The 113,869-nt window shown below is 67.9% G+C and carries 101 protein-coding genes and 1 pseudogene (2 of these 102 cut by a window edge); 57 read left to right on the forward strand and 45 right to left on the reverse strand.

Features of this window, described 5'->3' with window-relative positions:
• Nucleotides 1-306 carry the end of an Ldh family oxidoreductase gene (locus ACAD63_RS18945; RefSeq protein ID WP_195431716.1) on the forward strand. 744 nt of this gene lie to the left of the window's left edge, so the window shows 306 of its 1,050 coding nt (coding positions 745-1,050); its start codon lies beyond the left edge, outside the window; the stop codon is at nt 304-306.
• A gap of 91 nt (nt 307-397) precedes the next feature.
• Nucleotides 398-1,093 (forward strand): transglycosylase domain-containing protein, encoded by a 696-nt coding sequence (locus ACAD63_RS18950; RefSeq protein ID WP_133093880.1) that lies wholly within the window; start codon nt 398-400, stop codon nt 1,091-1,093.
• 90 nt (nt 1,094-1,183) lie between these two features.
• Here ACAD63_RS18950 and ACAD63_RS18955 read toward each other — a convergent pair whose 3' ends face one another.
• Genes ACAD63_RS18955 through ACAD63_RS18975 form a run of 5 tightly spaced genes read right to left on the reverse strand, consistent with a single transcriptional unit; the run spans nt 1,184 to nt 7,352 of the window.
• On the reverse strand, nt 1,184-1,408 hold the full coding sequence (locus ACAD63_RS18955; protein WP_133093879.1) for a formate dehydrogenase subunit delta: 225 nt from the start codon (nt 1,406-1,408) through the stop codon (nt 1,184-1,186).
• Complete coding sequence (gene fdhD, locus ACAD63_RS18960) at nt 1,405-2,289, reverse strand: formate dehydrogenase accessory sulfurtransferase FdhD (RefSeq protein ID WP_434033149.1); 885 nt, start codon at nt 2,287-2,289, stop codon at nt 1,405-1,407. Before fdhD ends, ACAD63_RS18955 begins: the two co-directional genes overlap by 4 nt.
• Before the next feature lie 15 nt (nt 2,290-2,304).
• A complete protein-coding gene (fdhF, locus tag ACAD63_RS18965; protein ID WP_434033150.1) occupies nt 2,305-5,196 on the reverse strand; it encodes a formate dehydrogenase subunit alpha in 2,892 nt (963 codons plus the stop codon).
• A 42-nt stretch (nt 5,197-5,238) separates the two neighbouring features.
• Nucleotides 5,239-6,840 carry a formate dehydrogenase beta subunit gene (locus tag ACAD63_RS18970; RefSeq protein WP_135704626.1) on the reverse strand — a complete coding sequence of 534 codons (1,602 nt, stop codon included), beginning with the start codon at nt 6,838-6,840 and terminating at the stop codon, nt 5,239-5,241.
• The gene (locus ACAD63_RS18975; protein WP_135704625.1) at nt 6,837-7,352 is read right to left on the reverse strand and encodes a formate dehydrogenase subunit gamma; all 516 of its coding nucleotides are present in this window, start codon (nt 7,350-7,352) and stop codon (nt 6,837-6,839) included. Before ACAD63_RS18975 ends, ACAD63_RS18970 begins: the two co-directional genes overlap by 4 nt.
• A gap of 159 nt (nt 7,353-7,511) precedes the next feature.
• Between ACAD63_RS18975 and ACAD63_RS18980 the strand changes: the two genes are divergently transcribed.
• The gene (locus tag ACAD63_RS18980) at nt 7,512-8,606 is read left to right on the forward strand and encodes a substrate-binding domain-containing protein (RefSeq protein WP_133093874.1); all 1,095 of its coding nucleotides are present in this window, start codon (nt 7,512-7,514) and stop codon (nt 8,604-8,606) included.
• Here ACAD63_RS18980 and fdxA read toward each other — a convergent pair.
• The 3 genes from fdxA to ACAD63_RS18995 form a co-directional block, all read right to left on the reverse strand.
• The gene (gene fdxA / locus ACAD63_RS18985; protein WP_135704621.1) at nt 8,603-8,932 is read right to left on the reverse strand and encodes a ferredoxin FdxA; all 330 of its coding nucleotides are present in this window, start codon (nt 8,930-8,932) and stop codon (nt 8,603-8,605) included. The two genes, ACAD63_RS18980 and fdxA, sit on opposite strands and share 4 nt — an antisense overlap.
• A gap of 230 nt (nt 8,933-9,162) precedes the next feature.
• On the reverse strand, nt 9,163-9,630 hold the full coding sequence (locus tag ACAD63_RS18990; RefSeq protein WP_133093872.1) for a hemerythrin domain-containing protein: 468 nt from the start codon (nt 9,628-9,630) through the stop codon (nt 9,163-9,165).
• A 435-nt stretch (nt 9,631-10,065) separates the two neighbouring features.
• Complete coding sequence (locus tag ACAD63_RS18995; protein WP_135704619.1) at nt 10,066-10,323, reverse strand: hypothetical protein; 258 nt, start codon at nt 10,321-10,323, stop codon at nt 10,066-10,068.
• A gap of 336 nt (nt 10,324-10,659) precedes the next feature.
• Here ACAD63_RS18995 and ACAD63_RS19000 point away from each other — a divergent pair, with 336 nt between their 5' ends.
• The 4 genes from ACAD63_RS19000 to ACAD63_RS19015 all read left to right on the forward strand — a co-directional run bounded on the left by ACAD63_RS19000 (nt 10,660) and on the right by ACAD63_RS19015 (nt 17,230).
• Nucleotides 10,660-11,310 carry a recombinase family protein gene (locus ACAD63_RS19000; RefSeq protein ID WP_434033151.1) on the forward strand — a complete coding sequence of 217 codons (651 nt, stop codon included), beginning with the start codon at nt 10,660-10,662 and terminating at the stop codon, nt 11,308-11,310.
• Between the two features lie 70 nt (nt 11,311-11,380).
• Nucleotides 11,381-12,349, forward strand: a complete 969-nt coding sequence (locus ACAD63_RS19005) for a chemotaxis protein CheB (protein ID WP_434033152.1) — start codon at nt 11,381-11,383, stop codon at nt 12,347-12,349.
• A gap of 39 nt (nt 12,350-12,388) precedes the next feature.
• The gene (locus ACAD63_RS19010; protein WP_434033153.1) at nt 12,389-16,474 is read left to right on the forward strand and encodes a CheR family methyltransferase; all 4,086 of its coding nucleotides are present in this window, start codon (nt 12,389-12,391) and stop codon (nt 16,472-16,474) included.
• A 264-nt stretch (nt 16,475-16,738) separates the two neighbouring features.
• Complete coding sequence (locus tag ACAD63_RS19015) at nt 16,739-17,230, forward strand: hypothetical protein (protein WP_434033154.1); 492 nt, start codon at nt 16,739-16,741, stop codon at nt 17,228-17,230.
• Between the two features lie 20 nt (nt 17,231-17,250).
• Here ACAD63_RS19015 and ACAD63_RS19020 read toward each other — a convergent pair whose 3' ends face one another.
• Genes ACAD63_RS19020 through ACAD63_RS19055 form a run of 8 tightly spaced genes read right to left on the reverse strand, consistent with a single transcriptional unit; the run spans nt 17,251 to nt 25,392 of the window.
• On the reverse strand, nt 17,251-18,198 hold the full coding sequence (locus ACAD63_RS19020) for a glycosyltransferase (protein ID WP_135704610.1): 948 nt from the start codon (nt 18,196-18,198) through the stop codon (nt 17,251-17,253).
• Nucleotides 18,191-19,288, reverse strand: a complete 1,098-nt coding sequence (locus ACAD63_RS19025) for a glycosyltransferase family 9 protein (protein WP_135706214.1) — start codon at nt 19,286-19,288, stop codon at nt 18,191-18,193. Before ACAD63_RS19025 ends, ACAD63_RS19020 begins: the two co-directional genes overlap by 8 nt.
• Before the next feature lie 35 nt (nt 19,289-19,323).
• Complete coding sequence (locus ACAD63_RS19030; RefSeq protein ID WP_135704609.1) at nt 19,324-20,310, reverse strand: glycosyltransferase family 2 protein; 987 nt, start codon at nt 20,308-20,310, stop codon at nt 19,324-19,326.
• On the reverse strand, nt 20,297-22,066 hold the full coding sequence (locus ACAD63_RS19035) for a carbamoyltransferase family protein (protein WP_135704608.1): 1,770 nt from the start codon (nt 22,064-22,066) through the stop codon (nt 20,297-20,299). Before ACAD63_RS19035 ends, ACAD63_RS19030 begins: the two co-directional genes overlap by 14 nt.
• A complete protein-coding gene (locus tag ACAD63_RS19040) occupies nt 22,047-23,333 on the reverse strand; it encodes a glycosyltransferase family 9 protein (protein ID WP_434033155.1) in 1,287 nt (428 codons plus the stop codon). Before ACAD63_RS19040 ends, ACAD63_RS19035 begins: the two co-directional genes overlap by 20 nt.
• Nucleotides 23,330-23,959 carry a D-glycero-alpha-D-manno-heptose-1,7-bisphosphate 7-phosphatase gene (locus tag ACAD63_RS19045; protein WP_195431723.1) on the reverse strand — a complete coding sequence of 210 codons (630 nt, stop codon included), beginning with the start codon at nt 23,957-23,959 and terminating at the stop codon, nt 23,330-23,332. Before ACAD63_RS19045 ends, ACAD63_RS19040 begins: the two co-directional genes overlap by 4 nt.
• Nucleotides 23,956-24,729, reverse strand: coding sequence for an SDR family oxidoreductase (locus ACAD63_RS19050; RefSeq protein ID WP_135704602.1), 774 nt, complete (start codon nt 24,727-24,729; stop codon nt 23,956-23,958). The genes ACAD63_RS19045 and ACAD63_RS19050 overlap by 4 nt, the downstream gene beginning before the upstream one ends.
• 39 nt (nt 24,730-24,768) lie before the next feature.
• Nucleotides 24,769-25,392: a hypothetical protein gene (locus ACAD63_RS19055; protein WP_434033156.1), complete on the reverse strand. Its 624-nt coding sequence runs from the start codon at nt 25,390-25,392 to the stop codon at nt 24,769-24,771.
• A gap of 391 nt (nt 25,393-25,783) precedes the next feature.
• On the opposite strand from ACAD63_RS19055, the gene ACAD63_RS19060 reads away from it, so the two are divergent.
• From ACAD63_RS19060 to ACAD63_RS19075, 4 genes are read left to right on the forward strand one after another with little or no spacing between them, the layout of a single operon-like run.
• Complete coding sequence (locus ACAD63_RS19060; protein WP_133093860.1) at nt 25,784-27,055, forward strand: glycosyltransferase; 1,272 nt, start codon at nt 25,784-25,786, stop codon at nt 27,053-27,055.
• Between the two features lie 20 nt (nt 27,056-27,075).
• Complete coding sequence (locus ACAD63_RS19065; RefSeq protein ID WP_434033157.1) at nt 27,076-28,110, forward strand: UDP-glucuronic acid decarboxylase family protein; 1,035 nt, start codon at nt 27,076-27,078, stop codon at nt 28,108-28,110.
• A gap of 43 nt (nt 28,111-28,153) precedes the next feature.
• Nucleotides 28,154-28,909, forward strand: coding sequence for a PIG-L deacetylase family protein (locus tag ACAD63_RS19070; RefSeq protein ID WP_434033158.1), 756 nt, complete (start codon nt 28,154-28,156; stop codon nt 28,907-28,909).
• Nucleotides 28,910-28,939: 30 nt separating this feature from the next.
• Nucleotides 28,940-29,833, forward strand: a complete 894-nt coding sequence (locus ACAD63_RS19075; RefSeq protein ID WP_135704593.1) for a glycosyltransferase family 2 protein — start codon at nt 28,940-28,942, stop codon at nt 29,831-29,833.
• A gap of 6 nt (nt 29,834-29,839) precedes the next feature.
• Here the strand turns inward: ACAD63_RS19075 and ACAD63_RS19080 are convergent, their stop codons facing one another.
• Nucleotides 29,840-32,533: an ABC transporter transmembrane domain-containing protein gene (locus ACAD63_RS19080; RefSeq protein WP_195431728.1), complete on the reverse strand. Its 2,694-nt coding sequence runs from the start codon at nt 32,531-32,533 to the stop codon at nt 29,840-29,842.
• Between the two features lie 171 nt (nt 32,534-32,704).
• Between ACAD63_RS19080 and ACAD63_RS19085 the strand changes: the two genes are divergently transcribed.
• Complete coding sequence (locus ACAD63_RS19085; RefSeq protein ID WP_135706213.1) at nt 32,705-33,310, forward strand: UdgX family uracil-DNA binding protein; 606 nt, start codon at nt 32,705-32,707, stop codon at nt 33,308-33,310.
• A gap of 6 nt (nt 33,311-33,316) precedes the next feature.
• Here ACAD63_RS19085 and ACAD63_RS19090 read toward each other — a convergent pair whose 3' ends face one another.
• Nucleotides 33,317-33,622, reverse strand: coding sequence for a hypothetical protein (locus ACAD63_RS19090; protein WP_135704590.1), 306 nt, complete (start codon nt 33,620-33,622; stop codon nt 33,317-33,319).
• Between the two features lie 263 nt (nt 33,623-33,885).
• Here ACAD63_RS19090 and ACAD63_RS19095 point away from each other — a divergent pair, with 263 nt between their 5' ends.
• Both ACAD63_RS19095 and ACAD63_RS19100 read left to right on the forward strand, forming a co-directional pair.
• Nucleotides 33,886-34,296 carry a hypothetical protein gene (locus ACAD63_RS19095; protein ID WP_434033159.1) on the forward strand — a complete coding sequence of 137 codons (411 nt, stop codon included), beginning with the start codon at nt 33,886-33,888 and terminating at the stop codon, nt 34,294-34,296.
• A 96-nt stretch (nt 34,297-34,392) separates the two neighbouring features.
• Nucleotides 34,393-34,935 carry a DUF4142 domain-containing protein gene (locus ACAD63_RS19100; RefSeq protein WP_135704588.1) on the forward strand — a complete coding sequence of 181 codons (543 nt, stop codon included), beginning with the start codon at nt 34,393-34,395 and terminating at the stop codon, nt 34,933-34,935.
• 86 nt (nt 34,936-35,021) lie between these two features.
• Here ACAD63_RS19100 and sodB read toward each other — a convergent pair whose 3' ends face one another.
• Together sodB and xseA are read right to left on the reverse strand one after the other, a co-directional pair.
• On the reverse strand, nt 35,022-35,600 hold the full coding sequence (sodB, locus tag ACAD63_RS19105; RefSeq protein WP_133093854.1) for a superoxide dismutase [Fe]: 579 nt from the start codon (nt 35,598-35,600) through the stop codon (nt 35,022-35,024).
• A 246-nt stretch (nt 35,601-35,846) separates the two neighbouring features.
• On the reverse strand, nt 35,847-37,232 hold the full coding sequence (gene xseA / locus ACAD63_RS19110) for an exodeoxyribonuclease VII large subunit (protein ID WP_135704586.1): 1,386 nt from the start codon (nt 37,230-37,232) through the stop codon (nt 35,847-35,849).
• A gap of 1,077 nt (nt 37,233-38,309) precedes the next feature.
• Between xseA and ACAD63_RS19115 the strand changes: the two genes are divergently transcribed.
• The 7 genes from ACAD63_RS19115 to ACAD63_RS19145 all read left to right on the forward strand — a co-directional run bounded on the left by ACAD63_RS19115 (nt 38,310) and on the right by ACAD63_RS19145 (nt 43,814).
• Complete coding sequence (locus ACAD63_RS19115) at nt 38,310-38,930, forward strand: MotA/TolQ/ExbB proton channel family protein (protein ID WP_133093852.1); 621 nt, start codon at nt 38,310-38,312, stop codon at nt 38,928-38,930.
• An 18-nt stretch (nt 38,931-38,948) separates the two neighbouring features.
• A complete protein-coding gene (locus ACAD63_RS19120) occupies nt 38,949-39,395 on the forward strand; it encodes an ExbD/TolR family protein (protein ID WP_133093851.1) in 447 nt (148 codons plus the stop codon).
• 241 nt (nt 39,396-39,636) lie between these two features.
• Nucleotides 39,637-40,746, forward strand: a complete 1,110-nt coding sequence (lpxK, locus tag ACAD63_RS19125; RefSeq protein WP_434033160.1) for a tetraacyldisaccharide 4'-kinase — start codon at nt 39,637-39,639, stop codon at nt 40,744-40,746.
• Complete coding sequence (locus ACAD63_RS19130) at nt 40,727-40,933, forward strand: Trm112 family protein (RefSeq protein ID WP_133093849.1); 207 nt, start codon at nt 40,727-40,729, stop codon at nt 40,931-40,933. The genes lpxK and ACAD63_RS19130 overlap by 20 nt, the downstream gene beginning before the upstream one ends.
• Nucleotides 40,934-40,972: 39 nt before the next feature.
• On the forward strand, nt 40,973-41,782 hold the full coding sequence (gene kdsB / locus ACAD63_RS19135) for a 3-deoxy-manno-octulosonate cytidylyltransferase (protein WP_434033161.1): 810 nt from the start codon (nt 40,973-40,975) through the stop codon (nt 41,780-41,782).
• 394 nt (nt 41,783-42,176) lie between these two features.
• Entirely contained in the window at nt 42,177-42,842 is a 666-nt protein-coding gene (gene adk / locus ACAD63_RS19140; RefSeq protein WP_133093847.1) for an adenylate kinase, read from the forward strand.
• Nucleotides 42,843-43,055: 213 nt separating this feature from the next.
• Nucleotides 43,056-43,814, forward strand: coding sequence for a 3-hydroxyacyl-CoA dehydrogenase (locus ACAD63_RS19145; protein WP_133093846.1), 759 nt, complete (start codon nt 43,056-43,058; stop codon nt 43,812-43,814).
• Nucleotides 43,815-43,828: 14 nt separating this feature from the next.
• On the opposite strand, the gene ACAD63_RS19150 is transcribed toward ACAD63_RS19145, so the two are convergent.
• Nucleotides 43,829-44,746: a LysR family transcriptional regulator gene (locus ACAD63_RS19150; RefSeq protein WP_133093845.1), complete on the reverse strand. Its 918-nt coding sequence runs from the start codon at nt 44,744-44,746 to the stop codon at nt 43,829-43,831.
• Between the two features lie 92 nt (nt 44,747-44,838).
• Here ACAD63_RS19150 and ACAD63_RS19155 point away from each other — a divergent pair, with 92 nt between their 5' ends.
• Nucleotides 44,839-45,864 (forward strand): bile acid:sodium symporter family protein, encoded by a 1,026-nt coding sequence (locus tag ACAD63_RS19155; protein WP_133093844.1) that lies wholly within the window; start codon nt 44,839-44,841, stop codon nt 45,862-45,864.
• Nucleotides 45,865-45,920: 56 nt separating this feature from the next.
• On the opposite strand, the gene ACAD63_RS19160 is transcribed toward ACAD63_RS19155, so the two are convergent.
• Both ACAD63_RS19160 and tsaE read right to left on the reverse strand, forming a co-directional pair.
• Entirely contained in the window at nt 45,921-47,420 is a 1,500-nt protein-coding gene (locus ACAD63_RS19160; RefSeq protein ID WP_133093843.1) for an N-acetylmuramoyl-L-alanine amidase, read from the reverse strand.
• Complete coding sequence (tsaE, locus tag ACAD63_RS19165; RefSeq protein WP_133093842.1) at nt 47,414-47,947, reverse strand: tRNA (adenosine(37)-N6)-threonylcarbamoyltransferase complex ATPase subunit type 1 TsaE; 534 nt, start codon at nt 47,945-47,947, stop codon at nt 47,414-47,416. Before tsaE ends, ACAD63_RS19160 begins: the two co-directional genes overlap by 7 nt.
• A gap of 16 nt (nt 47,948-47,963) precedes the next feature.
• Between tsaE and queG the strand changes: the two genes are divergently transcribed.
• Nucleotides 47,964-49,190: a tRNA epoxyqueuosine(34) reductase QueG gene (gene queG / locus ACAD63_RS19170; RefSeq protein ID WP_434033162.1), complete on the forward strand. Its 1,227-nt coding sequence runs from the start codon at nt 47,964-47,966 to the stop codon at nt 49,188-49,190.
• Here queG and ACAD63_RS19175 read toward each other — a convergent pair.
• Nucleotides 49,183-50,076 (reverse strand): AEC family transporter, encoded by an 894-nt coding sequence (locus ACAD63_RS19175; protein WP_135704576.1) that lies wholly within the window; start codon nt 50,074-50,076, stop codon nt 49,183-49,185. The two genes, queG and ACAD63_RS19175, sit on opposite strands and share 8 nt — an antisense overlap.
• Before the next feature lie 185 nt (nt 50,077-50,261).
• Here ACAD63_RS19175 and ACAD63_RS19180 point away from each other — a divergent pair, with 185 nt between their 5' ends.
• The 7 genes and pseudogenes from ACAD63_RS19180 to ACAD63_RS19210 all read left to right on the forward strand — a co-directional run.
• Entirely contained in the window at nt 50,262-50,939 is a 678-nt protein-coding gene (locus tag ACAD63_RS19180; RefSeq protein ID WP_135704574.1) for a chalcone isomerase family protein, read from the forward strand.
• A 134-nt stretch (nt 50,940-51,073) separates the two neighbouring features.
• On the forward strand, nt 51,074-52,042 hold the full coding sequence (locus ACAD63_RS19185; RefSeq protein WP_135704572.1) for a tripartite tricarboxylate transporter substrate binding protein BugE: 969 nt from the start codon (nt 51,074-51,076) through the stop codon (nt 52,040-52,042).
• A 108-nt stretch (nt 52,043-52,150) separates the two neighbouring features.
• Complete coding sequence (locus ACAD63_RS19190; protein ID WP_195431745.1) at nt 52,151-52,642, forward strand: methylated-DNA--[protein]-cysteine S-methyltransferase; 492 nt, start codon at nt 52,151-52,153, stop codon at nt 52,640-52,642.
• Nucleotides 52,639-53,595: a site-specific tyrosine recombinase XerD gene (xerD, locus tag ACAD63_RS19195; protein ID WP_195431748.1), complete on the forward strand. Its 957-nt coding sequence runs from the start codon at nt 52,639-52,641 to the stop codon at nt 53,593-53,595. The genes ACAD63_RS19190 and xerD overlap by 4 nt, the downstream gene beginning before the upstream one ends.
• Nucleotides 53,596-53,629: 34 nt before the next feature.
• The gene (gene ybaK, locus ACAD63_RS19200) at nt 53,630-54,121 is read left to right on the forward strand and encodes a Cys-tRNA(Pro) deacylase (protein WP_135704566.1); all 492 of its coding nucleotides are present in this window, start codon (nt 53,630-53,632) and stop codon (nt 54,119-54,121) included.
• Between the two features lie 155 nt (nt 54,122-54,276).
• Nucleotides 54,277-54,885, forward strand: coding sequence for a glycerol-3-phosphate 1-O-acyltransferase PlsY (gene plsY, locus ACAD63_RS19205; RefSeq protein ID WP_133094214.1), 609 nt, complete (start codon nt 54,277-54,279; stop codon nt 54,883-54,885).
• Between the two features lie 154 nt (nt 54,886-55,039).
• Nucleotides 55,040-56,328: pseudogene (locus ACAD63_RS19210) on the forward strand (amidase); the annotation flags it as partial.
• A gap of 675 nt (nt 56,329-57,003) precedes the next feature.
• Here ACAD63_RS19210 and ACAD63_RS19215 read toward each other — a convergent pair.
• Nucleotides 57,004-58,275, reverse strand: a complete 1,272-nt coding sequence (locus ACAD63_RS19215; protein ID WP_133093834.1) for an ATP-binding protein — start codon at nt 58,273-58,275, stop codon at nt 57,004-57,006.
• 66 nt (nt 58,276-58,341) lie between these two features.
• Entirely contained in the window at nt 58,342-59,085 is a 744-nt protein-coding gene (locus tag ACAD63_RS19220; protein ID WP_135704564.1) for a response regulator, read from the reverse strand.
• Between the two features lie 340 nt (nt 59,086-59,425).
• Here ACAD63_RS19220 and ACAD63_RS19225 point away from each other — a divergent pair, with 340 nt between their 5' ends.
• The 4 genes from ACAD63_RS19225 to ACAD63_RS19240 are packed head-to-tail and all read left to right on the forward strand — an operon-like array spanning nt 59,426 to nt 68,927.
• Nucleotides 59,426-60,937 carry an MdtA/MuxA family multidrug efflux RND transporter periplasmic adaptor subunit gene (locus ACAD63_RS19225; protein WP_434033163.1) on the forward strand — a complete coding sequence of 504 codons (1,512 nt, stop codon included), beginning with the start codon at nt 59,426-59,428 and terminating at the stop codon, nt 60,935-60,937.
• A 9-nt stretch (nt 60,938-60,946) separates the two neighbouring features.
• Entirely contained in the window at nt 60,947-64,069 is a 3,123-nt protein-coding gene (locus tag ACAD63_RS19230) for an MdtB/MuxB family multidrug efflux RND transporter permease subunit (protein ID WP_434033164.1), read from the forward strand.
• Nucleotides 64,070-64,071: 2 nt separating this feature from the next.
• Complete coding sequence (locus tag ACAD63_RS19235; RefSeq protein WP_434033165.1) at nt 64,072-67,368, forward strand: efflux RND transporter permease subunit; 3,297 nt, start codon at nt 64,072-64,074, stop codon at nt 67,366-67,368.
• Nucleotides 67,369-67,385: 17 nt separating this feature from the next.
• Complete coding sequence (locus ACAD63_RS19240; RefSeq protein ID WP_240745924.1) at nt 67,386-68,927, forward strand: efflux transporter outer membrane subunit; 1,542 nt, start codon at nt 67,386-67,388, stop codon at nt 68,925-68,927.
• On the opposite strand, the gene ACAD63_RS19245 is transcribed toward ACAD63_RS19240, so the two are convergent.
• Nucleotides 68,924-69,826 (reverse strand): LysR family transcriptional regulator, encoded by a 903-nt coding sequence (locus tag ACAD63_RS19245; RefSeq protein ID WP_133093829.1) that lies wholly within the window; start codon nt 69,824-69,826, stop codon nt 68,924-68,926. The genes ACAD63_RS19240 and ACAD63_RS19245 overlap by 4 nt on opposite strands.
• A gap of 113 nt (nt 69,827-69,939) precedes the next feature.
• Between ACAD63_RS19245 and ACAD63_RS19250 the strand changes: the two genes are divergently transcribed.
• The 7 genes from ACAD63_RS19250 (at nt 69,940) to ACAD63_RS19280 (ending at nt 76,622) form a co-directional block, all read left to right on the forward strand.
• Nucleotides 69,940-70,395 carry a PACE efflux transporter gene (locus ACAD63_RS19250; protein ID WP_434033166.1) on the forward strand — a complete coding sequence of 152 codons (456 nt, stop codon included), beginning with the start codon at nt 69,940-69,942 and terminating at the stop codon, nt 70,393-70,395.
• A gap of 137 nt (nt 70,396-70,532) precedes the next feature.
• Nucleotides 70,533-71,786, forward strand: coding sequence for a flavin-dependent oxidoreductase (locus tag ACAD63_RS19255; RefSeq protein ID WP_195431758.1), 1,254 nt, complete (start codon nt 70,533-70,535; stop codon nt 71,784-71,786).
• A gap of 52 nt (nt 71,787-71,838) precedes the next feature.
• A complete protein-coding gene (locus tag ACAD63_RS19260; RefSeq protein WP_133093826.1) occupies nt 71,839-73,008 on the forward strand; it encodes an ABC transporter substrate-binding protein in 1,170 nt (389 codons plus the stop codon).
• Nucleotides 73,005-73,625, forward strand: coding sequence for a MarR family winged helix-turn-helix transcriptional regulator (locus ACAD63_RS19265; protein ID WP_434033167.1), 621 nt, complete (start codon nt 73,005-73,007; stop codon nt 73,623-73,625). Before ACAD63_RS19260 ends, ACAD63_RS19265 begins: the two co-directional genes overlap by 4 nt.
• Nucleotides 73,626-73,669: 44 nt before the next feature.
• Nucleotides 73,670-75,295, forward strand: a complete 1,626-nt coding sequence (gene dacB / locus ACAD63_RS19270) for a D-alanyl-D-alanine carboxypeptidase/D-alanyl-D-alanine endopeptidase (RefSeq protein ID WP_135704552.1) — start codon at nt 73,670-73,672, stop codon at nt 75,293-75,295.
• 191 nt (nt 75,296-75,486) lie between these two features.
• Nucleotides 75,487-76,302 carry an AzlC family ABC transporter permease gene (locus tag ACAD63_RS19275; protein WP_135704549.1) on the forward strand — a complete coding sequence of 272 codons (816 nt, stop codon included), beginning with the start codon at nt 75,487-75,489 and terminating at the stop codon, nt 76,300-76,302.
• Nucleotides 76,299-76,622 carry an AzlD domain-containing protein gene (locus ACAD63_RS19280; RefSeq protein WP_135704548.1) on the forward strand — a complete coding sequence of 108 codons (324 nt, stop codon included), beginning with the start codon at nt 76,299-76,301 and terminating at the stop codon, nt 76,620-76,622. The genes ACAD63_RS19275 and ACAD63_RS19280 overlap by 4 nt, the downstream gene beginning before the upstream one ends.
• Before the next feature lie 36 nt (nt 76,623-76,658).
• Here ACAD63_RS19280 and ACAD63_RS19285 read toward each other — a convergent pair whose 3' ends face one another.
• The 7 genes from ACAD63_RS19285 to ACAD63_RS19315 form a co-directional block, all read right to left on the reverse strand.
• Complete coding sequence (locus ACAD63_RS19285) at nt 76,659-77,648, reverse strand: L-threonylcarbamoyladenylate synthase (RefSeq protein ID WP_133093821.1); 990 nt, start codon at nt 77,646-77,648, stop codon at nt 76,659-76,661.
• A 13-nt stretch (nt 77,649-77,661) separates the two neighbouring features.
• The gene (locus ACAD63_RS19290) at nt 77,662-78,906 is read right to left on the reverse strand and encodes a 5-(carboxyamino)imidazole ribonucleotide synthase (protein ID WP_133093820.1); all 1,245 of its coding nucleotides are present in this window, start codon (nt 78,904-78,906) and stop codon (nt 77,662-77,664) included.
• Between the two features lie 41 nt (nt 78,907-78,947).
• Nucleotides 78,948-79,445, reverse strand: coding sequence for a 5-(carboxyamino)imidazole ribonucleotide mutase (gene purE, locus ACAD63_RS19295; protein ID WP_135704546.1), 498 nt, complete (start codon nt 79,443-79,445; stop codon nt 78,948-78,950).
• A gap of 85 nt (nt 79,446-79,530) precedes the next feature.
• On the reverse strand, nt 79,531-80,439 hold the full coding sequence (locus ACAD63_RS19300; protein ID WP_133093818.1) for a phosphoribosylaminoimidazolesuccinocarboxamide synthase: 909 nt from the start codon (nt 80,437-80,439) through the stop codon (nt 79,531-79,533).
• 104 nt (nt 80,440-80,543) lie between these two features.
• Nucleotides 80,544-81,608 carry a class II fructose-bisphosphate aldolase gene (fba, locus tag ACAD63_RS19305; RefSeq protein ID WP_133093817.1) on the reverse strand — a complete coding sequence of 355 codons (1,065 nt, stop codon included), beginning with the start codon at nt 81,606-81,608 and terminating at the stop codon, nt 80,544-80,546.
• A 50-nt stretch (nt 81,609-81,658) separates the two neighbouring features.
• Nucleotides 81,659-83,095 carry a pyruvate kinase gene (pyk, locus tag ACAD63_RS19310; RefSeq protein WP_133093816.1) on the reverse strand — a complete coding sequence of 479 codons (1,437 nt, stop codon included), beginning with the start codon at nt 83,093-83,095 and terminating at the stop codon, nt 81,659-81,661.
• Between the two features lie 59 nt (nt 83,096-83,154).
• A complete protein-coding gene (locus tag ACAD63_RS19315; RefSeq protein WP_135704544.1) occupies nt 83,155-84,351 on the reverse strand; it encodes a phosphoglycerate kinase in 1,197 nt (398 codons plus the stop codon).
• Nucleotides 84,352-84,721: 370 nt separating this feature from the next.
• Between ACAD63_RS19315 and ACAD63_RS19320 the strand changes: the two genes are divergently transcribed.
• Nucleotides 84,722-85,828, forward strand: a complete 1,107-nt coding sequence (locus tag ACAD63_RS19320) for a helix-turn-helix transcriptional regulator (RefSeq protein ID WP_135704542.1) — start codon at nt 84,722-84,724, stop codon at nt 85,826-85,828.
• Nucleotides 85,829-85,932: 104 nt separating this feature from the next.
• Entirely contained in the window at nt 85,933-87,069 is a 1,137-nt protein-coding gene (locus tag ACAD63_RS19325; RefSeq protein WP_133093813.1) for a helix-turn-helix transcriptional regulator, read from the forward strand.
• Nucleotides 87,070-87,254: 185 nt separating this feature from the next.
• On the opposite strand, the gene ACAD63_RS19330 is transcribed toward ACAD63_RS19325, so the two are convergent.
• On the reverse strand, nt 87,255-88,274 hold the full coding sequence (locus ACAD63_RS19330) for a Bug family tripartite tricarboxylate transporter substrate binding protein (protein ID WP_434034023.1): 1,020 nt from the start codon (nt 88,272-88,274) through the stop codon (nt 87,255-87,257).
• Between the two features lie 162 nt (nt 88,275-88,436).
• Nucleotides 88,437-91,436, reverse strand: coding sequence for a DEAD/DEAH box helicase (locus ACAD63_RS19335; protein WP_434033168.1), 3,000 nt, complete (start codon nt 91,434-91,436; stop codon nt 88,437-88,439).
• Nucleotides 91,437-91,628: 192 nt separating this feature from the next.
• On the opposite strand from ACAD63_RS19335, the gene ACAD63_RS19340 reads away from it, so the two are divergent.
• From ACAD63_RS19340 to ACAD63_RS19365, 6 genes are all read left to right on the forward strand, one after another.
• Nucleotides 91,629-92,549, forward strand: coding sequence for a branched-chain amino acid transaminase (locus tag ACAD63_RS19340; protein WP_135704539.1), 921 nt, complete (start codon nt 91,629-91,631; stop codon nt 92,547-92,549).
• Between the two features lie 95 nt (nt 92,550-92,644).
• Nucleotides 92,645-92,839, forward strand: coding sequence for a zinc-finger domain-containing protein (locus ACAD63_RS19345; protein ID WP_133093810.1), 195 nt, complete (start codon nt 92,645-92,647; stop codon nt 92,837-92,839).
• Between the two features lie 112 nt (nt 92,840-92,951).
• The gene (gene waaF, locus ACAD63_RS19350; RefSeq protein ID WP_135704537.1) at nt 92,952-93,974 is read left to right on the forward strand and encodes a lipopolysaccharide heptosyltransferase II; all 1,023 of its coding nucleotides are present in this window, start codon (nt 92,952-92,954) and stop codon (nt 93,972-93,974) included.
• An 18-nt stretch (nt 93,975-93,992) separates the two neighbouring features.
• Nucleotides 93,993-94,433 (forward strand): YybH family protein, encoded by a 441-nt coding sequence (locus ACAD63_RS19355; RefSeq protein ID WP_434033169.1) that lies wholly within the window; start codon nt 93,993-93,995, stop codon nt 94,431-94,433.
• A 79-nt stretch (nt 94,434-94,512) separates the two neighbouring features.
• Nucleotides 94,513-95,607: a YheT family hydrolase gene (locus ACAD63_RS19360; RefSeq protein WP_434033170.1), complete on the forward strand. Its 1,095-nt coding sequence runs from the start codon at nt 94,513-94,515 to the stop codon at nt 95,605-95,607.
• A gap of 46 nt (nt 95,608-95,653) precedes the next feature.
• Complete coding sequence (locus tag ACAD63_RS19365; RefSeq protein ID WP_133093806.1) at nt 95,654-96,220, forward strand: DUF2946 family protein; 567 nt, start codon at nt 95,654-95,656, stop codon at nt 96,218-96,220.
• Between the two features lie 27 nt (nt 96,221-96,247).
• Here the strand turns inward: ACAD63_RS19365 and ACAD63_RS19370 are convergent, their stop codons facing one another.
• Entirely contained in the window at nt 96,248-98,077 is a 1,830-nt protein-coding gene (locus tag ACAD63_RS19370) for a M48 family metalloprotease (protein WP_195430653.1), read from the reverse strand.
• Nucleotides 98,078-98,160: 83 nt separating this feature from the next.
• Between ACAD63_RS19370 and moaC the strand changes: the two genes are divergently transcribed.
• The 4 genes from moaC to ACAD63_RS19390 all read left to right on the forward strand — a co-directional run bounded on the left by moaC (nt 98,161) and on the right by ACAD63_RS19390 (nt 101,216).
• Nucleotides 98,161-98,646, forward strand: a complete 486-nt coding sequence (gene moaC / locus ACAD63_RS19375) for a cyclic pyranopterin monophosphate synthase MoaC (RefSeq protein ID WP_135704531.1) — start codon at nt 98,161-98,163, stop codon at nt 98,644-98,646.
• 157 nt (nt 98,647-98,803) lie between these two features.
• Nucleotides 98,804-100,015, forward strand: coding sequence for an NO-inducible flavohemoprotein (gene hmpA, locus ACAD63_RS19380; RefSeq protein ID WP_135706211.1), 1,212 nt, complete (start codon nt 98,804-98,806; stop codon nt 100,013-100,015).
• 237 nt (nt 100,016-100,252) lie between these two features.
• The gene (locus ACAD63_RS19385) at nt 100,253-100,693 is read left to right on the forward strand and encodes a hypothetical protein (protein WP_133093789.1); all 441 of its coding nucleotides are present in this window, start codon (nt 100,253-100,255) and stop codon (nt 100,691-100,693) included.
• Between the two features lie 16 nt (nt 100,694-100,709).
• Nucleotides 100,710-101,216, forward strand: coding sequence for a hypothetical protein (locus ACAD63_RS19390; protein ID WP_135704529.1), 507 nt, complete (start codon nt 100,710-100,712; stop codon nt 101,214-101,216).
• A gap of 1 nt (nt 101,217) precedes the next feature.
• On the opposite strand, the gene ACAD63_RS19395 is transcribed toward ACAD63_RS19390, so the two are convergent.
• The 8 genes from ACAD63_RS19395 to recA form a co-directional block, all read right to left on the reverse strand.
• On the reverse strand, nt 101,218-103,026 hold the full coding sequence (locus ACAD63_RS19395; protein ID WP_434033171.1) for a PglL family O-oligosaccharyltransferase: 1,809 nt from the start codon (nt 103,024-103,026) through the stop codon (nt 101,218-101,220).
• A 121-nt stretch (nt 103,027-103,147) separates the two neighbouring features.
• Nucleotides 103,148-103,624: a pilin gene (locus ACAD63_RS19400; protein ID WP_434033172.1), complete on the reverse strand. Its 477-nt coding sequence runs from the start codon at nt 103,622-103,624 to the stop codon at nt 103,148-103,150.
• Nucleotides 103,625-103,943: 319 nt separating this feature from the next.
• A complete protein-coding gene (locus ACAD63_RS19405; RefSeq protein ID WP_133093785.1) occupies nt 103,944-104,639 on the reverse strand; it encodes a TerC family protein in 696 nt (231 codons plus the stop codon).
• Nucleotides 104,640-104,892: 253 nt separating this feature from the next.
• Nucleotides 104,893-105,774 (reverse strand): succinate--CoA ligase subunit alpha, encoded by an 882-nt coding sequence (gene sucD, locus ACAD63_RS19410; protein ID WP_062796940.1) that lies wholly within the window; start codon nt 105,772-105,774, stop codon nt 104,893-104,895.
• Nucleotides 105,775-105,873: 99 nt separating this feature from the next.
• On the reverse strand, nt 105,874-107,040 hold the full coding sequence (sucC, locus tag ACAD63_RS19415; protein ID WP_135704521.1) for an ADP-forming succinate--CoA ligase subunit beta: 1,167 nt from the start codon (nt 107,038-107,040) through the stop codon (nt 105,874-105,876).
• Nucleotides 107,041-107,131: 91 nt separating this feature from the next.
• On the reverse strand, nt 107,132-107,839 hold the full coding sequence (locus ACAD63_RS19420) for a DUF2889 domain-containing protein (protein WP_434033173.1): 708 nt from the start codon (nt 107,837-107,839) through the stop codon (nt 107,132-107,134).
• 207 nt (nt 107,840-108,046) lie between these two features.
• Nucleotides 108,047-108,514, reverse strand: coding sequence for a recombination regulator RecX (recX, locus tag ACAD63_RS19425; RefSeq protein ID WP_434033174.1), 468 nt, complete (start codon nt 108,512-108,514; stop codon nt 108,047-108,049).
• Nucleotides 108,515-108,609: 95 nt separating this feature from the next.
• Nucleotides 108,610-109,665, reverse strand: a complete 1,056-nt coding sequence (gene recA, locus ACAD63_RS19430) for a recombinase RecA (RefSeq protein WP_133093781.1) — start codon at nt 109,663-109,665, stop codon at nt 108,610-108,612.
• Nucleotides 109,666-109,904: 239 nt separating this feature from the next.
• On the opposite strand from recA, the gene ACAD63_RS19435 reads away from it, so the two are divergent.
• The 4 genes from ACAD63_RS19435 to ACAD63_RS19450 form a co-directional block, all read left to right on the forward strand.
• Nucleotides 109,905-110,594 carry a response regulator transcription factor gene (locus tag ACAD63_RS19435; RefSeq protein ID WP_116317177.1) on the forward strand — a complete coding sequence of 230 codons (690 nt, stop codon included), beginning with the start codon at nt 109,905-109,907 and terminating at the stop codon, nt 110,592-110,594.
• A gap of 78 nt (nt 110,595-110,672) precedes the next feature.
• Nucleotides 110,673-112,235: a sensor histidine kinase gene (locus tag ACAD63_RS19440; RefSeq protein ID WP_135704517.1), complete on the forward strand. Its 1,563-nt coding sequence runs from the start codon at nt 110,673-110,675 to the stop codon at nt 112,233-112,235.
• A complete protein-coding gene (locus ACAD63_RS19445) occupies nt 112,235-112,564 on the forward strand; it encodes a DUF4212 domain-containing protein (protein WP_135704515.1) in 330 nt (109 codons plus the stop codon). Before ACAD63_RS19440 ends, ACAD63_RS19445 begins: the two co-directional genes overlap by 1 nt.
• 261 nt (nt 112,565-112,825) lie before the next feature.
• Nucleotides 112,826-113,869, forward strand: partial view of an MFS transporter gene (locus tag ACAD63_RS19450; protein WP_434033175.1) — the 5' portion only. 654 nt of this gene lie beyond the right edge of the window; only the first 1,044 of its 1,698 coding nucleotides appear in the window; it begins with the start codon at nt 112,826-112,828; its stop codon lies off the right edge, out of view.

Genomic DNA, 113,869 nt, shown 5'->3' on the forward strand with positions numbered 1-113,869 from the left:
TCGGGCGGCGGCACCATCCAGCCGGAAAACCCGCGCGGCGGCGTGGCCACCAACAATATGTTCGCGGTGCTGGTCAATCCCGAACTGGACCTCGGCCTGAGCTGGGAAAGCGCCGAGGTGGAGGCCTTCGTCAAATACCTGCACGACACGCCGACGGCCCCGGGCTTCGACCGGGTGCAGTATCCCGGCGAGTTCGAGGCGGCCAACCGCGAGCGTGCGGCCGACGCCCTCGACATCAATCCCGCGATCTGGCGCAACCTGGAACAGCTGGCGCAGGCGGTAGGCGTGCCGGTGCCGAAGGGCTGACCGCCGCGGTGCTGCCAGCCGCCGGCCATAGGTACGGCAAGGGACAGCAGGAACTCGCCCCCCGCCGCCCGCGGCTGGCACAATACGCGGCATGAAAAGCCTCTGGTCCGCCTTCGTCAGGCTGCTGGTGCTCGCCGTGGTCGGCGGCGCGCTGCTTGCCACCGTTGCCATCCTCGCCCTCCAGCGGCAATTGCCGTCGCTCGACGCGCTGGCGGATTTTCGCCGCAGCGCTGACTATGTCCCGCTGTCGCGCTATCCGCGCGGGCTGATCGACGCCGTGGTGGCGATCGAGGACGAGCGCTTCTACGTGCATGACGGCATCGACTACGTCGGCGTGATCCGCGCGGGCGTCGCCAACCTGTCCGACGACCTGTCGCAGGGCGCTTCGACCATCACCATGCAGGTGGCGCGCAACTTCTACCTGTCGCGCGACAAGACCTATACGCGCAAGCTGTACGAGGTGCTGCTGTCGTACCGGATCGAGGACGCGCTGAGCAAGGACGAAATCCTCGAGCTGTACCTGAACAAGATCTATCTCGGCCAGGGCGCGTATGGCTTCGCCGATGCGGCGCAGACCTATTTCGGCAAGCCGCTGGCGCAACTGTCGCTGGCCGAATCCGCGATGCTGGCCGGCCTGCCCAAGGCTCCCTCGGCGAACAACCCGGTCGCCAACCCTCGCCGGGCGCGGCAGCGGCAGGTCTATATCCTGCGGCGCATGCTGGAGCTGGGCAGGATTTCGCATCCCGAATATGACGGTGCCTTGCTGGAGCCCTTGCGCCTGAAGTGATGCCTGACGGGCGGGAAGAAGCTCAAGGTCTATGCAGACGTCGACAGCGCATTCACGCAGAACTTTGCGGCCCGTCTGCGGCAAGCAACCCTATTCCAGCACGCTCCGGTGCCGCGCCAGCGCCTCCTGCACGATCGCATCCAGCCCCACGCCGGATTCGCCGTCGACGTGTCCCAGCAACGCCCTGCGCATGCGCGGTTCCCAGAAGCGCTTGATATGCCCGGCGATATCGGAAACCGCCTCCTCGCGATCAGGCATCGCCTCGAAGAAGCTGCCGATCTGGTTGGCCATGGTGATCAGGTTGTCGACGTTCATACGAGGCTCGCTTCGTGTTGCAGGCCGTGTTGCAGGCCGTGTTGCAGGCGTTGTGGATGAGCATAGACCACGTGCGCGCCGGCGCGCACGAATCCGGCCAGCGTCATGTTGGTCTGCTCCGCCAGCCGCACCGCCAGCGCCGTCGGCGCCGACACTGCCGCCAGTACGCCGGCGCCGATGGCGGCGGTCTTGAGCACCATCTCGTAGCTGGCGCGGCTGGTGACCAGCACGGCGCCCGTGGAGATGTCCTCGCCGCTGCGCGCGAGCGCGCCGGCCAGCTTGTCGAGGGCGTTGTGGCGCCCCACGTCTTCGCGCATCAGCGATACGTGGCCATCGGCGCGCAGCCACGCGGCGGCATGCGTGGCGCCGGTGTGGCGCTGCAGTGCCTGGCGCAGCTGGAGCTGCACGAACGCGGCCTGGATCACGTCGGTATGGAAGCTGCCGTCGCTGCGCACCGGTGCCGGGGTGCGCATCACCTGCTCCAGCGATTCCGTCCCGCACAGTCCGCAACCGGTGCGCCCCGCCAGCGAGCGGCGGCGCTCCTTCAGCTGCATGAACGCTTCCGAGGCAATTTCCAGACGCACCGCGATGCCGTGCTCGCGCATGTCGACTTCGATGTCATAGACATCGCGCGCCGTCGGCACGATGCCTTCGCTCAGGCTGAAACCGAGCGCGAAGTCTTCCAGGTCGGCCGGCGTGGCCAGCATCACCGCATGCGAGATGCCGTTGTATTCCAGCGCGACCGGTACCTCCTCGGCCACCTCGTCGGGGCTGAGCGAGATTTCGCCCTGCCGCCAGCGGCTGACGGCAAAGGTGCTGTGGGTCGGCATCTCGTCCAGCGCCACTGGATCGGCCTGCGGTGACTGCATGCAGCGCATCATGATGTCGCCCTCCGCTTAGTTCGCCGCCTGCGCCGCGGTTTGTGCCGGATCCGCGCTGGCGGCTTCCAGCAACTGCAGCTGCTGCGTGTTGAAGTCCTGGTACTGCTGCTGCCACGCCGACGGTTGCGCCACCGGCATCACCTGCACCGCGGTGACCTTGTATTCCGGGCAGTTGGTGGCCCAGTCCGAGTTGTCGGTGGTGATCACGTTGGCGCCGGATTCCGGGAAGTGGAAGGTGGTGTAGACCACGCCCGGCTGCATGCGCTCGCTGACGATGGCCCGCAGCACCGTATCGCCCGCGCGGCTCTGCACGCCGACCCAGTCGCCGTCCTTGATGCCGCGCTCTTCCGCGTCGTGCGGATGGATTTCCAGCCGGTCCTCGGCGTGCCAGTAGACGTTGTCGGTGCGCCGCGTCTGCGCGCCCACGTTGTACTGCGACAGGATGCGCCCGGTGGTCAGGATCAGCGGGAAGGCGCGCGTGATCTTCTCGGTGGTCGGCACGTACTTGGTGATGATGAACTTGCCCTTGCCGCGCACAAAGGCGTCGATGTGCATGGTCGGCGTGCCTTCCGGCGCGTCGGCGTTGCACGGCCACTGGATGCTGCCCAGCTCGTCGAGCCGCTTGTAGCTGACGCCGGAGAACGTCGGCGTCAGGCGCGCGATCTCGTCCATGATCTGCGACGGGTGGGTGTAGTCCATCGGGTAGCCGAGCGCGTTGGCCAGCAGGATGGTGGCTTCCCAGTCGGCGTAGCCGGCCTTGGGCGGCATCACCTTGCGCACGCGCGAGATGCGGCGTTCGGCATTGGTGAAGGTGCCGTCCTTCTCCAGGAACGACGAACCCGGCAGGAACACGTGCGCGTACTTGGCGGTCTCGTTCAGGAAGATGTCCTGCACCACGATGCATTCCATCGACGAGAGCGCCGCGGACACGTGCTGCGTGTTCGGATCCGACTGGACGATGTCCTCGCCCTGGCAGTAAAGGCCCTTGAAGCTGCCACCAAGCGCGGCCTCGAACATGTTGGGAATGCGCAGGCCCGGCTCGGGGCTGATCTCGACATTCCACGCGGCCTCGAACATGCCGCGCACGGTCGAGTCCGACACGTGGCGATAGCCAGGCAGCTCATGCGGGAACGAGCCGATATCGCACGAGCCCTGCACGTTGTTCTGCCCGCGCAGCGGATTCACGCCCACGCCCTCGCGGCCGATATTGCCGGTGGCCATGGCCAGGTTGGCGATGCCCATCACGGTGGTGGAACCCTGCGCATGCTCGGTGACGCCCAGGCCGTAATAGATCGCGGCGTTGCCGCCGGTGGCATACAGGCGCGCGGCAGCGCGCAGCTGGTCGGCTGGAATGCCGGTGACGGATTCCATCGCCTCGGGCGAGTTCTCCGGCAGCGCGACAAAGTCGCGCCATTGCCCGAAGGCACGATCCTCGCAGCGTTCGGCGATAAAGGCTTCGTTGAGCAGCCCTTCGGTGACGATCACGTGGGCCAGCGACGTCACCAGCGCGACGTTGGTTCCCGGACGCAGCTGCAGGTGGAAATCAGCGCGGATATGCGGCGAGTCGACCAGGTCGATCCGGCGCGGGTCGACCACGATCAGCTTGGCGCCGGCACGCAGGCGCTTCTTCATGCGCGACGCAAACACCGGGTGGCCGTCGGTCGGGTTGGCGCCGATCACCATGATCACGTCGGCCTTCTCCACCGACTTGAAGGTCTGCGTGCCCGCCGATTCGCCCAGCGTCTGCTTCAGGCCATAGCCGGTGGGCGAATGGCACACGCGCGCGCAGGTGTCGACGTTGTTGTTGCCGAAGGCGGCGCGCACCAGCTTCTGCACCAGGTAGCCCTCTTCGTTGGTGCAGCGCGACGATACGATGCCGCCGATCGAATCCTTGCCGTGCTGCGCCTGGATGCGCTTGAACTCGGAAGCCGCGTAGCCGATCGCCTCTTCCCACGACACTTCGCGCCACGGGTCGGTGATCTTCGCGCGGATCATCGGCTTGAGGATGCGGTCCTTGTGCGTGGCGTAGCCCCAGGCAAAGCGGCCCTTGACGCAGGCGTGGCCTTCGTTGGCCTTGCCGTCCTTGTACGGCACCATGCGCACGACCTCGTTGCCCTTCATCTCCGCCTTGAACGAGCAGCCCACGCCGCAGTAGGCGCAGGTGGTGACGGTGCTGTGCGAGGCCTGGCCCAGCTTGATGACCGAGGTCTCGGTCAGCGTCGCGGTCGGGCACGCCTGCACGCAGGCGCCGCACGAGACGCAGTCCGAGTCCATGAACGACTGGCTGGTGCCGGGCGACACGCGCGAGTCAAACCCGCGGCCGCTGATGGTCAGCGCGAAGGTGCCTTGCGTTTCCTCGCAAGCGCGCACGCAGCGGTTGCAGACGATGCACTTGGACGCGTCGTAGGTGAAGTACGGGTTGGACTCGTCCTTCTTCAAAGCCGTGTGCGTGGCAATCGGCTTCGCCTCGGGGCCGCCGTCGTTGTAGCGCACCTCGCGCAGGCCCACCACGCCGGCCATGTCCTGCAGCTCGCAGTTGCCGTTGGTCGGGCAGGTCAGGCAGTCGAGCGGGTGGTCCGAGATATACAGCTCCATCACGCCGCGGCGCAGGTCGGCGAGCTTGTCGCTCTGCGTCTTCACCTTCATGCCGGCTTCCACCGGCGTGGTGCACGAGGCCGGGTAGCCGCGGCGCCCCTCGATCTCGACCAGGCACAGGCGGCACGAGCCGAAGGCCTTGAGGCTGTCGGTCGCGCACAGCTTGGGCACGGCGATCTCGGCTTCCATCGCGGCGCGCATCACCGACGTGCCGGCGGGCACGGTGACGCTGACGCCGTCGACTTCAAGGGTGACCATCTCGGTCGATTCGCTGGCGGGGGTACCGAAGTCGATTACATCGCGGCAGTCCATCTTTGTCTCCCGTGTTCTGTTCTGGCGTCAGACTGTGTCGGCTTATGCAGCCTTGGCCGCCGTCGTGGTCCGATTGGGGGCGAGGCCGAAGTCCTCGGGGAATTCATTCAGTGCGGACAGCACCGGGTACGGCGTCATGCCGCCCATGGCGCAGAGCGAGCCGTAAAGCATGGTGTCGCACAGGTCGCGCACCAGTTGCACGTGCCGGATGACGCTTTCCTGCGGTTGCTCGCCGGCGATGATGCGGTCCATCACCTCGACGCCGCGGGTCGAGCCGATCCGGCACGGCGTGCACTTGCCGCAGGATTCGATCGCGCAGAACTCCATCGCGTAGCGCGCCTGCTTTGCCATGTCGACGGTTTCGTCGAACACCACGATGCCGCCGTGGCCGACCACGCCGCCGAACGCGGCATAGGCCTCGTAGTCCAGCGGCACGTCGAAGCGCGTCTCCGGCAGGTAGGCGCCCAGCGGCCCGCCCACTTGCACCGCGCGGATGGCGCGGCCGCTGCGGGTGCCGCCGCCGTAGTCAACCAGCAGTTCGCGCAGCGTGACGCCGAACGCCTTTTCCACCAGCCCGCCTTGCTTGATATTGCCGGCCAGCTGGAACGGCAGCGTGCCGCGCGAACGGCCCATGCCGTAGTCGCGGTAGTACTGCGCGCCGCGCGCCAGGATCACCGGCACGGTGGCCAGCGAGATTACGTTGTTGATCACGGTGGGCTTGCCGAACAAGCCCTCCAGCGCCGGCAGCGGCGGCTTGGCGCGCACCACGCCGCGCTTGCCTTCCAGGCTTTCCAGCAGCGCGGTTTCCTCGCCGCAGACATAGGCGCCGGCGCCCTTGCGCACTTCGAGGTGGAAGCGCTTGCCGCTGCCGCGCAGATCGTCTCCCAGCCAGCCGGCCGCGTTGGCGATGGCAATCGCGCTTTCCAGCACGGCGATGGCGTGGGGGTATTCGGAACGGCAGTAGATGTAGCCCTGCTCGGCGCCCACCGCGAGGCCGGCGATGGTCATGCCTTCGATCAGCATGAAGGGGTCGTCTTCCATCACCATGCGGTCGGAGAACGTGCCCGAGTCGCCTTCGTCGGCATTGCAGACGATGTATTTGATGGCCGACTGCGCGCCCAGCACCGTCTTCCACTTGATGCCGGTCGGGAAGGCGGCGCCGCCGCGGCCGCGCAGGCCGGAATCGGTGACCTCCTGCACGATCTCGGCGGGCGCCATCGACAACGCGCGCTCCAGGCCGGCAAAGCCTTCGTGCGCGCGGTAGTCGTCCAGCGACAGCGGGTCGGTGATGCCGACGCGGGCGAAGGTCAGGCGCTCCTGCTTCTTCAGGAACGGGATCTCTTCGGTCAGGCCGTGCGCCAGCGCATGCGCGCCGCCCTGCAGCAGGCCCGCGTCGAACAGCGCCGGCACGTCTGCCGCGCTGACCGGGCCATAGGCCACGCGCCCCGCTTCGGTCTGCACCTCGACCAGCGGCTCCAGCCAGAACATGCCGCGCGAGCCGTTGCGGACGATTCGCACGGCTTCGCCGCGGCGGGCCGCCTCGCGTTCGATCGCGCGGGCGACTTCATCGGCGCCGAGCGCCAGCGCGGTGGAATCGCGCGGCACGAAGATGGTGTTGACGGTGGGATTGACAGCGGCGCTCATGCCTGGACCTCCGCGGTTTCGTTGGCGGCCTGCGCTTCGCGCAGCGACCGCACCAGCGCATCGAAGCGCTTCGCATCGACATAGCCGTGCAGCCGCTCGCCGACCATCACGGCCGGGCCGCACGCGCACTGGCCCAGGCAGTACACCGGCTCCAGCGTGACCGCGCCGTCGGCGGTGGTTTCATGGAAGTCGCAGCCAAGCGCCCGCCTGGCATGCTCGGCCAGCGCCTCGGCGCCGACCGCCTGGCACGCTTCGGCGCGGCACACCTGGATCACGTGGCGGCCGGCCGGCTGCTGGCGAAAGTGGTGGTAGAAGGTAATGACGCCATGCACCTCGGCGCGCGACAGGTTCAGCGCGCGGGCGATTACCGGGACAGCGGCGTCCGGTATATGGCCCTGCGTGTCCTGGATCTCGTGCAGGATCGGCAGCAATGCGCCCGGCATGTCTTGCCGCGCGGCCACGATGGCGTCAATCGTGGCCGCGCAGGCCTGGGCGTTGGGAGTATCTGGCATGGCGTCTCCTGTGGGGTCGCTTGGGGGCTCGCAGCATGGCCGCCAGGATCCCTCTATATGCTATTTTTTTCCTATTTACGGGCCTCCATCCCTGCCGTTGGGCCCGTGGATGCAATATATGAGAGTGACAACGGTCCATCAATAAGCTATTTTTTTCATATGCTTCGCATCTCGATCCTCCCCCACCTGCAAATCCGCGACGACGGCACCCCCGGCGCCGAGGCCCTCGACGTGTCGCGGCTGGTCGCCCTGCTAAGCCATGTCGGGGAATCGGGCAGCATCAGTCACTCCGCGCAGGCGGTGTCGCTGTCTTACCGCTACGCCTGGGGCATCCTGCGCGATGCCGAGGCCCTGTTCGGCGGCCCGCTGATCGACAAGACCCGCGGGCGCGGCAGCGCGCTGACGCCGCTGGCGCAGCAACTGGTGTGGGCCAGCAAGCGCATCGGCGCGCGGCTGTCGCCGACGCTGGACAGCCTGGCCTCCGAGCTGGAAATCGAACTGAAGAAGCTGATGGAGCAGTCCGAGGCGGCAGTGCGGCTGCATGCCAGCCACGGCTTCGCGGTGGCGGCACTGCGCGACTTCCTCGACGAGCAGCACGTGCGGCACGACCTGAAGTACTGCGGCAGCGTCGAGGCGGTGGCGGCACTGGCCGAGGGCGCATGCGATATCGCCGGTTTCCATGTGCCGGTGGGCGAGTTCGAGCACGGCATGTGGCGCCACTTCACCACCTGGCTCAAGCCCGACACGCACTGCCTGGTGCACCTGGCGGTGCGCAGCCAGGGACTGTTCGTGCGGCCGGGCAATCCCCTCGGGATCCGCACGCTGGAAGACCTGACCCGGCGCGAGGTGCGCTTCGTCAACCGGCAGGTGGGCTCGGGCACGCGGCTGCTGCTCGACCTGATGCTGGCCGCGCGCAACATCGACCCGGCACGGATCGAGGGCTACAGCAACGGCGAGTTCACCCACGCCGCAGTGGCGGCGTACATCGGCAGCGGCATGGCGGATGTGGGCTTCGGCGTGGAAACCGCGGCGCGGCGCTTCGGGCTGGAATTCGAGCCGGTGATCAAGGAGCGCTACTTCTTCGCCATCGAGAAATCGATGCTGCGCAGCGCAGCGCTGTCGGGCGCGGTCGGCGCGCTGACCAGCGAGGCGTTCCGCCAGCGCGTCAATGCGCTGCCGGGCTATGACGGCGCGCTGACCGGCAGCGTGCTGACGCTGGACGAAGCGTTTCCCGACTACGCCGGCACGCGCTAGCGCACCAGCAGCCCCAGGCGGTCAGGATGGTCCGCCCATTGCTCGTGGCCGGCGATCGGGCCCTTGGCCTGCAGCAGCGGCGGCCAGTCGGGCCGGCGCGACAGTTCGGCGTTCAGGGCGATGAAATGGCGCTTGTCGTCGGGCAGGTCATGCTCGGAATAGATCGCGCCCACGGGGCACATCGGCACGCACATCGAGCAGTCGATGCACTGGTCGGGATCGATGGCGAGGAAGTTGGGCCCTTCATGGAAGCAGGTCATCGGGCAGACTTCGACGCAATCGGTATGGCGGCACTGGATGCAGGTATCCGTCACGACAAAGGTCATGGGCAGGACAGTACGGCGGTACGGCTGTGAAGACCGCGCCATATTAGCCGCGTGCCGGCCGCGACGGGACGCGCTGCCTTGTGCGACTCTTTCAAATCGACTGATGTCCGCCCCTTTCGGGTCTGCTCCGGAGCGAGCATTGACGGGACCGGTGGGAGTCGTCTGGCGGTTAACGAACGCGAGCGGTGGCAGTTCACCAGCCACCGCTCGCGACCGGCGCGGGAAGCCGATCAGGCGGTTTCCTGCATCAGTTCTTCCTTGCGCGCCGCCAGGGCCCGTGCCACGTCGCGCAGGTTGATTTTCTCCCTGATCACGTTCTTGAACAGTTCGCCTTCCTCCTCCTCGATATGGTGGGCGACATACTCCGAGAGCACCGTGAAGCTGGCTACGAGCATATCGCCGGCCGGGTCTTGCTCGATCGCCGCGATCAGGTCCTTGGCGACCTGGTGCTCGACCTGGGCTTCGTCCAGCATGTCGTCGATGTCATCGCTGGCGCCGCGCAGCGCCGGGTAGAAAATCTCTTCCTCGATTGTGGCATGCACGGTCAGCTGGTGACAGGCTTCGAGCGCGATCGATTCCTTTTCATCGCGGTCCTCGGTGTCCTTGAACGCCTTGAACAGCTTCTTGACCGCGCGATGATCGTCCATCAAGGCGCCGAGGGCCTCGGCCTGGTCTGCGGGGATCTTCGACTTGTCCACGATTACCTCCTGGGAGCTTGAGGGGGAAGCCGGTCGCACCCGGCTTTGCCCCCCGTCAGCAGGTTCTGTGCCCAGCCAGCGCACCGCCGGGCCGTGGCAAGGGCGGGCACGGACCCGGCACGCGTGCGCGGCAAACATTGCAATTCCTGCGCGAAAGGGTTGTTATTCGTGCCCGCCAAGGCGCGCGCCGCCGCGGCCGGGCTAAAGCGCGTGGCGCCAGGTGCGCGCAGGTGCCGACGGCGCTGCACGCGCAGGACAGGAAGACCGGAAACACTGGAACGCCGGATGGCGCGGGCGTTGGCCGCCAAGGCGCGGCCGACGCTCGAGGCACTGCCTTCGAGCTGGCCGGGATCATGACGCCAGAGGTATCGCCCTGGCTTGCGGATCAGGCTCGCGGATCAGGCTTGCTGACGATGTGTATCACCCTGGCCACGGCTACGTTCTCGCCGCGGCAGGCTTGCGCGCGCCGGCACGCACGTCGGTGTAGCCACGCACTCGCATGTCGACCCAGACCTTGCCCCAGGCTATGCCTTCGGCAATGGCACGCTCGCGCGTCGGGTGGCAGCCCAGCGGCCCGGAGCTGTTCACCGGCGCACCGTCGTGCTCGACCAGACCGGACGCTTCAAACAGCCCGTTGGCGCCCGCGTGTGCCGTGCCGTGAACGAGATAGCCGAAATAATGCTGCGCTGTCATCGCCAACTCCTTGCCGCGGAGATACCGCTGGTCATCGCGATTGCCGTCGGTGTGGGCGCAGGGCACGCCGGGCACCAGGCATCCGGCGCAGGCCCAGCTCGCACTTATTGAACATCCTAGCCGAGGCGGGCATGTCACAGAGCGCCCAATTCAGGTACGTAAAACTTGCTTTACGTACATGTGAAGAATGCACACATCAGCACGTTAACCGTCACTATCTTGCCGCCCCCGCTGCTGGGACGAGTTTTGCTAATCAGAAGAAACAGGTCGCCTGCCGGATGCCGGGAGGGACGCCCGCCGCGCGACCGGAGACGAAAACCAGAACGAGGAATCCTCATGACGTCTACCTTCATCTACTCGAACCGCGCCCGTGACCTCGAAACGATGGAAGACGAATTGCGCATAGCCGACCGGGCCGGCTATACCGTCGACCTGCGCCGCGCCTTCTGGGAGTGCGAGCCGGCCTCGGTGCCCGCGGCCGAACGGCCGCGGCTGCTGTCGCTGCTGCAACGGGTGCGGGCCGGCGATACGCTGGTGACGATGCAGCTGAGCTGCCTGGGCTGGAGCGTGCAGGAAGTGCTGGGCACGATCCGCAGGTTCCGCCTGCTCGGGGTGGCGCTGCATTGCGTGCAGCTCAGCCGCGCCAACCTGGCCAGCGCCGCGCCGCCGGAGGCAGTCATGGTGCTGCGCGCAGTGGCCGCGCTGGAGGGCAGCACGCGCAGCGCGCGCGTGCGCGACAGCCTGGCGGCGGCCAAGGCCATGGGCCGTGCGGTCGGCCGCCCGCCCAAGCACAAGCCCGACGAACGCGATGCAATCCTGCGCTCGCTGGCGGCCGGCCAGTCGGTCAGCGAAACCGCGCGGCGCTTCAACACCTCGCGCCAGACCGTGCTGCGGATACGCGCCGCGGCGCCGGCCATCGTGCAGCCATCCGACACCGGCGCCGCTGCCGCGCCCGAAGTGCCGGCAGAGGTATCCACCGCGGAATAGCGCGGAATAGACCGGCAGCCTGCCGATCCCCCTTGCTGCGGGCACCGGCCTGAAATCAACCCGAGATCCCATGAAGCGCGACACCATAGTCCTGGGCACCTCTTCCGGCGGCGTCGATGCGCTGCGGGAAATCGCCGCCGGTTTGCCGCCGGACCTGGATGCGACCGTACTGGCCGTGCTGCACATCGGCGCCAATCCGAGCATGCTGCCCGACATGCTGGCCAGCGCCGGGCCGCTGCCGGCCCGCCACGCCCGCGATGGCGAGCCGCTGCGCCCCGGCGCGATCTACGTCGCGCCGCCAGACCACCACCTGCTGATCGTCGACGAGCATGCGCACCTGGTGCGCGGTCCCAAGGAGAACTTCGCGCGGCCGGCGATCGACCCGCTGTTCCGCAGCGCGGCCGTGGCTCGCGGCAACCGCGTGGTGGCGGCAGTGCTGACCGGCCAGCTCGACGACGGCGCGGCCGGCCTGCGCGCGGTGAGCCAGTGCGGCGGCGTGACCATCGTGCAGGATCCTGACAGTGCTTTCGCCGCCGAGATGCCGCGCAACGCCATCCGCGCCTCGCCCCCCGACTACGTGCTGCCGCTTGCGGCGATCGCGCCCAAGCTGGCGGAACTGGCCAGCTCCGCGGCAGGCCCGCCCGCCGACCGGCCTGAAGCGCTGCGCATCGAGCACAGCGTAGCGCTGGGCCCCTCCTCGATCGAGGCTGTGGAAAGGATCGCGCTGCCGTCGGCGCTGACATGTCCGGAATGCGGCGGCACGCTTTGGCAGGTGCGCGACAGCGTGCCGCCGCGCTTCCGCTGCCACACCGGCCACGCCTTCGGCATTGCGACGCTGCGCCACGCCGCCAATGGCGCACTCGAACACACCCTATTCGACGCCTTGCGCGCGCTGCACGAACAGAGCGAGCTCTACACGCAGATAGCGGCGTATCATATGCAAGTTGGCGAAACCGGCGAATCACGCCGGTATTCCGAGGCAGCGGGCCGCGCTGCAGCGTCCGCGAAGCGCATCGAAGGCTGGCTTCGCGAGGGATAGCGCCGCATCCGGCCGGCGCACCTAATTATCCACGCAGCGATGGCCAAGAATCGTGAACGCCCCCTGCCCAGCCAGCTCACCTTTCCCGTAGTCGGGATGGGCGCATCGGCCGGGGGTATTGAAGCCCTGATCCAGGTGTTCGACGGACTGCCCGCCAGTACCGGCGCAGCCTTTGTCCTTGTCGTTCACCTATCTCCGGACCATGCCAGCAACCTGGCGCCGGTGCTGCAGGCTCGCACCACCATGCCGGTACAGCAGGTCACCGACACCACGCGCATCGAAGCCAACCACGTCTACGTGATTGCGCCGAACCACAGCCTGACCATGATCGACGGCTACCTGCGCGTGGGCCCGCAGGAACGCCGCGACGTCCGCGGCGCGGCCATCGACCTGTTCTTCCGCTCGCTGGCCGATGCGCATCGCCAGCGCGCCGTGTGCGTGGTTTTGTCCGGCGCCGGCTCCGACGGATCGGTCGGTCTGACCCGTGTCAAGGAGCTGGGCGGTATCGCCATCGCCCAGGAGCCGGAGGAAGCCGAATATTCGAGCATGCCGCGCGCCGCCATCAGCACCGGCCTGGTCGACTTCGTGATGCCGGCCAACGAGATCCCGCAGCGCCTGCTCGACCTGTGGAATACCGCCAGCCATATCCAGCTGCCCAGGCCGCCCGAGGACGAGGAAGCACCCGAGCCCGCGCCGCAGTCGGAAAGCAACGAGCGCGCGCTGCGCGAGATCATGGTGATCCTGCGCACCCGCACTTCACATGATTTCCGCCATTACAAGCGCGCCACGGTACTGCGACGCATCGAGCGCCGGCTGCAGGTCAACGGCCTGACGGACCTGCAGCAGTACCGCGATTACCTGCACCTGCATCCGGAAGAAACGGCACCGCTGTTGCAGGACATGCTGATCAGCGTGACCAATTTCTTCCGCGACAAGGAAGCGTTCGACCTGCTGGGCGCCGACGTGCTGCCGCGCCTGTTCCAGGACCGCGCCGAGAGCGACTCGATCCGCGTGTGGGCGCCTGGCTGCGCTACCGGCGAAGAAGCGTATTCGCTGGCCATGCTGCTGCAGGAAGCTTCGTCGCAGACACCCGAGCAGCCGCCGTTCCAGGTCTTTGCCACCGATATCGACGAGCGCGCCGTGGCGATCGCGCGCAACGGGCTATATCCCGAACCGATCATCGCCGACGTCGAGCCGACGCGGGTCCGGCAGTTCTTCACCAAGGACGGCGCGCACTACCGGGTGCGCAAGGAGCTGCGCGAACGCGTGCTGTTCGCGCTGCACAACGTGCTCAGCGACCCGCCGTTCTCGCGGCTGGACCTGGTGTGCTGCCGCAACCTGCTGATATACCTGGACCGCGACGCGCAGGCAGAGATCCTGCGCACCTTCCATTTCGCGCTGCGCCCGGGCGGCTACCTGTTCCTGGGCAGCTCCGAAGCCGCCGACAGCGTCAGCAACCTGTTTTCGGTAGTCGACAAGAAGGCCCGCATCTATCGCGCCAACGTCGCGGTGCGCGCCGAGACGCCGTTGCCGCTGTCGGCCGGCATGCTCAATGCGCGCTCGCCGGTGGCGGTGCTGCAGCCCGTCGGCAAGCGCAAGTTCTCCTTCGGCGACCTGCACCAGCGGCTGATCGAGCAGCACGCGCCGCCGAGCGTGCTGGTCAGCCGCGATTCCGAGATCGTGCACCTTTCGGACCGTGCCGGGCGCTTCCTGCAGTACGCCGGCGGCGTGCCGTCGCACAACATCATCGGCGCGGTGCGCCAGGAACTGCGGCTGGAACTGCGTACCGCGATCTACCAGGCGCTGCAGACCAATCACAGCGTCGAGGCCAGGCGCGTGCAGCTCGAACGCGACGGCAGGCATTTCTTCGTCAACATGACCGCGCGCCCGGTACACGACGCCGAAGCCAATGGCGACTTCGTGCTGGTGCTGTTCGACGAGGTCGAGGACAGCATGAGCGCAGCGCCGCGCGGCCAGGCCCCCGACGAGCGCGACCCGATGATCGCGCAGCTCGAACGCGAACTGCATCGCACCAGGGAACAGCTGCAGGCCACCATCGAGCAGTCCGAGACCTCGACCGAGGAGCTGAAGGCCTCCAACGAAGAACTACAGGCGATCAACGAGGAACTGCGCTCGACCACGGAGGAGCTGGAGACCAGCAAGGAAGAACTGCAGTCGATCAACGAAGAGCTGACCACCGTCAACGCCGAGCTCAAATCCAAGGTCGAGGAAACCGGCAAGATCAACGACGACCTGCAGAACCTGATCATGGCCAACGATATCGGCACGGTCTTCGTCGATCGCAACCTGTGCATCAAGCGCTACACCCCGCGTGCCACCGACGTCTTCAGCATCATCCCGTCGGACATCGGCCGGTCGCTGCTCGATATCACCCACCGGCTCGACTACGACAAGCTTGCCGACGATGCCGGCGAAGCCTTCGACTCCCTGCGCCTGATCGAGCGCGAAGTCAAGAGCAACGACGGCCGCTGGTACCTGGCGCGCTTCCTGCCGTACCGCACCACCGAGGACCGCATCGAGGGCGCGGTGCTGTCGTTCATCGACATCACGTCGCGCCGCGCCGCCGAAGAGCGCCTGAGCGAAGGCGAGAAGCGCATGAATATCGTGGCGGAAAGCACCCGCGACTACGCCATCATCACCTACGACGACGAAGGCCACGTCACCAGCTGGAACACCGGCGCGGAACGCATCTTCGGCTATACCGAGGCGGAGATGCTCGGACAGGAGGCGGAAGCCCTGTACACGCCCGAAGACCGCGCCGCCCGCGTCGCACAGGAAGAAATGGCGCAGGCGCGCCTGTACGGCCGCGTTGAAGAAGACCGCTGGCACCAGCGCAAGGACGGCAGCCGCTTCCGCGCCAGCGGCGTGCTGTCGCGCCTGGACAAGGGCGGTTTCAGCGGCTTTGCCAAGATCATGCGCAATCTCGACGAAGTGGCGCTGACGCGGCTGGCCACGCGCACGGGGCGCCAGGTGGGCAACGAATCCGCCGACGCGCGTGCCGAGCGCGTGCGCGACGAGTTCCTGGCGGTGGTGTCGCACGAACTGAAGCATCCGCTCAACCTGATCAGCGCCAGCGCCGAGCTGATCAGCCGTTCGCCCGAAGCGCGCGGCAACCCGGTGATCCAGCGCGCCGCCGGCACCATCCGGCGCACCGTGATCGGCCAGGCGCACATCATCGACGACCTGCTCGACATGTCGCGCCTGCGCACCGGCAAGCTGTCGATCGCGCGCGCGCCGGTCGACTGGGGCGAAGTGGTCGACCGCGTCTGCCGCGCCATCGAGGAAGAGGCCGGGCGCAAGGACATCGCGCTGGAGCGCAGCTTACCGGCCCGCCCGCTGATGATCGACGCCGACCTGACCCGGGTCGAGCAAGTGGTCTGGAACCTGGTCAGCAATGCGCTCAAATACACCAGCGCCGGCGGCAAGATCACGGTCTCGCTATCCAGAGCGGGCGGCGACGGCGTGCTGGAGGTGCGCGACACCGGCGTTGGCATCGACGCGCAGAACCTGCCGCATATCTTTGACATGTTCCGCCAGGGCACTGTGCCGAGCGCGCGGCAGGGCGGCCTAGGCATTGGCCTGTCGCTGGTACGCGAACTGGTGACCATGCAGAACGGCACGGTGCGCGCGAATTCCGACGGGATCGGCAAGGGCTCGGTGTTCACGGTAACGCTGCCGCTGCGCGAAGAAATCGCTACCGACACCGCGCCGGCGCCGGCGCCCTCGCTGCCGCTGAATGGCACCGAGATCCTGCTGGTCGACGACGATTCCGGCACGGTCGAGACGTTCAAGCTGCTGCTCGAAATGGAAGGCGCCAGCGTGTCGGTCGCCACCAGCGGGCAGGAGGCACTGGACCGTCTCGGCGAGCATTGCCCCGACCTGCTGCTGTCCGACATCGGCATGCCCGGCATGTCGGGACTGGATTTCATTCGCGCCATCCGCCGCCAGCCGCACCTTCACAAGCTGACCGCGATTGCATTGAGCGGCTATGGCCGGCCGGACGATATCCGCGAGTCGATGCAGGCAGGCTTCGACGCCCACCTGACCAAGCCGGTCTCGCTGGAGGCCTTGCTGAACGCCATCCGGGAATTGCGCGTTGCCTGAAGCACCGCGGCGTACGTTTTGCGTGCGTTTTTTTTGCGTTTCGCCGGGTGCGCCAACGAACGTAGCGCCGGATTTACGCGCAACGTTGCAATAATCCCTGCAGGCCAGGCGCCGCCCTCACCGGCGCCCCGCCTGCCGTCACGATGGCGCGTTGGAACGCTCCTTGCAGCGCTACCAGTGAGCGCGCAAGCGCAACAGACCCCGGCACCGCGGCCCGACTTCATGCTTCGCATAAGTGGCAGACGCGGGCGCCGCCCCACCGCCATGACCTTCTTCCTGCATCACGACGCGCCTGCGGAGACCGAGTCCGCGACTGGCGTCACTTCCGCGCGATCCCCCGGCTTACAGCCCCACGCCAGACGCCCCGCGCGGCCCACAATATTCCTCGAAGCCCTGCTGGCGACGCGCCTGGAACTGCTGAGCCGCGACCGCGTGTGGCCCGCGCATACCATGGCGCAACGAGAGCGGGTTCTATTGACGCTCTGGGCGCAACGGCCCGAAGACCTTTTCGAGCAGCATGGCACCGCCGACAGCATCGAGCATTGCTTGCACGAGGCGTTTGCCAGCGCCGAAGCGGGCTCGAAAGTGCAGGCCGCGATGGCGTTGAAACGCGCGTACTACCTGGTTTGCTGCACGGTCTCGGCCAGTACATCGGTGCGCGGAGGCGCAAGCGCGGCGCCGGACGGCGATGGCAATGGCAATGGCAATGGCAATGGCAGCGCCAACGGCAGTGGCCGTACCCACGACAAGCGCTGAACGGATGCGCTGCCTCCGGCTTATCCCGCCACCGTACGCAGGGCCTCATCCCATTCCGCAACGAAGCGCCCGATGCCGAAGCGCTCGCGCGCCAGCCGGCAGCCACGCTCGCCCCATGCGCGCGCCAGCTCCGGATCGTCGAGCAGCTCGCGCATCACGCTGACCAGCACGTCCAGGCGCGTGTCGACGTAGCCGTTGCTGCCGCTCTGGATCACCGTGGCGAGTTCCGCGGTCGCCAGCCCCACCACCGGTACGCCCAGCGTCATGGCCTCCACCACGGCCAGCCCCAGGCTGGTATAGCGGATCGGATTGAAGAAGAAGCGGTAGCGCGCGACAAAGGCGGCCAGTTGCGGATTGGGTATTTCACCGAGCCCTCCCGCCTGCTGCGCCGCCATGCCGACCAGGTCCAGCGGCACCAGCTCCCGCACCTGCGCAAACACGTCCGCGCCCAGCCGGCGGCCCCGGCTCTGCAGGTTGTTGACGACGCTGATGCCGCGCGCCAGCTCGCCGCTGTATTGCACCTGGCTGTCGACGATCACGCCGTGCTCGATCACGCGCCACGGCGTCACGCCGCTGTCCCACATCAGCGCATTGAACGGTGTCACATGGACCAGCAGCACCGATGCATCCTGGACCGGATGCAGCGTATTGGTGGGATGTTCCTGCGGCGGGTCGTGCTCGAGGTAGATTGCCGGCAGCGCGCGCTGCGCGTCGCTCAGCAGTTCCACGCGATCGCGCAGGTAATGGTGCCGGTGCTGGTACAGCACGCAGTCGAACCGCCCTTGCGGCACTCTCTGGTACGGCACCTCGCGCACGTTGTTGCCCCATGCCAGCGCGCCGCCGGCGCCGGCATAGCCGGGCGTGCCGTCGTCGCGCGTCACCAGGTACAGGTCGTGCGGAATCTGCGACAGGTAGTACAGGTAGTTGCCATGGACGTGCCAGGTCAGGATGCGCAGGCGCCTAGGCATGGTCATACTCCCGCGCCGCCAGTTCCAGCGCGGTATCGACCACGCGCTTTACGCTGATGCCGGCGGCGCACGGGTGGCCGGCGACCGGGCATTGCTGGTGCATGCAGGGACGGCACGGCGGATGCTCGGCCAGCACGCGGTGCAGCGAGGCATCGAGCGGCGCCCAGCGCGCGCTGTCGCTGCCGCAGGACACCACCACGCTGGGCGTATCCATGGCCGCGGCGATATGCGAGGCGCCGGTGTCGTTGCACAGCAGCAGGCGCGCATGGCCGATCAGCGCGGCCAGCGTGCCCAGCGAAGTCTGTCCGCACAGGTTGACCACCGGCTTGCCGATGCGCCGCGCGAGCTGATCGATAAGCGCCGCTTCGTCGCGGCTGCCGGTCAGTACCACCTTCCAGTGGCGGCGCAGCGCCCTGCCGGCTTCGGCGAAGCGCTCCAGCGGCCAGCGCCGCGACAGCATGCGCGCGCCGGCGTGGATGCAGACATAGCCGGCCGGGCCGAGCCCATGCTCTTCGGCCAGCAGGCGCCAGCTGGCATGATCGAGCGGGCGCAGCGGGAACTCCAGGTGGGGATCGGCGGCGGGATAGCCCAGCGCCTGCATCAGTGACAGCAGCCGCACGACTTCATTGCCTTGCGGCCACGGTAGCAGCATGCCTTCGCGCGTGCTGCGCACGCCCGTGGTATGGGCAGCGTCATGGTCGGCTGCGTCGGGGCAGAATCCTGCCGTGCGGCGCGCACCCAGTCGCCGCACCACCGCATTGCTGAGCGAGCCGCTGCCATGCAGTTGGATCGCCAGGTCGAAGCGCGCCGCGCGCGCGGCCGCGTAGAACGGTGCGGCGGCCGCCTCGGCGTAGGACTGCTCCGGCATGCCGGGCGCACCCGGGAAGACCATCAGCGCATCCACCAGCGCGCCGAAGCGCGAGACGAACTCCTGCGCCCACGGCAGCCCGATCAGCGTGATGTGCGCATCGGGCTCGCCTTCGCGCAGCGCACGCAGCGCCGGCACCGCGCACAGCATGTCGCCCAGCTGTAGCGCGCGGAACACCGCGATGCGGCGCGCCGGCGCATGCGGCTTGCGCCGCGCGGGCATCAGCGGCAGGTTCAAAGGGGAAATGGTTGCGCTTGTCATAGGAACACCACCCGGAATGCCAGTGCGCCGCGCAGGCGCCAGAACAGCGACAGCGGCGGGATCAATACGGAAGTGAGCGCCATCTCGGCCACATGCGCGGGCGTCAGCGCCGCGCCGCGCAGCCGGCGCAGGCAGAACGACACCGTCAGCGCCAGCCACAGCAGGCCGGCGCCGGCGGCAACACGCGGCGCCCCGGCCAGCAACGCCACCGGCGCGGCCAGCAGCGCCAGCACCGCCACGTAGTAATGCCACGGCGGCGTGCGGCGGATGCGCTGCCGGTACAGGCGCGGATGCTTCTTGTACAGCAGCGCGTCGTAATACACCTTGGCCTGCGCGGCGATACTGCTGCCCCATGCCGCCGGCCGCACCGGATGCACGACGACCGCGCGCGGCGCGCGGCCGACCGGGCAGACCTCGTTCATCAGCCGGAACTGCAGGTCCGAGTCCTCGCGCCACGCGCGCGTGAAGCGTTCGTCGAAGCCGCCGATGCGCCGCAGCGCTTCACGCCGCACGAAGCAGTTGGCGGTAACGAACTCCGCCTGCGCCAGTCCGCCGGTATCGCGCTCATGATCGGTCGGCCGCGGCGGCAGCGGCACCTCGACGGCGCCGGCCACGGCGCAGCATTCGGGCTGGCGCGCCAGCGCCGCGCAGCCTTCGCGCAACCAGTGCGGATCCGGCACGGTATCGTCGTCGGTGAATGCGATCAGCGCGCTCGCAGCGCGGCGCCAGCCGGCATTGCGCGCCCCGGACGGACCCTGTGTGCCGGACACGGCCACGTAGCGCAGCGCATGCGCGGGATGCCGGGACGCCATCAGCGCCACCAGCCGTTCGATGCGCGCCTCGCAGCCGTCGTCGGCGACGATGATCTCGTACGACTGCGGCGGCAGCCGTTGCGCGCACAGCGCCTGCAGGCAGCGCGCCAGCAGCGCCGGGCGCCGCCAGGTGGGAACCACCACCGAGACCAGCGGCTCAGTCCTGTGCATGGGGTCCTCCCCGGTTGCCCGCCGCGGGCTTTTCCAGCAGGAACGAGCCGATCACCAGGGCATCCAGCGGCGAGGTCCAGAAGCACTCGACCGCATCGCGCGGCGTGCAGACGATGGGCTCGCCGCGCGTATTGAACGAGGTGTTGACCAGCACCGGCACGCCGGTGCGGCGCTCGAACGCGGCCAGCAGGTCGTAGTAGGCGGGATTCTGCTCGCGCCGCACCGTTTGCACGCGCGCGGTGCCGTCGACGTGGCAAACCGCCGGAATGCGCGGCGCCTGTTCCGGGCGCACGTCGTAGATGAACAGCATGAACGGCGCCTCGCCGCGGCCCGGCCTGGCCGCGGTGAACCAGTCGGCGGCGCGCTCCTGCATCACCACCGGCGCCACCGGGCGGAAGTCCTCGCGGTCCTTGATCTCGTTGAGCCGCTGCTGCATGCCGGCGTCGATCGGCGAGGCCAGGATCGAGCGCGCGCCCAGCGCGCGCGGGCCGAATTCCATGCGCCCCTGGAACCAGCCGATGATCTGGTTCTGCGCCAGCAGCTCGGCGGTCTGCGCGGCGATATCGTCAAGCCGGCGGTACGGCAGGTGCGCCCAGTCGAGGAACGCGGCGATCTCGTCGTCGGTATAGGCCGGGCCGAGGTAGGCGTGGTCCATCGACCACTGCCGCGCCGGCCGGCCGCGCTGCAGGAGGTCGACCCACAGCGCCGCGCCCAGCGCGGTGCCGGCATCGCCCGCGGCCGGCTGCACCCAGACTTCGTCAAAGGGGCTGCGGTCGCGCACGCGCGCGTTCATCACGCAGTTCAGCGCGACGCCGCCCGCCATCGACAGGTGGCGCTCGCCGGTCGCTTCGGCCAGCCACGTGGTCATGCCGACCACGGTTTCCTCCAGCACCTCCTGCAGCGAACGCGCGATATCGAGATGCCGGGGCCCGAACGCCTCGCCGCGCTGCCGCGGCGGTCCCAGCAGCGCCGTCAGGTCCGCTTGCGCCACGCGGTAACCGCCTTCTGCATCGCGGCTCACCATGCCGCGGAAGGCATCGAGGCAGGCCGGCTTGCCGTACGAGGCCAGCGCCATCACCTTGTACTCGTCCGACGAATGCAGGAAGCCGAGGTGCCTGGTCACCCGCTCGTACAGCAGTCCGAGCGAGTCGGGCAGGTCGATCTGCTTGATGCGGCGGTATTCCTTGCCGTCGAACACGCCGTAGCTGGTAGTGGCGCGCTCGCCGCGTCCGTCCATGGTCAGCACCGCGCAGCGCGTGAACGGCGCCGCGAGGAAGGCGCTGGCCTCGTGCGCCATGTGGTGCTCGACGAAATGCCAGCGGAACGGGCCGTCATGGGTAACGCCGCGGAAGCGCGCGGCCAGGTGGTGCGGCGCGCCGCTGGCCAGCTGGCGCGGCGCGTTGACCACGTACGTCAGGAACAGCGGGTCCCATGGCGAGGCGTTGCCGGCGGGTGCGCCCTGCTTCGATGGCTCCAGCGGCAGCGTCACGGTGGCATCGTGCGTGCGCGCGCCCGGCATCAGCGCTGGGTCGAACGAGTAGGCCACGTGGTCGACGTCGCGCAGCGTGATGCCGGCTTCGGCCAGGCAATAGTCGATCGCGTGGAACGGCAGCTCCCACGCGGTGAACGGCACCGGGCGCTTGCCATGCTTGATGTGGGTGAAGCGCTCGTCTTCCGCGGCGGCGATCACCGCGCCGTCGTGCACGAGGCAGGCGGCGGAGTCATGGTACGCGGCGTTAATGCCAAGGGTGAACATGGGCAACCTCGTCGGGGCTCGGTGGATCGGCAGCCGGCACGGCCGGGGCGGCGCGTGCCGCGCCAAGGGCGGAAATGGCGGCGGGGACAAAGGGGGCAGCCGGGACAAAGCCCGCCGCCGGTTCGGTCAATGGAGCATCGGCGCCAGGCCACGGCAGCGGCTGCGCCGGCGGCGCGTCCGCATCGCCGGTAAGCAGCGCCAGCGCGGCCTGCACGGCGTGTGCGGCCGGCACGTCCTCCAGGCAGCGATGGTGGCCCTGCGGGCAGGTGCTCTTGTAGCAGTAGCGGCACGGCACGTCGGCGAACAAGGTGCGGTGCGGCACCTGCCACGGCGTGTGCTGCGGGTTGGTCAGCGCGTACAGGTCGACCACCGGCGTGCCAAGCGCGGCGGCAAGATGGACCGGACCAGTGTTGTTCGACACCAGCAGGTCGGCTGCCTCCAGCAGCGCGCCCATCTCGCCCAGCGTCAGCGCGCCCGCCAGCGGCACCACGCGCGCATGGTGTGCACCGGCGCAGACCGCCTGCACGATTTCGCGCTCGCTGTCGGCGCCGGTCACCAGCACGTGCGCGCCGGCCTGCGTGGCGAGCGCGTGCGCGACCTCGGCAAAGCGCGCCGCAGGCCAGCGGCGCGAGGCCGCGCTGGCGCCCGGATGCACCACCACCAGCGGGCCGCTGCGGCCGCGGCGCCAGCCCGCGATGCGGGCGGCGAGCGCGGCACGGTCGGCCGCCAGCACGCGGAAGCGCAGCCGGGTATCGCGCGCGCTGGCGCCAACCTGAGCGACCAGGTCGAGCTGCCGCCGGGTCTCGTGGCGCGGGCGCTGGCCGGGCTGCATCGCAGGCTCGCGCTCGGGCACCCAGTCGGTCAGCAATGCATAGGGATTCTCGCGGCAGCAGGCGAGCCGCAGCGGGATGCCCGCCAGCGCGCACAGCATCGCGGCCGGCAACGGGCTCTGGCTGTAGACCGTGAAGATCACCGCGGCATCGAAGCGGTAGCGCGCCAGCCAGCGCGCGCAGCGCAGCATCGCAGGACCGGGCGCGACTGCCGCGGCTTCATCGTGGCGCGCCCACGGCGCATCCCACGCCAGCACGCGCCTGACCATCGGCAAATGCGGCGCGAGCGAGGCGGCGGCATTCGAGGTCAGCAGCGTCAGCCGGCGGCCGGGCATCGACTCGGCCAGCGCCTGCATCGCGGGCGTGCTCATCAGCACGTCGCCCATGTTGTCGAGCCGTACGCATAGTACCTGCCGCGCCGTCTGCCAGGTCGTCATGGCGCCACCGTTTGCATGGCGGGGACGGTGCCGCAGGCGCGCATGCGGGCGGCCACGATGCGCGCGGCAGCGTCGAGCGTGGGCACCACATAGTGCGCCTGGCGCGCTGGCGAAAGCTGCCATTCGGTCTCGTTGCCGCAATCGACCAGCACGGTGCCGCAGCCGGCACGACGCCCGGCTTCGACATCGTTGAGGATGTCACCGACCATCCAGGACCGGCCCAGCGCGAAACGCAGCGCACTGGCGGCCTGCACCAGCAAGCCCGGCATCGGCTTGCGGCAAAGGCAGGCGCGCGTGTAGGCGGGGACCGTGCCCTGGGGGTGGTGCGGGCAGTAATAGAAGCCCGCGAGCGTGGCGCCGTGTTCGGCGAACATCGCCGCCAGCCGCTCGCGCACCGGCACGAGGTCGGCCTCGGCGTGATAGCCGTGCGCGACGCCCGGCTGGTTGGTCACCACCACCAGCGGCACGCCGAGGCTGCCCAGGTCGCGCAGAGCCGCCGCGGCGCCGCGCGCGAGCCGCATCCGGCCGGGATCGACGTTGTACGGCACGTCGTCGAGCAGCGTGCCGTCCTTGTCGAGCAGCACCGCGCCGGGCAACACGCACGCGTTTTGAACCGGGTCGCTCATGGCCAGGAGGTTTCCTTCATCGGCAGCACCATGACCTCGGGGATCACGGTCTCATCCGGCTGCGTCAGCACGAAGCGCACGGCGTTGGCCACGTTGGCGGGATCCTGCAGGTTGCCCTGGTCGATGTCGGGGAAACGGTCGAGCAGGAACGGCGTGCGCATGCCGCCGGCGACGATCGCCGATACCTTGATGCCATGCGGGCGCAGCTCCGCATGCAGCGCATGCGAGAAGCCAAGCAGCCCCCACTTGGTGGCGTGATAGGCCGACGCATTGGGCCAGGCGCGCTTGGATGCGGTCGACGCGATATTGACGATGTGCCCGCCGCCCTGCGCCTTCATCAGCGGCACGGCCGCATGCGACATCAGGTAGGGACCGTACAGATTGACCATCAGCACCTTGCGCCAGGTCTCGGCATCGACTTCCTCGACCGGCAGCGTGACGTCGATGGCCGCGTTGTTGACAATGCCGTCGAGCCGCTGCACCCGTTCGCGCACGGCATCGAAGGCGGCACGCACCGAACCCGGCTCCGCCACATCGAGTCGCAGCGGCCATGCCTGGCCGCCGGCTTCGGTCAAGGTCTCGGCGCTGTCGCGGGCCAGCTTGTCGTCGATATCGGCAACGATCACGCCCGCACCGGCCTGGACCAGCGTGCGGCACACGGCGGCCCCAAGGCCACGTCCGCCGCCGGTCACGAGGTAATGACGGTCCTGCAGCGGCAGCGCCGCCGCGGTGTTTGGATCGGGACGTTGCGAAGGTTGCGGAGTCTGCATGGTGAATCCTCGTGCAAAGGTGAGCGGTTGCCGCGGCGCTCATGGCGTCCGCAGATTCGGACAGCCGGAATCGGACAGCGGGTCGGACAGCCGGTCGGCCCGGCCGGGAATCACGCCGCAGCGAAATATGTGCCAAGCCCCGGCCTGCGCGCGATGGCAGCACTCCTGCGCGACCCCACGCAACAGCGCCGCCACGCAGCCAGCGAAGGCTTCGTCGTACCAGGCATTGGCACCGCTTACCGCGACCACGATGCCGTCGAACACGGCCGCGCCGCCGAGCAGCGTGTCGTCGCTGCGCAACCGGTGCGGTGCGCAGTGGACCACCGCGGCGCTGGCCATGCCGGTGCGCCACGCCAGGCTGGCCTTGGCGCGCGCGTACAGGCTGTAGTCCGCATCCCACGCCTCGCGCGAAGGCAGCGAATGCTCGTACAGGATGGCTTCCTCGAAGGTGCAGTCGCCGGGTTGCAGCGTCGGATCCATCACGACCACGTGCATGCATCCGCTCTCGCCGACGGCCTTGTCGCGCAGCGATGCCTCCAGCATCGGCAGCGCCAGTTCGACGGCTCGCCTCGCCGCGGCGCGATCGCTGAAGCGGCTGGCGCCGGCATGCGAGGCGCGCGGGGAAGGCTCGGCACCAGGACGTGCGTTGTCGCTCGGATTCATGGGCAGCTCCATGGTGGGTGGCATGTTTTGCGCCTTCGACGCTGCAAGCATCGCGCCCAATCCGGTATGCGCCCGGGCGTGTTGCACGCGTTCCAAGGCTCATGCCTGAATGGAAAAACTCGTAAGCGCAAATTACAACCGGCGGCGTAAGAATGACTCAATGCGGTAGCAATGCCGCAAGGCGCCTGCTTCGATACGCACAAAGCGATCTGTGATCGAGAAGCGCCGAGAATCGCTATAACGCTTCTCGGTCGGTTCCCTTCCGTCCGTCCTTTTCAACGCCTTTCGCAGTCGCGCGATCACGCCAGCGCACTGGCACGCTAGCTGCTGAGGCCAGCCCCTGTCCGAGTCGCCCGAATCCGCGGGCGGAGCGGCAACCAGGGAGACCGCCATGCGCAAGATCGCGCTTATCAGTGAACACGCTTCGCCGCTGGCCAGTGTCGGCAGCACCGATTGCGGCGGCCAGAATATCTACGTGGCACACCTGGCGCGCCAGCTTGGCACGCGCGGCTACCTGGTCGACGTGTTCACCCGCCGCGACAAGGCGCTGCTGCCCGAGGTGGTCGCCTTTGCGCCCAATGTACACGTGATCCACGTGCCCGCCGGACCACCGGTGCAGGTGCCCAAGGAGCAATTGCTGCCCTACATGGACGCCTTCGGCGAGTTCCTGGTGGAGTTCATCCGGCACGATCCGGTGGGGTACGACGTGCTGCACGCGAACTTCTTCATGTCGGGGCTGGCCGCGCTGCAGGCACGCCGGGCGCTGGGCATTCCGCTGGTGATGACCTTCCATGCGCTGGGCAAGGTGCGGCGCCTGCACCAGGGCAGCACCGACGGCTTTCCCGATGCGCGCTTCGACATCGAAGACACGCTGGTGCGCGTGTCCGACTGCGTGGTGGCGGAATGTCCGCAGGACCTGGACGACCTGGTCAGCCTGTACGGCGCCGATCCCGGCCGCATCAGCACGGTGCCATGCGGGTTCGACGGCGCCGAGTTTGCCCCGGTAGCGCGACACGCGGCGCGGCGCGAGCTGGGCTGGCAGCGCGATGCCTTCAGCGTGCTGCAGCTGGGCCGGCTGGTGCCGCGCAAGGGCATCGACAACGTCATCCGCGCGCTCGGCTGCCTGCGCCGCGACCACGGCATGCGCGCCGCGCTGTACGTGGTGGGCGGCAATGCCGAGCAGCCCAGCGTGCAGGCCACGCCCGAAATCGGCCGGCTGCAGGGCGTGGCCAAGGAAGAAGGCGTGGCCGACAGCGTGGTGTTCGTCGGCCGGCGCGGACGCGACACACTGCGCCTGTTCTACAGCGCCGCCGACGTGTTCGTCACCACGCCCTGGTACGAGCCCTTCGGCATCACGCCGGTCGAGGCGATGGCCTGCGGCGCGCCGGTGATCGGCGCCGACGTGGGCGGCATCCGTTCCACCGTGGTCGACGGGCAGACCGGCTACCTGGTGCCGCCGAAGGCGCCGGCCGCGCTGGCGGCGCGGCTGGCGACGCTGGCCACGGACCCCGCGCATGCGCGCCAGCTCGGCGAAGCGGGACGGCGCCGCGCACAGCGCCATTTCACCTGGGCCGGCGTGGCGCAGCAGATGGAAGCCGTGTATGCCGGCGTGTGCGCCGGCGCCTGCCCCATCACGGCCGGTGCGCGCCGGGCCGCGGCATGATCCGCCAAAGGAGAACAGAGATGAAGGAAAGCGACCGCAAGCGCATCCTGATCACGGGCGGCGCGGGGTTCCTTGGCTCGCACCTGTGCGAACGGCTGGTGCGGGCCGGGGAGGACGTGCTGTGCGTTGACAACTTCTATACCGGCACCAAGGAGAACATCGCGCACCTGCTCGGCAGGCCGAACTTCGAGCTGCTGCGCCACGACATTACCTTTCCGCTGTACGTCGAGGTGGACGAGATCTACAACCTCGCCTGCCCGGCCTCGCCCGTGCACTACCAGCACGACCCGGTGCAGACCACCAAGACCAGCGTCAACGGCGCGATCAACATGCTGGGGCTGGCCAAGCGGCTCAAGGCGCGCATCCTGCAGGCATCGACCAGCGAAGTCTACGGCGATCCCGAGATGCATCCGCAGCAGGAGGCATACTGGGGCCACGTCAATCCCGTCGGCATCCGCTCCTGCTATGACGAGGGCAAGCGCTGCGCCGAGACGCTGTTCATGGATTACCACCGGCAGCACCGGCTCGATGTCCGGATCGCGCGAATTTTCAACACGTATGGGCCGCGCATGCATCCCGCGGACGGCCGCGTCGTGTCCAACTTCATCACCCAAGCGTTGGCCGGAGCGCCCCTGACCGTCTATGGCGACGGCGCGCAGACGCGCGCCTTCTGCTATGTCGACGACCTGGTGGACGCGCTGGTGCTGCTGATGGAAGCACCCGCTTCCGGCATGCCGGTCAATCTCGGCAATCCGCGCGAGACGACTATGCTGGAGATTGCGCAGGAAGTGCTGCGCGCCACCGGCTCGCATTCGCCGGTCGAGCTGCGCCCCCTGCCCGCCGACGACCCGCACCAGCGCTGCCCCGACATCTCGCTGGCGCAAAGCCTGCTGGGCTGGGCGCCGCGCACGTCGCTTGAAGACGGCCTGCGCCACACGGTCGATTACTTCGCGGCGCGGCTGGCGGCACAGGCGCATGCGCAGGGCGCGCCGGGCAACGTGGTGCCGGTATCCGCCACGGCACGCGAAGCCCGCGCCGTGGTGCTCAACAAGTAGCGCGCGACACGAACCTGCCATTGGCGATGGCAAGGGTGATTCGATGGTGACTGACATAGCCGGCCCGGTGACGGTGATTGCACCGCACCTGGACGATGCGGTGTTCAGCTGCGGCGGCCTGATCGCCGCGGCACGGGGCGCGCGCGTGGTGACGGTCTTCGCCGGCGTCCCGCCCGCCGATGTGCCGGCACCGGACTGGGACCGCGCCGCGGGCTTCGACAGCGCCGAGCAGGCAGTGCGCGCGCGCCGGCGCGAGGACAACCGCGCGCTTGGCATGCTGGGCGCGCAGCCGGTCTGGCTCGATTTCTGGGACAGCCAGTATGGCCGCCGTCATACGCCGCGCGAGATCGCGGACAGCCTGCAGCCCGTGCTGCTGGCGCAGACCGACGGCATGGTGGTTGCGCCGCTCGGCCTGTTCCATTCCGACCACGTGCTGGCGCATGAAGCCTGCCGCCTGCTGATGCAGGCGGCGCAGGTGCGCGCCGCGGCGTGGGCCGCGCTGCTGGTGCCATCGCGAGGGCAGGCGGCATCGGCGCTGCCGGTGCAGTGGCTGTACTACGAGGACGTGATCTACCGCCGGTTGCCCGGGGTGCTGCAGCAACGGCTGGCCGAATGCCTGGGCGCGGGACTGCAAGCGACCCCGGTCAACCTGCCGGTCAGCCAGTACCTCGCGCAGAAGAGCTACGCAGTCAATGCCTACCAGAGCCAGGTGCAGATGTTCGGCGAAGAACAGCTGTGCGACCTGTGCGCGCCTGAGCGCTACTGGTCGCTGTCCGCCGGCGAGTCTGCGCAACGCTGATTCCCCTTCGCGATACCGATAGCGATAGCGATGCCTGCCGACCAAGCCTTGCATGCCGCGCCGCCGGGCGCCTCGCTCGACATCAGCGTGGTGGTGCTGACGCACAACCGGCGCGACACCGTGCGGCACGCCCTGCGCCAGCTCAGCGCGCTGCCGGAGCGCCCGCCCCTCGTGGTGGTCGACAACGCCTCCGACGACGGCACCAGCGCGATGGTCCGTAACGAGTTCCCGCATGCCACGCTGCTGCGCTGCCGGCGCAACCTCGGCGCCGCGGGGCGCAACCTCGGCGCAAACTGGGCGCGCACGCGCTATGTCGCCTTCTGCGACGACGATTGCTGGTGGACGCCGGGCTCGCTCGCCACCGCCTGTGCCATGTTCCGCGACCATCCGCGCGTGGCCGCGCTGACCGCACGCATCCTCGTCGGCGAATGCGCACGCGAGGATCCCGCCTGCGCGCGCATGGCCGACAGCCCGCTGCCGTCGGCCATGCTGCCTGGGCGCGCCATCCTCGGCCTGATGGCTGGCGCCACCGCGTTCCGCACCGAAGCATTCCGCCAGGCCGGCGGCTATCATCCGCGCTTCTTTATCGGCGGCGAAGAAACCTTGCTGGCGCTGGACCTCGCGGCGAGCGGCTGGCACCTGGTCTACGCGCCGCAACTGGTGGTGCACCACCATCCCAGCCCGCTGCGCGACGGCGGCCGGCGCCGCTCGCTGCTGGCGCGCAATGCGGTGTGGGCGGCCTGGCTGCGGCTGCCGTGGCGCATGGCGCTGGAGGAAACGGCGGCTGAGTTGCCGGGCCTGCTGCGTTCGCAGGGGTGGCGCGGCATTGCGGAGGTGCTGAAGGGGATGGCGTGGGTGATGCGCGAGCGGCGGGTGATACCGCGGGAATTGGCCGCGTTGAGGCGGGATTTGCGGGGGCGGTGAAAGCCCTCATCCAGGCTCCTGCTCCGCCCGCGTCGCCAGCGACCTCAGCGCCGCCACCAGCTCGCCGATCCGCACCGGCTTTGACAGATGCAGCTGGAACCCCGCCATCATCGCGCGCATGCGGTCCTGCGGCTCGGCGTGTCCCGATAGCGCGATGGCCGTCATGCGCCGCCCCAGCGGCACCTGCATCTGCGCTTCCAGCCGGCGCACGCGGCGCAGCACGGTGTAGCCGTCTTCCTCGCCGAGCGCCAGGTCGCACAGCAGCACCTGCGGCCACTCGGCCTGCGGCGTCGCCGCCAGCAACCCGATCACTTCGTCGCCGCGCTCCTGCGCGATCGCATGCGCGCCGTAGTCTTCAAGCGCGGCGCTCAGCACCTCGCGCGTGGTTTCGTCGTCGTCCAGCAGCAGCACGCGCATGCCCTTGAGCGCTTGCGTGTCGGGCACTTCGAGCGCCTCGGGCGTGCCGGGCGCCGGGGCGCGCCGCGGCTCCGGCTCCTGCACCGCGCGCATCGGCATCAGCAACTGGCACGCATGAGCGCCGGGATCGGCGGTCAGCGTCACGCCGTGCTCGCCCAGCCATTCGCGCAGTCCCTCCACGTCGTCCAGCGGCCCCTGCTGCGGCGACGCCGACACGCGCAGCCCGGCCTGCCCGTCGTGCCGTTCCAGACGCAGCTCCAGCCGCCCGCCCGGTTCCGTGGTGGCAATCATCTGCTGGCAGAGTTCCCAGATGGCCTTCTGCAGCACGCCGGGATCGCCGGTCACGCGCAGCTCGGCTTCGCTCTGCACCGTGAACAGGTTGACGTGGCGCTCGGCGATGGTCTCACGCAGGCCATCGACCACGCTGGCCACCAGCGTCTCCAGCCGCACCGGCTGCAGCGCCAGGCGCCGCTCGGCGCGCTCCAGTTCGCGCTGCTGCTGCTGCAGCTGCCACATCTGCGTGTAGATGCCGCCGCGCGCCAGCAGCGTGGCGTGCGAGCCCTGCTCGACGATGCGGCCGTGCTCCATCACCAGGATCTGGTCGGCATCGACGATGGTGGAAAGCCGGTGCGCGATGATCAGCGCGGTGCGGCCGCGCGCCACCGCCGACAGCTCCTGCTGGATCGCGCGCTCCGAGCGCGTGTCCAGCGCCGAGGTGGCCTCGTCGAACACCACCAGTGGCGGGCGCTTGAGCATCGCGCGCGCGATCGCCACGCGCTGCCGCTCGCCCCCGGACAGGCGCACGCCGCGCTCGCCGACCTGGGTTTCGTAGCCGTCGGGCAGGCGATCGATAAAGGCATCGAGCTGCGCCGCGCGCGCCGCCGCGACGATATCGGCGCGGGTCGCGCCTTCGCGGCCGTAGCCGATGTTGTAGGCGATGGTGTCGTTGAACAGGATGGTGTCCTGCGGCACGATGCCGATCATCTCGCGCAGGCTGCGCTGCGTCACCAGCCGCAGGTCCTGCCCGTCGATGCCGATGCTGCCGCTATCGGGCTGGTACAGGCGGAACAGCAGCCGCGCCAGCGTCGACTTGCCCGAGCCGCTGCCGCCGACCACCGCCACGGTCTGCCCCGCCTGCGCGCGGAAGCTGACCTCCCACAGGGTCTGGTGGCTGGGGTCGTAGCTGAAGTTGACGCGGTCGAACACGATCTCGCCGCGCGTCACGCGCAGCGGCCGCGCCCCCGGCGCGTCGTCGTCCTCGCCGGGCCTGCCGCGCGCGTCGAGCAACGCGAACAGGCGCTCGACGTTGGTCATGGCGTCGTTCGACTCGCGGAAGATAAAACCCAGCGTATTGAGCGGCAGCACCACCTGGATGATGTAGGCATTGATCAGCACCAGGTCGCCCACCGACAGCGAACCCTGGATCACGCGCTGCGTGGCCAGCAGCATCACCGCCGCCACGCCGAGCGCAATGCATACGCTCTGGCCGATATGCAGCGTCGACAGCGCGTACTGGTTCTCGACGCTGATGCCGACCCAGCGCCGCAATATGTCGGACAGCCGCCGTGTCTCGAACGACTCGCGCGCGAAGAACTTGACCGTGTCGTAGTTGAGCAGGCTGTCGACCACCTTGCTGTTGGTGGTGGCCTCCACCGCATTGACCTTGCGCTGCACGCGCATGCGCCGCTGCGTGTAGTACCAGGTAAAGGCCGAGTACAGCACGAACACGCCCAGGATGATCGCGGCGAACGCGCCGCCATAGGCGCCGATCATGATGGCCAGCACGGAGACGATTTCCATCAGCGTCGGCACGATGGTGAAGACTGCCACGCCCAGCAGGAAGCCGATCGCCGCTGTGCCCTTCTCCAGGTCGCGGATCACGCTGCCGGTGGCGCGCCTGGCATGGAAGCGCGCGCCCAGCGCGTGCAGGTGCGCGAAGGTGCGCTCCATGAACGCTGCCACTGTGCTTTGCGTGACATAGGCGAAGACCACGTCGCGCAGTTCGCTGAAGGCATTGCCCATCAGCCGCAGGATCGCGTAGGCCAGCACCAGGAACACGGGCATGGCCACCAGCCCGAGCCGCGCCGCATCGGTGCCGGCCGCGGCCGGCGCGACTTCGTCGACCACGAGCTTGAGCAGCAGCGGCACCGCCACCGCGCAGGCCTTGGCCAGCAGCAACAGCGATACCGCCACCACCACGCGCAGGCGGAAACGCCATATCGCGCGGAACAGTTCGGCGGCAATGCGGCGGCGGGACGGGGGCGCGATCGGTTGCTGGGGCATGCGTGCTGGGAATCGGCGTTCAGGTCAACGGAGGAAGCGGCGGGACCGGCCGCCTCCGAGGTGTTGGGGCGAGGCAAATTCCGTACCGGTGCGTAGCGCCCGCGGCGCATGGCGCGGAACCTGCTGCGCACCGGCTAGCGGCGCCATGCGTCCCACTGCCAGACATCGATGATGCCCGAGCGCAAGAAGCCACCAGTCAGCCGTGCCGAACTGAACGAATGCCGGCGTTGCCCGCTATGGCGCAATGCCACTCAAGGCGTGCCCGGTGCCGGCGCGGCGCACGCGCGCATCATGCTGGTGGGCGAGCAGCCCGGCTCGCAGGAAGACCTGCAGGGCTCGCCGTTCGTGGGTCCCGCGGGACAGCTGCTGGACGATGCGCTGGAGCGTGCCGGACTGGACCGCGACAAGCTGTTCATGACCAATGCGGTCAAGCATTTCAAGTTCGAATTGCGCGGCAAGCGGCGGCTGCACAAGTCGCCGGGCCAGCTGGAGATCGAAGCGTGCCACCTGTGGCTCGAGCGCGAGCTCAAGCAGGTGGATCCGCGGATCATCGTCGCGCTGGGCGCCACCGCCGCGCGCGCGGTGCTGGGCCGCAAGAGCGTGACGCTGGGCACGATGATGGACACGCCGGTCGAGCACGAGGGCCGGCTCGTCATCGCCACCTATCATCCGTCGTTTGCGCTGCGCCAGCGTTCCGACGACGCGCGCGCGGCCGCATTCGATCGCATCGTGCGCAGCCTGCAAGCAGCCGCGCGGCTGGCGCGCGGCGAAGGCTAGCCGGCCTCAGGAACGGTTCACCGTGGGCGGCGCATCGGGATCGCGGCTGCCCGGGTCGAGCAGGTCGCGCTTGCCGACGCCGGGCGGGAATTCGCCGCGGCCGGGCTTCTCTTCGCTGCGCGGCGCGCGTGGGCTCGAGGATGGGTCCGCGGCCTTATCCTTTCGATGCGAAGCCGCATGCTCCCAGTCCGCAGCGGCGCGTTCGCGCGCACGCTGGTTTTCCGCCGCGTTCTCCCGCAGTTCGCGGTCATCCAGCCCCTGCCGCTTGTCGAGCGAGGGGTTGCCCGACGTGTCGTGCTTGCTTTGCTTCATGGCGCCTCCTGAGCATCAGGCCGCGGCGCGGCCACTCCAGCATGGCGCGCAACTTTCATTCCACGGCGGCACTGCTGCAGCGGGCCGGACACATGCATGCGCCGCGGCACCGCACGCCGCGGGTGACGCCTGTAAGAAGCGCCAGTGCTTGTAGAAAGTGCGATGCAGCGGGTGGCCACGGCGACACGGGCCGTCGTCGTATCCGTGGCCCGGCAAATGCTTTGCACAACAACAGCAGGACAACATCACTCCAGGAGAAACCAATGCGCATCCGCCTTGCGTCCGCTGTGACATCCACTTCCCGCTTTGCCGCGGCCGCCGCGCTGCTGTCGCTGCTGGCCGGCGGCGCGCTGGCCCAGAAGACAGACAGCACCGGTGTGCGCACCGACAAAGGGCCCATCGGCAGCCAGACCATTCCGCCGCCGGGCGCCGCGGTGGCGCCATCCAGCACGCCGGGTGCCACGCCGACCAATCCAGGCGGGCTCGCGCGCGAGCTGGGCGACGTGCCGAAGGAACCGCATACGGCTGGCGGCCTGCCTGGCCGCGACAAGCCCAGGCCCGCGTCGGAAAGCGCCGGCAAGGCCGATCGCGATGGCTTGCACGGCAAGCCGCGCACCGGCAGCGGCGGCGCCAGCATCGACCAGACCCGCGTACCCGATTCCAAGGGACGCTGACATCGATTCGAGCTCGCGGCGGCCTTTTCCGCAGACATCACGACGGCGGGCTGATGGCGTAGAACGGACAACCCAGACAGGATTGAGGAGGCCATCATGACGCGACCGGTCTATAAGACGATGCTGGCGGCGATTGCGCTGCTGCTTGCCACCGGCGCCCATGCGGCGCCGTTGTCGGACAAGCCGGGTACCGCGATGGCGCCGGACAAGGATGCGCTGTTCCTGCGCGACGCGGCCGAGGCCGGCGCGCTGGAGATCGAGGCCAGCAAGCTGGCGCAGACACGCGCAAGCGGCGAAGCGGTCAAGACGTTTGCCGCGCAGATGATCCGCGACCATCAAGCCGCGGACGAGAAGCTGCGTCAGCTGGCGAGGAAACTCGGCATCCAGCTGCCGGCGTCGCCGCCCGAGGTAAAGAAGCAGGAACTGGAAAAACTCGGCAGGCTCAGCGGCGGCGCGTTCGATAGCGCCTACGCCCGCCAGTTCGGCGTCGATGCCCATCAGGAGGCGGTGGCGCTGTTCCGCAATGCCGCTGACGAAGCCAAGGACGACAGCGTCAAGGCATTCGCGCGGCAGACGCTGCCGACGCTGAACCACCACCTCGAGATGGCGCGGCAGCTGGCATCGCAGGCGAAGCAGTGAGCGGCGAAACACACGCGTCAATCAAACGCCAAACAAAAAGCCCCGGAATTTCCGGGGCTTTTTGCTGCTGCAAGGATGACCGGGGCTCAGGCGAAGTTCTTGCCGGCGAAGTCCCAGTTCACGACGTTCCAGAATGCCTCGACGTACTTCGGACGGGCATTGCGGTAGTCGATGTAGTAGGCGTGTTCCCACACGTCGCAGGTCAGCAGCGGCTTGGCATCGGTGGTCAGCGGCGTCGCGGCGTTGGAGGTGGACACCAGGTCCAGCGAGCCGTCGGCCTTCTTCACCAGCCAGGCCCAGCCCGAACCGAAGGTGCCGACGGCAACCTTGGTGAATTCTTCCTTGAACTTGTCGAACGAGCCCCACTTGGCGTTGATGGCATCAGCCAGCGCGCCGGTCGGCTGGCCGCCGCCGTTGGGCTTCAGCGAATCCCAGTAGAAGGTGTGGTTCCACACCTGGGCAGCGTTGTTGAAGATGCCGCCCGACGACTTCTTGACGATCTCTTCCAGGGTCGCGTTCTCGAACTCGGTGCCCTTGATGAGGTTGTTCAGGTTGGTGACGTAGGTCTGGTGGTGCTTGTCATGATGGAACTCCAGCGTCTCCTTGGAGATGTGCGGAGCCAGGGCATCATGCGCGTACGGAAGCGGGGGGAGCTTGTGTTCCATTGTTCTGTCTCTGTGGGTTGGGGTTGTAGGGTCCGGAATTGCCGATTGTAGGGGACTTGGAATACCCGCGCAAACCGCAGGCCTATGCCCCTGCTTCGATGTTAGTTTGTCTGGCGGCGGGTTTCCGGGGCGATTGAGAAAGGCGCCGGTTTGCTCCCGTCTCCCGCTGAGGGGAGAGGGAGAACACCTTGCCTGGGCAAGCTCGGGCCGCTCGGGAGCACCCAAGACCACGCTTTTCTTCGTGCCTCAGAAATCGCCCAGCTTCGCCTGCACGCCGGCAATCGACAGGTCGGCCACGCCCTCGGCCAGATGCGCCTCGACCACGCTGCCCGGGCGGATCTCGGTGGGCGAGCGCAGCGCACGGCCGCGCTGGTCGAGCAGCACCGCGTAGCCGCGCTCGAGCGTGCGCTGCGGTGCCAGCAGCTCCAGCGCACCGGCGGCGCGCGCCAGGCGCTGTCCGGCGCGCTCGTGGCCGCGAGTGGCGGCGGCCTGCAGCCGCTGCCATAGCCGTGCCAGGTCCGCTTGTGCCGCGGCGGTGTCGGGGCGGCATGCGCTCCAGCGCATCGCCAGCACCTGCTGGCGATGCCGCTGCGACACCACGGTGTCGCGCAATGCCGACCGCAAGTGTCGGGCCAGATTGTCGACGCGCGCGCGGCGTTCCTGCAGCTGCGCCTGCGGGCTGCGCACGCGCCGCGCCAGCCAGTCCAGGTGCTGGGCGCGCAGGTCAAGCGCGCGGCGCATCGCCTGCGCCAGCGCGTCGCGGCCGCGCAGGGTCTGCGCCAGCAGGTGCGAGCGGTCGGGGCTGACCAGCTCGGCCGCGCCGGTCGGCGTGGGCGCGCGCACGTCGGCGACGAAATCGGCAATGGTGAAGTCGGTCTCGTGGCCGACGCCGGAAATCAGCGGCAGTGCGCAACGCGCGATCGCATGCGCCACCACCTCTTCATTGAACGACCACAGGTCTTCGATGCTGCCCCCGCCGCGGCACAGGATCAGCACGTCGCAGTCGCGGCGCGCATCGGCCAGGTCGATCGCGTCGGCGATCTTCTGGGCCGCCCCGGCCCCCTGCACCGGTACCGGATAGACCACCACCGGCACATGCGGCGCGCGCCGGCGCAGCGTGGTCAGCACATCGCGCAAGGCGGCTGCCTGCAGCGAAGTGATGACGCCGATGGTGCGCGGGTGCGATGGCACCGCCCGCTTGCGCTCCGGTGCGAACAGGCCGGCCTGCGCCAGCTTTTCCTTCAGCCGCAGGAAGGCTTCGTAAAGGTTGCCCAGGCCGGCGCGGCGCATCGCCTCCACGCCGAGCTGCAGTTCGCCGCGCGCCTCGTACATCGTGACCACGGCGCGCACCTCGACCGCCTCGCCCTCGCGCGGCTGGAAGTCGACATGCTGGTTGCGGCCGCGGAACATCACGCAGCGGATCTGGGCACGCGCATCCTTGAGCGAGAAATACCAGTGGCCGCTGGCCGCGCGGGTGAAGTTGGAGATTTCTCCGCGTACCCAGGCCAGCGGGAAGCTGCGCTCCAGCAATCGGGCGATAGTGTGGTTTAGCTCACCGACAGGAATGACTTCGCGGCCACCGCGGGGGCTGGTGGAGGAAGCGTCACGCGAAAAGCTGGTCAGGTCGGGCATGGCGCACGCCGGTCAAGCGGCGTTGATGGGACATGTCCACAGCATAACTGGTCTGTCAAGGGGGTAGCAGTGATGGGCCGATGCTGCCCGGCGAGCCGCATCACTTCGTACAACTCTTTGATTTCTATGAGATTTATGATTGAAATAAAAATTAGGCAATATAACCAATTCTCTTTTGCATCAACCACTTAGCGGGCGCCAATGGGGCTTGTTCACAAAGTTATCCACAGGATCTCTGGATAAAACGCGCCGTTTACCCGACTTTTTCGCTGATTATTACCTCAAGCGTGGCCGGCATCACGCTGCGGGGCGGCGTAGGCGGCATGTCAAGCCATGCGCCCGCACTGCACCATGTGGAACGTCGAATAGCGAGGCGCCGCCTATTTTTTAGGCAGCGAGCAACACCCCTCATGAAATCAATGGGTTAGCCCACCTCTCCAGACTTTATCCACAGGCCATCCACAATTCTCTCCCTGCCCGGTGTGGAAAAGCTCGGGTATACCCATGCATCGCACCATCGGGCGGTCGTGCAGCACGTCAGGAAGCATTTGCCTATTTTTTAAGCAACCACATGCCATGCTTTTAAAATCAAGGACTTAGATGGATTCTCCGACACCTGTCCACAACCGCTCCACAATACTGTCCCGCAATGGTGTGGATGACCGCGTCACATCGTGCGCGATCGCACCGACAAGGGTATGCAGCAGCTGCAAACCCGCCTTTCTCCGGTGTGCGGCAAGCGTCGCGAGCGCCCGGGACGGATCTGCTTAATTTTTAAGCAGATCCACGCTTCCTTTTGCGAATCAAGCACTTGCATCGCTTGTCCGGCGGCTTTCCACAATCGATCCACAATTCTGTCCCTGCGCCCTGTGGAAAGTCGCCGCCAACATCGGCCGGCACCGATGCGCGCCCGAGACAGCCGGCCCGGCCGTCGCTTGCCGCGCGGCAGGCCGCGGGGTAGAGTTGCGCCTGATTTTTCAGAGCAATGCCGGAGTGCGCTGCCTGCTGACGCGCCTCAAGGCATGCCGACCAGCTGGTTGGGGTTTCTTTATTGGGTTGTCGATCCCGGGGGTCCAATTGTTTTCCATCATTCAAGCGGCCGGCTGGCCGATCTGGCCGCTGTTGCTGGCCTCGGTCCTCGCGCTGGCGCTGGTCGTCGAACGCTTCCTGTCGCTCAAGCGCAGCAAGGTGCTGCCGCCGCGGCTCTATGACGAAGCGCTGGCCGCTGCGCAGCAGCGCCGCGCCACGCCGGAAGTGGTCAACACGATCGAACAGAATTCGCCGCTCGGCCGCGTGCTGGCCGCCGGCCTGCGCCACGTGGTGCTGCAGCCGCACACCTCGCGCGACGCCGCCAAGGATGTGGTCGAGGAAGCCGGCCGTGCGGTCGCGCATGAGCTGGAGCGCTACCTGAACGCACTCGGCACGATCGCCTCGGTGGCGCCGCTGATGGGGCTGCTGGGCACCGTGATCGGCATGATCGAGATCTTCGGCAGCCAGGGCGGCACCGGCGCCAACCCGGAGCAGCTGGCGCACGGCATCTCGGTGGCGCTGTACAACACCGCCTTCGGCCTGATCGTGGCGATCCCGGCGCTGATCTTCTGGCGCTACTTCCGCCGCCGCGTTGACGACTACGTGGCCGAGCTGGAATTCCGCGCCACCGCGTTCCTGGACGCGATCCTGCCGCAGCGCCGTAGCTGATCACGGACCCGCCACGCCATGCGATTCCGTTCCCGCCAGCGGCGCGAAGAGCCGGAGATCAACCTGATCCCGCTGATCGACGTGCTGCTCGTGATCCTGATCTTCCTGATGATCACGACCACGTACTCGCGCTATACCGAGCTGCAGATCCAGCTGCCCACCGCCGACGCCGAGCGCGCCCAGCAGCGGCCGCAGGAAATCGTGGTGTCGGTGTCGTCGCGCGGGGTCTACTCGATCAACAAGAAAGTGCTGGAGCAGAAAGACGTTACCAGCCTCGCCGACCAGCTGCGCGCCGCGTCCGGCCCCGCCGGCGCCGGGGGATCCGGCAATGGCCAGCCGCCGGTGGTGATCGTCAACGCCGATGCGCAGGCCAGCCACCAGGCGGTGGTCAACGTGATGGAAGCCGCGCGGCTGGCCGGGCTGTCGCGCCTGACCTTCGCCACGCAGAGCTCGCAGCCGCGCTGAGATCCGGCATCGTCGTTGTCCCGCGGAAGCGGGGAACGGCGGCCTTGCCTGCGGGCGCAAAGCCAGCCTGGCCGGGCTTGCCCCATGCGCTGCGCAGTGCCCATAATGGGTGGATCCGCCGGTCCTTGCCGATCCTCCCTTTCGGTCCCCTCCAGTCCCTTTGGGTCCCTTTTCGGGGGCGCGGGATCCCGGGCGCACTACAATCCCATCCCATCCACGACCTGAACGACTCGCCGCGTCCATGCCCGCTCCCCGCCATGCCCTCGCCGACTTCGTGACCGCCCAGTGGCAGCGCCGCGGCTGGTTTGCCTGGGTCATGCTGCCGTTCTCGCTGCTGTTCGGGCTGGTCGCCCGCGTGCGCCGGCACGGCTACCGGCGTGGCTGGTTCAAGTCCACGCGGCTGCCGATGCCGGTGGTGGTGGTGGGCAACGTGACCGTGGGCGGCACCGGCAAGACGCCGGCGGTGATCGCGCTGGCCCACGCGCTGACCGAGGCCGGCCTGCGCCCCGGCGTGGTGTCGCGCGGCTATGGCGTCGAGCTCAAGCATCCGCGCCGGGTCAAGCCGACCTCGCAGGCCAGCGACGTCGGCGACGAGCCGCTGCTGATCGCGCGCGCCACCGACGTGCCGGTGTGGGTGTTCCCGGACCGCGCGCTGTGCGCGCAGACCATGCTGGTGTCGCACCCCGGCGTCAACGTGCTGCTGCTCGACGACGGCCTGCAGCACTACAAGCTGCAGCGCGATTTCGAGATCGTGATGTTCGACACGCGCATGGGCGGCAATGGCCTGATGCTGCCGGCCGGCCCGCTGCGCGAGCCGCTGACGCGCCCGCGCGACGCCACGCTGATCAATGATCCCAACTTCCGCGCCACGCCCGACCGCCCCGGCGTCTACGGCATGCGGCTGGAGCTGGAAGACGCCTGGCAGCTGAACGACCCGACCATGGCGCGGCCCGTTGCCGCCTTTGCCGGGCGGCGCGTGCTGGCCGCGGCCGGCATCGGCAACCCCGAGCGCTTCTTCGCCAGCCTGCGCGGCGCCGGTCTGTCGCCGAAGACGCTGCCGCTGCCCGACCACTATGACTTTGCCGAAGACCCGTTCACCGGCAACGCCGACGCGCTCGATGCCGACGTGATCCTGATCACCGAGAAGGATGCCGTAAAATGCGAGCGCTTCGACGACCCGCGCATCTGGGTCGTGCCTACCAGGCCGGTGATCGACGCTGGCCTGATCGACAAAATCCGCAGCGCCGTGCTGGCGCATATCAACACCGCACCGACCGCGCAGTCGGCGGCGGCCACGTCCGGCGACGCCGGGCGCAACGAGGAACACCGAGATGGACAACCGGCTGCTTGAAATCCTGGTCTGCCCGCTGTGCAAGGGCAAGCTGGAATACGACCGCGCCGCGCAGGAACTGATCTGCCACGCCGACAAGCTCGCATACCCGATCCGCGACGGCATCCCGGTGATGCTCGCCGACGAAGCGCGCCAGTCGGTGCCGGGCCGTGCCATCGACCCCGACGCGCCGGTGAATGGCAACTGAGCGCCACCGCGGGCAACTGAAGCTAACCAAGCCAGCACCATGACCGTTCCGGCCTTCACCGTCGTCATCCCCGCGCGGCTCGCTTCGACCCGCCTGCCCGACAAGCCGCTGGCCGATATCGGCGGGCGCCCGATGGTCGTGCGCGTGGCCGAACGCGCCCATGCCTCGTCCGCCCGGCGCACCGTGGTCGCCACCGACGCCCCGTCCGTGGCGCAGGTCTGCGCGGACCACGGCATCGAAGCCGTGCTGACCCGCGCCGACCACCCCACCGGCACCGACCGCCTGGCCGAAGTGGCAACGCAACTCGCCCTGCCCGACGACGCCATCGTGGTCAACGTGCAAGGCGACGAGCCGCTGATCGACCCCACGCTGATCGACGAGGTGGCGCTGCACCTGTCGCGCCACGCCGACTGCGCCATCGCCACCGCGGCCCACCCGCTGCACGATATCGCCGAGGTCTTCAATCCCAACGTGGTCAAGGTCGTGTGCGACGCCGCCGGACGCGCGCTGTATTTCTCGCGCGCGCCGATCCCGTGGGCGCGCGACGCGTGGGCGGGTGTGCCGGCCGTGCCCGCCGCGATGGCCCTGGTCCCGCTGCCGGCCATGCCGGTGCTGCGCCATATCGGCCTGTACGCCTATCGCGCCGGCTTCCTGCGGCGCTTCCCGACCCTGGCCGCCGCGCCGCTCGAGCAGACCGAGGCGCTGGAGCAACTGCGCGCAATGTGGCATGGCGAGCGCATCGCCGTGGTGGAAACCGCTGCCGCCCCGGCGCCCGGCGTCGACACCCCGGCCGACCTGGAGCGCGTGCGCGCGCTGTGGGCCGAGTCGATGGCGCAGGACGGGCCCTGATCGCCACCCCACCCTGATCGACAACCTGGGCGCCAGCCACGCCGGCCAGCCGCCCGCTCAGGTTCAAACTGCTGCAACCTGAACCGGGGGGCGGATTTCAGGCCGAATCGGCGCCGCCTCATGGCATAATGCTTGCCGATACAGAGCCGCCCCGGCTGTGCGCCAACGCGCCGCCGGCCAAGGCTCGGTGGGGAGATAAAGATAGAGCCCGACTGGTGCGCCGCGCCGCCATCCCCCTGGCAGCCGCCGCCGGACGTCCGCGTGGGCATGATGTGCCTGCGCCAAATGCCGTCAGTATCCGAACAAGACAGCTAGTAAGTCTTGCGTCAAGTTGCGGCATTACCCTCCTTCTGATCTCCCGCCACACCAGATTCAAAACTCTGAGGACCCGTAAATGCGTTTGATCCTGTTGGGCGCACCCGGCGCCGGCAAAGGCACGCAAGCCAAGTTCATCTGCGAGAAGTTCGCCATTCCGCAAATTTCCACCGGCGACATGCTGCGCGCGGCGGTGAAGGCCGGCACCCCCCTGGGCGTGGAAGCCAAGAAGGTCATGGACGCGGGCGGACTGGTGTCGGATGACATCATCATCGGCCTGGTGAAAGACCGGCTGAAGCAGGACGACTGCAAGAACGGCTACCTGTTCGACGGCTTCCCGCGCACCATCCCGCAGGCCGAAGCCATGAAGGAAGCCGGCGTGGCAATCGACTACGTGCTGGAAATCGACGTCCCGTTCGATGCCATCATCGAGCGCATGAGCGGCCGGCGCGTCCACGTGGCCTCGGGCCGCACCTACCACGTCAAGTACAACCCGCCGAAGGCCGAAGGCATCGACGACGAAACCGGCGAAGCGCTGATCCAGCGCGACGACGACAAGGAAGAGACGGTCAAGAAGCGCCTAGACGTCTACTCCCAGCAAACCCGCCCGCTGGTCGACTACTACTCGGACTGGGCCGCCAAGGGCGACCCCAGCGCCAAGGTAGCGCCGCCGAAGTACCGCAAGATCTCCGGCGTCGGCAACGTCGACGAGATCACCGCGCAAGTGTTTGACGCACTGAAGTAAGCCAGACAATACAACGCAAAAAGCGGCCCAAGGGCCGCTTTTTCTTTGGGGCTGCGCGCTGCGCAGCCGCAGGCGTTCCTACATTGAACCGTGCATATCAAATATCCACCAGATATCAGCACGGGCCAAACCCCCTTGCACAACAACCTCCACCCCGTACAATAGTTGACGTTTACGTAAACGGAAATCAACCCCAAAAGGAGACACCGCAAAATGCAAATCAAAGACAACGTCTTCATCATCACCGGCGGCGCCTCCGGCCTGGGCGCCGGCACGGCAAAAATGCTGGCTGAAGCCGGCGCCAAAGTCATCATCGCGGACCTCAACGAGCAAACCGGCCAATCCCTCGCCACCGAACTGAACGGCCAGTTCATCCGCTGCGACGTCACCTCCGAAGCCGACGGCCAGGCCGTGGTCGCCGCCGCCCAGGCACTGGGCCGCCTGTCGGGCCTGATCAACTGCGCCGGCATCGCCACCGCCAACAAGACGGTAGGCAAGAACGGCCCGCATCCGCTGGATGCCTTCGACAAGACCATCCGCATCAACCTGATCGGCACCTTCAACATGATCCGCCTGGCCGCCGCCGCCATGGTCCAGAACACTCCCGACAGCGAAGGCGAGCGCGGCGTGATCATCAACACCGCCTCGGTGGCGGCCTTCGACGGCCAGATCGGCCAGGCCGCCTATGCCGCCTCCAAGGGCGGCGTGGTCGCCATGACCCTGGCCATCGCCCGCGACCTGTCCCGCGACGGTGTCCGCTGCATGACCATCGCCCCGGGCATCTTTGAAACGCCCATGCTGCTCGGCATGCCGCAGGAAGTGCAGGACGCCCTCGGCAGGATGGTTCCGTTCCCCCCGCGCCTGGGCCGTCCGGCGGAGTACGCCAAGCTGGCCCGCGCGATCATCGAAAACACGATGCTGAACGGCGAAGTGATCCGTCTCGACGGCGCGATCCGGATGCAGCCGAAGTAATCAAGCGCCGGCGCTCAGGCCGCTGCGCCCATCGCGGGCGCCTCGACGCGCAGCGTCAGGCGCCGCACCAGCGCCCACACCGCCGCCGCGGCGGGCGACAGCGAGCGGTCCTCGCGCCGGACCATGACGATGCTGCGCTCCTCGCGCGGCACCAGCGGCCGCCACACCAGCGGCGATGCGGCGGGCAGCGGCAGCGAGAAAGAGGGCAGCACGGAGGCGCCAATGCCGGCCTCGACCATGCCGAACACGCTGGCCGAGTGCCCGAGTTCCTGCACCACCTGCGGCGCCACGCCGTGGCGGCCGAAGATGCGGTCGATCAGCGGCCGGCTGCCCGAGGCAAAGTCCAGCAGCACCAGCCGCATGCCATGCAGCGCCGACCACGGCACCGTGGCCGACTGCGCCAGCGGATGGTCGCGCCGGCAGACAAAGCAGAACGGGTCGGTTGCCACCGGCTCCACCGCCAGCCCTTCGCGCACCAGCGGATCGATCAGCACGCCGAAATCGACTGCGCCGGCGCGGACCTGCTCGAGGCCGTCGGCCTGTACGTTGTCGCGCACAATCAGCCGGATATCGGGGTATTGCGCGGCGCAGGCGGCGACATACATCGGCATCAGCCGCGCGGAAATGGTTGGAGCTCCAGCTATTACGACACGGCCGCGATAGCGTTCGCCTAACTGCCTCGTTTCTTCGAGGGTGTCGTCGAGCTGCCCCAGCAGCCGCTCCAGCGCCGGCACCAGCGCATGGCCGGCATCGGTCAGCACCACCTCACGCGTAGTGCGGTCGAGCAGCTTGACGCCAAGTGCCTCTTCCAGCTCTGCGACGCCGCGGCTGACCGCCGGCTGGGTCAGTCCCACCACCTCCGCGGCGCGGCTGAAACCGCCGCTGCCGGCCACCGCGAGGAAGACGCGCAGCTGGCGCAGTGTGTAATTCATGCAACGACCGGATAAATAGATTCTATAAATGAATTTGCATTCTAGACCCGGCTGGCGTCCAATACTAGGCAAAACCCTAACCAACCGCAGTCATGTCTCGTCTTTTTGCCAAGCTCAAGAAACTTTATGACCTGATCGACGGCTTCGTCCTCGTCATGCTGACCGCCATCGCCATTGCCCTGGCGGCCCCGGAGATCGGCACCGGCAAGGGCCCGCTGCACCTGGGCCTGGTCACCAGCGTGGGCGTGGCACTGGTCTTCTTCCTGCATGGCGCGGCACTGTCGCGTGACAAGCTGGTGTCTGGCGCCAAGAACTGGCGCCTGCATGTGTTCGTGCAGTCGTTCACCTACGTGGTCTTTCCGGTGGTCGGCGCGCTGCTGATGCTGGCCCTGCACAACACGCTGCCGGCGGACCTGCTGCTGGGTGTGTTCTTCCTGTGCGCGCTGCCTTCGACGGTGTCGTCGTCGGTGGCCATGACCTCGATGGCGCGCGGCAACGTGTCGGGCGCGATCTTCAATGCCACCATCTCGGGCCTGATCGGCATGCTGGTCACGCCGGTGCTGATGGGGCTGGTGATCAGCGCCAGCGGCGCCTCGATGCCGCTGGGCAAGGCGCTCACCGGCGTGGCGCTGCAGCTGCTGCTGCCGTTCGCGCTGGGCCAGCTGCTGCGCCCGCTGATCGGCAACTGGCTGGCGAAGAAGAAGCAGATCACCACCAAGATCGACCGCGGCGTGATCGTGCTGATCGTCTATTCATCGTTCTGCGATGCCACCGCACAGGGCCTGTGGCACCAGTATGAGTGGCAGACCATTGGCGCGGTGATGCTGATCGCCGCGGTGCTGCTGTTCGTGGTGCTGGGCTTCACCACGCTGACCGCCCGCCGCATGGGTTTCTCGGTCGAGGACGAGATCACCGCGGTGTTCTGCGGCTCGAAGAAGAGCCTGGCCAACGGCATCCCGATGGCAAAGATCCTGTTTGCCGGGCATCCCGCGCTGGGGCTGCTGGTGCTGCCGCTGATGGTCTATCACCAGCTGCAGCTCATTGTCTGCTCGGTGATCGCGGCGCGCTACGCCAACCGGGATGCGCTGCTGGAGGATCGCGCGGCGGCGCGGGCGTAAGATGGCGCAGTCGTAAGAAAACCGGGGCATGCCCCGGTTTTCTTCGTCCATCCCGGTCACACCGACGGGTTCTTCGACAACGGCGGATTCTTCGCGAAGTAGGCCTTGATCCCGCGCAGGATGGCATTGGCCAGCTGTTCCTGGTGCGCGCTGTCGTTGAGCTTGCGCTCCTCCGCCGGGTTGCTGATAAACGCGGTTTCGATCAGGATCGACGGGATGTCCGGCGCCTTCAGCACCGCAAACCCGGCCTGTTCCACGTGCGCCTTGTGCAGCCGGTTGATGCCGCCGATCTCGCCCAGCACGGACTTGCCGACCTGCAGGCTGTCGTTGATCTGCGCGGTGGTGGACAGGTCCAGCAGTACGCGCGCGACCTGCGCATCCTTGTTGCCCATGTTGGCGCCGCCGATCAGGTCGGAGGCGTTTTCCTTGTTGGCCAGCCAGCGCGCCGCGGTGCTGGAGGCGCCGCGCTCGGACAGCGCGAATACCGAAGCACCATTGGCTTCCGGCGACAGGAAGGCATCGGCGTGGATCGACACGAACAGGTCGGCCTGCACCCGGCGCGCCTTCTGCACGCGCACGTTCAGCGGCACGAAGAAATCGGCATCGCGCGTCATCATCGCGCGCATATTGGGCTGGGCGTCGATCTTGGCGCGCAGCCGGTGCGCGATCTGCAGGACCACGTCCTTCTCGCGCGAACCAGCGGCGCCGATCGCGCCGGGGTCTTCGCCGCCGTGGCCCGGATCGAGCGCCACCGTCAGCAGGCGGCGCATCTTGAACGGGCGCTCGGCAGTCGGGTTGTCGCGCGCGACGGGCGGCACCACGGGGGCATCGGGCTTCGGCACCACCGGCGCAGACGGCTTGGGCCGGGTGGCAACCACCGGCGGCGGCGGCGCGGTGGTGGCCGGCACTTCGCCCTTCTCGTCGAACTTGCGCACCAGCGCGCCGATGGCATCTTCCTCGGCACCGGCCGGGGCGCCGGCGATGCTGTCCGGACCCGGGGCCGGGTCCGAGGTGGCGAAGCGGCGCTGCTTGTCCTCGGTGTCGCGCACCAGTTTCCACAGCGGGTCGGGCGGGTTGACCGGGTACAGGTCGAACACCAGCCGGTTGCGGTAGCTGCCGATCGGCAGCAACGTGAACACCTGGGGCGCCACGTTCTCCTTCAGGTCGAACACCATCCGCACCACGCGCGGGCGGTTCTGGCCGACGCGCACGGTCTGGATATACGGGTCGTTGGGCGTGATCTTGGCCACCAGCTCGCGCAGCGTGGGCGACAGGTCCAGGCCATCGATATCCACCACCAGCCTGTCCGGATCGCGAATCATCTGGTGCACCGCGGACAGCGGCGCGTCGGATTCGATGGTGACGCGGGTGTAGTCCTCGGCCGGCCATACGCGCACCGCGACGATGCCGGCGCCGAACGCGATCTGCGGACCGGCAAGCGTCAGCACGGCAGTGCCCGCGCCCAGCTTCAGCGCCTGCGCCATCCATTTGCGGCGCGCCTGCAGCAGGCCGTCGGGTCCATCGGGGCGGTCGGTGGCTAGTCGCTTGATCAGCATGCGTTCAGCAGGGTAAGTCCAGTGGGAGTATAGGCGCGCAAGGTCGCGATGCGCCGCTCGCCGGCGTCGCCGGCGAGCATTTCGCTGTCGGCCGGCCGTGCCGTGTCCGATTGGAGCAACACGTGCAGGTCGGGTTCCCCCAGCAGGCGCCCCGCCTTCTCCGGCCATTCGACCAGGTTAAAGGCCGGTTCGGCGAAACAGTCGCGGAAACCCGCATCGATCCACTCCTCCGGATCGGCGAAGCGGTACAGGTCGAAGTGGTAGACCGTCAGCGGCGACCCGTCGGCGCGGGCCACCTCGTAGGGCTCGCACAGCGTGTAGGTGGGGCTGCGGACCTTGCCGGCATGGCCGAGCGCGCGCAGCACCGCGCGCGACAGCGTGGTCTTGCCGGCGCCGAGGTCGCCGGACAGCTGCACATGCACCGCGCGCGGCGGCATGGCCTGCACGGTGGCGGCCAGCGCGGCGCCCAGGCGCGCGGTGGCGGCTTCGTCGGGCAGCGTCAGGGTGCGTTCTTCGAGCAAGGGCATTGCGTACAATTCAGGGATGATCGACCCAGCAGTCAAGCCGCCGGCCAGCGCGCCAGGCGCGCACAGTGTTCCCGCAAACGCTCCAGGGCAATCCGGCCAGGCCGGGCACGCCAACCCTGAGGAGCTGGCGGCGCTTGCGGAGTCCATCCGCGCATGGGGCGCCGCGCTGGGTTTTGCGTCGGTGCGCATCGCCGACGTCGATCTTGGCCACGCCGAGCCGGGGCTTCTGGCATGGCTGGAGCAGGGTTATCACGGCGACATGGATTATATGGCGAACCACGGCTTGCGGCGCGCCCGTCCGGCCGAACTGGTGCCGGGCACGGTACGCGCCATCGTGGCGCGCATGCCCTATGTCCCCGCCAGCGAGACCCCGCCGGGCGCGCCCGACTGGCGCCGGCGCGAACTGGCGCGGCTGGGCGATCCGGCCACCGCGGTGGTGTCGCTGTACGCGCGCGGCCGCGACTATCACAAGGTCCTGCGCAGCCGTCTCCAGCAGCTCGCCAGCCGGATCGAGGCCGAAATCGGCAAGTTCGGCTACCGCGTCTTTACCGATTCCGCGCCGGTGATGGAAGTGGCGCTGGCCAGCCAGGGGGGACTCGGCTGGCGCGGCAAGCATACGCTGCTGCTCGACCGCGACGGCGGCTCGATGTTCTTCCTGGGCGAGATCCTGGTCGATATCCCGCTGCCGGCCGATGCGCCCGAAACGGACCACTGCGGCAATTGCCACCGCTGCCTCGACATCTGCCCCACGCGCGCGATCGTCGCGCCCTACCGGCTCGATGCGCGCCGCTGCATCTCCTATCTGACCATCGAGCACAAGGGCCCGATCCCGGTCGAATTCCGCGCGCCGATGGGCAACCGTGTCTACGGCTGCGACGACTGCCAGCTGGCCTGCCCGTGGAACAAGTTCGCGCACGTGGCCAGCGTGCCGGATTTCGACGTGCGCAATGGCCTGGACGCGCCCGACATGGTGGCGCTGTTCCAGTGGACCGAAGACGAGTTCAACCAGCGCCTGGAGGGCAGCCCGATCCGCCGCATCGGCCATGAGCGCTGGCTGCGCAACCTGGCGGTGGGGCTTGGCAACAGCCTGCGCGCCGCGCTTTCCGGCACGCGCGCGGAAGACGCCGCCCTGGCCGCGCGCATCCGCGAAGCGTTGCAGGCGCGGCGCGATTCCGCTTCGCCGCTGGTGCAGGAGCATATCGACTGGGCACTCGCGCAGGGCGAGCCCGCACGCACTAGCTGACCAGGGCCAGCCACAGCGGCGTGGTAACGATGGCACCCACCGTCATCACCGATATCGTGGCCGCCACCATGGGTCCGTTGCCGCCCATGCGCACCGCCAGGATATAGGCGCTCGACGCGGTCGGCAGCGAGGCATACAGCACCACGATCTGGTACTGCAACGCGGTCAGCGGCAAGTACCGGCCCACCAGCCACGCCGTGCACGGCATCGCCAGCAGCTTGACCCCGGTCCACCACGCCACCGGCCCCGCCGTTCCGGTCGCCCCGCTCATCTGCAACCCGGCGCCCACCGTCATCAGCCCCAGCGCGGTCGAGGCCGAGCCAAGCCGGTTCAGCGTCATCGCCACCACCTCGGGCGGGTGCAAGCCCAGCAGGTTGGTCACGAGGCCGCCTGCGGTGGCCAGGATCAGCGGGTTGCGCGCCAGTTCCTTCCACAGCGCGGTCTCGCCGTGCCGGGCCAGCGCCCACACCGCCGCCACGTTGCACAGCGGCACGGTACAGCCGACGATCACCGCCATCAGCGCGAGCCCTTCGCTGCCGCCCAGGCGCGACGCCAGCGCCAGGCCGATGTAAGAGTTGAAGCGAAAGGCGGTCTGCAGGCCCGAGGCAAAGCTCAGCGCATCGGGCTTCAGCACCCACTTGACGGCGTAGCCGCCGGCCATGCCGACGGCCATCGCCAGCAGCGCCAGGCCCAGCATCGCCGAGGTCGAGGAAAAATCAAAGACCGCGGCATTGGTCGACTGGAGCAGCAGCGCCGGGAACAGCACAAAGTAGACCAGCCGCTCCACCCCGCCCCAGAAGGCGCGGTCGAACGGGGAATAGCGCACCAGCAGCCAGCCGATCAGGATCAGGCTGAAGTCAGGCACCAGCAGGAGAGCAGGAGACATTGTCGTTGTTGTTGTAATGGCGAGGGCACGGCGCGGTAACTGCCCGGCGTCCCGTCGCGATCCCGGCCGCATGGGGGATGCAAATAACGGCTGGCGATCTGGAATGTGCAGACTAGGGCAGATACGGATAGGTATTTTTCCAGATTTAGGTCAGCATGGCATGCCAAGTTGTACGCCCTGCCGCCATGTTGTCCCGCATCCGTTCCGCGCCGCCGGGCCCGGACACCCGCCTTCGCTCCCGTTCACGCCCTGGCCTGCCAAGCGGCCTGACCAGCCGCCTGCGCTCGCGCGCGGCCGCCCTGCTGGTGATGCTGTGCACCACCACCGCGGCCGTTGCCATGCCGGCGCGCGCGGTCGAGATGGAGGGAATCCGCTTCGATGACGCCGCGCGCGTGGGCGGCAAGGAACTGCAGCTCAACGGCGCCGCGCTGCGCGCGGGCTTCCTGACCAAGGGCTACGTGGCCGCGCTGTACCTGCAGGAAAAGGCCCGCAATGCGACCGTGGTACTCGGCACGCCCGGCGCCAAGCGGCTACAGTTGCGCATGCTGCGCGAGGCCGAACCGCCCGCCTTTGCCCGCGCCATCCGCCAGGGCATCCGCGACAACCACAGCGAAGCGCAGGTGCAGGGCCTGGCCGCGCGGCTGGTGCAGTTCGAGCGCACCCTGGGCGAGGTCGGCAACGCGCACAAGGGCGACGTGATCAACCTGGACTTTACCCCGCAGGCGGGCACCGTCGTCGCCATCAACGGCACGCCGCGCGGCCGCCCGATCCCTGGCGAAGACTTCTACCAGGCCGTGCTGCGGGTGTTCCTGGGCGACCGTCCGGTCGACCAGGACGTCAAGCGCGGACTGCTCGGCGGATAACGCGGCAGCCCTCCTTTACGCTGCGGCCGCCCTCATTTACGCTGCCGCCGCCGTGCCTGTACCTGTGGCACCGCGACGGTTTCTTTGCTTCCGGGCAGCACCCTGCCCGGACTTCTGACGGGAGACATGATCTCATGCAAGCTGGCAAACTCGCTCTGACCCTGGCCCTGGCCGCGGCCGCCACCACGGCGCACGCCCAGAGCTTTCCGACCAAGCCGATCCGCCTGATTATTCCGTTCGCACCGGGCGGCACCACCGACATCGTCGGCCGCGGCGCCGCCGACCAGATGAGCCGCATCCTGGGCCAGCCGGTGGTCGTGGAAAACCGCGCCGGCGGGGGCGGCTCGATCGGTGCGGACGCGATCGCCAAGGCGGCGCCGGACGGCTACACCATCGGCATCTCGACGGTGTCGACCATGGCCGTGAACCCGGCCTGCAACCCCAAGCTGTCGTACGACCCGATCAAGGACTTCAAGCCCATCACCAACCTGGCCAACGTGGCCAACGTGATCGCGGTGAACCCGAACTTCCCGGCCAAGACCTACAAGGAATTCCTGGCCGTGCTGAAAGCCAACCCGGGCAAGTACTCTTACGCGTCATCGGGCACCTGCGGCTTCGGCCACATGCTGGGCGAGCAGTTCAAGGTCTCGACCAAGACCTTCATGGTCCATATCCCGTACCGCGGCGCGGGCCCGGCGCTGAACGACGTGCTGGCCGGCCAGGTACCGATCATGGTGGACAACCTGCCGTCGTCGATGCCCTACATCAAGGCCGGCAAGCTGCGCCCGCTGGTGGTGGCCTGGAACAAGCGCCTGGACTCGCTGCCGGACGTGCCGACCTTCGGCGAAATGGGCCTGAAGGAGCCGAACGACCCGGCCTGGTACGGCCTGGTGGCGCCTGCCGGCACGCCTGACGACGTCATCAAGAAGCTGAACGAGGCCGCGGTCAAGGCCCTGCAGGACAAGGGCTTCCAGGAGCGCCTGCGCACCGCCGGCGCCGAGCCGTCGGGCAATACGCCGGCGCAGCACGCGGCCGAGATCAAGAAGGAATTCGACAAGATGAAGAACCTGGTGAAGGTGCAGAACATCAAGCTGGAGCAGTAATCCGGCCGCAGCATCGCATTCGCCACTGAAGGCCGCCAGCCAGGGCGGCCTTTTTTCTTGCCGGCGCAAAAAGCACTAGAATCCAGCATCCGCCCCAGCCAGACCGCCATGCCCGCCATATACGATGCCATCCTCCCTGCCCCGTTCGGCAAGGTCGGCGTGCGCACGGACGGCACACGCATCCGGGCCATCGTGTACCTGCCCGGGCACGTCGAGGCACGCGCGCCGGCCGATGCGCAGGCGCGGGAACTCGTGGCCCGGCTCGAAGCGCAGCTCGAGGCCTACTACGCCAACCCCGACGCGCGCTTCGACCTGCCGCTGGCACCGGCGGGCAGCGATTTCCAGCAGCGCGTCTGGCAGGCCATCGCCGCCGTGCCGCGCGGCGCCACCACCACCTACGGCACTATTGCCGGGGCCATCGGCGCGATGCCGCGCGCGGTGGGCCAGGCCTGCGGCCAGAACCCGTTCCCGATCGTGATTCCCTGCCATCGCGTGGTCTCGGCCCGCGGCATCGGCGGCTTCTCCCATCATGCCGAAGATGGTTTCTACCTCGACGTCAAACGCTGGCTGCTGCGCCATGAGGGCGCCATGCTGATATGAGCCCCGTGACACGCACGGCAGCGGCGGACGCACCGCCCGACCTCGCCGCGTCTCCCAGCGATGCCGACGCGGCGCTGGTCGGCCGCTTCTGCGATGCGCTGTGGCTGGAAGACGGCCTGTCGCAGAACACCATCGACGCCTACCGGCGCGACCTGACCCTGCTGGCGCGCTGGCTGCGCCACGAAGGCTGCGGCGAGCTGCCGGCCGTGGACGACAGCGTGCTGTCGGCCTACTTCAACGCGCGCCACACGCAGACGCGCGCGTCGTCGGCCAACCGCCGGCTCGCGGTGTTCCGGCGCTTCTACCAGTGGGCGCTGCGCGAGCACGTCGTCGAGGCCGATCCCTGCCTGCTGCTGCGCCCCGCCAAGCAGCCGCCGCGCTACCCCAAGACCCTGACCGAGGCGCAGGTCGACGCGCTGCTGGAAGCGCCCGACACCGGCACGCCGCTGGGCCTGCGCGACCGCACCATGCTGGAGCTGATGTACGCCAGCGGCCTGCGCGTGTCCGAGCTGACGCAGATGAAGACCATCGAGATCGGCCTGAACGAGGGCGTGGCGCGCGTGGTTGGCGGCAAGGGCGACAAGGAACGGCTGGTCCCGTTCGGCCAGCAGGCTGCCGACTGGCTGCGCAGCTACCTCGCCAGCGCGCGTCCCGCGCTGCTGGCCGGGCGCGCCTGCGACGCGCTGTTCGTCACGCAGCGCGGCGAGGGCATGACGCGGCAGGCGTTCTGGCACCTGATCAAGCGCCACGCGCGCGATGCCGGCGTGCACGCGCCGCTGTCGCCGCACACGCTGCGGCACGCCTTTGCCACGCACCTGCTCAACCACGGCGCCGACCTGCGCGTGGTGCAGCTGCTGCTCGGCCATGCCGATATCTCCACCACGCAGATCTACACCCACGTCGCGCGCGAGCGCCTGCGCGAGCTGCACCAGCAGCACCATCCGCGTGGGTGAGTGAAACTTAGCGACACTTAGCGGCACCATCGCCATGAGCAAGAACAAGCACGTCTCCGAAACCCCCGCCACCCAGTTCCTGCGCAAGCAAGGCGTGGACTTCGGCGAACACCCCTATGAATACGTCGAGCATGGCGGCACCGGAGAATCGGCGCGCCAGCTCGGCGTTCCCGAGCACGACGTGGTCAAGACCCTGATCATGGAAGACGAGCGCGCGCAGCCGCTGGTGGTGCTGATGCACGGCGACTGCTCGGTCTCGACCAAGAACCTGGCGCGCCAGACCGGGCGCAAGAGCGTGCAGCCGTGCAAGCCGGAAGTGGCGCAGCGCCACAGCGGCTACATGGTCGGCGGCACCTCGCCGTTCGGCACGCGCAAGCGCATGCCGGTGTATGTGGAGGCCACGGTGCTGGAGCTGGAGCGCATTTATATCAACGGTGGGCGGCGCGGCTACCTCGTCAGCCTGGACCCGAAGCTGCTGCGGGGACTGGTCGATGCACAACCGGTCCAATGCGCGCTGCCTGACTGAGGCACTGGCCAGGCGCCCCAGTCGCCACCTGGGCGACACCTGGCGACACGCGCATGGCGGCCGCGCGTGCCAATCCGGGAAGTCACGGACGTGGTGAAGGCGCCGCCGCGCTACAATCCCGCCAGCTTGAAAACACCCCACTGCACATGGCTAACCTGCCTAACCTGATATTCGCCCTCGCCGCCTACCTGATCGGCTCGATTTCCTTTGCCGTTGTCGTCAGCAAGCTGATGGGGCTGCCGGATCCGCATTCATACGGCTCGGGCAACCCGGGGGCGACCAATGTGCTGCGCACCGGCAACAAGAAGGCCGCGATCCTGACGCTGATCGGCGATGCGCTGAAGGGCTGGCTGGCGGTGTGGCTGGCGGCGCGCTTCGGCCCGGCCTACGGGTTGAACGAGACCGGCCTGGCCATGGTGGCGCTGGCGGTGTTTCTCGGCCACCTGTTCCCGGTGTACCACCGCTTTGCCGGCGGCAAGGGCGTGGCCACGGCGGCCGGCATCCTGCTGGCGGTCGACCCGATCCTGGGGCTGGGCACGCTGGCCACCTGGCTGATCATTGCGTTCTTCTTCCGCTATTCGTCGCTGGCGGCACTGGTGTCTGCCATCTTCGCGCCGTTCTTTTATGTGCTGATGAATGGCGTGGATGTGATGACTGGTGCCATCTTCGTGATCAGCGTGCTGCTGATCGCGCGGCACCGGCAGAATATTGCCAAGCTGCTGGCCGGCAAGGAAAGCCGGATCGGGGACAAGAAGAAGGTCTGAGCATTACACTGCCAGCGCCGGCGTCCGGCGCGCGCTTTCCGCGGCCGGGCCCTGCCACGGCGGGTCTTTCCCGCTGATCCACGGCGGCGGGCCTGTCTCCGCCGTCCCATCGCGGCCGGCCACGTACCGGCCCGTGCCAGGAGAATGCAAGCCGATGAGCGAAGCGCTTTGCTTTCTTTCCGCTGCCGAGCTGCAGGCCGGCATCCGCGGCAAGGACATCTCCCCGGTCGAACTGATGGACGCCGTGCTGGCCCGTGCCGCACGGCTGCAGCCCGGGCTCAACTGCTTCATCACGCTATGCGCCGACGAGGCCATGGCCGCCGCCCGCGCCGCCGAGCAGGACGTGATGGCTGGCCGGCCGCTCGCTCCGCTGCATGGCATCCCGTTCACCGTCAAGGACATCGTCAACACGCGCGGCGTGCGCACAACCTTTGGCGCCGTACCGATGCGCGGCAATGTGCCGGGCGAAGACGCTGTCGCAGTGGCCCGTCTACGCGCGCAGGGAGCCATCCTCGTCGGCAAGACCACTACCCCGGAGTTCGGCTCCAAGTGCCTGACCGATTCGCCGTTGTTTGGCCGCACGCGCAATGCCTGGCACGCGCAGCGCACCAGCGGCGGCTCAGCGGCGGCGCCGCGGTGGCAGTCGCGAGCGGCATCGCACCGCTGGCGGTAGCGACCGATGGCGGCGGCTCGACCCGCATCCCGGCGGCCTGCAACGGTGTGGTCGGCATCAAGCAGAGCCAGGGCGTGATCCCGCACAGCCAGGCGCAGGACCTGTTCGGCAACCAGACCTATGTCACGCCGACCACGCGCACGGTGATGGACACCGCGCTGATGATGCAGGCGATGGCCGGCGAGCATCCTTGCGACCCTTGGTCGCTGGGCGTGCCGGCCGCCGATTATGTGGCAGCCGCACAGCCCCACGGCGACCTGCGCGGCGTACGCATCCGCTATTGCCTGGCGCCGCCGGGCCACGCGGTGGCCACAGATGTGGCGGCGGCGTTCGAGGCCAGCCTGGAGCGGCTGCGCGAACTGGGCGCCGTGTTGGAGCCGTTTTCCGGCGACGGCTTTGAAGTCGAGCCGATCTGGCGCGCCATCAACCATACGGTCTGGCGCACCCGCTTCGCGCCGATCGTGGCACAGCATCGCGAGGCCCTCAGCGCAACCTTCGTGCGCCAGGTGGAATCCGCCGCGCACGTGACCGGCATGGAATACCAGCAGGCCATGTTCGAGCGCTCGAAGCTGTTCCTGCGCGTGCAAGACCTGCTGGCGGATGCCGAACTGCTGGCGATGCCCACGCTCACGCGCACGGCCCTGCCGCTTGACCAGGACCTGTTCGGCCAGATCGAGATCGACGGCCAGCTCTACGACAATGTGCGCGCGAGCTGGTTTCCTTGGACCATGCCGTTCAACATGACCGGCCATCCGGCGATCAGCCTGCCCTGGCAAGACGGTGTTCATCGGGCCATCGCCGCTGTTCACGATCTTTCCGCTGACCTACAAGAAGCTCGGCTACGACGCCGACAAGCCTCTCTCTCTCTCTCTCTCTCTCTCTCTCTCTCTCTCTCTTCGCTGCGGCGGGCATCTGGTAGCTATTTGATATGCCCTGGTTTCGCCCCTAAAGGGGCGAGTCACTTTTGCCCGAGCGGCAAAAGTAACCAAAAACGCGTTTACGGCCCTGCGGGCGGCCACTCTTATCGTAGTGGGCTACGGCTTTCGTACGGGGCTTGGCTTCGTTGCAGGGCAGGACTGCCTGACGCCCTGGTGCGCCACGGTGGCTCGGGATTGACGCCATTGTTGAACGAGCCCAGAGCTGTTGGGTGGCCCCTGCTGCTAGCGGCAACGTAGGAACGCCTACGGCTGCGCTGCGCGCCGGCAGCATCTCAGGTCAGGGGCTCTGGCGCGGAACGCGTCGCTGCGCTCGCCTGGCGCTATCGCCGATGAGCCCACAGGCCTGTCCTTGCCCGTTGTTTGCTCCCCTCTCCCGCTTGCGGGAGGGGGCAGGGGTGAGGGCCGGAGCCTCCACGAAGTGCATCCGGTCAATTCCGTCAGACCGGGCGGAGGGCGGAACCGGGCATATCAAATTCCACCAGATGCCGAGTCGCAGCAAAACCGAACTTAAGCCCCCACCGCCCCAAACACCATCTCGACCCTAAACCCGCCCCCGTCGGCATTGACGAGATTGAGCTTCCCCCCAGCCTGCCGCACCAGCCGATCCACAATCGCCAACCCCAACCCGGAATGCGCATTCCCGCCCCGGGCCGGATCGAGGCGCACAAACGGCAGCGTGACGCGTTCCTTGTCCTCTTCAGGAATCCCGGCCCCCTGGTCTTCGACCACCAGCACATAACCATCAGCCGTACGCGTCGTAGCAATGCAAACCGGCGGCTTGCCGTAGGCATAAGCATTGTCAACAAGATTCCCGATAATCCGATCCAGCTGCGTAGCGATCATCCGGAACCCATCCCCCGCCCCCAGCGACAACACCACCTGCCGCTCCTGCTCGGCCAGCGAAGCCGCCAGTTCATTGACCCGCCGGTCCACCGGCACTGGCCGCGCCGTCGATTCACTGGTCTGTGCAAAGCTCAGGAACTGCTCAACGATCGCCTGCATCGAATCCACGTCGCGCGTAACCCCCGCCGCGGCCTTGGGATCGGACAGCATTTCGGCACGCAGCCGCAGCCGCGCCAGCGGCGTCTTCAGGTCATGCGCGATCCCGGCCAGCATCGTATTGCGCTCCTGGTCGATCCGCGCCAGGTCGGCCACCATGCGATTGAAGCGCTCGATCAGCTGGCGCAGCTCATGCGGCCCGCGTTCGCGCAAGGGCGGCACCGCGCGCTGGCGCGACAGCAGCTCGGCCGCGTTGGCCATGTCCCGCACCGGCCGCTGCAGCTGCCACGCGATCAGCAGCGCGAACACGATGGCCACGCCCACCACCAGCATCACGCCCGGCACCAGCCGGTTGTCAGGCGGCGGGTTGTGGACCCAGAGAATCGGCATCGCGATCCAGTCATCGCGGCTGGGCAGCTTGATCCAGATACGCGGCGTGGTCTCGTCCTCGAGCCGGACCTCGGTGCCCTGCGGCAGCCGCGAGATGAACTGCTCGACCAGGCGGCGCGAGCGGCCGCCCTTGGGCGCGGTGGCGTGCTCATCGGCGCTGGCGGTATCGGCGGTCTCCACCAGGCTAGGCAGCTTGGCCGGCGGGTGCGCATCGAGCGCGCGCTCGATGCTGTCGAGCTGGAACAGCATCTGCTCCACGGAATAGTCGACCTGCTGCTGGCGCCGGTCCATGCGCAGGATGGCCAGCCACGAGAAGTGGCTGATCACGAGCACGGCCGCGATCAGCAAGGCAATGCGGCCGAACAGGGTGTCGATACGTCGCAACTTCATCGGGAAGCAGGCTCGGGTGGCACGCGGCGGCACGTAAGGCGATAAAACGGCCGGCCGCCGCGGGCTTTAATCGGAAAGCTCGGCGGGAATCTCTTCCGCTTCGTCGGGCACGAAGGTGTAGCCGCGGCCGCGCACGGTCTGGATATAGCGCGGGCGCTGCGCGTCTTCGTCGAGCAGCCGGCGCAGGCGCCAGATCTGCACGTCGATGCCGCGGTCGCTGATGCCGCTGGCGCTGCCGTACATCAGCTCGACGATACGCTCGCGCGATAGCACTTCGAGCGGATGCATCAGCAGCAGCTTGAGCAACGCGAACTCGGTATCGCTGATCGACAGCGGCTGGCCGGCGCGGCTCAGCGTGCGCTGGCGGAAATTGACGCGGAACGGGCCAAACGCGACCGATTCGCGGTCCTCCGGCGCCGCCGCGGGGCGGGCCAGCTTGCGGCGCAGCACGGCGTTGATGCGCGCCAGCAGCTCGCGCGGCGAGAAGGGCTTGCCGAGGTAGTCGTCGGCGCCGATCTCCAGGCCGACGATGCGGTCGATCTCGTCGCTGCGGGCAGTAAGCAGGATCACCGGGATGTCGTCGTTCTTGGCGCGCAGGTTGCGCAGCGCAGTCAGGCCGTCGACCTTGGGCATCATCAGGTCGAGCACGATCAGCGCTGGCCGCTCGCGCTCCAGGCGCGCCTGCAGGCCGTCGCCGTCGTGCAGCACCGAGACGGCAAAGCCCTGCTGGGTCAGGTACTCGCGCAGCAGGTCGCGGAGTTCGGGATCGTCGTCGACGACGAGGATCTGGGTAGGCTGGTTCGTTCGCATAGGCACATGATAGTCAGCCCGGGCGGCGCACACGCCGGATCGGCCGGGCGGTTTTGTTTCCGGAGGTTACACCTGGGGCGCTGGTAATCCTCTGTAATAAAAGCGCCGGGCGCCGAAATACGGGCGTCCGCGCCCGCACATTATCCTTGCCGCATGACTTGCCAACGGCGCCGCCCAATGCGCGCCGCACGGCACTTGCCGGCACGCCGGCGGCCGCCGGGCGCGCTGCCCCCCGCGGCCGGCCGGCGCCCATTGCGTTGCGGCATACTGCTGCATCCAGCGTCACTTGCCAGCAGAACACCGCGGCGCGCCCGGGCGCGCCGTTCCCAGGATTGCGGACATGTCCAACCCCGAACAAGGCCAACCTAACCCTCCCCCATCCCCGTCTTCCCGTCCGCCCCTGCCGCCCGGCGGCACCCCACCGCGCAGGAGCCGGCGCCGGCTGTATGCCGGGCTGCTGGTGCTGCTGCTGGCCGGAGGCGGCTGGTACTGGTATGCGCACCGCGGCGACGCCCCCAAGGGCACCGCGGGCGGCCCGGGCGGCGCCGGCGGACCCGGTGCGGGAGGTCCTGGCGGTCCTGGCGGGCCAGGGGGCCGCGCCGGCATGCCGCGCTCGCCGGTCGTGGTCGCCACCGTGGCCCAGCGCGACATGGACGTGGTCCTGAACGGGCTGGGCAACGTGACCCCGGTCTCTAACGTGACCGTGCGCGCGCAGGTGTCCGGCCCGCTGCTGAAGGTGCTGTTCAAGGAAGGCCAGATGGTCAGGGCCGGCGACGTGCTGGCCGAGATCGACCCGCGCCCGTTCCAGGCCGCGCTCGACCAGGCCGTGGGCCAGCTGGCGCGCGACCAGGCCCTGCTGCAGAACGCGAAGCTGGACCAGCAGCGCTACCGCACCCTGCTGGGCCAGGATTCGATCTCCAAGCAGCAGGTCGATACCCAGGACGCGCTGGTGCGCCAGTACGAAGGCGTGGTCAAGACCGACCAGGGCAACGTGGCCAATGCGCGCCTGCAGCTGGGCTACACCAGGATCGTGGCGCCGGTGTCGGGCCGCATCGGCCTGCGCCAGGTCGATCCGGGCAATATCGTCAACACCAGCGACGCCAACGGCATCGCGCTGATCACGCAGATCCAGCCGATCGCCGTGATGTACACCATCCCCGAGGACAACCTGCCGTCGGTGCTGAAGAAGCTCAACGCCGGCGAAAAGCTGCCGGTGCAGGCGTGGGACCGCCAGGTGCGCAATCAGCTGGGCGAAGGCACGCTGCTGACCACCGACAACCAGATCGACACCACCACCGGCACGGTCAAGCTCAAGGCGGTCTTCCCCAATGAAGACGGGATGCTGTTCCCGAACCAGTTCGTCAACGTGCGCACGCGCGTCGACACGCTCAAGGACGCCACCGTGATTCCGGTGGCGGCGATCCAGCGCGGACAGCAGGGCACGTTCGTCTACACCGTCGACGACGCCAACAAGGTCAAGGTCCAGGTGATCACCCTCGGCCCGGGCGATGGCAGCCGCAATGCGGTGCTCAAGGGCCTGGAGCCCGGCCAGCGCGTGGTGGTGGATGGCGCCGACCGGCTCAAGGAAGGCATGACGGTCGAAGCAGTCGACCCGGCCGCGCGTGCCGCGGCGACGGTGCCGGCCAGCCAGCCGCGCGGGCGCGGCCGACGCAACCGCGACGGCGCTGGCTGGGGCGGTGCCAGCGCGCCGCATGGCGATGCCAGCGGCGCGGCCGCGGGCGGCGCTTCCGGCGCTTCCGGTGCTTCCGGCGCGGCCGGCGAGCATCGGCGCCAGCGTGAAGGCGGCGCCAGCGCTCCAGGTGCGGAAGGCCCGCGCCGCCAGCAGCAGTAAGGACCGCGCATGAACCCATCACGCCTCTTCATCCAGCGCCCGGTCGCTACGGCGCTGCTGATGCTGGCCATCCTGCTCTCCGGGCTGGTGGCCTACCGGCTGCTGCCGCTGTCGGCGCTGCCGGAGGTCGACTACCCGACGATCCAGGTCACCACGCTCTACCCCGGCGCCAGCCCCGACGTGATGACTTCGTCGGTGACCGCGCCGCTGGAGCGGCAGTTCGGCCAGATGCCCGGCCTGAAGCAGATGTCGTCGTCCTCGTCGGGCGGCGCCTCGGTGATCACGCTGCAGTTCGAGCTGACGCTGCCGCTGGACGTGGCCGAGCAGGAAGTGCAGGCCGCCATCAATGCCGGCAGCAACCTGCTGCCGTCCGACCTGCCGATGCCGCCGGTCTACAGCAAGGTCAACCCGGCCGACGCGCCGATCATGACCATCGCCATGACGTCCGACACCATGCCGCTGCCCAAGCTGCAGGACATGGTGGATACGCGCGTGGCGCAGAAGATCTCGCAGATCCAGGGCGTGGGCCTGGTCACCATCAGCGGCGGGCAGCGCCCCGCGGTGCGCATCCAGGCCAACCCGGCCGCGCTGGCATCGCTCGGCATGTCGATCGACGACCTGCGCACCGCGATCGGCTCGGCCAACGTCAACGGCGCCAAGGGCAGCTTCGACGGCCCGCAGCGCGCGTCGACCATCGACGCCAACGACCAGCTGCGGTCCGCCGACGAATACCGCCAGATCATCCTCGGCTACAAGAACGGCGCGCCGATCCGCATCACCGACGTGGCCGAGATCGTCGACGGTCCCGAGAACAGCCGCCTGGCCGCGTGGGCCAACGACAAGCCCGCGATCGTGCTGAACATCCAGCGCCAGCCCGGCGCGAACGTGATCGAGGTGGTCGACCGCATCAAGGCGCTGCTGCCGCAGCTGCAGAACGCGCTGCCGGCGTCGGTCCACGTGCAGCTGCTGACCGACCGCACCACCACCATCCGCGCCTCGGTCGAGGACGTGCAGTTCGAGCTGCTGCTGGCGATCGCGCTGGTGGTGCTGGTGATCTTCCTGTTCCTGCGCAATATCCCCGCCACCATCATCCCGGGCGTGGCGGTGCCGCTGTCGCTGGTGGGCACGTTCGGCGTGATGTACCTGTCGGGGTTCTCGATCAACAACCTGACGCTGATGGCGCTGACCATTGCCACCGGCTTCGTGGTCGACGATGCGATCGTGATGATCGAGAACATCATGCGCTACATCGAGAAAGGCGATTCGCCGATGCAGGCGGCGCTCAAGGGCTCGAAGCAGATTGGCTTCACCATCATCTCGCTGACCTTCTCGCTGGTGGCGGTGCTGATCCCGTTGCTGTTCATGGGCGACGTGGTCGGCCGGCTGTTCCGCGAGTTCGCGATCACGCTGGCGGTATCGATCCTGATCTCGGCGGTGGTGTCGCTGACGCTCACGCCGATGATGTGCGCGCGGCTGCTGCACCATGTGCCGGAAGAGAGGCTGTCGCGCTTCCACCGCGCCACCGGCCGCTTCTTCGACAACGTGATCGAGCGCTACGGGCGCGCGCTGGACTGGGTGCTCGATCGCCAGAAGGCAACGCTGGTCGTGGCCGTGGCCACGCTGGCGCTGACCGTGCTGCTGTACCTGCTGGTGCCCAAGGGCTTCTTCCCGGTGCAGGACACCGGCGTGATCCAGGGCATCACCGAGGCCGCGCAGACCACCTCCTTCGGCGCCATGGCGCGCAAGCAGGAAGCGGTGGCAAAGGTGGTGATGCAGGACCCGGCGGTGGCGAGCCTGTCGTCGTTCATCGGCGTGGATGGCAGCAACACCACGCTCAACGCCGGGCGCATGCTGATCAACCTCAAGCCCAAGGGCGAGCGCGACCCCATCGACGTGGTCACGCAGCGCCTGCAGCATGCGGTGCAGAGCCTCGGCGGCGTCTCGCTGTTCACGCAGCCGGTGCAGGACCTGACCATCGAGGACAAGGTCTCGCGCACGCAGTACCAGTTCACGGTGGAAGATCCCGATCCCGAGACGCTGGCCGCGTGGGTGCCGAAGCTGGTGGAGCGCCTGCGCCAGGAGCCGGAGCTGCGCGACGTCACCAGCGACCAGCAGAACAACGGCCTGCGCGCCTATGTCGATATCGACCGCGACGCCGCGGCGCGCTTCGGCATCACCACCGCGGTGATCGACAGCGCGCTGTACAGCGCCTTCGGCCAGCGGCTGGTGTCGACCATCTTCACGCAGTCGAGCCAGTACCGCGTGGTGCTGGAGACCATGCCGGAGTTCCGCAAAAGCCCGCAATCGCTGGCCGAGCTGCGCCTGCCCTCCTCTTCCGGCGGACAGGTGCCGCTGGGCGCGTTCGCGCGCATCACCGAGCGCACCGGGCCTCTGGTGATCAACCACCAGGGGCAATTCCCCGCGGCGACGATCTCGTTCAACCTGGCGCATGGCGAATCGCTCGGCGCCGCGGTCGACAAGATCACCAGGGTGGAGCAGGAGCTGGGCCTGCCGATCTCGATGCAGACCAGCTTCCAGGGCGCGGCGCTGGCGTTCCGCGCGTCGCTGTCGAACACGCTGTGGCTGATCCTGGCCGCGGTGGTGACGATGTATATCGTGCTGGGCGTGCTGTATGAAAGCACCATCCACCCGGTCACGATCCTGTCGACGTTACCGTCCGCAGGCGTGGGCGCGTTGCTGGCGTTGCTGGTGGCGGGGATGGACCTGGGCATCATCGCCATCATCGGCATCATCCTGCTGATCGGCATCGTCAAGAAGAACGCGATCATGATGATCGACTTCGCGCTCGAGGCCGAGCGCGAAGGCGGCATGACGCCGCGCGACGCGATCTTCCAGGCCTGCCTGCTGCGTTTCCGCCCGATCCTTATGACCACCATGGCGGCGCTGCTGGCGGCGCTGCCGCTGATGCTGGGCTCCGGCATCGGCAGCGAGCTGCGCCAGCCGCTGGGCGTGACCATGGTGGGCGGCCTGCTGGTCAGCCAGGTGCTGACGCTGTTCACCACGCCGGTGATCTACCTGGCCTTCGACCGCGTGGCGACGCGCGTGAAGGGCTGGCGCAAGCGCCGCTTCGGTGATCCGGAGGAAGGCGGCACAGGCGAGGAGCCGGTCTGACAATGAATCTTTCGGCTGCCTTTATCCATCGCCCGGTCGCGACCGCGCTGCTCACGCTCGGCATCCTGCTGGCCGGGCTCGCGGCACTGCGGCTGCTGCCGGTGTCGCCGCTGCCGCAGGTGGACTTCCCGACCATCTCGGTATCGGCGTCGCTCCCTGGCGCCAGCCCGGAAACGATGGCCGCCACCGTGGCGACGCCGCTGGAGCGCGCGCTCGGTACCATCGCCGGCGTGACCGAAATCACCTCCAGCAGCTCGCTCGGCTCGACCCGCGTGACGCTGCAGTTCGACCTGTCGCGCAATATCGACGGCGCCGCGCGCGACGTCCAGGCCGCGATCAACGCTTCGCGCGCGACGCTGCCGACCAGCCTGCCCAACAACCCGACCTACCGCAAGGTCAACCCCGCCGACGCGCCGATCATGATCATCGCGCTGACCTCGCCGACGATGACGCGCGGACAGCTCTACGATGCGGCCTCCACCATCCTGGCGCAGAAGCTGTCGCAGGTGGAAGGCGTGGGGCAGGTCACCATTGGCGGCGCCTCCTTGCCGGCGGTGCGGGTCGAACTGAACCCGACCGCGCTGAACAACTACGGCATCTCGCTGGAGGACGTGCGCAACACCATCAGCGCGACCAACGCCAACCGGCCGCTCGGCACGCTGGAAAACGCCAGCAACAACTGGCAGGTCTACGCCAACGACCAGATGATGAAGGCGGAAGACTACATGCCGCTGATCATCCGCTACGCTACGCCGGGCACCTACTCGTCGGCGTCGGCGGGCGCGCTGATCGCCAGCACCGCCAATGCGACCGCCAGCGGCGGCGTCAGCACCAAGGTGGTCAACGGCGTCACCGTGACCACGCTGACCACCAGCAGCGGCACCACCACCATCACCAGCGGCGCCACCGGGGGCACCAGTGCCACCAGCGGGCCGAATTCGTTCGCGGTGCCGGTGCGGCTGCGCGACGTGGCCAACGTGGTCGATTCGGTGCAGGACATCCGCAACGCGGGCTCGGCCAACGGCAAGCCGTCGGTGCTGCTGGTGCTGAACCGCTCGCCCGGCGCCAACATCATCGAGACCGTCGACCGCGTGCGCGAGATGCTGCCGAACCTGCAGAAAATGATCCCGGCGGCGATCTCGATGGACGTGATGATGGACCGCACGCCCACCATCCGCGCGTCGCTGCGCGAGGTCGAACACACGCTGATGATCTCGGTGGCGCTGGTGATCATGGTGGTGTTCATCTTCCTGCGCAACGTGCGCGCGACGCTGATCCCCAGCGTGGCGGTGCCGGTCTCGCTGATCGGCACCTTCACGGTGATGTACCTGGCCGGGTTCTCGCTGAACAACCTGTCGCTGATGGCGCTGACCATCGCCACCGGCTTCGTGGTCGACGATGCCATCGTGGTGCTGGAGAACATTTCGCGCCATATCGAGGAGGGCATGAAGCCGCTGGCCGCCGCGCTGCGTGGCGCGCGCGAGGTCGGCTTCACGGTGCTGTCGATGAGCCTGTCGCTGATCGCGGTGTTCATTCCGCTGCTGATGATGGGCGGCATCGTCGGGCGCCTGTTCCAGGAGTTCGCGATCACGCTGTCGGTGGCGATCCTGGTGTCGCTGGTGGTGTCGCTGACCACCACGCCGATGATGTGCGCGCGCATGCTGCGGCCGGTGGAACCGGAGCAGCAGGGACGCTTCTTCCGCGCCACCGAGCGCATGTTCCGGTGGCTGCACGATGGCTATGCGCGTTCGCTGTCGACCGCGCTGCGCTTCAGCCCGCTGGTGTGGCTGGTGCTGATCGCCACCATCGCGCTCAACGTGTACCTGTACGTGATCGTGCCCAAGGGCTTCTTCCCGCAGCAGGACACGGGCCGGCTGATCGGCTTTATCCGCGCCGACCAGGCCACCTCGTTCCAGGCCATGCGCGGCAAGCTCGACAGCTTTATCAGGATTGTGCAGTCGGATCCGGCAGTTGAAAACGTGACCGGATTTACCGGCGGCTCGCAGCGCAACACCGGCCAGATGTTCGTCACGCTCAAGCCGCTGGCGGAGCGCAAGGAGTCCGCCGACGCCATCATCGCGCGGCTGCGCGGCAAGCTGGCCAAGGAGCCCGGTGCGAGCCTGTTCCTGCAGCCGGTGCAGGACATCCGCATCGGCGGGCGGCAGAGCAGCTCGCAGTACCAGTTCACGCTGCAGTCCGACGACCTCGAAGTGCTGCGCACGTGGGAGCCCAAGGTGCGCGCGGCGCTGTCCAACCTGAAGGGGCTGGAGGACATCGACACCGACACCAACGACAAGGGGCTGCAGACCTCGGTGATCATCGACCGCGATACGGCGTCGCGCCTGGGCGTGACCGCGCAGCAGGTGGATGCGGTGCTGAACAACGCCTTCGGCCAGCGGCTGGTGTCGACCATCTACCATCCGCTCAACCAGTACCGCGTGGTGATGGAGCTGAGCCCCGAGTACCTGCAGGGCCCGAACGCGCTCAAGGACATCTACGTCGTCACCGGCAACGGCAACCGCGTGCCGCTGTCTGCCTTCGCGAGCGTGATCCCGACCAGCACGCCGCTGGGCGTGAACCACCAGGGGCAGTTCGCGGCATCGACGATCTCGTTCAACCTGTCGGAGGGGACCTCGCTGTCGCAGGCGACCGATGCGATCAACCGCGAGATGGCGCGCATCGGCGTGCCGGAAACGCTGCGCGCCAACTTCCAGGGCGGCGCCAAGGCGTTCCAGGACTCGCTCAAGAGCCAGCCGATCCTGATCCTGGCGGCGCTGATCACCATCTACATCGTGCTGGGCGTGCTGTATGAAAGCTATGTCCACCCGCTCACCATCCTGTCGACGCTGCCGTCGGCGGGCGTGGGCGCGCTGCTGGCGCTGATGGCGTCGAGGACGGACTTCAGCATCATCGCGCTGATCGGCGTGATCCTGCTGATCGGCATCGTAAAGAAGAACGCGATCATGATGATCGACTTCGCCATCGACGCCGAGCGCCGCGACGGGCTGTCGCCGCGCGAAGCCATCTACCGCGCCTGCCTGCTGCGTTTCCGCCCGATCCTGATGACGACCATGGCCGCGCTGCTGGGCGCGGTGCCGCTGGCGATCGGCCGCGGCGACGGCGCCGAGCTGCGCGCGCCGCTGGGCATCTCGATTGTCGGCGGCCTGGTGGTGAGCCAGCTGCTGACGCTGTACACCACGCCAGTGGTCTACCTGACGCTGGACCGCTGGCGCCTGAAGGTCAAGGCCTGGCGCCAGCGCCGCCGCGGCGGCACGCCTGACCAGCCGGCCGCCGTCTGAATTTACAGAGATTCCACATGACTGTGTTTCACCCTGTGTTTAGCGCTGTGTTTAGCCGATTGCTGACCCATGCCCTGCCGCTGCCGCTGGCGTGCGCGTTGCTGCTGGCCGGCTGCGCGGTGGGTCCCGACTACAAGCGTCCCGATGCGCCGGTGCCGGAAGCTTTCAAGGAAGCCGCCGGTACCAATGCCGATGCCGATACCACAGCCGATGCCAATGCCTGGCGCGGCGACTGGAAAACCGCCGAGCCGCAGGATGCCATCACGCGTGCCGACTGGTGGACGGTCTTCGGCGATCCGCAGCTCGACACGCTGATGCCGCAAGTGCAGATCTCCAACCAGAACATCAAGGCGGCCGAGGCGCAGTACCGCCAGGCCGTGGCCGCGCTGCAGGCGGCGCGTGCCGGCTTCTTCCCGGTCGTCGATGCGCAGGCCGGTGCGTCGCGCGCGCGCGGCGCCAGCGGCAATACGCTCAACGGGCAGAGCCTGACGCTGGGCGCGACCTGGGAGATCGACGTGTGGGGCCGCGTGCGCCGCCAGGTGGAAAGCAGCGAAGCCAGCGTGCAGGCAAGCCAGGCCGACCTGGCATCGACGCTGCTGTCGACGCAGGCGACACTGGCGCAGAGCTATTTCCTGCTGCGCGTGGCCGATGCGCAGAAGGCGCTGCTCGACCGCACCGTGGCCGATTACCAGAAGTCGCTGCAGCTGGTGCAGAACCAGTACGCCGCCGGCACCGCGCAACGCTCAGACGTGCTGCAGTCGGAGACCCAGCTCAAGAGCGCGCAGGCGCAGCAGATCGACATCCAGATCACGCGCGCGCAGCTGGAGCACGCCATTGCCGTGCTGGTCGGCAAGCCGCCCGCGGCGCTGTCGCTGGCCGCGGACGATTTCCGCCAGGCCCCGCCGCGCGTGCCGGGCGCGGTGCCATCGGAACTGCTGGAGCGCCGGCCCGACATCGGCGCTGCCGAGCGCCGCATGGCGTCCGCCAATGCGCAGATCGGCGTGGCGCAGGCGGCCTACTACCCGACGCTGTCGCTGTCGGCCAGCGGCGGCCTGACCGCCAGCACGCTGGCGCGCTGGATGTCGCTGCCGGACCGCATCTGGTCGATCGGCGGCGGGCTGGCCGGCACGCTGTTCGACGGCGGCCTGCGCAGCGCGGCCAAGGCGCAGGCCGTGGCCGCCTACGACCAGACCGTCGCCAATTACCGCCAGACCGTGCTGTCCGCGTTCCAGGAAGTCGAAGACAACCTTGCCGCGCAGCGGCTGCTGGAGCAGGAAGCGGTGGTGCAGAACGACGCGCTGCGCTCCGCGCGCGAGGCGCTGGTGCTGGTCAACAACCGCTACCGCGCCGGCACCGCGGGCCTGCTCGACGTGCTGACCGCGCAGACCGCCGCCTACACCGCCGAGCGCACCGCGCTGTCGATTGCCGGGCGCCAGTACACGGCGGCCGTGGTGCTGATCAAGGCGCTGGGCGGCAACTGGCATCAGCAGGCGCTGGAAGGCGCCACCGGCAGCAGGCCCGCCGGCGCCGCACCCGCCACCACAGTCGGCCAGCGCTAGGCGCCGCGCTGCGGCGCATTCGGCAACGGCTGCGCGCAGATGCGCTCGCGCAGCCAGGTGGCGGCCTTGCCCAGCGGCCGCTGCTTGTGCCACACCAGTTCCATCGCCACCGGCCAGTCCTGCTGCTGGAACGCCAGCGGCGGCGACACCAGCTGCGCCGCGGCCGGCGAGTTGGCCACCACGTGCCACGGCACGAACGCCCAGCCGAGCCCGCGCTTGACCAGCTCGACGATGACCCACTGGCTCTCCACCCACCACACATCCGCCGCCACGCGCAGGCGCATCTTCTCTTCGCTGTCGGTACGCGTGGCGACCATCAGCTGGCGGTAGCGCTTCAGCTCTTCCCAGTCCACGCGCTGCGACGCCAGCGGATGGTCGGGCGCGCACAGGATCTGCATCGGCATCCAGCCCAGCGCATGGAAGCCCAGTTCGGGCGGCAACACTTCCTGCCGCCACATGATGCCGAGATCGGCGCCGCCCTCGAGCACCAGCCGGCTCACGTCTTCCATCAAGGGGAACAGCACTTCCAGCTCGACCGCCGGGAAACGGCCGGAGAACGCTTCGAGCAGCTGGCCCAGCGTTTCCTCCGGGTAGAGCTCGTCGACGGCGAGCACCAGCCGCGTCTCCACGCCCTCGCCCAGGCTCTTGGCCACGCCGCGGAAGTGCTCGCAGCGTTCCAGGATCACGCGCGCTTCCGCCAGCAGCCGCTCGCCGGCCGGGGTCAGCACGGGATAGCGGCCGGCGCGGTCGAACAGCGCGTTGCCGACATCGATCTCCAGGTTCGACACGGCGGCGCTCACCACTGACTGGGCCTTGCCGAGCCGGCGCGCGGCGGCGGAAAAAGAACCCGCCTCGGCGGCAGCGACGAAAGCCTGGAGTTGCTCCAGCGAGAGACTCATACGGCGCCCTTCTGCGACATCTATCTGTTCTGACGATAGTATCCAACTTGGCAATCCCTGCAAAGCAGATAGACTTGGCCGGGTCTGAATTATTGCCTCGCAGGAGGAAAATCATGCGCACTACCCGCGACCGGATCCGCCACGCCGTTGGCTTCGAGGTTGTCGGCCTGCTGATCTTCGCGCCGCTGGCCAGCTGGGCCTTCGGCTACGAGCTGCACCAGATGGGCCTGATCGGCGCGGTCGCGTCGCTGATCGCGACCGGCTGGAACTACCTGTACAACCTGCTGTTCGACAAGGCCATGCTGCGTTGGACCGGCCAGCTGCGCAAGTCGGTCGTGGTGCGGGTGCTGCACGCCATCCTGTTCGAGGTGGGCCTGCTGGTGGTGTTCCTGCCGGCGCTGGCGTGGTACCTGAATATCAGCCTGCTCGATGCGCTGATCATGGATATCGCCGTGGCCGTCTTCTACATGGTCTACGCGCTGGTGTACAACTGGCTGTACGACATCGTTTTCCCGGTGCCGTCGCTGCAGCACGCCGCCGCGAGGCCTGACCGCGCGGCGGCCGGCTGAGGCCGGGTTTTTCCTGACCCCGGAGCAGGCACTCCGGGGTGTTTCCCCGCCTTGCCGTGCGGACGCGAATTGTTATACTCAATAACAAAATTCGACGGACCGGGTGCGCAGCTGCGCGCCGCAAGCGGGGAGACAACATGAAGATCGCAATCGCCGGCGGCGGCATCGGCGGGCTGACGCTGGCGCTGCTGTGCCACCGCCACGGCATCGACGCCGAAGTCTGGGAAGCCAGCGAATCGCTGCGCCCGCTGGGCGTGGGCATCAACCTGCTGCCGCACGCGGTACGCATCCTGTCCGAGCTCGGCCTGCGCGACGCGCTGGCCGAGCTTGCGATCGAGACCTCGTCGCTCTCCTACTACAACAAGCTGGGCCAGCGCATCTGGCACGAACCGCGCGGGCTGGCGGCGGGCTACGACTGGCCGCAGTTCTCGATCCATCGCGGCGAGTTCCAGATGCTGCTGCATCGCACCGTGGTCGAGCGACTGGGTGCCGATGCGGTCCACACCGGGCATGCGTTCGAGACCGTGCTCGATACCGGCGCGCGCGGGCCGGCGCGTTTCGTGCTGCGCCGCCGCGGCGATGGCGCCGAGGTGGAAGCCAGCGCCGACGTGCTGGTCGGCGCCGATGGCATCCACTCCGCGGTGCGCCACCACTTCTACGCCACCGGCGATGCACCGCGCTTCTCGCGCCGCATGCTGTGGCGCGCGGTCACGGAGGCGCCCGCCTACCTCGACGGACGCTCGATGTTCATGGCCGGCCACCAGGACCAGAAGTTCGTCGCCTATCCCATCTCCGAGCCGCTGCGCCGGCAGGGTCGCTCGCTGGTCAACTGGATCGCAGAGTTGCGTGTGCCCGACAGCGTGCCTGACACGCCGCCGCGCAGCGACTGGAACAAGCAGGTCGACAAGTCGGTGTTCCGCGCGCAGTTTGCCGGCTGGCAGTGGGACTGGATCGACATTCCCGCGCTGATCGATGGTGCGGCGGCGATCTACGAATTCCCGATGGTCGACAAGGACCCGCTGCCGCGCTGGACCTTCGACCGCGTCACGCTGCTCGGCGATGCCGCACACCCGATGTACCCGATCGGCTCGAACGGCAGCGCGCAGGCGATCCTGGATGCGCGCTACCTCGTCGACAGCCTGCTGGGCACGCAAGATACGCCTTACGCGCTGCGCGAATACGAGGCCGAGCGCCTGCCGCGCACCGCGGGCATCGTGCTGCGCAACCGCATGAACGGGCCGGAGCAGGTGATGCAGCTGGCGGAGGAACGCGCGCCGCAGGGGTTCAACGATATCGGGCAGGTGATCCCACGCGCCGAGCTGGAGGCGATTTCGCTGCGGTACAAGCAGCTGGCGGGGTTCGACCGGCAGTCGATGCAGGGCGGGCGATAGCGTCGCGGTCCGCCAGGCCACAACCAAAAATAAACCATCAAGAGGAGACAACATGGCGCCCCTGAACCTCACCCCGATCACCCGGCTCACCCGCCTCACCCACCTGACGCTGGCCGCCGCCCTCGCTTTCGCCGCCAACGCCGCACTGGCCGACATTACCGTCGGCGTCAGCCTGTCGACGACGGGGCCGTCCGCTTCGCTCGGCATCCCGCAGAAGAACTCGATGCCGTACCTGCCGCAGAAGATCGGCGGCGAGGCCGTCCGCTACATCGTGCTGGACGATGCCTCCGATCCCACCCAGGGCGCCAAGGTCGCGCGCCGCTTCGTCTCCGAAGACAAGGTCGATATCATCCTCGGCTCATCCGCGGTCGCCCCGTCGATCGCCATTGCCGAGGTCGCCGAGGAAAGCCAGACCGTCCAGCTTGCCTTCTCGCCGATCGAGCTCAAGCCCGGCCGGGGCGCCTGGACCTTCCGGCTGGCGCAGCCGGTGCGGCTGATGGCCAACGCCGTCGCCGCCACCGCCAAGACCAGAGGCGTCAAGACCATCGGCTTTATCGGCTTTGCCGACGCCTATGGCGAGACCTGGCTGAAGGATTTCACCGCCGCCGCCACCGCCAACGGCCTGCGCCTGATCGCCACCGAACGCTATGGCCGCGCCGATACCAGCGTGACCGCGCAGGCCATCAAGCTGATCGCCGCCAAGCCCGACGCCATCCTGATCGCCGGCGCCGGCACCGGTGCGGCGCTGCCGCATACCACGCTGCGCGAGCGCGGCTACGGCGGCGCCATCTACCAGACCCACGGCGCCGCCACCAAGGACCTGATCCGCATCGGCGGACGCCTGGTCAATGGCGCGATCCTGCCGGCGGGCCCGGTGATCGTGCCGGAGCAGCTGCCAGCCGGCGACCCGGTGCGCAAGCCGGGACTCGACTACGTCACCCGCTACGAGAAGCAATATGGCGCCGAATCGCGCACGCAGTTCGGCGCGCATGCCTACGATGCCGGACTGGTGCTGGAGCGGATCGTGCCGGTGGCGCTGAAAAGCGCCAAACCGGGAACGCCGGCCTTCCGCCAGGCGCTGCGCCAGGCGCTGGAGAGCGAAAAGGACATCGTGGTGTCGCACGGCGTGCTCAATTACAGTGGGCAAGACCACTATGGCTTTGACCAGCGCGGCCGCGTTATGCTGACAATCGACAACGGCAACTGGAAACTACTGCAATGATCCCTAACGCATCCAGTGCATCCAGTGCATCCAGTGCATCCAGTGCATCCGGTGCACCCGACGCACCCGCCGCGGCAGGCAAGACTGGCAGCTCGCACACCGCCAGCGCGCGGCGCAAGCCGCGCGAGCCGCTTGCGCCGGATCCGGCGGTGGCCGACGCCGGCTTCGATCCGCATGTGCCCAATATCGACTATGGCGTGCTCGACAGCCTGATCGGCTACGCCATCCGCCGCGCGCAGATCCGCATCTACGAGGATTTCGTGCTGTCGCTGTCGCAATGGCAGATCACCCCGCCGCGCTTCTCGGCGCTGGTGATCATCTCGCGCAATCCGCACCTGAAGCTGACCGAGCTGGCGCGCATCCTGGGCATCGCGCGCTCGGGTGCGGTGCTGCTGGTCGATGCGCTGGAAGAGATGAATCTGGTCGCGCGCCGCCCGGCGGCGGGCGACCGGCGCGCCTACAGCCTGGTGCTGACGCCGTCGGGCCGCAAGACGCTGGACGCTGCCACCCGCGCGGTGGTCGAGCATGACGCGCATGTGGGCAGCGCGCTGTCCGACAGCGACCAGGCCACGCTGAAATCGATGCTGTCCCGGCTGGCGCCGCCGCGCGCGGGCTGAGCGCCACGCTGCTGTCATCCGGCAGGCGCTTGCCATGCGTTAACATGGCCGCCATGCCAAGAACAACCGCCACGCGTACCGCATCGCGAACTGGCGCGCTGCTGCGCCGCCTGTCGCCTCTTCTTGCCGCCGCCTTGCTGATGGCCGGTGGGCCCGTCATCGCGCCGGCGCTGGCCAGGCCGCCGGCCAAGGTACAGAAATCCCAGAAGGTCCAGAAGAGCGCGAAAGCACAGAAGGACCAGATTGCCGGCAAGGCGGCAAAGGCCACGCCTTCCGCCGATGCCGGCCTGGTGCGGGCCGGCGTGCCGGCGCAAGTGGCCGCGGCCCTGCGCCGCGCCGGCGTGCCGGCTTCGGCCGCGAGCTTCTACGTAGTCAAGCTGGGCGCACCCAGCGCGCGCACCAGCTGGAACGCGCAGCAGCCGATGAATCCGGCCTCGACCATGAAGCTGGTCACGACCTTCGCCGGCCTGCAGCTGCTGGGACCCGACTACCGCTGGCAGACCGCGCTCTACGCCGACGCGCAGCCCGGCTTCGACGGCACCGTCAACGGCAATGTCTACCTGCGGGGCCGCGGCGATCCCAAGCTGGTGCCGGAGGAAATGGCCAAGCTGGTCGCCAGCGCCCGCGCCGGCGGCGCCACCGCCATCAACGGCGACCTGGTGCTGGACCGCAGCTACTTTGCCGATGGCCTGGACGGCAACGGCACCATCGACGGCGAAGTGCAGCGCGCCTACAACGTCGGCCCCGATGCCCTGCTCTATGCCTTCAAGACGCTGTCGTTCACGCTGACGCCGGATCCCGTCACGCAGACGGTGGCGGTCAGCGTCACGCCGGAGCTGGCGCAAGTCAAGCTCGACAACCAGCTGGCGTTGACCAACGGCCGCTGCGGCGACTGGCAAAGCCGCGCCACCCCCAGCGTGCAGCCGCAGGCCGACGGCACCGTGCTGGCATCGTTCGCCGGTGACTATTCGAGCGACTGCGGCGAGCACGTGCTCAATATCGCCACGCTGTCGCACGCGGAATTCACCTGGGGCGGCTTTGTCGCCGAATGGCAGCGCGCCGGCGGGCGTTTTACCCGCCTGCCCGCGTTGCGCAGCGGCAAGGTGCCGCGCGGCGCGGTGCTGCTGGCGCGCCACTATGGCCTGCCGCTGTCCGACATCGTGCGCGACATCAACAAGTTCTCCAACAACGTGATGGCGCGCCAGCTGTTCCTGACCATCGGCGCCGAGCTCGACCGCGGCGGCCCGGCCAGCCCCGAGCGCTCGATCCGCGTGGTGCGGCGCTGGCTCGCGAAGCAGGGGCTGGACATGCCCGGGCTGGTGCTGGACAACGGCTCCGGACTGTCGCGCGAGGAACGCATCAGCGCCTACGACATGGCGCGCCTGCTGCAGCAGGCGGCGGCCAGCAGCGTGGGCCCGGCGCTGGTCGATTCGCTGCCGGTGCTGGGCGTCGACGGCACGCTGCGCAACCGGATGACCGGCGCCAATGCGGCCGGCAGCGGCTACCTCAAGACCGGCACGCTGGCCGACGTGCGTGCGCTGGCCGGCTATGTCGACGCGGAAGACGGCAGCCGCTACGTGCTGGTGAGCATGATCAACCACCCCAACGCCTCGCAGGCGCGGGAGGCGCACGACGCGCTGATGCAATGGGTGTATCGCGGCGCGCCCTGAGATTGCGCCGGCATTGGCGGATCGGCCACCCCGCGTGGCCTGCCGCCAACGCCGGCGCGGCATTTTGTTAAGCGCCCACTTACCAGGATGCGTTCCGACCCTATAATGCCAGGGTGCCGGCCGCGTCCTGCGGCGGCAGCTTTCCGGGCCAGCCCCCGGCGCCGGGCCTGCATTGCCCCCTTTCCTCTGACATGACTTCCCGACAACCCTCGGTGTGGTTGCGCTTCTGGCATCGCTTCGCACCCGCCGAACGCGACGGCTTCATGGCCGGCGTACGCCGCTTTGCCCCCTCCCTTCCCGCGGTGTTTTCCTGGGGGCTGGTGACCGGCGTCGCGATGAGCAAGTCGGTGCTGACCGTGCCCGAAGCCATCGGCATGTCGCTGCTGGTCTATGCCGGCTCGGCGCAGCTGGCGGTGCTGCCGTTGTTCGCCGCCGGGCTGCCGCTGTGGACCATCTGGCTGACCGCGGCCATGGTGAACCTGCGCTTCGTCATCTTCAGCGCCGCCATGCAGCCGCACTTCAGCTACCTGACACTGGCGCGGCGCACGGTGCTGGGGTTCTTCAACGGCGACCTGCACTTCGTCTACTTCCTGCAGAAGTATTCGACGCCGGGCTATGAGCCTGGCAAGGAAGGCTACTTCTGGGGCATGGCGCTGACCAACTTTGCGATGTGGCAGGTGTCGTCGATCCTCGGCATCGTGCTGGCGAGCCTGTTTCCGGACAGCTGGGGGCTGGGGCTGGCGGGCACGATGGCGCTGATCCCGGTGATGATCGCCACCATCAATTCGCGCTCGACGCTGATGGCTGTGGTGATTTCGGCGGTGTTGGCGTTGTTGTGCTTTGACCTGCCGTACCGGCTCGGGCTGGTGGTGGCGGTGGTCGGTGCGATTGCTGCGGGCATGGCGACCGATGAACTGGCGGCGCGGGCTACGCTGCGGGGTATCCGCAAGCGCAAGTCCCCGCCGATTGGCAATGCGGCTGACGCACCGCCAGGAGACCGCGCATGAGCCATGCCGAGATCTGGATCGCGCTGGTTGGCATGGCGGTGGTCACGGTGCTGACGCGCGCGTTGTTCCTGATGGCCGGCGAGCACGTGTCGGTGCCTGACCGCATCCAGCGGGCCCTGCGTTATGCGCCCGCAGCGGCGCTGGCGGCGATCATCCTGCCAGACCTGATGACCTGGCAGGGGCATTTCACCGTGGCGCTGTCGAACTACAAGCTGGTGGCAGGGGTGGTGGCCACCGCGTTCTACCTGCTGACGCGGCGGATGGTGGGGATGATTGCTGTGGGGATGGCGGTTTATACGGTGTTGCGGTTGTTGGGTTGAGGACTGGCGCATTGGAAATGCCAGCCGGAACCCGCTTCAGCCACCAAACGCCGCAGCCGCCCGCTCCAGCCGATCCCGCACCCCGGCCCAATCCTGCCCTTCAGGCAACGTCTCGAACACCAGCTGCGAATAGCCCTGCTTGTCGAGCTTGCGCAACAACCGATACAGCTCCTGCGCATACGCGGCAGCATCCGCGGGCGCCTGCACCCAGGTGCAGCGCTGATCCGCCAGCGGCGCTCGTCCCACCCAGGCCACACGCGCAGCCGCAGGCAGAGCGGCAAGCCGCGCGGCAGCCGCCTGCGCATCCGCCAGCAACAAGGGCGTGTGCGGAGCGTAGTGCGCCTTCAGGGTGCCTGATGCGCGTGGCGCGGCAGCATCGGGCGGCATCGGCGCTTCGCCCAGCACCTGCGCCAGCATTCCGACCGTGATGGCACCGGGACGCAACAGGACCGGCCCGACGCCGGCGTCCAGGCGCGACAGATCGACGATGGTCGATTCGATCCCGACCTCTACCCCATCGCCTTCCAGCACATAGACCGCGTCGCCGAACTCTTCGCGCACATGCTGCGCGGTGGTCGGGCTGACCTGCCCGAACTTGTTTGCCGAAGGCGCCGCAATACCGCCGCGACCGCGCTTGAAGCGCGCCAGCAGCGCCTGCGCCACCGGATGCGACGGGCAGCGCAAGCCGATGCTGTCCTGCCCGCCCGCCACCGCGGCATCGATATGCGAAGCGCGCTTCAGGATCAGCGTCAGCGGCCCCGGCCAGAACGCATCGATCAGCTTCTGCGCGGCTTCCGGAACCTCGTCGGTCCAGTAGCTGATATCGGCGCCGTCGACCACATGCACGATCACCGGGTGGTTGGACGGCCGTCCCTTCAGCGCGAAGATGCGGCCGACCGCCTCGGGATTCTCGGCATCGGCGCCCAGCCCGTAGACCGTCTCGGTCGGGAAAGCGACCAGTTGCCCCGCCTCGAGCAGGCGGACGGCTTCATCGAGTTCAGCAGCCGTGGGCGTGCGCGGCGACATCGTGTTCCTTGCGTCAGAGCGGGATATGCAGTGCCTGCGCGGCGGCGGTAAAGGCAGCGTCGGCTGCCTCGGCATGCTCGCCGATGCAGTTGACGTGGCCCATCTTGCGCGACGGGCGCGCATCGTTCTTGCCGTACAGGTGCAGCTTGGCGCCCGGCTGCGCCACCACCTCGTCCCACGCGGGGGTGCGTTCCAGCCCGAACTCGAACCACACATCGCCCAGCAGGTTCAGCATCTTGCCGGCCGAGTGCTGGCGCGTGCTGCCCAGCGGCAGGCGGGCCATGGCGCGCACCTGCTGCTCGAACTGGCTGGTCTCGCACGCATCCATGGTGATGTGGCCCGAGTTGTGCGGGCGCGGCGCCATTTCGTTGGCGACCAGCGAACCGTCGGTCAGCACGAAGAACTCGATGCACAGCACGCCGACATAGCCCATTTCCGTGGCGATGGCGGCAGCCGCGGCGCGGGCGCGGTCGGCGATCTCGTGCGAGACGCTGGTCGACGGCATTTGCGTCGAGAACAGGATGCCGTCGCGGTGCACGTTTTCGGCCAGCGGCCAGGTCGCGGTGGAACCGTCCGCGGCGCGCGCGGCCAGTACCGAGACTTCATAGGCCAGCGGCAGCATCCGTTCCAGCACGCACGGCACGTGCTGCATCGCCTTCCATGCGGCACGCACGTCGTCGCGTGTCTTCACGCGGGCCTGGCCCTTGCCGTCGTAGCCCATGCGCGCGGTCTTGAGGATGCCGGGCAGCACGTGGTCGGGCAGCTGGTCGACATCGGCGTCGTGCTGGATCACCCAGTGCGGGGCCGTCGGCACGCCGGTGCGCTCGGCGCAGGCGGCAAAGAACTTCTTCTCGCCGATGCGGTTCTGCGCGATCGAGACGCAGTAGCCGCGCGGCGCGACAAACGAACCCAGTTGCTCCAGGCGGTCCAGCGACAGCGACGGCACGTTCTCGAACTCGGTGCTCACCGCCTGGCACAGCTTGGCCATCTCGGCCAGCGCGGCCTCGTCGGTGTACTGGGCGCAGATATGCTTGTCGGCCACCGCGCCCGCCGGGCTGTCCTGGTCGGGATCGAGCACGCATACGCGATAGCCCATCGCCTGCGCCGCATGCGTGAACATGCGGCCGAGCTGGCCGCCGCCCAGCATGCCCAGCCACGCGCCGGGCAGGATGGGCGCGTCGGGACGGTCGACGCCGAATTCGGCGCGCGATTCCGGCGTGTGGGCTTCGGAGAGGTAGGGATGGATATCGGTCGGCATTGCTCGGTTCCGTGTGGGTCCGGAGAATTACTGCGGCAGCATTACAGCGGCAAAGTCATGGCGCGCGCGGCTTCGGTCTGCTTGGCGCGGAAGGCTTCCAGCGCGTCGGCCAGGGCGTCGTCGGTGGTCGCCAGCGTGGCGATGGCATGCAGCGCGGCATTGGCGGCGCCCGCTTCACCGATGGCGAAGGTGGCGACCGGCACGCCCTTGGGCATCTGCACGATCGACAGCAGCGAATCCTCGCCGCGCAGGTACTTCGACGGCACGGGCACGCCGAACACCGGCACGATGGTCTTGGCGGCGATCATGCCCGGCAGGTGCGCGGCACCGCCGGCGCCGGCGATGATGGCGCGGATGCCGCGGCTGCGCGCGGTCTCGGCATAGCGGAACATGTCGTCGGCCATGCGGTGCGCGGACACCACCTGGGCTTCGAACGGCACGCCGAAATCCTTCAGCATGGCCACCGCGTGCTGCATCACGTCCCAGTCGGAACTGCTGCCCATCACGACGCCGACCAGCGGCTTGTCTTGCTTGCTCACGTTTGATCCTTGCTTGTTTGCTCCCCTCTCCCGCTTGCGGGAGGGGGGAACACCATTGGCTTTTGAGAAGCCGGTGGCAACGAAATTACTTCAGCTCTTCGCCCGTCAGGCGCGTCAGCGCCTCACGATACTTCGCCGCGGTCTTCTCGATCACGTCATCCGGCAGCTGCGGCGCCGGCGCGGTCTTGGGCCACGGCTTGCCGTCGATGCGCACCGCTTCCAGCCAGTCGCGCACGAACTGCTTGTCGAACGACGGCGGGTTGGTGCCCACCTGGTACGAATCGGCCGGCCAGAAGCGCGACGAATCGGCGGTCAGCACTTCGTCCATCAGCGTCAGCACGCCGTTGTCGTCCAGGCCGAACTCGAACTTGGTGTCGGCGATGATGATGCCGCGCGTGGCGGCAAATTCGGCCGCTTCCTTGTACAGGCGGATCGAGATCTCGCGCATCTGGCGCGCCAGCGCGATGCCGATGCGGGCCTCGACCTCGGCGAACGAGATGTTCTCGTCGTGCTCGCCCATCTCGGCCTTGGCGGCCGGGGTGAAGATCGGCTCGGGCAGCTTCTGCGAATTCTGCAGGCCGGCCGGCAGCGCGATGCCGCACACCTTGCCGGTGGCCTGGTAGTCCTTCCAGCCGCTGCCGGCGAGGTAGCCGCGCACCACGGCTTCGACCAGGATCGGCTTCAGGCGCTTGACCACCACGGCGCGGCCCTTGACCTGCTCCACTTCCTCCGGCGCGACCACGGTTTCGGGCGCGATGCCGGTCTCATGGTTCGGCACGATGTGCGCCAGCTTCTTGAACCAGAAGTCGGCCATCTGGTTCAGCACGCGGCCCTTGTCGGGGATCGGCTCGCCCATGATGACGTCGAACGCCGACAGGCGGTCGGTGGTGACGATCAGCAGCTTGTCATTGCCGACGGCGTAGTTGTCGCGCACCTTGCCGTGGCCCAGCAGCGGCAGCGAGTTGATGGAGGACTGGTAGAGAGCGTTGGACATGATGGTTCCGATAAAACGGCGAAGCCGCCGGGCGCAACATGCGTGCCGCGGCGGCCGGAACTGCGATCCGCCTTCCACTTGCGCGGAAGGCGGACACGGGACAATTACTGCACGACCTGCGCCAGCTTGCCCGACTTGTACTGCTGCGCGACGTCGACCAGCGTGACCGGCTTGATCTTGCTGGCCTGGCCTTCGCAGCCGAAAGCGATGTAGCGCGCCTTGCACACTTGCTTGGCGGCTTCGCGGGCCGGCTTCAGGTATTCGCGCGGGTCGAACTTGCTCGGGTTCTCGACAAAGAAGCGACGGATCGCGCCGGTCATGGCCAGGCGGATGTCGGTATCGATGTTGATCTTGCGCACGCCATACTTGATGGCTTCCTGGATTTCCTCGACCGGCACGCCGTAGGTTTCCTTCATGTCGCCGCCGAACTTGCGGATTTCTTCCAGCAGTTCTTGCGGAACGGACGACGAGCCGTGCATCACCAGGTGGGTGTTGGGGATGCGGGCGTGGATTTCCTTGATGCGGCTGATCGCCAGGATGTCGCCGGTGGGCTTGCGGGTGAACTTGTACGCGCCGTGCGAGGTGCCGATGGCGATGGCCAGTGCGTCCAGCTGGGTGGCCTTGACGAAGTCGGCGGCCTGCTCCGGATCGGTCAGCAGCATGGAGTGGTCCAGCACGCCTTCGGCGCCGATACCGTCTTCTTCGCCGGCTTCACCGGTTTCCAGCGAGCCCAGGCAGCCCAGTTCGCCTTCCACGGTCACGCCGACGGCGTGGGCCAGTGCCACCACCTTGCGGGTGACGTCGATGTTGTAGTCGTACTCGGCCGGGGTCTTGCCGTCTTCGCGCAGCGAGCCGTCCATCATCACCGACGAGAAGCCCAGGTCGATCGCGCCCTGGCAGATCGCCGGCGACTGGCCGTGGTCCTGGTGCATCACCACCGGAATATGGGGATAAGCCTCAACCGCGGCTTCGATCAGGTGGCGCAGGAAATGCTCGCCGGCGTATTTGCGGGCGCCGGCCGAGGCTTGCATGATCACCGGAGCGTTGACCTCGTCGGCCGCCTGCATGATGGCCTGCACTTGCTCGAGGTTGTTCACGTTGAAGGCCGGCAGGCCGTAGCTGTTCTCGGCTGCGTGGTCCAGCAGCTGGCGCATCGAAACGAGTGGCATGTCTAACTCCTAAATAAAAATGGGATGTCTCTGTATTTTTCTGTCGGCGCTCAATGCCCCACCCTGACGATCTTCAGGGTGTTGGTTCCGCCCGGCTGCCCCATCGGCTCGCCGATGGTCAGCACGATGAAATCGCCGCGCTGCACCACGCCCTGCGCCAGCAGCAGCTCTTCGGCCTGCTCCAGCGCGGTGTCGCGGTCGGCGCTGGATTGCAGCGGCAGCGGCACCACGTTGCGGTACAGCTGCATCTTGCGCTGCGAGGCCAGGTTGGGCGTCATGGCGTAGATCGGCACATGGATGCGGTGACGGCTCATCCACAGTGCGGTGGCGCCGGAATCGGTCAGCGCGGCAATCGCCTTCACCTGCAAATGATAGGCGGTGAACAGCGCACCCATCGCCACCGACTGGTCGATGCGCGAGAAGGTCTGGTTCAGGAAGTCGGTGTCGAGCTGCACCACCTCGGACTTCTCGGCCTCGATGCAGACCGCGGCCATGGCCTCGACGGTCTCGACAGGGTAGCGCCCGGCGGCGGTCTCGGCCGACAGCATCACCGCGTCGGTGCCGTCCAGCACGGCGTTGGCCACGTCCGACACTTCGGCGCGCGTCGGCACCGGGTTGACGATCATGCTTTCCATCATCTGCGTCGCGGTGATGGTGAGCTTGTTGGCTTCGCGCGCCAGCTTGATCATGCGCTTCTGCAGCGCGGGCACGGCAGCGTTGCCGACTTCCACGGCGAGGTCCCCGCGCGCCACCATGATGCCGTCGGACGCCTGCAGGATTTCTTCCAGCACGCCCGGGTGGATGGCCTCGGCGCGCTCGATCTTGGCGATCATGCGTGCCTTGTGGCCGTGCGGCTGGCCGGCCACGGCGGCCAGCTGGCGCGCCATTTCCATGTCGGTCGCGTTCTTGGGGAAGCTGACCGCGACGTAATCCGCGCCCAGGGCCATGGCGGTCTTGATGTCGTCCATGTCCTTGGCCGTCAATGCCGGCGCCGACAGGCCGCCACCCTGGCGGTTGATGCCCTTGTTGTTGGACAAATCACCGCCGATGCGCACGGTGGTAAAGATCTCGGTGCCCAGCACCCGGTCCACCACCAGCACGATCAGGCCGTCGTTGAGCAGCAGCAGGTCGCCCGGGCCGACATCGCGCGGCAGGTCCTGGTAGTCCAGGCCGACGCGTTCTTCGTTGCCGAGCTGGCAGGCGGAATCGAGGACAAAGGGGTCGCCCGGCTTGAGCGTGATCTTGCCATGCTCGAACTTGCCGACGCGGATCTTGGGCCCCTGCAGGTCGGCCATGATCGCGACCTCGCGGCCGCACGCCTGCGCGGCCTCGCGCACCAGCCGGGCGCGGTCGATATGGTCCTGCGCGCTGCCGTGCGAGAAATTCAGCCGCACCACGTCGACCCCCGCGGCAATCATGCGCGTCAGGATCTCCAGCGAGCTGGAAGCGGGGCCGATGGTGGCGACGATCTTGGTGGAACGGGTCATGCGCGGGTTTCCTTGGTGAAGGACGGGGGCCCGGCACGGCGCCAGGCCCGGCGGATGCTTCAGCCTGCTGCGCGCTGTTCCAGCACTTCAAAGGCGGGCAGCTTCTTGCCTTCCAGGAATTCCAGGAACGCGCCGCCGCCGGTGGAGATGTAGCCCACGCGGTCGGCAATGCCGTACTTGGCGATGGCGGCCAGCGTGTCGCCGCCGCCGGCGATCGAGAAGGCCTTGGATTCGGCGATGGCCTGCGCCAGCACCTTGGTGCCGTTGCCGAACTGGTCGAATTCGAACACGCCCACCGGGCCGTTCCAGACGATGGTACCGGCGGCCTTCAACTGCTCGGCCAGCAACGCGGCGGTTTGGGGGCCGATGTCCAGGATCATGTCGTCGTCGGCCACATCCTTCACATCCTTGACGGTGGCCGCGGCGGTCGCGCTGAATTCCTTGGCGCAGACCACGTCGACGGGAATGGGCACCGAGGCGCCGCGCCTGGCCATGATATCGATGATGGCCCTGGCATCGCCGACCAGGTCGGCTTCGGCCAGCGACTTGCCGATCTTCAGGCCGGCGGCCAGCATGAAGGTGTTGGCGATGCCGCCGCCGACGACCAGGTTGTCGACCTTGTCGGCCAGCGACTTCAGGATGGTCAGCTTGGTCGAGACCTTGGAGCCGGCCACGATCGCCACCAGCGGACGCGCCGGCTGGCCCAGCGCCTTGCCCAGCGCGTCGATCTCGGCGGCCAGCAGCGGGCCGGCACAGGCGATCGGGGCATACCTGGCGATGCCATGGGTGGTGGCCTCGGCGCGGTGCGCGGTGCCGAAGGCGTCGTTTACATATACGTCACAGAGCTTGGCCATCTTCTGGGCCAGCTCGTCGCTGTTCTTCTTCTCGCCCTTGTTCACGCGGCAGTTTTCCAGCAGCACCACCTGGCCGGGCGCGACCTCGACGCCGTCGACCCAGTTCTGCACCAGCTTGACCGGCTTGCCCAGCAGCTCGGACAGGCGCGTGGCGATCGGCGCCAGCGAGTCTTCCGGCTTGAACTCGCCTTCGGTCGGGCGGCCCAGGTGGGAGGTGACCATCACCGCTGCGCCGGCGGCCAGGCAGGCCTCGATCGCGGGCACCGAGGCGCGGATGCGGGTGTCCTCGGTGATATTGCCGGCGTCGTCCTGCGGCACGTTCAGGTCGGCGCGGATAAACACCCGCTTGCCGGAGATTTTGCCTTGGGAAATCAGATCGGAAAGACGCAGGACAGTGGTCATGACGGTGAAAGGCGCGAGATTTCGCTGAAAAATCGGGAAAACGGGATTTTACCTGATCGCGGTCGACGCTTTGGCGATTCCGGGTCGCAATGGTTTTGCAATGTGCGCCAGCACGCACAGTACGGTTCCTTGCCGGGCTGACCGATTCCCTGCCTCCCCACGAAAGAAGGGGCCGGGGAATGTCCCCCTGATCCCCCGAGTGCGGTAATGTATGCAACGTCTGCTTAAACAGACACGCACTGACACCAGAGCCGGTCCAGCAAAACGGCCAGGACAACACCAGGCGGATAACAAAAAGGCAGGCCGGCGTGCGCGTGGGCGCACAGCCGGCGCCGCGCATTGTCTTGTCGCGAATGCAGGGGGTAATCAGATGAAAGAAGCCGACATGCACGGAGCGATCCGTGGCTTGTACGAGGGCATTCTCGATCCCGGTGCGTGGCAGCAGAGCCTGCGCACCCTGACCGATATGGCCGGATCGGCGCACGCCTCGATGATGGTCTGGGACACGGTACGCGACCAGGTCACCGTCAATGAAATTGTCAATCCGGTGGTGGAGTTGTTCACCGAGTACGAATCGGATTTCCAGACCATCGACCCGGCCAAGCAGTTCGCACCGCGGCTGCAGCCCGGCGCGTGGTACGTCGACGCGCGCGAGCTGGGCGAAGGCGCCATGGCGCGCCACCCGTTCTACCGCGATTTCTTTCACCGCTATGACCTGCGCTCGTACGTGGCATGCCTGGTCGCGCGCCAGCCGCACTACGAAGTCTATTTCTCGATGCAGCGCGGACGCACGCAGCCGCTGTTCTCGACCGACGACACCCGCGGCATGGACTGGATCATCCCGCATATGCGCAGCGCCATGGCCATGCGCGACCGCACGCTGGGCCTGACGGTGCTGGCGCGGCTGTCGTCGCAGCTGGTGGAGCGGCTCAACTTCGCGCTGCTGGTGTTTTCGCCGCAGCGCCAGGTGCTGCTGGGCAACCGCGCCGGCGAACGCTGGGTGCGGCGCCTGGACCCTGCGGGCAAGGTCTCTGACTGGACCCTGTCGCGCCCGTTCGGCGAAATGCTGGCCGCGGCTTGCGATCCGCAGCGCGCGGTGGCCGCCCAGGCCGCGCGCGCCACCGACGGCAACGGCAGCAGCGCGCAGGTGATCGTGCTGCCGCTGCCGCCCTCGCACGCCTTTGCCGCGCAGTGGCAGGAGCCCGCGGCGCTGGTGGTGGTGCACGAGCACGACAACGCGCCGCTGTTGCTGGCTCCGGTGCTGCGCGACCTGTACGGCCTGACGCCAGCGGAAACGCGGCTGGCGACCCGGCTCGCCGGTGGCCAGGGCCTGCCCGAAGCCAGCCAGCAGCTGAACATCCGCCATGAAACGGCGCGCACGCAGCTCAAGGCCGTCTTCAACAAGACCGGCACCAACAGCCAGGCCCAGCTCACCCACCTGCTTTCGCGGCTGGGCGCGGCACTGGAAGGGGCCTGAATTCCACCCTCGCGCGGTACGCCGGCCGGCAACACACCGGCAGCCCTGGCACAGCCGCGCGAAGGAAGTACCAAAAGTACGAAAAAGAAGAAAGAAGAAAAACCATGAGCGACACGCCGATGCATGAAACCATCCGCGCGCTGTACGAGGGGATCTTCGACGCCGATGCCTGGCGCCGCAGCCTGGGTGCGCTTTGCCAGGCCAGCGACAGCTCGCATGCGCTGCTGCTGGTGCGCGATACCGTCCACGAACGCGTGCTGGTGAACCAGGTGGTCAATCCCGTGCCCGAAGCGGTGGCCGCCTACAGCGAATACTACGAAACCATCGATCCGGCCCTGCCCTTCGCCCAGCGCATGTCGGTGGGCAGCTGGTATATCGATTCGCGCGAACTGGGTGCGCAGGCGATGCGACACTCGCCTTTCTATGGCGACTTCCTGCACCAGTTCGAGCAATCGTCGGTGATGGCCTGCCTGATCGAGCGCAAGCCGCACTATGAAGTGTTCCTGTCGCTGCAGCGGCCGCTGGGCGGCAACCAGTATTCGCCCGAGGACGCGCGCGCGCTCGACTGGGCGATTCCGCATGTGCGCCACGCCATGGCGCTGCGCGACCGCACGCACCAGGTGTCGGCGCTGGCGCATGCGTCGAGCCAGTTGCTGGAACGGCTGCCGTTTGGGGTGATCGTGTTGCGGGACGATGGCAAGACGCTGCTTGCCAACAGTACGGGAGAGGCGTGGGTGCGGCGGCTGCTGCCGGCGGTGTCGGCGGCGGTGTCGGCGGCGATTTCGGCGGCAAGCGGCCGGGCTGAAGAATGGCGGCTGTCGCGGCCGTTTGCCGAAGCATTGAAGGCCGCGTGCGATCCGGGCAATCCGCAGCCGGCGCAGGCGCTGCGGGCGGTGGATAACGGCGGGCGGCAGGCGCAGATTATCTTGTTGCCCTTGCCGCCGGCGCATCAGCTGTCGATGGACTGGCAGCGGCCCAGCGTGCTGGTGGCGATCCATGAACCGGGAGTCGCGCCGATGACATTGCCGGCCGTGCTGCGGGACTTGTACGGGCTGACGCCGGCGGAAACGCGCTTGGCGCTGCAGCTGTCGACCGGGATGGGGCTGCCCGAGGCTTGCGAGCAGATCGGGATCCGGCGGGAGACCGGCAGGACGCAGTTGAAGGCGATTTTCAACAAGACTGCCACTGGGACGCAGGCCCAGTTGGCGCATTTGCTGACGAGGTTGGGCGTCAGGGCTTAGGGGTTAGGCCGCAAACCTGTCACCGGCCGCCTGTTTGCTCCCCTCTCCCGCCTGCGGGAGAGGGGCGGGGGTGAGGGCCGGAGCCTCAACGAAGTGAAGCCCCTTATGCAACCTCAGTCGCAACCTCAGTCGCAACCTCAGTCGCAACCTCAGTCGCAACCTCAGTCGCAACCTCAGTCGCAACCTCAGTCGATCGAAGCCCCCACCGTCTTCACCACCCCCGCCCACTTCTGCCGGTCGGCCTTGACGGTCGCCTTGAACTGCTCCACCGACTCGATCCGCGGCGTATTGCCGGCATCGACCAGCTTCTGCCGGATCGACGGGGTTTCCAGCGCAACCTTGACCGCGTCGTTGAGCTTGCGTGCGATCTTCGGATCTAGCCCCTTGGGACCGAAGAAGCCGAACCAGATGGTGCTGTTGTAGCCAGCGACGCCGCTCTCGGCAATGGTCGGCACGTCCGGAATCACCGGCACGCGCTTGCTGGTGGTCACGCCCAGCAGCCGCACCTTGCCGGCGCGGTATTGCGGCAGCACGCTCTGCACCTGGTTGAAGATGCAGCAGACCTCGCCCTTGAGCACGGCCTGCAGCGCATCGGGGCCGCCCTTGTACGGTACGTGGGTCATGTCCAGGCCCGCGCGGGCATTGAATTCGGCGAAAGCCAGGTGCGTGCCGGTGCCGTTGCCGGTCGAGGCATAGTTGTACTTGCCTGGATTGGCCTTCACCTTCTCGATGAATTCCTTCACCGTCTTCACGTCGATCACGGCCGGGTTGACGGTCAGCACGTTGGACACTTCGACCAGCGGCGCCACCGGCGTGAAATCGGCTTCGGCGTCGAATGGCAGGTTCTTGTACAGCGCCGGGTTGATGCCGTGCGTCGCCGCGGTGCCAAGCAGCAGCGTATAGCCGTCCGGCTTGGCGTGCGCCACCACCTCGGAGGCAACGTTGCCGCCGGCGCCCGGCCGGTAGTCATAGATGATCGTGGTCTTGAGCGACTTCTGCAGCGATTCCTGCAGCGCGCGGCCCACCATGTCGACGCCGGAGCCGGCGGTGAAACCCATCAGGATGGTCACCGGCTGCGTCGGCCACTCGCCCTGGGCCTGGGCGGGCGCGCTCACGGCAGCGGCGGCGCACAGGGCGGCCACGCCTGCGGCCAGGCGGAAAGCGGAACGGAAGGACAAGCGCGGCAGGCGGAACGAGATGGGCATGGGGGTGGGCATGGGGGCACCGTCAGTAAAGTCAGCACAAGAGGGCTGCCGGGGTCTGGGCCCCGGGCAGCGCCACAAGATAGCAAGGATCCTGCCAAAACCAAACGAACCAGTTCGCTTGAAGGTATGCCCTGGAAGTATATGGTGGGCGCGGCGTGACGCTCAGCGGCGCAGCAGGCCCACCAGGTCGTCGATATCCGGCAATGGCGCACCGGTTCCCGCAGTGCTTTCGTCATCCGCCTCCAGCAAGCCGTCGGCCAGCGCGCGCTTGTCGCGGTGCAGGTCGACGATGCGCTCCTCGATGGTGCCGGCGTTGATCAGCCGGTACACCGTCACGGGGCGCTGCTGGCCGATGCGGTGCGCGCGGCCCATGGCCTGGTCCTCGGCGGCGGGGTTCCACCATGGGTCGGCGATGATCACGTAGTCGGCCGCGGTCAGGTTCAGGCCGAAGCCGCCTGCCTTCAGGCTGATCAGGAAGACATCGCCCTCGCCCGCCTGGAAGGCGGCCACGCGGCGCGTGCGCTCGGCCGCCGGCGTGGCGCCGTCCAGGTACTGCAGCGCGAGCCCGGCGCGCTCCAGGCCCTGGCGCAGCAGCTGCAGGAAATCGACGAATTGGCTGAACACCAGCGTCTTATGGCCGCTGGCGGCCAGTTCGCTCGCCAGAGCGACGAAGGCGCGCAGCTTGGCGCCCTCTTCCCCCTCCCGCAGCTGGCTGCCGATTTCCGGCGTGGCCAGGCGCGGGTCGCACGCGGCGCGGCGCAGGCGCATGATCTGCGCCAGCACATGGATGCGCGCTTGCGATTGCTGCTGCGCCTGCGCGAGGGCGCGCGCCTTTGCCCCTGCAGGCGCGCCTTGCGTGGCCTTGCGCGCCGCCTCCACGCACGCCAGCGCGGCTTCGGCCTGGGTCTGCGCTTGCCGGCGCAGCGCTTCGTAGTGCGCGGCTTCGACCGCGTCGGGCTCGACGCGGATCACCAGCTCCGTGCGCGGCGGCAGTTCGTCGAGCACCTGGGCCTTGGTCCGGCGCAGCACGAAGGGCGCGATCATGCGGCGCAGGCGCTGGCGGGCCTCGCGCACGCCGCCGCGCTCGATCGGATTGGCAAAATGTTCGTTGAAACGGGCCAGCGAGCCCAGCAAACCCGGGTTGCAGAAGCGCATCACCGACCACAGCTCGGCCAACCGGTTTTCCACCGGCGTGCCGGTTAATGCCATGCGGAAATCCGCCTGCAGCTCGAACATCGACTGCGCGCGCCGCGTGACGGCGTTCTTGAATGCCTGCGCTTCGTCAGCGACCACGGTATGCCAGTCGCGCGCGCAGAAATCCTGGCGCGCCTGCTGCAGCAGCGTGTACGAGACGATCACCAGGTCATGTGGGCCTGCCTGAGCCAGCAGCGTATCGCGCGCATTCTCTGCACCCTCTCCATAGACCTGGACATTCAGGGTCGGCGCGAAGCGTCGCGCTTCGGCGGCCCAGTTGCCGCACACCGAGGTGGGCACGATCACCAGCGCGGCGCCGCCGGCCGCGCGCGCCACCAGCACCGCCAGCGCCTGCACGGTCTTGCCCAGGCCCATGTCGTCGGCCAGGCAGGCGCCCAGCCCCGAGGCGGCCAGCGTCATGGCCCAGCGGTAGCCGGCTTCCTGGTAGGGGCGCAGCTCCGCCGCCAGCGTGGCGGGCACGGTGGTTGGCGTGTCGCGCGCCGCGCGCAGGCGGGCGATGCGCTGGCGGAAGTGGGCGTCGGGATCGATGCCCGCGCCGGCCAGCACGTCGTCCAGCCACGGCGTGGCCATCTGCGGCACGCGGATGCCGTCGGCAATGCGTTCGGCCACCGACGCCAGGTCGCGCAACTGGCCGCGCAGCGCGCGGGTCAGCGCCACGAAGACACCCTGCCCCATCGGCACGAAGCGGCCGGCGTGGCTGCCGGTCCAGTCGATCAGCTTGCCCAGCTCCAGCACCAGCCCCTCGGCCACGCGCAGCTCGCCGGCCAGCCGGTACCAGGCGCCACGGCTTTCGATGTGGACGCCGAGCTGCGGCAGGTCGGCGGGCACGATGCGGATTTCCTTGCCGCGCGGCCATTCCACAGCCTGCACCGCGGGCAGGCCGGGCAGCGCCTCCAGCACGGTCAGCGCGTCTTCGGGATCGTCCAGCGTCCAGGTATATTCACCGCCCGGCGGCGACTGCGTGACCAGCACCGGCAGCGCGGCGAAGACCTCGGCCACGCTGGCCAGTTCGGCATCGAGATCGCGCTGCGTGACCAGCGTCTCGCCGCGCACCGCGGCCATCAGGCGTTCCCTGCCCGCGCCCGGCGCGAGCCGGGGCCCGAGCTGGCCCAGCGGCGTGACCACCAGCCGCATCGTGATACCGCGCCCGGCCACGCCGCCGATCGGCGCAACCTCCGCGCGCAGCCGCGCTTCGGCCTCGACCGTGCGCGAGCCGGCAGCCTGGTCGGCGTGGACCTGGAAATGGCCGGCCAGCGCGCGCAGCGTGCGATCGAGCTGGGCCTGGCCATCCTCCGGGATCGCCAGCCCGTCGCCGATCAGCCGCGCGGCGTCGAACTGCGCCGGGGTGAAGCGCAGCACCTTGAGCCGGTGCGGCCCGTCGCGCAGCACCGTGACCTGGCGCAGCGCCTCGGCCTCCTGGCGCGCCGCGGCGGGCAGCAGGGCCTCCATCGCCGGCGCCTCGCGCAGCGGCGGATAGAGGCGCAGCACGAAGCGGCCAGCGCTGTGCACGGCCTCCAGCGCGGGCGCGTCCTCGACCACCTCCAGTGTCTGCGCCGGCGCGTGGGCGAGCACCACGGCCGGGTGGCCGACCAGCGCCATGGCGGCGGCGGCGCGGTCCAGCACATAGCGCCGGTTGTGCGAGGCATCGCGCCGGATCGCGCACGCGACGCGCGCGTCCCACGGCTCGAGCCGGTCGTCCTCGGCCACGCGCGCCAGCGGCACCGGCCTGGGCTTGCCCCAGCCACGCGCGCCGCGCACTTGCTCCAACGGCTCGATGGTGGCCACCGCGCCGTCCGGCTCCAGCGTCAGCGCCCACAGCAGGCGGCGGCCGCTCTCGCCGGCGGCGACGGGTTCGGCGCTGGCGAGGGCGCGCAGCGCTTCCAGCGCCTGCTCCCAGCCAGGCTGGCCGGGTTCGGCATGCGGGTCGGAATGTGTGGTCAAAGGCACGACGAAATGGACTGGCGTCGGAAGCAGGCCCTGACGATGCAACCGTCGAGCCGGCAAACGCACGGAAATGAGGATTCTAGTCCGCCGCGGCGCTGGTTTCGTACGCTCTCCCCCCGCCACTCGCGTTGGCACCCATGCCCCCCGGGCTTACAATGTCGTTTTTGCTACTTTCACGGCGCTGGGAGAACAGACATGTCGATGGCGGATCGCGACGGCAAGATTTGGATGGACGGCAAGCTGATCGAATGGCGCGACGCCAAGATCCACGTGCTGACGCATACGCTGCACTACGGCATGGGCGTGTTCGAGGGCGTGCGTGCCTACAAGACGCCCGAAGGCACCGCCATCTTCCGCCTGAAAGAGCACACCCGCCGCCTGTTCAATTCCGCCAAGATCTTCCAGATGGCCATGCCGTTCGACGAGGCCACCCTGGAAGCCGCCACGCGCGAAGTGGTGCGCGCCAACAACCTGGAATCCTGCTACATCCGCCCGATCGTGTGGATCGGCTCAGAAAAGCTGGGCGTGTCGGCCAAGGGCAACACCATCCACGTGGCGATCGCGGCGTGGCCGTGGGGTGCCTACCTGGGCGAGGAAGGCATGGAGCGCGGCATCCGCGTGAAGACTTCGTCGTTCACCCGCCACCACGTCAACGTGTCGCTGGTGCGCGCCAAGGCCAGCGGCTACTACATCAACTCGATCCTCGCCAACCAGGAAGCGACCGGCCTGGGCTATGACGAAGCGCTGCTGCTCGACACCGAGGGCTACGTCAGCGAAGGCTCGGGCGAGAACGTCTTTATCGTGCGCAACGGCGTGATCTACACCCCGGACCTGGCCTCGTGCCTGGACGGCATCACGCGCGACGCCACGCTCACCATCGCGCGCGACCTGGGCATCGAGGTGCGCGAGAAGCGCATCACCCGCGACGAGATGTACTGCGCCGACGAAGCCTTCTTCACCGGCACCGCCGCCGAAGTCACGCCGATCCGCGAGCTGGACGACCGCATCATCGGCGAAGGCCGCCGCGGCCCGGTCACCAAGCAGATCCAGGACGCGTTCTTTGCCGCCGTGGGCGGCACCAACGAAAAGTACAGGAAGTGGCTGACGCTGGTCTGAGCACCGGCCGCCAGCCCTCGTGCCCCGCACCCGCCGCCGTGCGCGCGGGGCACGCCTTGTTTTGACGAACAGCAAGCCTCAATCCCCGCAACACCATGACGCAAACCGCCACCATCATCGAAATCGGCGCCGAAGACATTCCGCTGCACTGCCCCACCGCCAACACCCCGGCCTGGAACTACCACCCGCGCGTGTTCCTGGACGTGGCCGACACCGGCGAAGCCAAGTGCCCGTACTGCGGTACCGTCTACAAGCTCAGGCCGGGCACCGTGCTGAAGGGCCACCACTGATCCGAGCCGCCGGTTTTCGCACGACCCTGACGCTCCGGGCCCCCAGTTGGTGCTCCGGGGCGTTGCTGTTCCCGGCGATTGCGCCGGCGAACCGGCCCTCCGCGCCCCGCCCATGAAGAAAGCCCTCGTCATCGCCCCCAACTGGATCGGCGACGCCCTGATGGCGCAGCCGCTGTTCGCGCTGCTCAAGGCGCGCCATCCGCGCCTGGTCATCGACGCCCTCGCGCCCAAGTGGGTGGCGCCCGTGCTCGCGCGCATGCCCGAGATCGGCCGCGTGTTCCCGTCCGACCTGGCGCACGGCAAGCTGCAGCTGTCGGCGCGGCTGATGTTCGCGCAGCAGCTCAAGAACGAAGGCTACGACCTCGCCTACGTGCTGCCGAATTCGCTCAAGTCGGCGCTGATTCCGTGGCTGGCCGGCATTCCGCTGCGCATCGGCTACCGTGGCGAAGCGCGCTTCGGCATGCTCAACGTGCGCCATGCCAACCCGCCGCGCGACCACCGTCCGCCGATGGTCGAGCACTATGCCCGGCTCGCGCTCAAGCCCGGCGCGCGCTTGCCCGAGAACCTCTCCGAGCCGCGCCTGCGCATCGACCCGGCGCGCGTGGCGGCCACCGCCGAGCGCTTCGGCATCGCCCCGCACACGCGCGTGATCGCGTTCTGCCCGGGCGCCGAGTACGGCCCCGCCAAGCGCTGGCCGGCCGGCCACTTCGCCAAACTGGCGCAGATGCTGCGGCGCTCCTACCCGTACGCGCAGATGATCACGCTGGGCTCGGCCAAGGACGCCGAGATCGCCGCCGAGATCGTCAAGGACGCACCGTTCGTGCGCAACCTGTGCGGCCAGACCTCGCTGGATGATGCCGTCGACCTGCTGGCGCTGTCCGAGGCCGCGGTCTGCAACGATTCCGGCCTGATGCACGTGACCGCGGCGCTGAACCGGCCGCAGGTGGCGGTCTATGGCTCGAGCGATCCGCGCCACACGCCGCCGCTGTCACAGGCTGCGAGTATCATGTGGCTGCAGCTGGAGTGCAGCCCGTGCTTCAAGCGCGAGTGCCCGCTGGGCCACCTGCGTTGCCTGAAAGAGATCGAACCCGAAATGGTCTTCGTTGAGCTGCGCAAGCTGCTGCACCGGCCCTGATACCCTGACACTGCCACCATGCCTCGTTTTGCCCGCCTGTTCGATTCTGCCGAAGACATCGTCGAAGCCTTCCGCGAGGCGCTCAAGCAGCGCGATGCCGAGGGCGCGCTGCGCCTGTGGCTGGACGAGGATTCGATCACCTGCGTGCTGCCCGACGGCCAGCGCATGATTGGCCACGAACAGCTGCGCCAGGCGTTCTCGCATCTGCTGGAAGAACAGCCGGTGCTGGTCGATGCGATCGAAACCAGCAGCCACGCATCGATGGCCGTGTCGATCTTCGACGTGACCGAGGCGCTGCGCTTTGGCAGCGACCGGGTCGAGGCCGACCTGTACGTGCACACCACCTATGTGCTGATGCAGAACCACGAAGGCTGGCGCCTGGCGCATGTCCACTGCAGCCCGGCCAACGCCGTGCAGGTGGCCGCGGTGGCTGCGGCACCCGGCCAGGCGCTGCACTGAGCCTTTGCCTGCCCGGCCGCGCGGCCCGGCTGCAACCGGGCAGGACTGCAAGACCGCAAGACTGTATTACCGAGCTGGCATGACGCAGCGCCCCGATCTCCTGACGCACCATTTGCCTGTCGCCGCCGCGCCGCACGAGCATGGTCACGGCTACGGCGACGGCATCGCCATGCCCTGGTGGCTGCGCGGCGGCCATGCCCAGACCATCATCCCCGCCCGCTTCACGCGCCGCCCGCCGCGCGTGGCGTTCCGGCGCGAGCGCTGGGACACACCTGACGGCGACTTCATCGACCTGGACTGGACCACCCACGCGGTGCAGCCGGACACGCCGCTGGTGGTGATGTTCCACGGGCTGGAGGGGGATTCCGGCAGCCACTACGCGCAGGCACTGATGCACGCACTGGGCACGCGCGGCTGGCAGGGCGTGGTCCCGCATTTCCGCGGCTGCTCGGGCGAGCTCAACCTGGCGCCCCGTTTCTACCACTCCGGCGACTCGGCCGAGCTGCGCTGGGTGCTCGAACGCGTGCACCGCCAGCACTGCGCCCAGGGCCGCAAGCTGCTGGTGGTCGGCATCTCGCTGGGCGGCAACGCGCTGCTGCGCCTGCTGGGCGAGGACGGCAGCGGTGCCGGGCATGTGCACGCCGCGGCCGCGATCTCGGCGCCGCTGGACCTGGCCGCGGGCGGCGCGGCGCTGTCGGCCGGCTTCAACATGCTCTATACGCGCATGTTCCTGCAGACGCTCAAGCGCAAGTCGCTGGCCAAGCTGCAGCAGTTCCCCGGGCTGTTCGACCGCGAGGCGATGCTGGCCAGCCGCGACCTGTACGCCTTCGACAACGTGGTTACGGCGCCGCTGCACGGCTATGCCGATACCGACGACTACTGGCGCCGCGCCGCCAGCAAGCCGGTGCTCGGCGCGATCGCCGTGCCCACGCTGGTGCTCAATGCGCGCAACGATCCGTTCCTGCCCGGCCGGCACCTGCCCGGCCCCGCCGACGTCAGCCCGCAGGTCTGGCTGGAACAGCCGGAGCACGGCGGCCATGTCGGCTTCATGACCCCGCATGAAGGCTGGCGGCGCCATCTGTGGCTGCCCGACAGCCAGTCGGGGGTAGCGTTCGGCGGCCATATCGAATGGCTGCCGGCGCGGATCCTGCGCTTTTTCGACAGCATGATGTAAAGCCGGCGGCGGCGTGCGTGGCGCCTTGCCGGCAGAGGAGACGGAGATGGACGACATCGTCAGGCAAGCCATGGCGCGCTGGCCCAACGTGCCCAACGCCTATGGCTGGCTCGCGCTGGACCGGCGCGGGCAGTGGCGCCTGCGCAATGAATACGCCCAGCAGCACGGCCTGTCCGGCGAGCCGGTGCGCAACGAAGCGCTGGTCGCCTTCATCGAGCGCAACTACCTGTGCGACGAGCGCGGCGCGTGGTATTTCCAGAACGGGCCGCAGAAGGTGTTCGTGGCGCTGGCGTACGCGCCGTGGATCGTGCGGCTGCACCAGGGCGCGCTTTGCACAACCTCGCACCAGCCCTTTGCGCTGCAATCCTGCTACGCGGACGAGCATGGCAACGTGGTGCTGTCGGGGAAGGTCGACGGCGTGGACGGCACGCAGGTGGCACTGCTGCACGACCATGACCTGGAAACCTTCAGCGGCAGCAGCACCTGGCACGGCGAGGCCTGCGGCACCGAACTCGGCCTGTTCCACCACGACGGCCACGACCTGCCGATCGAGCCGATCGCGGAGAGCGAAGTGCCGAAGCGCTTCGGCTTCGTGCGCCAGCCGGCGGCCTGACACCGCCCGGCCCTGGCCGGGCCTGCCTCAGTTCGGTATGCCCTTGCTGTCCTGCTTGTCCTCGCGATACTGGCGTTCCAGCTGGTGCAGGCGGGCGTCGACCTCGGACAGCGTATAGAAGTCGCCGTCGCCGGCCTTGCGCGCGATCTGCAGCTGTTCGATCGCAGCCTGGTAGGCACCATCCATCGCATATTTTTCGGCCAGCGCCTGGTGCTGCTGCACCCGCTTGCCCTGGCCGGCGTATGCGCGCGCCAGCATCTCCCACCAATCGCTGCGGCTGGTTTCCTGGCGCGTGCGTTCGCGCAGGAAGCGCACCGCCTCCTCATAGCGGCCCGAGCCGAGCAGGGTCTCGGCATAGGCGACCGATACCGCATGAGAGAGCGGGAAGGCTTTCATCGAGGCCGTGGCCTGTGCCAGCGCCTCGGGCACGCGGCCCTGCGTGCGCGCCAGCTGGATCGCCATCACGTCCAGCATGGGGCTGCCCGAGCTTGCGCCCGGGATGGTGCCGTACAGCCGCCGCGCCTCGGCCAATTCCTGCTCGGCGGCGGCGGCACGGCCGAGCCGCTGCTCGGTGAAGGCAAGGCCGTAGTGCAGCGCCGGCGCCCGCAGCGTCGAGGCACCCGGCAGCTGCGCGCGCAGTGCATTGCGCAAGGCCTGCAGATCGCTCGGCGACGATTCCTGGATCACGCGCGCGCGCATCCGGGCGAACTCGTACTCGGGCGTATTGGGCACCTTGCGCGCGTTGGCGTGGCTCACGCGGTCCTGCATGTCGGCGAGACGCTCCGAAGTCAGCGGGTGGGTGCGCACATAGGACGGCACCGAGCTTTCCGAGATGCCGGACACGCGCTGCAGCCGCGCGAAGAAATCGGGCATGCCCTGCGGGTCGAAGCCCGCCGCGGTCATGATCTGGAAGCCGACACGGTCGGCCTCGCGCTCCGCGCCGCGCGAGAAGGACAGCTGGTTGGCAACGGCGGCGCCCTGCCCGCCCATCGCCAGCGCCGCCGCGGCATCGGGGCTGCGCGTGGCGGCGAGGCCGGCCAGCACCATCGACGCCAGCGCAATCCACATCGACTGGTCTTGCGACGTGATGCCGCGCGCGATATGGCGCTGCATCACGTGGCCGATTTCATGGCCCAGCACCGAGGCCAGTTCCGACTCGGTATCGGACTGCACCAGCAGCCCGGTATGCACGCCGATATAGCCGCCCGGCAGCGCGAAGGCGTTGATGCTGCGGTCGCGCACCGCGAACAGGTCAAAGCCGGTGGCAAAGGTACCGGCGCCGGTCGAGCCCGAGATATTCTGCCGCCGCGCCGCCTGCACCAGCCGGTAGCCGAGCGCGTTCAGGTAGTCCGACAGCAGCGGATCCGGCACGTACAGCGGATCGCGGCGGATATCGCGCATGATGCGGTCGCCCAGGCGCTTTTCCATGTCGGGCGACAGCGATGCCGTGGACGGGTCGCCCAGGTCAGGCAGCTGCACCCCGCCACTCTCGACCACCGGATTGTTGGTGCGCAGGCCGAACTCGGACTTCTGGCCCGCCTTGATGCTGCGGTTCAGGTTGTCGTAGACCTGGTCGCTCGCCTCGCCGGACAATGATGGCACCGGCTCCGGCGCCCGCATGGACGCGACCGGCCTGGCCGGCGCGGCCGCGGCAGAGGCCGGGGCAGCGGCCGGTGTTCGCGTCGTCGCCTGCGGCCACGCCGGCGACGCCATGCTCAGCGCCAGCAGCGCAGCCAGCGACCGCCGCCATGGCGACCCGGGGCGACCATGATGTGACGCCGAACCGGCAGGCGCGGCATCCGCAGCGGCACAATGGCCGGGCGCGGCAGACCTGCGAAGCGATGGTTGTTTTGGCATGTTGCTATGATAGCGGCCTCCGGTGGCCGTTCCCATCAGACGGTTCTCCTCCCCGCCAAAGGCCTCCTGCACCAAGCCCTGCCATGACCCAGCTCACCCATTTCGATACCGCCGGCCAGGCCCACATGGTCGACGTCGGCGACAAGGCCAGCACGCACCGCGTAGCCGTGGCCACCGGCACCATCACCATGCTGCCCGACACCTTCGCGCTGGTGCGCGACGGCAGTGCCAAGAAGGGCGACGTGCTCGGCATCGCGCGCGTGGCCGCGATCATGGCCACCAAGCGCACCGCCGACCTGATCCCGCTATGCCATCCGATCGGGCTGACCAAGGTCGCGGTCGACTTTGCGCTCGACGAGGCCAGCGCCACCGTCGCCTGCACCGTCCGCACCGAGACCCGCGGCCAGACCGGCGTCGAGATGGAAGCGCTGACCGGAGTGCAGGTGGCGCTGCTGACGATCTACGACATGTGCAAGGCGGTGGACCGGGGGATGGTGATCGGCAACGTGAAGCTGCTGGAAAAGCATGGCGGCAAGTCGGGCGACTGGGTGGCGGCCGCCGGCCAGTGAGCGGCCTGGCTGCAGCGCCCGTGGATCGGCACGCGCCAAACGGCAATCGCGGCACCTAGACTAGACATTGCTCAGGGCAGCCGGGAAACGCGCTTCGCGCCCGCATGGACCCAGCGTCCCCGCCTGGCTCCCATCACCTTGCCAAAGGAGAGACGCAATGCTGACGCAGAAGACAAAGGACATTGTGAAAGCCACCGCGCCGGTATTGGCGGAACACGGCTACGACATTATCAAGTGCTTCTATAAGCGCATGTTCGAAGCGCACCCCGAACTTAAGAATGTGTTCAACATGGCGCATCAGGAACGGGGCGAGCAGCAGCAGGCATTGGCGCGGGCGGTCTACGCGTATGCGGAGAATATCGAAGACCCGAGCAGCCTGATGGCCGTGCTGAACAACATTGCCAACAAGCACGCGAGCCTGGGCGTCAAGCCGGAGCAGTACCCGATCGTCGGCGAGCATCTGCTGGCGGCCATCAAGGAAGTCCTGGGCAGCGCAGCGACCGAGGAAATCATCTCAGCGTGGGCGCAAGCCTATGGCAACCTCGCCGACGTCCTGATGGGCATGGAAAGCGCGCTGTATGAAGGTTCGGCCGAACAGACCGGCGGCTGGACCGGGTGGCGGTCCTTTGTGGTCCGCGAGAAGCGCCCCGAGAGCGGCGTGATTACGTCCTTCATTCTCGAACCGGTCGACGGCAAGCCGGTAGCAAACTTCAAACCCGGTCAATACACCAGCATTGCCGTCGACGTGCCCGCGCTAGGCCTGCAGCAAATCCGCCAGTACAGCTTGTCCGATATGCCGAACGGGCGCAGCTATCGGATCTCGGTCAAACGGGAAGGCGGCGGCACCCAGCCTCCTGGCTATGTTTCAAACCTGCTGCACGATCACGTCAATGTCGGCGACGAGGTAAAGCTGGCTACGCCATATGGGAGTTTCCATATCGACGTCAACGCCAAGACACCCATTGTGCTGATCAGCGGCGGCGTGGGGCTGACGCCGATGATCAGCATGCTCAAGACCGCGCTGCAGGCGCCGCCGCGGAAAGTCGTTTTCACCCATGGCGCGCGCAATAGTGCAGTGCATGCCATGCGAGACAAGCTGCGCGAGGCGGCGAAGACCTATGAGAACTTCGAACTGATCGTTTTCTATGACCAGCCCCTGCCTGAGGACGTGCAAGGGCGCGACTACGATTATGCGGGGCTGGTCGACGTCAAGCTGATCGAAAAGTCGATCCTGCTGCCCGACGCCGACTACTACATCTGCGGCCCGATTCCCTTCATGCGCATGCAGCATGATGCACTGAAGAATCTTGGCGTCCATGAAGCGCGCATTCATTACGAGGTGTTTGGTCCGGACCTGTTTGCCGAATAGGCCGGCACGCATGGGCGCATCCGGGAACGACGGACTTGTCATGCCGCGCCGGTTCACGGCGTCCGGCCAGTCTGTCGTTCCTCGGTAATAAAGGTAACGCCACATTTCCACATGCGCCGCCGCAGCGCCTGCGCACGACAATTTGGTATTCAATACGATTGCGGGCCGGCGCATGTCGCGGCCGGCTGCCACTGCCCGCGGCGAGCCTTTCGGCCACGCGGGGGAAAGGTGAATACCATGAACGGGCGCAAGCTCTGCCAGCTGGTACTGGCACTGGCGGCCACGGCCGCAAGCGGCGCCGCCCTTGCCGGGCGAGCCGATTTCCACAATGCCGGCTGGCATGACGCGGACACACGCGGCGGCATGATCAAGACGCGTGTCGGCGTGGGCTTCTATTTCGGCCCCAGCGTCGTGTTCGGCGGCTACCCGTATTACTACCCTGCCTACCCTGCGCCCTATTACTACCCGGCTCCGGCCGTTGCCGTGCCGGCCGAGCCACCTCAATACGTCGAGCAGGGCCCCAACGGGCCGGTGCCTGCCCCGGGGCCCGAGCGGTCTGTACCGCAGGACCAGGGCTGGTGGTATCACTGCAACGAGCCGGAAGGCTACTACCCCTACGTGCAATCGTGCCCGGGCGGCTGGCAGCGAGTGCCGGCCCAGCCGCCGGCCAATTACTGACAGCGTGGAGCACAGCATGCGAGTCCTGACCCGCGCCACGCTTGCCGTGGCGACCCTGACACTCGGCGCCTGCGTCGTGATGCCTTCCGGCCCCAGCGTGATGGCGTTGCCGGGCACCGGCAAGAGCTTCGACCAGTTCCGCGCCGACGACTACAACTGCCGCCAGTTCGCCTTTGGGCAGGTCGGCGGCGTGACTTCCTCGCAGGCGGCCAACAACGCGGCAGTCGGCAGTGCGGTAGTGGGCACCGCGCTGGGCGCTGCGGCTGGCGCAGCCTTTGACGGCGGATCGGGCGCGGCGGTCGGCGCGGGCCTGGGCCTGCTGACAGGCGCCGCGGTCGGCGCCGGCAACGCGCAGTACGCGGGTTACGGCACGCAGCGGCAATACGACGCCGCCTACGTGCAGTGCATGTATGCCAGCGGCAACCGCGTGCCGGTACCGGGGCGGGTGGCCGCTGCGCCGGCTCCTGCGCCGCGGTACTACTACGCGCCGCCCCCGCCGGCCTACTACGTGCCCTACTACTAGGTCAGTTGCGTCCCCACGCGGAGAACCGGCGCGAGCGATCGGTGACCCAGGCGCAGAACGCCTGCGGGCGCTCGCCCTCGGACAACTCGCTGCATGCCTTGGCGATCTCGGCGTATTGCGTCGCTTCATCGCCCAGGTAGTACCAGCGCAACCGCTCCATCCACAGCCGGCCTTGCGCGGCATCGCCGGTCAGCGCGAGCAGCCACGCCGTGCGCGCGATCATCGTGGGAGTCGGCAGCAAGTGCACCGCGGCGATATGCGCGGGCAACAGTTGCGCTGCGTTCTGCGGCGTGATCACGACCAGGCCCGCGGCATCGGCCTGCGCATGCTGGCGGAACCAGAAGCGCGGCATCGGCAAGGTGTTGCGGGTTTCGCTGGCGGCATACTCGCGTGCTTCGGCGCGGCGGTAGTCTTGCCACATGGTTGCCAGGATGGCGACGGCAAGCGCAATGCAGGCCACGCTGAGACCCTTCGCCACACTGACCGGAACGCGCCATGGTCCGGCGGCGGCAGGCTCGAGCCAGCCCAGCAGGAAACAGAATGGCAGGAAGAAGTACAGGTAGTGCAGCGGGTATTCCAGCATCGAATGCGCGCAGAGCATCGCCAGCCACGTCAGCATCAGCACCGCTTCACGGCGCTCGCCGTTTTCTGCCTGCCAGAGCCGCGCCCGCACCACGCGCCATAGCCACGCTGCGAGAATCAGCGCGACGCCGAGCGTGCCCGCGACGCCGGTCTTGGCCAGCAGGTCTAGCACAGCGTTATGCGCATGCAGGGACATCTCCACCTTCACGCCGACCTGCGGCAACTGGGTGAATTGCGCCCAGCCGAATTCGCCCCAGCCGACACCGAGCCATGGATGCGCGCGGAACATCGCCAATGCATGCGACCATAGCGCGCCACGTGCGGACATCTGGTCTTCGGCTTCCAGTTGCGCGATGGTGTCGAACAAGCGCCAGTCGAGCAGCTGGCCGGTGGCGCGGATCGCTGGCTGCAGCACCAGCAGCATCACGATCATGGCGGCCGCGGCCACCAGCAGTCCGGTCGTACGCCGCATCGGATCCGTCTCGCGCAGCGTGCCGCGTGCCAGCCAGGCAGCAACCAGCGCGTAGAGCGCGGCAAGACCAACATGCAGCACGCCGGTGCGCGATCCCGATAGCACGATGCCGCTCTCCAGCAGTGCTACCGCTACCAGCCACATCGGGAAACGCAGCCTGCCGCGCGATGCCAGCCAGACTGACGCAACCAGTGCGAGGCCGTGCACGGTGGCCTGGTGGTTGGGCTGGTTCAGGTTGCCCCACAGGCGGCGGTTGTCATCGTAGAAGTAGGTGGAAACGAGGCCGAAGGCACTGCGCTCAAGATGGAAGAGCTGGACCCACTGTGTGACGGTGCCGAGCAGGCCGGCGATCAGGAAGGCGATGGCCAGGGTGTCGCCGGCGTTGAGTGTCTCGGATGCTTGACTGCGGCGGTATGACCATGCGGCGCATGTCACGGCTGCGCCGAGGAACAGTGACAGGACAGTGAGGGTCGCGCTGCCGGTGATATCGGCGTGACCGAGGGCGGTGCGCATCAGACCGACGGCGGCGAGCCAGAAGAACAGCAAGGCTACCCACGGCAGCGAGATCGTCGCAGATGCCGCTGGGGTGGCGGGCTTGCGGAGCGACAGGAACGCAACCAGGGCCAGCGCGCAGCACGCGGCGGTCCATTCGCCGTAGAACGTCGCGAGTGGGAGCGTATGCCGGGAGACTAGCAGCGGGAAGACGATTGCTGCGATGAGGGCAGCCGACGGCAGGGTTGTCCGGGACGGCGGCATTGAGGCGCCAGTTTTAGGGAAAGGCGCATGATAGCTTGAGCCGGCCAAAGAAAAAGCGCCCGAAGGCGCTTCAATCAAGAAATAAGGCCTATTGCCCCAAGGCAATCACATTCATGCAATCTTAGGGGCAATCGCCAGCGCCCGGCTTGAAGCCGCGGGTGGCGTTGCAAGTCGTACCTGTATTGAGCCAAGTAACGTTTGCGGCGCCGTTTGCAGCCGTCGGCGTAGTGACGATCGTGAGGTTTGCTCCCGCGGCAGTTGCTGCCGTGGTAACGGTGATTGCGCCATTGAGAACCGCGACCGCCGGAGCCCCAACAGCGGTAATGTTGCCCGACACGACCGGCGCCGGAATACCGTTGGTGCCGCCATTGCAGCCCGTCACAGTCCCCGTTTCTTGAGCGCACATGGCGACTGCAGTCTTAATGGAGGCGATTTCCGCCATCGCACCGGCGGCACGGGTCCGCGACGTGTAATCACTGTACTGCGGAATCGCGATCGCCGCCAAAATACCAATGATCGCCACCACGATCATCAGTTCGATCAGCGTAAAGCCCTTCTGGACACGACGGCCCAGTTTCTTCAGTTGTACCCGTTGCATGATTTGACCCCTCGAAGAGATTTTGGTTAAGCGTTGCACGTCTTCGGTTTCGTGACGCGGGGCCTATTCAGCAGTAAGCGTGCCAGCCATATCCCCCGTCCGCAGGGGACAAAAAGCGACAAATTTCGTCACCCGGCAGCGGAAAGCCCGCCGCATGCGCCAAATTTTGTCACCTGCCCGCGCTACCACCTGCAGAAGCGACAAAAAGTGCGATCACTCACATGAGTTAGTTGGATATCGCACCGACAGGGACGTCTGCCAGGAGAGCAACAAAAAAGGGCGGCCACCCGGCCGCCCTTCCCTGCGATGCAATACCCCGTCAGGCCGTCTGCGCCTGCCGGCGGCTCAGCAGCTTGCCGATGATCACCACCAGGATCGCGCCGGCGGCGCCGAATACCAGGTGGGCATGCGGCACGTGGACTTCGAACCAGGCCGCATCGACCGGGTCGCTGACCAGCATCTCGCCAGCCAGGTAGCCCAGCAGCGCGGCGCCCAGCACGATGATGACCGGGAAGCGCTCCATCACCTTGAGCAGCAGCGTGCTGCCGAACACGATCAGCGGGATCGACAGGCCCAGGCCGATGATCAGCAGCATCAGCTGGCTGCCTTCGGGGCCCTTCTGCGCGGCGGCGGCCACGGCGACCACGTTGTCGAGCGACATCACCAGGTCGGCGATCAGGATGGTGCGGATGGCGGCCCAGATATTGTCCTTGCCGTCGTGGCCTTCCTCGTCGTCATCGCCGGTCAGCAGTTGCACGCCGATATAGACCAGCAGCACGGCGCCGACGATCTTCAGGTACGGCAGGCTCAGCAGCTTGACCGCGGCCACGGTCAGCACCACGCGCATGATGATGGCGGCGGCGCTGCCCCAGAAGATGGCCTTCTTCTGCTGGGCGGGCGGCAGGTTGCGCGAGGCGAGCGCGATCACCACCGCGTTGTCGCCGGACAGGACGATGTTGGTCAGGATGATCGATCCCAACGCAATCCAGAAAGTGGTGGAAGACAGCAGTTCCACTGGGAGGCTCCTCGAGTTCTATGTGGTGGCGGTTTTATGTACTGGCGCGCCCCGTCATCTGACGGGTGTTCGGATGTCTGAAAGCGCAGGCATGACTGTTTAACCCACGAACCTTTCGATTACATTTCAATCCTGTAATCTTTCGGGGCTTTCACGGCGCCAGGATCACCCGCCGCAAAAACAATGCCCCCGCCGATGGCGGGGGCATCACTAGTCTGTCATTCCCGCCACAGCGGGAACGGCAAGCAGGACCTTACAGCATCGCCTTCAGCAGGCGGCCCATCTCCGACGGGTTCTTGGTCACCTTGATACCGCAGGCTTCCATGATTTCCAGCTTGGCCTGGGCGGTGTCGGCACCGCCCGAGATCAGCGCGCCGGCGTGGCCCATCCGCTTGCCCGGAGGCGCGGTCACGCCAGCGATGAAGCCAACCACCGGCTTCTTCATGTTGTCCTTGATCCAGTTGGCCGCGTTGGCTTCGTCCGGACCGCCGATCTCACCGATCATGACCACGGCGTCCGTTTCCGGATCGTCGTTGAACATCTTCATCACGTCGATGTGCTTCAGGCCGTTGATGGGGTCGCCACCGATGCCGACAGCCGACGACTGGCCCAGGCCCAGCGCGGTCAGCTGGCCCACGGCTTCGTACGTCAGGGTGCCCGAGCGCGACACCACGCCGATGCGGCCCTTCTTGTGGATGTGGCCCGGCATGATGCCGATCTTGATTTCGTCCGGCGTGATCAGGCCCGGGCAGTTCGGCCCCAGCAGCAGGGTCTTCTTGTTCTCGCGGCGCATGCGGTCCTTGACTTCCATCATGTCGCGCACGGGAATGCCTTCGGTAATGCAGACCACCAGGTCCAGGTCGGCATCAACGGCTTCCCAGATCGCGGCAGCGGCGCCTGCGGGCGGCACGTAGATGACCGACACGGTTGCGCCGGTCTGGGCCTTGGCGTCCTTGACGCTGGCGTAGATGGGAATGCCTTCGAAGTCTTCGCCGGCCTTCTTGGGGTTCACGCCTGCGACGAAGGCGTTCTTGCCGTTGGCGTAGTCGCGGCAGCCACGGGTGTGGAACTGGCCGGTCTTGCCGGTGATGCCCTGGGTGATGACCTTGGTGTCTTTGTTGATCAGAATCGACATGCTGTAATCCTTTGCTTGGCTACGAGCGGCGCGCGCGGGAGCTCAATAGAGCGCCAGCGCACCGCTCGCGTTCGCGTATGGTTGCGTTCGTGCGACGGCTTACTTGCCAGCGGCAGCGGCCACCACCTTCTGGGCGGCTTCTTCCATCGTGTCGGCCGAGATGATGGGCAGGCCCGACTCGGCCAGCATCTTCTTGCCGAGGTCTTCGTTGGTGCCCTTCATGCGCACGACCAGCGGCACCGTCAGGTGCACGGCCTTGGAAGCGGAGATCACGCCTTCGGCGATCACGTCGCAACGCATGATGCCGCCGAAGATGTTGACCAGGATGGCCTGCACGTTCTTGTTGCTCAGCATCAGCTTGAAGGCTTCGGTCACCTTCTCGGTGGTGGCACCGCCGCCCACGTCGAGGAAGTTGGCCGGCTCGCCGCCGAACAGCTTGATGGTGTCCATGGTGGCCATGGCCAGGCCGGCGCCGTTCACCAGGCAGCCGATGTTGCCGTCCAGCGAGATGTAGGCCAGGTCGAACTTCGAGGCTTCGATTTCGTTGGCGTCTTCTTCATCCAGGTCGCGGTAGGCGACGATTTCCGGGTGACGGAACAGCGCGTTCGAGTCGAAGTTGAACTTGGCGTCCAGCGCGATGACCTTGCCGTCGCCGGTCAGGATCAGCGGGTTGATTTCGGCCAGCGAGGCGTCGGTGTCGTAGAACGCCTTGTACAGGCCTTGCAGGGCCTGGCGGGCTTGCGCCACGCTCGCGTCGGGCACGCCGATCTTGCGGGCGATGTCGTCGGCGTCAGCGTCGGTCAGGCCGGTCGACGGCTCGATGATCAGGGTGTGGATCTTTTCCGGGGTGTGGGCAGCGACTTCTTCGATGTCCATGCCGCCTTCGCTCGACGCCATCAGCGCGATCTTCTGCGAAACGCGGTCCACCACCAGCGAAACGTACAGTTCCTTCTTGATGTCGGCGCCTTCTTCGATCAGCAGGCGGTTGACCTTCTTGCCTTCCGGACCAGTCTGGTGCGTGACCAGCTGCATGCCCAGGATGTTCGACGCATAGGTCTTGACGTCTTCGATGCTCTTGGCAACCTTGACGCCGCCGCCCTTGCCGCGGCCACCCGCATGAATCTGCGCCTTGACAACCCACACCGGGCCGCCGAGCTGTTCTGCGGCCTTCAGGGCCTCGTCAACCGAGAACGCGGGGATGCCGCGCGGAACCGGCACATTGTATTTGCGCAGGATTTCCTTGCCTTGATACTCATGGATATTCATGCGTGTTTCCTTTCGGGTAGGCGTAAAAGGTAGAAGGGAGAAATCTGAAAAAGGAGACGAACTCTCTCGTCTGGTTGGCTGATCCTGAGAATCAGCCGGAAGTGCCGGTTGGCCTGTCGGCCGGGACAGCGTCGTTGCCGTCGTCGTTGGCTTGACCACCGCGGTCGCCATTGGCCACGGCGGGCGCCCGAGGCGCGGTTGCGACGGCAGGTGCGGCCTCGGCCCTTGCCTTGGGCGTCGGCTGGTGACCATACCAGCGCGGGTAAAACTCACGAACCACCTCGCCGTCGAAACGCAGCGCGTGGCAGCCGTGCAACTGATAGGGCGGCTCCGGATTCGGATCGTCCTCGCCGTTGTCGCGGATACTGATGACTTCGCCGGCAAACGCCTGGATCGCGGTGCTGGGCAGCACGCCGGCGGCTTCGGTCAGGTGGGAACAGCCGTTGATGCCGGCCAGGCGCTCGCGCACGGCCTTGCGGAAGCCCTTGCGCAGGTTCAGCCCGATCAGCTTGCGGTAGGTCGGGCCGATGGTGTCGCACTGCGACGGGTACGGCACCCAGTCGGAGCACGCCTCGGCATCCAGCACCGTCATGTCTTCGTTGATCGTGACGCGCAGCCACAGGTCGTGCAGGGGCTGGCCTACCGGGCGGATACGGTCGCCGGCAAGTGCGATGTCGCGGGGCTTGGTGTCGGTCAGGCGCACCTCGACATCCCACAGGCCGTCCTCTCTCTGGTACGCCTCGGCCGTAATGGCACGGCGATGGCGCAAGGAGCGGTTGACGGGCTGGGACAGAGGCATGGCCAGGCTGGAATACTGGGGGCTTGGGAACGGCGGCGCCGGAGCACCGAATAACCCGGGGAGTTTAACATGCCGCGCTGGTTTGCCCGGGAACATCCTTGTGCGGCGACTGTCGCGCCGCATTGTCGGGCAATGGCGCGCCAATGACACCCTGACTGCAGTGCAGGTAATGAACCGACGAATGCGGATACTACCGCACACAGACGCTCAGTCGTCCTCGCTGTACGCTTCGTCAGCGCCCTGGATGATCTTGCTGACCACCGCCCGGGAGAATCCCCGCGCCACCATGAATCGGATCTGCCTGGCACGTGCCTCCGGCGTATCCGGCGGCACGCCGAAACGCTTGCGCCAGACCTCGCGGGCGCGCTCGGTCTCGGTGGCGCGCAGCCTTTCCTGCAGTTCGCCCAGCTGTTCGCTGTCCAGCTTGTGGGTCTTGGCTTCCTGCATCACCCTGGCCGCGCCATAGCGGGCGCCGCGGCGATGGACCAGGCTGTCGGCAAAGCGCTGGTTGGACAGCCAGTTCTCGCGCTCGAGCGCATCGAGCAGCTGCTCGAGCTGCTCCGGCGATTCGGCATGGGGCGCCAGCTTGCGCGCCAGCTCGGCGCGGCTGTGCTCGCGGCGCGACAGGTAGCCGACGGCGCGGGCCTTCAGGGACAGGGGGGGACGCGTGGCCATTGAGGTCGTGAAGTTTCCACCGTGGGCCTAAACAAAAAGGCCGGCGCATCGGCGATGCCCCGGCCCTTCCGGTTGCTCCAGCGGCGGGCTGGCGCTCAGTCTTCCAGCACTTCGGCCGGCACGACGTTGGTCGGCGCCACACCCAGCGCGGCACGCACCTTGTTCTCGATCTCTTCGGCGATGTCCGGGTTCTCGCGCAGGTATTCGCGCGCGTTGTCCTTGCCCTGGCCGATCTTGTCGCCGTTGTAGCTGTACCACGCGCCCGACTTCTCGACGATCTTGGCGTCCACGCCCAGGTCGATGATCTCGCCCTGGCGGGAAATGCCCTGGCCGTACAGGATGTCGAAGAAGGCTTCGCGGAACGGCGGCGAGACCTTGTTCTTGACCACCTTGACCTTGGTCTCGTTGCCGATGACGTCGTCGCCCTTCTTGATCGAGCCGATGCGGCGGATATCCAGGCGCACCGAGGCGTAGAACTTCAGCGCATTGCCGCCGGTGGTGGTTTCCGGCGAGCCGAACATCACGCCGATCTTCATGCGGATCTGGTTGATGAAGATCACCAGGCAGTTGGTGCGCTTGATGGTGCCGGTCAGCTTGCGCAGCGCCTGGCTCATCAGGCGGGCCTGCAGGCCGGGCAGCGAGTCGCCCATTTCGCCTTCGATTTCGGCCTTGGGCACCAGCGCCGCCACCGAGTCGATCACGATCAGGTCGATCGAGCCCGAGCGCACCAGCGCGTCGGTGATTTCCAGCGCCTGCTCGCCGGTGTCCGGCTGCGAGATCAGCAGGTCGCCGACGTTCACGCCCAGCTTGCCGGCGTAGCTGACATCCAGCGCGTGCTCGGCGTCGATAAAGGCGCAGGTGCCGCCCAGCTTCTGCATTTCGGCCACGACCTGCAGCGTCAGCGTGGTCTTGCCCGACGATTCCGGACCATAGATCTCGACCACGCGGCCGCGCGGCAGGCCGCCGACGCCAAGCGCGATGTCCAGGCCGAGCGAACCGGTGGAGACCACCTGGATGTCCTTCTCGACCTCGCCGTCGCCCAGGCGCATGATCGAGCCCTTGCCGAACTGCTTCTCGATCTGGGAGAGCGCGGCGGCAAGCGCCTTCTGCTTCTCGGCGCTCACGCCCGCACCTGCCTTCTTGTCGTCCATGGTCGTCCTTGAATCAAATGGTGTATAAATAGGCCGCATGTGGCGCGGCACCGGCTTTTGCCGGCTCCGGCGCCGGCCCGGCTGTCTGCGCGGCCGCCATTCCGGAAGCATCACTCAGGAAGCATCCCGGGCGGCCCCAGCGGAATGTGCGGGTACTGTATAAAAAAACAGTATGCTTGGCAAGCCCCATCGCGCCCATTCCGCGGGCGTCCGGCTATGCCGGCCAGGTGGAGACAACCATGCGTATTCTGATCGCCGAAGATGACGACACGCTGGCCGATGGCCTGACGCGCTCGTTACGTCACTCTGGCTATGCCGTCGACCATGTTGCCGACGGGCTCGGTGCCGACTCCGCCCTGTCGACCCAGACCTTCGACCTGCTGATCCTGGACCTGGGACTGCCGCGCATGTCCGGCCTGGAGGTGCTCAAGCGCCTGCGCGCCCGCGGCGCGATGCTGCCGGTGCTGATCCTGACCGCGGCCGACAGCGTCGACGAACGCGTCAAGGGCCTGGACCTGGGTGCGGACGACTACATGGCCAAGCCGTTCGCGCTGTCCGAACTGGAAGCGCGCGTGCGCGCACTGGTGCGCCGCGGCGCCGGCGGCGGCGCCACGCTGATGCGGCACGGGCCGCTGGCCTTCGACCAGGTCGGCCGCATCGCCTACCTGAACGAACAGATGCTCGACCTGTCGGCGCGCGAGATCGGCCTGCTGGAGATCCTGCTGACGCGCTGCGGCCGGCTGGTGTCCAAGGAACAGCTGGTCGACCACCTGTGCGAGTGGGGCGAGGAAGTCAGCAACAATGCCATCGAGGTCTACGTGCACCGCCTGCGCAAGAAGATCGAGGTGGGCGGCATCCGCATCGCCACGGTTCGCGGCCTGGGTTATTGCCTGGAAAAATTCCAGCCGGCCGTGGCCGCGCAGCATTGACGCCGCCATTGACGCGGCCCGCACCTTAGCCTCGCCCGTGCAGGCGAGCACGACCGCACCCGAGCGACCACCGTCGAGATGAGCCTGCTGCAACTGCCCTGGCGGCGCGCGCACCGCGCCGTGCCACCACCCTCCCATACCACGCCTGGCACGCCTGGCACGCCCGGCACCGACCAGGAACTGGCCGACGCACTGCCTCACCTGGAGGAAAGCACCGCCACGCCCGCGCCGCGCTCGCTGTTCGGCGAGATCCTCGACTGGATGCTGGCGCCACTGCTGCTGCTGTGGCCGATGAGCATCGCGGTGACCTACCTGGTGGCCAAGTCGATCGCCAACGGCCCGTTCGACCGGGCGCTGGAAGCCAGCGCCATCGTACTGTCGCAGCAGTTGCGCGAGGTCAACGGCCGCGTCACGCTGCAGCTGCCGCTGTCGGCGCGCGAGATCCTGCGCGCCGACGAGACCGACAATATCTATTACCAGGTAGTCGGCAAGCGCGGCGAGTACATCGCCGGCGACCACGATCTGCCGCTGCCGTCGGAAGAAGACCAGGGCCACGCCGGCCTGGTGTCGCTGCGCGACGACCGCATCGCCGGCAACGATGTGCGCGTGGCCTACACCTACGTCGACCTGCGCAATGTCAGCGGCAGCCAGCCGGTGCTGGTGCAGGTGGCCGAGACGCTCGACAAGCGCGCGCGCCTGGCCAACGAGATCATCAAGGGCGTGATCCTGCCCCAGTTCGTGATCCTGCCGCTGGCGGTGGTGCTGGTGTGGTTCGGGCTCTCGCGCGGGCTGGCGCCGCTGACCGCGATCCAGCAGCGCATCCGCGCACGCAACCCCGGCGACACCAGTCCCATCGACGAACGCGCCGCACCGCAGGAGATCACGCCGCTGGTGGGATCGTTCAACGACCTGCTGGCGCAGCTGGACCAGTCGGTGCAGACGCAGAAGCGCTTTATCGCCGATGCCGCGCACCAGATGAAGACGCCGCTGGCGGGGCTGCGCATGCAGGCCGAGCTGGCGCAGCGCGAGCAGTCGCCGGAAGAGCTGCGGCGCTCGCTGGCACAGATCGCCGGCAGCTCCGAGCGCACCGCGCACCTGGTCACGCAACTGCTGTCGCTGGCGCGTATGGAAAACCTGGCCGGCACCGGCGGCATGGGCGAGCTGGACCTGTGCGCGCTGGCGCGCGAGGTGGTCAAGGACTGGCTGCCGCAGGCCTGGGCGCGCGACATCGACCTGGGGCTGGACGCCGCCGACCACCCGGTCACGGTGCTGGGCAACGGGCTGATGCTGACGGAGATGCTCAACAACCTGCTCGACAATGCCATCCGCTATACGCCGCGCGGCGGGCATGCGACGGTGCGGGTCAGCGCCGATGCCTTCGAGCCGTTTGCCTACCTCGACGTGGAAGACACCGGCCCGGGCATCGCGCCGGCCGATCGCGAACGCGTGATGGAGCGCTTCTACCGCGTGCTCGGCACCAATACCGAAGGCAGCGGGCTGGGCCTGGCCATCGTGCGCGAGATCGTACAGCAGCACGGCGGCGACGTGCAGATTTCAGACCACGTCTACCAGCAATCGCCGCGCCTGGCCGGTGCGCATTTCCGCGTGACATTGCGCCGCCCAACCGAAACTCCGACGTGATGAACGACGTTCCCGCCGCTGACCTCGCCGAAGCCCGCCAGCGCCAGGCCTGGCACCTCAACCTGCGCTGGATCGTTGGGCTGCTGGCGATCTGGTTCGTGGTGACCTTCGGGGTGGCGTGGTTTGCGCGCGAACTGCGCTTCGACTTTTTCGGCTGGCCGTTCTCGTTCTGGGTGGGGGCCCAGGGAGCACTGGTGGTCTACGTGCTGATGGCCGCGCTGTACGCCTGGCGGATGAACCGCGCCGACGAAGCTTCCGACGAAGCTGTCGCACCCGCCCCCCTGCCTTCGCAGGGTGCCTTGCGCGGGCCGGGCTCCGATGTTGCATAGCGATATGCCGGCGCGCCCGCGCGGCAATGCCAGGTGGTGCCGTGTGGCGCCAGAACTGGCTGCACCGCAGCATGCGCGGCCCTTGAAAACGGCTAGCGTATACCCCGACATTTTTGGCACTTGCGCGCCGGAATCTGTCAGAACTCAGTAAGTTTCGCGAACCACAATCCTCTGCAACTCAGGCTCCCGGCCAGCGGCACGGGCCTTTTCCGCGATGTTGCCGCGCCTTGCCCGAGATCCATTCCAGACGGAGGAGACAAGATGGCAAACGTGCAAAACGTTGCGGTACCCGGAGGGGGTGCGCAAAACGCACCGATGACACGCGAGGAGCGCAAGGTGATCCTTGCCTCGTCGCTGGGCACGGTGTTCGAGTGGTACGACTTTTACCTGTACGGCTCGCTGGCAGCGATCATCGCCAAGCAGTTCTTCGCCGGCCTGGATCCGACCTCGGCCTTCATCTTCGCACTGCTCGCCTTTGCCGCCGGCTTTATCGTGCGGCCGTTCGGCGCACTGGTGTTCGGCCGCCTGGGCGACATGATCGGGCGCAAGTACACCTTCCTGGTGACCATCCTGATCATGGGCCTGTCGACCTTCATCGTCGGCCTGCTGCCGGGCTTTGCCACCATCGGCTGGGCGGCCCCGGTGATCCTGATCGCGCTGCGCATGCTGCAGGGCCTGGCGCTCGGCGGCGAGTACGGCGGTGCCGCCACCTACGTGGCCGAGCACGCGCCGCACGGCAAGCGCGGCGCCTACACCTCGTGGATCCAGACCACCGCCACGCTCGGCCTGTTCCTGTCGCTGATCGTGATCCTGCTGTGCCGCGAGCTGACTGGTCCTGCCTTCGAAGTCTGGGGCTGGCGCATCCCGTTCCTGCTGTCGATCCTGCTACTGGGGATGTCGGTGTACATCCGGCTGTCGATGAATGAATCGCCGGCATTCCAGCGCATGAAGGCCGAGGGCAAGACCTCCAAGGCCCCGCTGACCGAGTCCTTCGCGCAGTGGCGCAACCTGAAGATCGTGATCCTGGCCCTGCTCGGCCTGACCGCCGGCCAGGCCGTGGTCTGGTACACCGGCCAGTTCTACGCGCTGTTCTTCCTGACGCAGGTGCTCAAGGTCGATGCCAAGACGGCCAACCTGCTGATCGCCGGCGCCCTGGTGATCGGCACGCCGTTCTTCATCTTCTTCGGCTCGCTGTCGGACAAGATCGGGCGCAAGTGGATCATCATGGCGGGCTGCGCGCTGGCCGTGCTGACCTATTTCCCGCTGTTCAAGGCGCTGACCCACTACGCCAACCCGGCGCTGGAG

The organism is Cupriavidus sp. a3 (genome assembly GCF_051015765.1).
Taxonomy (GTDB): domain Bacteria; phylum Pseudomonadota; class Gammaproteobacteria; order Burkholderiales; family Burkholderiaceae; genus Cupriavidus; species Cupriavidus oxalaticus_A.

Coding starts and splice junctions, on each gene's coding strand:
- ACAD63_RS19345 (WP_133093810.1), top strand. CDS start 92,645: ATGACGCAAACCGCCACCATCATCGAAATCGGCGCCGAAGACATTCCG.
- ACAD63_RS19395 (WP_434033171.1), bottom strand. CDS start 103,026: ATGCCGCCGTCCCGGACAACCCTGCCGTCGGCTGCCCTCATCGCAGCA.
- adk (WP_133093847.1), top strand. CDS start 42,177: ATGCGTTTGATCCTGTTGGGCGCACCCGGCGCCGGCAAAGGCACGCAA.
- ACAD63_RS19180 (WP_135704574.1), top strand. CDS start 50,262: ATGTTGTCCCGCATCCGTTCCGCGCCGCCGGGCCCGGACACCCGCCTT.
- moaC (WP_135704531.1), top strand. CDS start 98,161: ATGACCCAGCTCACCCATTTCGATACCGCCGGCCAGGCCCACATGGTC.
- ACAD63_RS19220 (WP_135704564.1), bottom strand. CDS start 59,085: ATGCGAACGAACCAGCCTACCCAGATCCTCGTCGTCGACGACGATCCC.
- ACAD63_RS19155 (WP_133093844.1), top strand. CDS start 44,839: ATGTCTCGTCTTTTTGCCAAGCTCAAGAAACTTTATGACCTGATCGAC.
- ACAD63_RS19390 (WP_135704529.1), top strand. CDS start 100,710: ATGCGAGTCCTGACCCGCGCCACGCTTGCCGTGGCGACCCTGACACTC.
- ACAD63_RS19145 (WP_133093846.1), top strand. CDS start 43,056: ATGCAAATCAAAGACAACGTCTTCATCATCACCGGCGGCGCCTCCGGC.
- ACAD63_RS19340 (WP_135704539.1), top strand. CDS start 91,629: ATGTCGATGGCGGATCGCGACGGCAAGATTTGGATGGACGGCAAGCTG.
- ACAD63_RS19400 (WP_434033172.1), bottom strand. CDS start 103,624: ATGCAACGGGTACAACTGAAGAAACTGGGCCGTCGTGTCCAGAAGGGC.
- ACAD63_RS19365 (WP_133093806.1), top strand. CDS start 95,654: ATGGACGACATCGTCAGGCAAGCCATGGCGCGCTGGCCCAACGTGCCC.
- ACAD63_RS19370 (WP_195430653.1), bottom strand. CDS start 98,077: ATGCCAAAACAACCATCGCTTCGCAGGTCTGCCGCGCCCGGCCATTGT.
- ACAD63_RS19025 (WP_135706214.1), bottom strand. CDS start 19,288: ATGCCCGCGCGGCGCAAGCCGCATGCGCCGGCGCGCCGCATCGCGGTG.
- ACAD63_RS18995 (WP_135704619.1), bottom strand. CDS start 10,323: ATGACAGCGCAGCATTATTTCGGCTATCTCGTTCACGGCACGGCACAC.
- sodB (WP_133093854.1), bottom strand. CDS start 35,600: ATGGAACACAAGCTCCCCCCGCTTCCGTACGCGCATGATGCCCTGGCT.
- ACAD63_RS19030 (WP_135704609.1), bottom strand. CDS start 20,310: ATGCACAGGACTGAGCCGCTGGTCTCGGTGGTGGTTCCCACCTGGCGG.
- ACAD63_RS19265 (WP_434033167.1), top strand. CDS start 73,005: ATGATCCCTAACGCATCCAGTGCATCCAGTGCATCCAGTGCATCCAGT.
- ACAD63_RS19055 (WP_434033156.1), bottom strand. CDS start 25,392: ATGAATCCGAGCGACAACGCACGTCCTGGTGCCGAGCCTTCCCCGCGC.
- ACAD63_RS19325 (WP_133093813.1), top strand. CDS start 85,933: ATGAGCGACACGCCGATGCATGAAACCATCCGCGCGCTGTACGAGGGG.
- ACAD63_RS19150 (WP_133093845.1), bottom strand. CDS start 44,746: ATGAATTACACACTGCGCCAGCTGCGCGTCTTCCTCGCGGTGGCCGGC.
- ACAD63_RS18955 (WP_133093879.1), bottom strand. CDS start 1,408: ATGAACGTCGACAACCTGATCACCATGGCCAACCAGATCGGCAGCTTC.
- sucC (WP_135704521.1), bottom strand. CDS start 107,040: ATGAATATCCATGAGTATCAAGGCAAGGAAATCCTGCGCAAATACAAT.
- sucD (WP_062796940.1), bottom strand. CDS start 105,774: ATGTCGATTCTGATCAACAAAGACACCAAGGTCATCACCCAGGGCATC.
- xerD (WP_195431748.1), top strand. CDS start 52,639: ATGAGCCCCGTGACACGCACGGCAGCGGCGGACGCACCGCCCGACCTC.
- ACAD63_RS19050 (WP_135704602.1), bottom strand. CDS start 24,729: ATGCAGACTCCGCAACCTTCGCAACGTCCCGATCCAAACACCGCGGCG.
- ACAD63_RS19435 (WP_116317177.1), top strand. CDS start 109,905: ATGCGTATTCTGATCGCCGAAGATGACGACACGCTGGCCGATGGCCTG.
- ACAD63_RS19130 (WP_133093849.1), top strand. CDS start 40,727: ATGGACAACCGGCTGCTTGAAATCCTGGTCTGCCCGCTGTGCAAGGGC.
- ybaK (WP_135704566.1), top strand. CDS start 53,630: ATGAGCAAGAACAAGCACGTCTCCGAAACCCCCGCCACCCAGTTCCTG.
- lpxK (WP_434033160.1), top strand. CDS start 39,637: ATGCCCGCTCCCCGCCATGCCCTCGCCGACTTCGTGACCGCCCAGTGG.
- ACAD63_RS19445 (WP_135704515.1), top strand. CDS start 112,235: ATGAACGACGTTCCCGCCGCTGACCTCGCCGAAGCCCGCCAGCGCCAG.
- ACAD63_RS19230 (WP_434033164.1), top strand. CDS start 60,947: ATGAACCCATCACGCCTCTTCATCCAGCGCCCGGTCGCTACGGCGCTG.
- ACAD63_RS19260 (WP_133093826.1), top strand. CDS start 71,839: ATGGCGCCCCTGAACCTCACCCCGATCACCCGGCTCACCCGCCTCACC.
- ACAD63_RS19160 (WP_133093843.1), bottom strand. CDS start 47,420: ATGCTGATCAAGCGACTAGCCACCGACCGCCCCGATGGACCCGACGGC.
- ACAD63_RS19240 (WP_240745924.1), top strand. CDS start 67,386: ATGACTGTGTTTCACCCTGTGTTTAGCGCTGTGTTTAGCCGATTGCTG.
- ACAD63_RS19095 (WP_434033159.1), top strand. CDS start 33,886: ATGCGCATCCGCCTTGCGTCCGCTGTGACATCCACTTCCCGCTTTGCC.
- waaF (WP_135704537.1), top strand. CDS start 92,952: ATGAAGAAAGCCCTCGTCATCGCCCCCAACTGGATCGGCGACGCCCTG.
- ACAD63_RS19065 (WP_434033157.1), top strand. CDS start 27,076: ATGAAGGAAAGCGACCGCAAGCGCATCCTGATCACGGGCGGCGCGGGG.
- ACAD63_RS18980 (WP_133093874.1), top strand. CDS start 7,512: ATGCTTCGCATCTCGATCCTCCCCCACCTGCAAATCCGCGACGACGGC.
- fdxA (WP_135704621.1), bottom strand. CDS start 8,932: ATGACCTTTGTCGTGACGGATACCTGCATCCAGTGCCGCCATACCGAT.
- ACAD63_RS18950 (WP_133093880.1), top strand. CDS start 398: ATGAAAAGCCTCTGGTCCGCCTTCGTCAGGCTGCTGGTGCTCGCCGTG.
- fdhD (WP_434033149.1), bottom strand. CDS start 2,289: ATGATGCGCTGCATGCAGTCACCGCAGGCCGATCCAGTGGCGCTGGAC.
- ACAD63_RS19040 (WP_434033155.1), bottom strand. CDS start 23,333: ATGACGACCTGGCAGACGGCGCGGCAGGTACTATGCGTACGGCTCGAC.
- ACAD63_RS19070 (WP_434033158.1), top strand. CDS start 28,154: ATGGTGACTGACATAGCCGGCCCGGTGACGGTGATTGCACCGCACCTG.
- ACAD63_RS19420 (WP_434033173.1), bottom strand. CDS start 107,839: ATGCCTCTGTCCCAGCCCGTCAACCGCTCCTTGCGCCATCGCCGTGCC.
- ACAD63_RS19060 (WP_133093860.1), top strand. CDS start 25,784: ATGCGCAAGATCGCGCTTATCAGTGAACACGCTTCGCCGCTGGCCAGT.
- ACAD63_RS19290 (WP_133093820.1), bottom strand. CDS start 78,906: ATGCCGACCGATATCCATCCCTACCTCTCCGAAGCCCACACGCCGGAA.
- ACAD63_RS19225 (WP_434033163.1), top strand. CDS start 59,426: ATGTCCAACCCCGAACAAGGCCAACCTAACCCTCCCCCATCCCCGTCT.
- ACAD63_RS19080 (WP_195431728.1), bottom strand. CDS start 32,533: ATGCCCCAGCAACCGATCGCGCCCCCGTCCCGCCGCCGCATTGCCGCC.
- recA (WP_133093781.1), bottom strand. CDS start 109,665: ATGGACGACAAGAAGGCAGGTGCGGGCGTGAGCGCCGAGAAGCAGAAG.
- ACAD63_RS19085 (WP_135706213.1), top strand. CDS start 32,705: ATGCCCGAGCGCAAGAAGCCACCAGTCAGCCGTGCCGAACTGAACGAA.
- ACAD63_RS19255 (WP_195431758.1), top strand. CDS start 70,533: ATGAAGATCGCAATCGCCGGCGGCGGCATCGGCGGGCTGACGCTGGCG.
- ACAD63_RS19000 (WP_434033151.1), top strand. CDS start 10,660: ATGACGTCTACCTTCATCTACTCGAACCGCGCCCGTGACCTCGAAACG.
- ACAD63_RS19320 (WP_135704542.1), top strand. CDS start 84,722: ATGAAAGAAGCCGACATGCACGGAGCGATCCGTGGCTTGTACGAGGGC.
- ACAD63_RS19090 (WP_135704590.1), bottom strand. CDS start 33,622: ATGAAGCAAAGCAAGCACGACACGTCGGGCAACCCCTCGCTCGACAAG.
- tsaE (WP_133093842.1), bottom strand. CDS start 47,947: ATGCCCTTGCTCGAAGAACGCACCCTGACGCTGCCCGACGAAGCCGCC.
- ACAD63_RS19015 (WP_434033154.1), top strand. CDS start 16,739: ATGACCTTCTTCCTGCATCACGACGCGCCTGCGGAGACCGAGTCCGCG.
- ACAD63_RS19175 (WP_135704576.1), bottom strand. CDS start 50,076: ATGTCTCCTGCTCTCCTGCTGGTGCCTGACTTCAGCCTGATCCTGATC.
- ACAD63_RS19010 (WP_434033153.1), top strand. CDS start 12,389: ATGGCCAAGAATCGTGAACGCCCCCTGCCCAGCCAGCTCACCTTTCCC.
- ACAD63_RS19035 (WP_135704608.1), bottom strand. CDS start 22,066: ATGTTCACCCTTGGCATTAACGCCGCGTACCATGACTCCGCCGCCTGC.
- ACAD63_RS19440 (WP_135704517.1), top strand. CDS start 110,673: ATGAGCCTGCTGCAACTGCCCTGGCGGCGCGCGCACCGCGCCGTGCCA.
- hmpA (WP_135706211.1), top strand. CDS start 98,804: ATGCTGACGCAGAAGACAAAGGACATTGTGAAAGCCACCGCGCCGGTA.
- ACAD63_RS19190 (WP_195431745.1), top strand. CDS start 52,151: ATGCCCGCCATATACGATGCCATCCTCCCTGCCCCGTTCGGCAAGGTC.
- ACAD63_RS19100 (WP_135704588.1), top strand. CDS start 34,393: ATGACGCGACCGGTCTATAAGACGATGCTGGCGGCGATTGCGCTGCTG.
- ACAD63_RS19385 (WP_133093789.1), top strand. CDS start 100,253: ATGAACGGGCGCAAGCTCTGCCAGCTGGTACTGGCACTGGCGGCCACG.
- ACAD63_RS18975 (WP_135704625.1), bottom strand. CDS start 7,352: ATGCCAGATACTCCCAACGCCCAGGCCTGCGCGGCCACGATTGACGCC.
- ACAD63_RS19120 (WP_133093851.1), top strand. CDS start 38,949: ATGCGATTCCGTTCCCGCCAGCGGCGCGAAGAGCCGGAGATCAACCTG.
- queG (WP_434033162.1), top strand. CDS start 47,964: ATGATCGACCCAGCAGTCAAGCCGCCGGCCAGCGCGCCAGGCGCGCAC.
- dacB (WP_135704552.1), top strand. CDS start 73,670: ATGGCCGCCATGCCAAGAACAACCGCCACGCGTACCGCATCGCGAACT.
- ACAD63_RS19280 (WP_135704548.1), top strand. CDS start 76,299: ATGAGCCATGCCGAGATCTGGATCGCGCTGGTTGGCATGGCGGTGGTC.
- ACAD63_RS19315 (WP_135704544.1), bottom strand. CDS start 84,351: ATGACCACTGTCCTGCGTCTTTCCGATCTGATTTCCCAAGGCAAAATC.
- kdsB (WP_434033161.1), top strand. CDS start 40,973: ATGACCGTTCCGGCCTTCACCGTCGTCATCCCCGCGCGGCTCGCTTCG.
- ACAD63_RS19275 (WP_135704549.1), top strand. CDS start 75,487: ATGACTTCCCGACAACCCTCGGTGTGGTTGCGCTTCTGGCATCGCTTC.
- ACAD63_RS19360 (WP_434033170.1), top strand. CDS start 94,513: ATGACGCAGCGCCCCGATCTCCTGACGCACCATTTGCCTGTCGCCGCC.
- ACAD63_RS18970 (WP_135704626.1), bottom strand. CDS start 6,840: ATGAGCGCCGCTGTCAATCCCACCGTCAACACCATCTTCGTGCCGCGC.
- xseA (WP_135704586.1), bottom strand. CDS start 37,232: ATGCCCGACCTGACCAGCTTTTCGCGTGACGCTTCCTCCACCAGCCCC.
- ACAD63_RS19285 (WP_133093821.1), bottom strand. CDS start 77,648: ATGTCGCCGCGCACGCCCACGGCTGCTGAACTCGATGAAGCCGTCCGC.
- ACAD63_RS19235 (WP_434033165.1), top strand. CDS start 64,072: ATGAATCTTTCGGCTGCCTTTATCCATCGCCCGGTCGCGACCGCGCTG.
- ACAD63_RS19245 (WP_133093829.1), bottom strand. CDS start 69,826: ATGAGTCTCTCGCTGGAGCAACTCCAGGCTTTCGTCGCTGCCGCCGAG.
- ACAD63_RS19330 (WP_434034023.1), bottom strand. CDS start 88,274: ATGCCCATCTCGTTCCGCCTGCCGCGCTTGTCCTTCCGTTCCGCTTTC.
- ACAD63_RS19300 (WP_133093818.1), bottom strand. CDS start 80,439: ATGTCCAACGCTCTCTACCAGTCCTCCATCAACTCGCTGCCGCTGCTG.
- fdhF (WP_434033150.1), bottom strand. CDS start 5,196: ATGGACTGCCGCGATGTAATCGACTTCGGTACCCCCGCCAGCGAATCG.
- ACAD63_RS19045 (WP_195431723.1), bottom strand. CDS start 23,959: ATGAGCGACCCGGTTCAAAACGCGTGCGTGTTGCCCGGCGCGGTGCTG.
- recX (WP_434033174.1), bottom strand. CDS start 108,514: ATGGCCACGCGTCCCCCCCTGTCCCTGAAGGCCCGCGCCGTCGGCTAC.
- ACAD63_RS19250 (WP_434033166.1), top strand. CDS start 69,940: ATGCGCACTACCCGCGACCGGATCCGCCACGCCGTTGGCTTCGAGGTT.
- fba (WP_133093817.1), bottom strand. CDS start 81,608: ATGCCACTCGTTTCGATGCGCCAGCTGCTGGACCACGCAGCCGAGAAC.
- ACAD63_RS19005 (WP_434033152.1), top strand. CDS start 11,381: ATGAAGCGCGACACCATAGTCCTGGGCACCTCTTCCGGCGGCGTCGAT.
- ACAD63_RS19355 (WP_434033169.1), top strand. CDS start 93,993: ATGCCTCGTTTTGCCCGCCTGTTCGATTCTGCCGAAGACATCGTCGAA.
- ACAD63_RS19215 (WP_133093834.1), bottom strand. CDS start 58,275: ATGAAGTTGCGACGTATCGACACCCTGTTCGGCCGCATTGCCTTGCTG.
- ACAD63_RS19185 (WP_135704572.1), top strand. CDS start 51,074: ATGCAAGCTGGCAAACTCGCTCTGACCCTGGCCCTGGCCGCGGCCGCC.
- ACAD63_RS19075 (WP_135704593.1), top strand. CDS start 28,940: ATGCCTGCCGACCAAGCCTTGCATGCCGCGCCGCCGGGCGCCTCGCTC.
- pyk (WP_133093816.1), bottom strand. CDS start 83,095: ATGACCCGTTCCACCAAGATCGTCGCCACCATCGGCCCCGCTTCCAGC.
- ACAD63_RS19020 (WP_135704610.1), bottom strand. CDS start 18,198: ATGCCTAGGCGCCTGCGCATCCTGACCTGGCACGTCCATGGCAACTAC.